General features: G+C 69.4%; 87 protein-coding genes and 9 pseudogenes (2 of these 96 cut by a window edge). 47 read left to right on the top strand and 49 right to left on the bottom strand.

Features of this window, described 5'->3' with window-relative positions:
* From O7599_RS05265 to O7599_RS05275, 3 genes are all read left to right on the top strand, one after another.
* Positions 1–186, top strand: the end of a protein-coding gene (locus tag O7599_RS05265; RefSeq protein WP_281620916.1) for a universal stress protein. The gene continues 699 nt to the left of window position 1, outside the view; only the last 186 of its 885 coding nucleotides appear in the window; its start codon lies beyond the left edge, outside the window; it ends in the stop codon at positions 184–186.
* A 34-nt stretch (positions 187–220) separates the two neighbouring features.
* Positions 221–2,926, top strand: a complete 2,706-nt coding sequence (gene ppdK, locus O7599_RS05270; RefSeq protein ID WP_281620917.1) for a pyruvate, phosphate dikinase — start codon at positions 221–223, stop codon at positions 2,924–2,926.
* A gap of 87 nt (positions 2,927–3,013) precedes the next feature.
* Positions 3,014–3,844 (top strand): universal stress protein, encoded by an 831-nt coding sequence (locus O7599_RS05275; protein ID WP_281620918.1) that lies wholly within the window; start codon positions 3,014–3,016, stop codon positions 3,842–3,844.
* A gap of 112 nt (positions 3,845–3,956) precedes the next feature.
* Here the strand turns inward: O7599_RS05275 and adhE are convergent, their stop codons facing one another.
* The 5 genes and pseudogenes from adhE to O7599_RS05300 form a co-directional block, all read right to left on the bottom strand.
* Positions 3,957–6,629, bottom strand: a complete 2,673-nt coding sequence (adhE, locus tag O7599_RS05280; RefSeq protein WP_281620919.1) for a bifunctional acetaldehyde-CoA/alcohol dehydrogenase — start codon at positions 6,627–6,629, stop codon at positions 3,957–3,959.
* A 37-nt stretch (positions 6,630–6,666) separates the two neighbouring features.
* Positions 6,667–7,419 (bottom strand): pyruvate formate-lyase-activating protein, encoded by a 753-nt coding sequence (pflA, locus tag O7599_RS05285; protein ID WP_281620920.1) that lies wholly within the window; start codon positions 7,417–7,419, stop codon positions 6,667–6,669.
* On the bottom strand, positions 7,416–9,695 hold the full coding sequence (pflB, locus tag O7599_RS05290; RefSeq protein ID WP_281620921.1) for a formate C-acetyltransferase: 2,280 nt from the start codon (positions 9,693–9,695) through the stop codon (positions 7,416–7,418). The genes pflA and pflB overlap by 4 nt, the downstream gene beginning before the upstream one ends.
* Before the next feature lie 128 nt (positions 9,696–9,823).
* A pseudogene (locus O7599_RS05295) lies at positions 9,824–10,027 on the bottom strand (integrase core domain-containing protein); the annotation flags it as partial.
* 203 nt (positions 10,028–10,230) lie between these two features.
* A complete protein-coding gene (locus O7599_RS05300) occupies positions 10,231–10,818 on the bottom strand; it encodes a DUF1648 domain-containing protein (RefSeq protein ID WP_281620922.1) in 588 nt (195 codons plus the stop codon).
* A 136-nt stretch (positions 10,819–10,954) separates the two neighbouring features.
* Here O7599_RS05300 and O7599_RS05305 point away from each other — a divergent pair.
* From O7599_RS05305 to O7599_RS36855, 3 genes and pseudogenes are all read left to right on the top strand, one after another.
* A pseudogene (locus O7599_RS05305) lies at positions 10,955–11,167 on the top strand (IS630 family transposase); the annotation flags it as partial.
* A pseudogene (locus O7599_RS05310) lies at positions 11,168–12,237 on the top strand (glycoside hydrolase family 65 protein); the annotation flags it as partial.
* Positions 12,211–12,498: a glycosyl hydrolase family 65 protein gene (locus O7599_RS36855; protein ID WP_348652622.1), complete on the top strand. Its 288-nt coding sequence runs from the start codon at positions 12,211–12,213 to the stop codon at positions 12,496–12,498. The pseudogene O7599_RS05310 and the gene O7599_RS36855, both read left to right, overlap by 27 nt.
* A gap of 120 nt (positions 12,499–12,618) precedes the next feature.
* Here the strand turns inward: O7599_RS36855 and O7599_RS05320 are convergent, their stop codons facing one another.
* Both O7599_RS05320 and O7599_RS05325 read right to left on the bottom strand, forming a co-directional pair.
* On the bottom strand, positions 12,619–14,391 hold the full coding sequence (locus O7599_RS05320; RefSeq protein ID WP_281620923.1) for a serine/threonine-protein kinase: 1,773 nt from the start codon (positions 14,389–14,391) through the stop codon (positions 12,619–12,621).
* 407 nt (positions 14,392–14,798) lie between these two features.
* Positions 14,799–15,140 carry a hypothetical protein gene (locus tag O7599_RS05325; RefSeq protein WP_281620924.1) on the bottom strand — a complete coding sequence of 114 codons (342 nt, stop codon included), beginning with the start codon at positions 15,138–15,140 and terminating at the stop codon, positions 14,799–14,801.
* Between the two features lie 804 nt (positions 15,141–15,944).
* Here O7599_RS05325 and O7599_RS05330 point away from each other — a divergent pair.
* Genes O7599_RS05330 through O7599_RS05340 form a run of 3 tightly spaced genes read left to right on the top strand, consistent with a single transcriptional unit; the run spans position 15,945 to position 24,035 of the window.
* Positions 15,945–16,154, top strand: a complete 210-nt coding sequence (locus O7599_RS05330; RefSeq protein ID WP_281620925.1) for a DUF5988 family protein — start codon at positions 15,945–15,947, stop codon at positions 16,152–16,154.
* A gap of 39 nt (positions 16,155–16,193) precedes the next feature.
* A complete protein-coding gene (locus tag O7599_RS05335) occupies positions 16,194–17,507 on the top strand; it encodes a beta-ketoacyl synthase N-terminal-like domain-containing protein (protein WP_281620926.1) in 1,314 nt (437 codons plus the stop codon).
* 15 nt (positions 17,508–17,522) lie between these two features.
* Complete coding sequence (locus tag O7599_RS05340; RefSeq protein WP_281620927.1) at positions 17,523–24,035, top strand: type I polyketide synthase; 6,513 nt, start codon at positions 17,523–17,525, stop codon at positions 24,033–24,035.
* A 536-nt stretch (positions 24,036–24,571) separates the two neighbouring features.
* Here O7599_RS05340 and O7599_RS05345 read toward each other — a convergent pair.
* The gene (locus O7599_RS05345) at positions 24,572–26,053 is read right to left on the bottom strand and encodes a transcriptional regulator (RefSeq protein WP_281620928.1); all 1,482 of its coding nucleotides are present in this window, start codon (positions 26,051–26,053) and stop codon (positions 24,572–24,574) included.
* 1,249 nt (positions 26,054–27,302) lie between these two features.
* Positions 27,303–28,382: pseudogene (locus tag O7599_RS05350) on the bottom strand (IS701 family transposase); the annotation flags it as partial.
* A gap of 1,240 nt (positions 28,383–29,622) precedes the next feature.
* Here O7599_RS05350 and O7599_RS05355 point away from each other — a divergent pair.
* Complete coding sequence (locus O7599_RS05355; protein ID WP_281620929.1) at positions 29,623–29,949, top strand: hypothetical protein; 327 nt, start codon at positions 29,623–29,625, stop codon at positions 29,947–29,949.
* A 116-nt stretch (positions 29,950–30,065) separates the two neighbouring features.
* On the opposite strand, the gene O7599_RS05360 is transcribed toward O7599_RS05355, so the two are convergent.
* The gene (locus O7599_RS05360; RefSeq protein ID WP_281620930.1) at positions 30,066–31,151 is read right to left on the bottom strand and encodes a glycosyltransferase family 4 protein; all 1,086 of its coding nucleotides are present in this window, start codon (positions 31,149–31,151) and stop codon (positions 30,066–30,068) included.
* A 158-nt stretch (positions 31,152–31,309) separates the two neighbouring features.
* Between O7599_RS05360 and asnB the strand changes: the two genes are divergently transcribed.
* From asnB to O7599_RS05385, 5 genes are all read left to right on the top strand, one after another.
* On the top strand, positions 31,310–33,169 hold the full coding sequence (asnB, locus tag O7599_RS05365; protein WP_281620931.1) for an asparagine synthase (glutamine-hydrolyzing): 1,860 nt from the start codon (positions 31,310–31,312) through the stop codon (positions 33,167–33,169).
* Positions 33,170–33,175: 6 nt separating this feature from the next.
* A complete protein-coding gene (locus O7599_RS05370; RefSeq protein WP_281620932.1) occupies positions 33,176–34,333 on the top strand; it encodes a glycosyltransferase in 1,158 nt (385 codons plus the stop codon).
* Positions 34,309–35,205, top strand: coding sequence for an FkbM family methyltransferase (locus O7599_RS05375; RefSeq protein ID WP_281620933.1), 897 nt, complete (start codon positions 34,309–34,311; stop codon positions 35,203–35,205). Before O7599_RS05370 ends, O7599_RS05375 begins: the two co-directional genes overlap by 25 nt.
* Positions 35,206–35,207: 2 nt before the next feature.
* The gene (locus O7599_RS05380; RefSeq protein WP_281620934.1) at positions 35,208–36,185 is read left to right on the top strand and encodes an NAD-dependent epimerase/dehydratase family protein; all 978 of its coding nucleotides are present in this window, start codon (positions 35,208–35,210) and stop codon (positions 36,183–36,185) included.
* Positions 36,186–36,253: 68 nt separating this feature from the next.
* Positions 36,254–36,748 carry a hypothetical protein gene (locus tag O7599_RS05385; protein WP_281620935.1) on the top strand — a complete coding sequence of 165 codons (495 nt, stop codon included), beginning with the start codon at positions 36,254–36,256 and terminating at the stop codon, positions 36,746–36,748.
* A gap of 204 nt (positions 36,749–36,952) precedes the next feature.
* On the opposite strand, the gene O7599_RS05390 is transcribed toward O7599_RS05385, so the two are convergent.
* Genes O7599_RS05390 through O7599_RS05415 form a run of 6 tightly spaced genes read right to left on the bottom strand, consistent with a single transcriptional unit; the run spans position 36,953 to position 42,011 of the window.
* Positions 36,953–38,152: a glycosyltransferase family 4 protein gene (locus O7599_RS05390; protein WP_281620936.1), complete on the bottom strand. Its 1,200-nt coding sequence runs from the start codon at positions 38,150–38,152 to the stop codon at positions 36,953–36,955.
* Between the two features lie 4 nt (positions 38,153–38,156).
* Complete coding sequence (locus O7599_RS05395) at positions 38,157–38,999, bottom strand: class I SAM-dependent methyltransferase (protein ID WP_281620937.1); 843 nt, start codon at positions 38,997–38,999, stop codon at positions 38,157–38,159.
* A 21-nt stretch (positions 39,000–39,020) separates the two neighbouring features.
* Positions 39,021–40,181 carry a glycosyltransferase gene (locus O7599_RS05400; RefSeq protein ID WP_281620938.1) on the bottom strand — a complete coding sequence of 387 codons (1,161 nt, stop codon included), beginning with the start codon at positions 40,179–40,181 and terminating at the stop codon, positions 39,021–39,023.
* Complete coding sequence (locus O7599_RS05405; protein WP_281620939.1) at positions 40,181–40,876, bottom strand: WbqC family protein; 696 nt, start codon at positions 40,874–40,876, stop codon at positions 40,181–40,183. The genes O7599_RS05400 and O7599_RS05405 overlap by 1 nt, the downstream gene beginning before the upstream one ends.
* A 13-nt stretch (positions 40,877–40,889) precedes the next feature.
* Complete coding sequence (locus tag O7599_RS05410) at positions 40,890–41,558, bottom strand: PIG-L family deacetylase (protein ID WP_281620940.1); 669 nt, start codon at positions 41,556–41,558, stop codon at positions 40,890–40,892.
* A gap of 12 nt (positions 41,559–41,570) precedes the next feature.
* Positions 41,571–42,011, bottom strand: coding sequence for an N-acetyltransferase (locus tag O7599_RS05415; protein WP_281620941.1), 441 nt, complete (start codon positions 42,009–42,011; stop codon positions 41,571–41,573).
* A gap of 242 nt (positions 42,012–42,253) precedes the next feature.
* Here O7599_RS05415 and O7599_RS05420 point away from each other — a divergent pair, with 242 nt between their 5' ends.
* Positions 42,254–43,642: an O-antigen ligase family protein gene (locus O7599_RS05420; protein WP_281620942.1), complete on the top strand. Its 1,389-nt coding sequence runs from the start codon at positions 42,254–42,256 to the stop codon at positions 43,640–43,642.
* Here the strand turns inward: O7599_RS05420 and O7599_RS05425 are convergent.
* Positions 43,569–44,885: a hypothetical protein gene (locus tag O7599_RS05425; protein ID WP_281620943.1), complete on the bottom strand. Its 1,317-nt coding sequence runs from the start codon at positions 44,883–44,885 to the stop codon at positions 43,569–43,571. The genes O7599_RS05420 and O7599_RS05425 overlap by 74 nt on opposite strands.
* Positions 44,886–45,026: 141 nt before the next feature.
* On the bottom strand, positions 45,027–46,310 hold the full coding sequence (locus O7599_RS05430; RefSeq protein WP_281620944.1) for a nucleotide sugar dehydrogenase: 1,284 nt from the start codon (positions 46,308–46,310) through the stop codon (positions 45,027–45,029).
* A gap of 219 nt (positions 46,311–46,529) precedes the next feature.
* Here O7599_RS05430 and O7599_RS05435 point away from each other — a divergent pair, with 219 nt between their 5' ends.
* Both O7599_RS05435 and O7599_RS05440 read left to right on the top strand, forming a co-directional pair.
* Positions 46,530–47,594: an NAD-dependent epimerase/dehydratase family protein gene (locus O7599_RS05435; RefSeq protein WP_281620945.1), complete on the top strand. Its 1,065-nt coding sequence runs from the start codon at positions 46,530–46,532 to the stop codon at positions 47,592–47,594.
* Positions 47,595–47,647: 53 nt separating this feature from the next.
* A pseudogene (locus O7599_RS05440) lies at positions 47,648–48,250 on the top strand (MraY family glycosyltransferase); the annotation flags it as partial.
* A gap of 316 nt (positions 48,251–48,566) precedes the next feature.
* Here the strand turns inward: O7599_RS05440 and O7599_RS05445 are convergent.
* A complete protein-coding gene (locus O7599_RS05445) occupies positions 48,567–49,616 on the bottom strand; it encodes an NAD-dependent epimerase/dehydratase family protein (protein WP_281620946.1) in 1,050 nt (349 codons plus the stop codon).
* Positions 49,613–50,803: a glycosyltransferase gene (locus O7599_RS05450; RefSeq protein WP_281620947.1), complete on the bottom strand. Its 1,191-nt coding sequence runs from the start codon at positions 50,801–50,803 to the stop codon at positions 49,613–49,615. The genes O7599_RS05445 and O7599_RS05450 overlap by 4 nt, the downstream gene beginning before the upstream one ends.
* Before the next feature lie 166 nt (positions 50,804–50,969).
* Here O7599_RS05450 and O7599_RS05455 point away from each other — a divergent pair, with 166 nt between their 5' ends.
* On the top strand, positions 50,970–51,560 hold the full coding sequence (locus O7599_RS05455) for a low molecular weight phosphatase family protein (protein WP_281620948.1): 591 nt from the start codon (positions 50,970–50,972) through the stop codon (positions 51,558–51,560).
* Here the strand turns inward: O7599_RS05455 and O7599_RS05460 are convergent.
* Both O7599_RS05460 and O7599_RS05465 read right to left on the bottom strand, forming a co-directional pair.
* The gene (locus tag O7599_RS05460; RefSeq protein WP_281620949.1) at positions 51,542–53,404 is read right to left on the bottom strand and encodes a DUF4012 domain-containing protein; all 1,863 of its coding nucleotides are present in this window, start codon (positions 53,402–53,404) and stop codon (positions 51,542–51,544) included. The two genes, O7599_RS05455 and O7599_RS05460, sit on opposite strands and share 19 nt — an antisense overlap.
* A 19-nt stretch (positions 53,405–53,423) precedes the next feature.
* On the bottom strand, positions 53,424–53,975 hold the full coding sequence (locus O7599_RS05465) for a hypothetical protein (protein WP_281620950.1): 552 nt from the start codon (positions 53,973–53,975) through the stop codon (positions 53,424–53,426).
* Between the two features lie 223 nt (positions 53,976–54,198).
* Between O7599_RS05465 and O7599_RS05470 the strand changes: the two genes are divergently transcribed.
* The 4 genes and pseudogenes from O7599_RS05470 to O7599_RS36865 all read left to right on the top strand — a co-directional run.
* A complete protein-coding gene (locus O7599_RS05470; RefSeq protein ID WP_281620951.1) occupies positions 54,199–55,647 on the top strand; it encodes a polysaccharide biosynthesis tyrosine autokinase in 1,449 nt (482 codons plus the stop codon).
* Between the two features lie 314 nt (positions 55,648–55,961).
* Positions 55,962–56,126: a helix-turn-helix domain-containing protein gene (locus O7599_RS05475; RefSeq protein WP_348652623.1), complete on the top strand. Its 165-nt coding sequence runs from the start codon at positions 55,962–55,964 to the stop codon at positions 56,124–56,126.
* Positions 56,062–56,397, top strand: a pseudogene (locus O7599_RS36860) (helix-turn-helix domain-containing protein); the annotation flags it as partial. The gene O7599_RS05475 and the pseudogene O7599_RS36860, both read left to right, overlap by 65 nt.
* A 177-nt stretch (positions 56,398–56,574) precedes the next feature.
* Positions 56,575–56,670 (top strand): annotated as a pseudogene (locus O7599_RS36865) (IS630 family transposase); the annotation flags it as partial.
* A gap of 60 nt (positions 56,671–56,730) precedes the next feature.
* Here O7599_RS36865 and O7599_RS05485 read toward each other — a convergent pair.
* The 3 genes from O7599_RS05485 to O7599_RS05490 all read right to left on the bottom strand — a co-directional run bounded on the left by O7599_RS05485 (position 56,731) and on the right by O7599_RS05490 (position 57,954).
* A complete protein-coding gene (locus O7599_RS05485; protein WP_348652585.1) occupies positions 56,731–57,387 on the bottom strand; it encodes a CAP domain-containing protein in 657 nt (218 codons plus the stop codon).
* 169 nt (positions 57,388–57,556) lie between these two features.
* Entirely contained in the window at positions 57,557–57,739 is a 183-nt protein-coding gene (locus O7599_RS36870) for an RICIN domain-containing protein (RefSeq protein WP_348652586.1), read from the bottom strand.
* A complete protein-coding gene (locus tag O7599_RS05490) occupies positions 57,715–57,954 on the bottom strand; it encodes a family 16 glycoside hydrolase (protein WP_281620953.1) in 240 nt (79 codons plus the stop codon). Before O7599_RS05490 ends, O7599_RS36870 begins: the two co-directional genes overlap by 25 nt.
* Before the next feature lie 208 nt (positions 57,955–58,162).
* Here O7599_RS05490 and O7599_RS05495 point away from each other — a divergent pair, with 208 nt between their 5' ends.
* Complete coding sequence (locus O7599_RS05495; protein ID WP_281623677.1) at positions 58,163–58,525, top strand: transposase; 363 nt, start codon at positions 58,163–58,165, stop codon at positions 58,523–58,525.
* Positions 58,522–58,989 carry a hypothetical protein gene (locus O7599_RS05500; protein WP_281620954.1) on the top strand — a complete coding sequence of 156 codons (468 nt, stop codon included), beginning with the start codon at positions 58,522–58,524 and terminating at the stop codon, positions 58,987–58,989. Before O7599_RS05495 ends, O7599_RS05500 begins: the two co-directional genes overlap by 4 nt.
* A 479-nt stretch (positions 58,990–59,468) precedes the next feature.
* Here O7599_RS05500 and O7599_RS05505 read toward each other — a convergent pair whose 3' ends face one another.
* Positions 59,469–59,651 (bottom strand): hypothetical protein, encoded by a 183-nt coding sequence (locus O7599_RS05505; protein WP_281620955.1) that lies wholly within the window; start codon positions 59,649–59,651, stop codon positions 59,469–59,471.
* Between O7599_RS05505 and O7599_RS05510 the strand changes: the two genes are divergently transcribed.
* Positions 59,650–60,492, top strand: a complete 843-nt coding sequence (locus O7599_RS05510; RefSeq protein ID WP_281620956.1) for a hypothetical protein — start codon at positions 59,650–59,652, stop codon at positions 60,490–60,492. The genes O7599_RS05505 and O7599_RS05510 overlap by 2 nt on opposite strands.
* Positions 60,493–60,642: 150 nt before the next feature.
* Here the strand turns inward: O7599_RS05510 and ppk2 are convergent, their stop codons facing one another.
* On the bottom strand, positions 60,643–61,506 hold the full coding sequence (gene ppk2, locus O7599_RS05515) for a polyphosphate kinase 2 (protein WP_281620957.1): 864 nt from the start codon (positions 61,504–61,506) through the stop codon (positions 60,643–60,645).
* A 739-nt stretch (positions 61,507–62,245) separates the two neighbouring features.
* On the opposite strand from ppk2, the gene O7599_RS05520 reads away from it, so the two are divergent.
* Together O7599_RS05520 and O7599_RS05525 are read left to right on the top strand one after the other, a co-directional pair.
* The gene (locus O7599_RS05520) at positions 62,246–62,719 is read left to right on the top strand and encodes a hypothetical protein (RefSeq protein ID WP_281620958.1); all 474 of its coding nucleotides are present in this window, start codon (positions 62,246–62,248) and stop codon (positions 62,717–62,719) included.
* Positions 62,719–63,480, top strand: coding sequence for a recombinase family protein (locus O7599_RS05525; RefSeq protein WP_281620959.1), 762 nt, complete (start codon positions 62,719–62,721; stop codon positions 63,478–63,480). The genes O7599_RS05520 and O7599_RS05525 overlap by 1 nt, the downstream gene beginning before the upstream one ends.
* A 536-nt stretch (positions 63,481–64,016) precedes the next feature.
* On the opposite strand, the gene O7599_RS05530 is transcribed toward O7599_RS05525, so the two are convergent.
* Positions 64,017–64,649, bottom strand: a complete 633-nt coding sequence (locus tag O7599_RS05530; RefSeq protein ID WP_281620960.1) for a transposase — start codon at positions 64,647–64,649, stop codon at positions 64,017–64,019.
* A gap of 213 nt (positions 64,650–64,862) precedes the next feature.
* On the opposite strand from O7599_RS05530, the gene O7599_RS05535 reads away from it, so the two are divergent.
* Both O7599_RS05535 and O7599_RS05540 read left to right on the top strand, forming a co-directional pair.
* The gene (locus O7599_RS05535; protein WP_281620961.1) at positions 64,863–65,093 is read left to right on the top strand and encodes a hypothetical protein; all 231 of its coding nucleotides are present in this window, start codon (positions 64,863–64,865) and stop codon (positions 65,091–65,093) included.
* A gap of 375 nt (positions 65,094–65,468) precedes the next feature.
* Positions 65,469–66,047 (top strand): hypothetical protein, encoded by a 579-nt coding sequence (locus O7599_RS05540; RefSeq protein ID WP_281620962.1) that lies wholly within the window; start codon positions 65,469–65,471, stop codon positions 66,045–66,047.
* Between the two features lie 336 nt (positions 66,048–66,383).
* On the opposite strand, the gene O7599_RS05545 is transcribed toward O7599_RS05540, so the two are convergent.
* The gene (locus O7599_RS05545; protein ID WP_281620963.1) at positions 66,384–67,022 is read right to left on the bottom strand and encodes a LysE family translocator; all 639 of its coding nucleotides are present in this window, start codon (positions 67,020–67,022) and stop codon (positions 66,384–66,386) included.
* A gap of 11 nt (positions 67,023–67,033) precedes the next feature.
* Positions 67,034–67,918 (bottom strand): phenylalanine 4-monooxygenase, encoded by an 885-nt coding sequence (locus O7599_RS05550; RefSeq protein WP_281620964.1) that lies wholly within the window; start codon positions 67,916–67,918, stop codon positions 67,034–67,036.
* 490 nt (positions 67,919–68,408) lie between these two features.
* Between O7599_RS05550 and O7599_RS05555 the strand changes: the two are divergent.
* Positions 68,409–68,531, top strand: a pseudogene (locus O7599_RS05555) (IS5/IS1182 family transposase); the annotation flags it as partial.
* A 29-nt stretch (positions 68,532–68,560) separates the two neighbouring features.
* Here the strand turns inward: O7599_RS05555 and O7599_RS05560 are convergent.
* The 4 genes from O7599_RS05560 to O7599_RS05575 form a co-directional block, all read right to left on the bottom strand.
* Complete coding sequence (locus tag O7599_RS05560; RefSeq protein ID WP_281620965.1) at positions 68,561–70,090, bottom strand: nuclear transport factor 2 family protein; 1,530 nt, start codon at positions 70,088–70,090, stop codon at positions 68,561–68,563.
* Positions 70,091–70,212: 122 nt separating this feature from the next.
* Positions 70,213–71,973, bottom strand: coding sequence for a hypothetical protein (locus O7599_RS05565; protein WP_281620966.1), 1,761 nt, complete (start codon positions 71,971–71,973; stop codon positions 70,213–70,215).
* A gap of 208 nt (positions 71,974–72,181) precedes the next feature.
* A complete protein-coding gene (locus tag O7599_RS05570; protein WP_281620967.1) occupies positions 72,182–73,771 on the bottom strand; it encodes a sulfatase in 1,590 nt (529 codons plus the stop codon).
* A gap of 29 nt (positions 73,772–73,800) precedes the next feature.
* Positions 73,801–74,538, bottom strand: a complete 738-nt coding sequence (locus O7599_RS05575) for a DUF4232 domain-containing protein (RefSeq protein ID WP_281620968.1) — start codon at positions 74,536–74,538, stop codon at positions 73,801–73,803.
* A 344-nt stretch (positions 74,539–74,882) separates the two neighbouring features.
* Here O7599_RS05575 and O7599_RS05580 point away from each other — a divergent pair, with 344 nt between their 5' ends.
* Positions 74,883–75,929 carry a methyltransferase gene (locus O7599_RS05580; RefSeq protein ID WP_281620969.1) on the top strand — a complete coding sequence of 349 codons (1,047 nt, stop codon included), beginning with the start codon at positions 74,883–74,885 and terminating at the stop codon, positions 75,927–75,929.
* 51 nt (positions 75,930–75,980) lie between these two features.
* On the opposite strand, the gene O7599_RS05585 is transcribed toward O7599_RS05580, so the two are convergent.
* From O7599_RS05585 to O7599_RS05610, 6 genes are read right to left on the bottom strand one after another with little or no spacing between them, the layout of a single operon-like run.
* Positions 75,981–77,435 carry an ATP/GTP-binding protein gene (locus O7599_RS05585; RefSeq protein ID WP_281620970.1) on the bottom strand — a complete coding sequence of 485 codons (1,455 nt, stop codon included), beginning with the start codon at positions 77,433–77,435 and terminating at the stop codon, positions 75,981–75,983.
* Positions 77,436–77,445: 10 nt separating this feature from the next.
* Positions 77,446–78,954 carry an SCO6880 family protein gene (locus O7599_RS05590; protein ID WP_281620971.1) on the bottom strand — a complete coding sequence of 503 codons (1,509 nt, stop codon included), beginning with the start codon at positions 78,952–78,954 and terminating at the stop codon, positions 77,446–77,448.
* Complete coding sequence (locus O7599_RS05595; protein WP_281620972.1) at positions 78,941–80,272, bottom strand: hypothetical protein; 1,332 nt, start codon at positions 80,270–80,272, stop codon at positions 78,941–78,943. Before O7599_RS05595 ends, O7599_RS05590 begins: the two co-directional genes overlap by 14 nt.
* A gap of 32 nt (positions 80,273–80,304) precedes the next feature.
* A complete protein-coding gene (locus tag O7599_RS05600) occupies positions 80,305–81,054 on the bottom strand; it encodes a hypothetical protein (protein WP_281620973.1) in 750 nt (249 codons plus the stop codon).
* Positions 81,055–81,078: 24 nt separating this feature from the next.
* The gene (locus O7599_RS05605) at positions 81,079–81,390 is read right to left on the bottom strand and encodes a hypothetical protein (RefSeq protein ID WP_281620974.1); all 312 of its coding nucleotides are present in this window, start codon (positions 81,388–81,390) and stop codon (positions 81,079–81,081) included.
* On the bottom strand, positions 81,383–81,865 hold the full coding sequence (locus tag O7599_RS05610) for a DUF6668 family protein (RefSeq protein ID WP_281620975.1): 483 nt from the start codon (positions 81,863–81,865) through the stop codon (positions 81,383–81,385). The genes O7599_RS05605 and O7599_RS05610 overlap by 8 nt, the downstream gene beginning before the upstream one ends.
* A 468-nt stretch (positions 81,866–82,333) precedes the next feature.
* Here O7599_RS05610 and O7599_RS05615 point away from each other — a divergent pair, with 468 nt between their 5' ends.
* From O7599_RS05615 to O7599_RS05625, 3 genes are all read left to right on the top strand, one after another.
* The gene (locus O7599_RS05615) at positions 82,334–83,254 is read left to right on the top strand and encodes a bifunctional lytic transglycosylase/C40 family peptidase (RefSeq protein WP_281620976.1); all 921 of its coding nucleotides are present in this window, start codon (positions 82,334–82,336) and stop codon (positions 83,252–83,254) included.
* Between the two features lie 263 nt (positions 83,255–83,517).
* Complete coding sequence (locus tag O7599_RS05620) at positions 83,518–83,907, top strand: hypothetical protein (protein WP_281620977.1); 390 nt, start codon at positions 83,518–83,520, stop codon at positions 83,905–83,907.
* Positions 83,904–84,845 carry a hypothetical protein gene (locus O7599_RS05625; protein ID WP_281620978.1) on the top strand — a complete coding sequence of 314 codons (942 nt, stop codon included), beginning with the start codon at positions 83,904–83,906 and terminating at the stop codon, positions 84,843–84,845. Before O7599_RS05620 ends, O7599_RS05625 begins: the two co-directional genes overlap by 4 nt.
* 273 nt (positions 84,846–85,118) lie before the next feature.
* Here the strand turns inward: O7599_RS05625 and O7599_RS05630 are convergent, their stop codons facing one another.
* A complete protein-coding gene (locus tag O7599_RS05630; RefSeq protein ID WP_281620979.1) occupies positions 85,119–85,319 on the bottom strand; it encodes a DUF5999 family protein in 201 nt (66 codons plus the stop codon).
* Positions 85,320–86,146: 827 nt separating this feature from the next.
* On the opposite strand from O7599_RS05630, the pseudogene O7599_RS05635 reads away from it, so the two are divergent.
* A pseudogene (locus O7599_RS05635) lies at positions 86,147–86,488 on the top strand (TRIC cation channel family protein); the annotation flags it as partial.
* A gap of 169 nt (positions 86,489–86,657) precedes the next feature.
* Here the strand turns inward: O7599_RS05635 and O7599_RS05640 are convergent.
* A complete protein-coding gene (locus O7599_RS05640; protein WP_281620980.1) occupies positions 86,658–88,067 on the bottom strand; it encodes a serine/threonine-protein kinase in 1,410 nt (469 codons plus the stop codon).
* 46 nt (positions 88,068–88,113) lie between these two features.
* Between O7599_RS05640 and O7599_RS05645 the strand changes: the two genes are divergently transcribed.
* Together O7599_RS05645 and O7599_RS05650 are read left to right on the top strand one after the other, a co-directional pair.
* Positions 88,114–88,665, top strand: a complete 552-nt coding sequence (locus O7599_RS05645; protein ID WP_281620981.1) for an RNA polymerase sigma factor — start codon at positions 88,114–88,116, stop codon at positions 88,663–88,665.
* Positions 88,666–88,955: 290 nt separating this feature from the next.
* Entirely contained in the window at positions 88,956–90,002 is a 1,047-nt protein-coding gene (locus O7599_RS05650) for a methyltransferase (RefSeq protein WP_281620982.1), read from the top strand.
* Positions 90,003–90,058: 56 nt separating this feature from the next.
* Here the strand turns inward: O7599_RS05650 and O7599_RS05655 are convergent, their stop codons facing one another.
* On the bottom strand, positions 90,059–90,982 hold the full coding sequence (locus O7599_RS05655; RefSeq protein WP_281620983.1) for a VOC family protein: 924 nt from the start codon (positions 90,980–90,982) through the stop codon (positions 90,059–90,061).
* Between the two features lie 296 nt (positions 90,983–91,278).
* On the opposite strand from O7599_RS05655, the gene O7599_RS05660 reads away from it, so the two are divergent.
* Positions 91,279–91,875: a hypothetical protein gene (locus O7599_RS05660; protein WP_281620984.1), complete on the top strand. Its 597-nt coding sequence runs from the start codon at positions 91,279–91,281 to the stop codon at positions 91,873–91,875.
* A 48-nt stretch (positions 91,876–91,923) separates the two neighbouring features.
* On the top strand, positions 91,924–92,757 hold the full coding sequence (locus tag O7599_RS05665) for a helix-turn-helix transcriptional regulator (RefSeq protein WP_281620985.1): 834 nt from the start codon (positions 91,924–91,926) through the stop codon (positions 92,755–92,757).
* Between the two features lie 10 nt (positions 92,758–92,767).
* Here O7599_RS05665 and O7599_RS05670 read toward each other — a convergent pair whose 3' ends face one another.
* Positions 92,768–94,015 (bottom strand): ROK family protein, encoded by a 1,248-nt coding sequence (locus O7599_RS05670; protein ID WP_281620986.1) that lies wholly within the window; start codon positions 94,013–94,015, stop codon positions 92,768–92,770.
* 124 nt (positions 94,016–94,139) lie between these two features.
* Between O7599_RS05670 and O7599_RS05675 the strand changes: the two genes are divergently transcribed.
* From O7599_RS05675 to O7599_RS05690, 4 genes are read left to right on the top strand one after another with little or no spacing between them, the layout of a single operon-like run.
* Positions 94,140–95,711 carry an ABC transporter substrate-binding protein gene (locus O7599_RS05675; RefSeq protein WP_281620987.1) on the top strand — a complete coding sequence of 524 codons (1,572 nt, stop codon included), beginning with the start codon at positions 94,140–94,142 and terminating at the stop codon, positions 95,709–95,711.
* A gap of 9 nt (positions 95,712–95,720) precedes the next feature.
* Positions 95,721–96,671, top strand: coding sequence for an ABC transporter permease (locus tag O7599_RS05680; protein WP_281620988.1), 951 nt, complete (start codon positions 95,721–95,723; stop codon positions 96,669–96,671).
* Positions 96,668–97,525, top strand: coding sequence for an ABC transporter permease (locus tag O7599_RS05685; RefSeq protein WP_281620989.1), 858 nt, complete (start codon positions 96,668–96,670; stop codon positions 97,523–97,525). The genes O7599_RS05680 and O7599_RS05685 overlap by 4 nt, the downstream gene beginning before the upstream one ends.
* A gap of 37 nt (positions 97,526–97,562) precedes the next feature.
* Complete coding sequence (locus tag O7599_RS05690; protein ID WP_281620990.1) at positions 97,563–99,689, top strand: ABC transporter ATP-binding protein; 2,127 nt, start codon at positions 97,563–97,565, stop codon at positions 99,687–99,689.
* Here the strand turns inward: O7599_RS05690 and O7599_RS05695 are convergent.
* Together O7599_RS05695 and O7599_RS05700 are read right to left on the bottom strand one after the other, a co-directional pair.
* The gene (locus tag O7599_RS05695) at positions 99,658–100,926 is read right to left on the bottom strand and encodes an FAD-binding oxidoreductase (RefSeq protein ID WP_281620991.1); all 1,269 of its coding nucleotides are present in this window, start codon (positions 100,924–100,926) and stop codon (positions 99,658–99,660) included. The genes O7599_RS05690 and O7599_RS05695 overlap by 32 nt on opposite strands.
* Before the next feature lie 83 nt (positions 100,927–101,009).
* Positions 101,010–101,783: an SDR family oxidoreductase gene (locus O7599_RS05700; protein WP_281620992.1), complete on the bottom strand. Its 774-nt coding sequence runs from the start codon at positions 101,781–101,783 to the stop codon at positions 101,010–101,012.
* A gap of 213 nt (positions 101,784–101,996) precedes the next feature.
* Here O7599_RS05700 and O7599_RS05705 point away from each other — a divergent pair, with 213 nt between their 5' ends.
* The 3 genes from O7599_RS05705 to O7599_RS05715 all read left to right on the top strand — a co-directional run bounded on the left by O7599_RS05705 (position 101,997) and on the right by O7599_RS05715 (position 105,642).
* Positions 101,997–103,055 (top strand): LacI family DNA-binding transcriptional regulator, encoded by a 1,059-nt coding sequence (locus tag O7599_RS05705; RefSeq protein WP_281620993.1) that lies wholly within the window; start codon positions 101,997–101,999, stop codon positions 103,053–103,055.
* Positions 103,042–104,082, top strand: coding sequence for a LacI family DNA-binding transcriptional regulator (locus O7599_RS05710; RefSeq protein WP_281620994.1), 1,041 nt, complete (start codon positions 103,042–103,044; stop codon positions 104,080–104,082). The genes O7599_RS05705 and O7599_RS05710 overlap by 14 nt, the downstream gene beginning before the upstream one ends.
* 312 nt (positions 104,083–104,394) lie before the next feature.
* Positions 104,395–105,642, top strand: a complete 1,248-nt coding sequence (locus O7599_RS05715; protein ID WP_281620995.1) for a DUF6745 domain-containing protein — start codon at positions 104,395–104,397, stop codon at positions 105,640–105,642.
* Positions 105,643–105,655: 13 nt separating this feature from the next.
* Here O7599_RS05715 and O7599_RS05720 read toward each other — a convergent pair whose 3' ends face one another.
* The 3 genes in view from O7599_RS05720 to O7599_RS05730 are tightly spaced (at most 11 nt apart) and all read right to left on the bottom strand, a layout consistent with a single transcriptional unit that may run on beyond the window.
* Positions 105,656–106,660 carry an RICIN domain-containing protein gene (locus O7599_RS05720; protein ID WP_281620996.1) on the bottom strand — a complete coding sequence of 335 codons (1,005 nt, stop codon included), beginning with the start codon at positions 106,658–106,660 and terminating at the stop codon, positions 105,656–105,658.
* A gap of 11 nt (positions 106,661–106,671) precedes the next feature.
* Entirely contained in the window at positions 106,672–108,942 is a 2,271-nt protein-coding gene (locus tag O7599_RS05725; protein ID WP_281620997.1) for a right-handed parallel beta-helix repeat-containing protein, read from the bottom strand.
* A protein-coding gene (locus tag O7599_RS05730; protein ID WP_281620998.1) for a hypothetical protein crosses the window boundary here: on the bottom strand, positions 108,939–115,343 show its 3' end. It continues 41,091 nt past the right edge of the window; the window shows 6,405 of its 47,496 coding nt (coding positions 41,092–47,496); the start codon falls outside the window, past its right edge; it ends in the stop codon at positions 108,939–108,941. The genes O7599_RS05725 and O7599_RS05730 overlap by 4 nt, the downstream gene beginning before the upstream one ends.

Raw genomic sequence — 115,343 nt, forward strand, 5'->3', positions numbered from 1 at the left:
CGCGTGATCGAGGACGTGGCCACCGGTAGCGGCGCAGGGCACCTGCTCGACGTCGCCGCCGACGCCTCGTTGCTCGTCGTCGGCCGGCGGATCAGCCGCCCGCCGTTCGGCACCCGGCTCGGCCCGATCGCCCACGCCGTGCTGCACCACGCCCACTGCCCCGTCGCCGTCGTCCCCTACGACTGACCGCGGGCCCGCCCGCAGGAGGAAGAGGATCCGCATGGCCAAGAACATCTACGACTTCGACGAAGGCGGCCGCGAGATGGCCGGGCTGCTCGGCGGCAAGGGCGCCGGCCTTGCGGAGATGACCCGGATGGGCCTGCCCGTACCGCCCGGCTTCACCGTCACCACCGAGGCCTGCCGCTCCTACCTGCTCACCGGCGCCGAGCCGGCCGGCCTGCGCGATGAGCTGGAGCGGCACCTGTCCGTGCTGGAGCGCGCCGCCGGGCGGCGTCTGGGCGACCCGCACGCACCCCTGCTGCTGTCCGTTCGCTCCGGGGCGCGCTTCTCCATGCCCGGGATGATGGAGACCGTCCTGGACATCGGCCTGACCGACGCCACCGTGCACGGACTCGCCGGAACAGGGGGCGGGAAGCGCTTCGCCTACGACTCCTACCGCCGACTGCTGCAGATGTACGGATCCACCGTGCTCGGCCTCCACCGCGGCCTGTTCGAGAGCGCCCTGACGCGGCTGAAGACCGCGCGCGGCCTCGCCGACGACCGTGCCCTGACCGCCGATGACCTCGCCGACCTCGTCGAGGTCTACAAGGCGGTGATCCGCTCCGCCGCAGGAGAGGACTTCCCCCAGGACCCGCGTGAGCAGCTTCACCGCTCCGTACAGGCGGTGTTCCACTCCTGGAACTCCGAGCGCGCCCGCCTGTACCGCCGCCGCGAGCACATCCCCGACGACCTCGGCACCGCCGTGAACATCCAGATGATGGTCTTCGGCAACCACGGCCCCCGCTCCGGCACCGGCGTGGCCTTCACCCGCGATCCGGCCACCGGGCGGCCCGGCGTGTACGGCGACTACCTCGCCGGCGCGCAGGGCGAGGACGTCGTCTCCGGCGTCCGCGACGCCCTCCCCCTGGCCGAGCTGGAGCAGCTGGACCCCGCCGCGTACCGCGCGCTGCGCGGCTACCTCGCTCTGCTGGAGACGCACTACCGCGACCTGTGCGACGTGGAGTTCACCGTCGACGACGGCACGCTGTGGATGCTGCAGACCCGCATCGGCAAGCGCACCGCGGAGGCCGCCTTCCGTATCGCCGCCCAACTCGCCGACGAGGGCCTGATCACCCAGGACGAGGCGCTGGCCCGGGTCACCGGCGAGCAGCTCGGCCGCCTGCTGTTCCCGCGCTTCGCGGACAGCACCGGCCGGCGCCCGCTGGCGCACGGCGTACCGGCCTCGCCCGGCGCGGCCATCGGCGCCGCGGTCTTCGACTCCGCCGAAGCCGTGCGGCGCGCGGCGGCCGGGGAGAAGGTCGTCCTGATACGGCGTGAGACAACCCCTGACGACTTGCCCGGCATGGTCGCCGCGCAGGCCGTGCTGACCAGCCGCGGCGGCAAGACCAGCCATGCCGCCGTGGTCGCCCGCGGCATGGGCAAGGTGTGCGTCTGCGGCGCCGAGCAGCTGACCGTGGACCCGGCCGGGCGCCGCTTCACCACGCCGGACGGCACCGTCGTCGCCGAGGGTGACGTCATCTCCGTCGACGGCACCGCCGGCACCGTGCACCTCGGCGTGCTGACGCTGCGCACCTCCCCGGTGGCCGCCTACCTCGAATCCGGCGACGCCGGCGACCTCGTCGGCGACGACCTCGTCAGGGCGGTCGACCGGCTCCTGCACCACGCCGACGGCCTGCGCCGGATGGAGGTACGGGCCAACGCGGACACGCCCGAGGACGCCGCCAGGGCACGCCGGTTCGGCGCCCAGGGCATCGGCCTGTGCCGCACCGAGCACATGTTCCTCGGCGAGCGGCGCCGGCTGGTCGAGGCGATGATCCTGGCCCGCTCCGACACCGAGCGCCGCCAGGCGCTCAAGGCGCTGCTGCCGCTGCAGCGCGCCGACTTCACCGGCATCCTCGCGGCGATGGACGGCCTGCCCGTGACGATCCGCCTGCTGGACCCGCCGCTGCACGAGTTCCTGCCGGACCGCACCGCGCTGACCGCCCGTCTGGCGGCTGCCGAGGCCCGCGGCGAGACCCCGGAGCCGCACGACAGGGAGCTGCTGGCGGCCGTCGAGTCCATGCACGAGGTCAACCCGATGCTCGGCCTGCGCGGCGTACGCCTGGCACTTGTCGCCCCCGGCCTCATCGCCATGCAGGTCCGCGCCCTCGCCGAGGCCGTGGTGGACCGCCGCCGCGCCGGCGGCGATCCCCACGCCGAGATCATGGTGCCACTCGTCGCCTCCGCGACCGAACTGCGCCTGGTCAAGACGGAGATCAAGCAGGTGCTCGCCGAGGTCTCCACCGCCACGGGCACCGACGTCGACCTCTCTGTCGGCACCATGATCGAGCTGCCCCGGGCCGCCCTGACCGCCGGCCGGATCGCCGAGGAGGCGGAGTTCTTCTCCTACGGCACCAACGACCTCACCCAGACCGTGTGGGGCATGTCCCGCGACGACGTCGAGGCGGAGTTCTTCCCCGCCTACCTGGCGCAGGGCGTCTTCGACACCTCCCCGTTCGAGACCCTCGACCGCGACGGCGTGGGCCGCATGGTCCGGATCGCCACCGCCGAGGGCCGCGAGACCCGCCCCGGCCTGGTCACCGGAGTCTGCGGCGAGCACGGCGGCGACCCCGCCTCGGTCCGCTTCTTCGACCGGGCCGGGCTGGACTACGTCTCCTGCTCGCCGTTCCGCGTGCCCGTCGCCCGCCTGGAGGCCGCGCGAGCCCGCCTCGACGACGCGCACCGGCACACCGGCGACACCCGGTGAGACCGGCACACTGGGCGCGGAGCCGCGGCGGCGGCTCCGCACCTCATCCGTACAAGGACCCGCGTGGTGGGAGAGGGAGGCCGATACATGTCAGGAAGCGTCGTCGCCGCGATCGACGGCTCCGCGGGCAGCGCCGCTGCAGCGGAGTGGGCGGCGGGTGAAGCCGCCGCGCTGGGGGCGGAGTTGCTGCTGGTGTACGTCGTCGCAGACGAGCCGGAGCCGGGCACGCATAGCGCCGACGCGGATGCGGGCCCGCTGCTTGAGCGGGCCGCCGGGGAGGTGGCCGGCCGGTATCCGGCGCTGCGGGTCACGACCCGGCTGCGGCACGGCGACCCGGGGTCCGAGCTCGCCGCGGCCGGGGCGGAGGCGGAGGCCGGACTGCTGGTGCTGAGGGCGCCCGGTGCGGAGGGCTGGGAGCACGCGCCCGCCGGCGGCGCGGCGTTCGCCCTGACGGCCCGCGCGTCCTGCCCGGTGGTGCTGGTGCCGCGGGGGGAGCGGCAGAACGACGGCGACGAGGTGGTCCTCGGCGTCGACGCCCGGCACGCCGATCAGTCCGCCGTGGACCTGGCCTTCGCCACGGCCCGGCGCCGCGGAGCGGTGCTGCGCGCCGTGCACGCCTGGGGCCTGCCGCCCGCCGCCGAGCGACTGCCGTACACGGTGACGGAGGAGGACCGCGGCGCGTGGGAGGACCAGGAGCTCCAGCGGCTCAGCGACACGCTGCGCGGCTGGCGGGAGAAGTACCCGGCGGTGCACGTCCACGACGACCTGCGGCTGCTGCCCCCCGACGAGGCGCTGCCGGCGGCGTCCGCGCGGGCCGAGCGTATCGTGATCGGCCGCGGCGGCCCGGCGATGAGCCCCACCGCCCGCGCCGTCCTGCGCCGGGCCCGCTGCCCCGTGGTCGTCGTACCGACGACCTGACCCCCCGCCACGGGGCCTCACGTGTCGTACCGGAAGTCGGCTTTCTCACCAGCGGAGCACCCGGCCGTCTCGGCAGAGACGGCCCGGTGCTCTTCTTCGCGACGGGCGGCCCCTATCGCGCGGGGACCGGTTCGGGGACGGCGGCGTCGCCGTAGTAGGCCGCTCGCATCAGCTCCTGCATGTCGGCCAGCATCGGCATCCGCGGGTTGGCCGGCGCGCACTGGTCCTCGTAGGCGTTGAGGGCCTGCCGGGGCAGCGCTTCGAGGAAGCTCCGCTCGTCCACGCCGAGCTTCTGGAACGAGGGCTCGATGCCGACGGCGTCGCGGAGCCGCTCCACGGCCGCGGCGAGGGACTCCACGGCTTCCCCGGCGGTGCCGGCGGGCAGGCCGAGGGTGCGGGCGATGTCCTGGAAGCGCTCGGGTGCGCGGTAGTGCTCGTACTTCGGCCAGCCGGTGAGCTTGGCCGGCACGGTGCCGTTATAGCGGATGACGTGCGGCAGCAGCACCGCGTTCGTACGTCCGTGGGCGATGTGGAACGTCGCCCCCAGGATGTGCGACATGGCGTGCACGATGCCGAGGAAGGCGTTGCCGAAGGCCATGCCGGCGATGGTGCCCGCGTTGTGCAGCTTCTCCCGCGCCACGGGGGAGGCCGCCCGGTCGTTCACGGCAGCTTCGAGGTGCTCGAAGACCAGGCGGATGGCGTGCAGGGCGGGGCCGTCGGTGAAGTCGTTGGCGTAGACCGACACGTACGCCTCGATGGCGTGGGTCAGGGCGTCGAAGCCGCTGTCGGCGGCCAGCGCCGGAGGCAGGTCGGCGGTCAGCAATGGGTCGACGATGGCCACGCTGGGGGTGAGCGCGTAGTCGGCGAGGGGGTACTTCTTGCCGGTAGCGGGGTCGGAGATGACGGCGAACGGGGTCACCTCGGCGCCGGTGCCGGACGTGGTGGGAATGCACACCAGGCGGGCGGCCGCACCCAGGACCGGGAAGCGGAAGGCGCGTTTGCGGATATCGGAGAACTTCTGCCGCATGTCCGCGAAGTCGATCCCGGGCTGCTCGTACAGCAGCCACATCACCTTGGCGGCGTCCATGGGCGATCCGCCGCCCAGCGCGATGATGGTGTCCGGGCGGAACTCCCGCATCAGGTCCGCACCGTGCTGCACGGAGTCGATGCTCGGCTCGGGTTGGACGTTGTCGATGATCTGCAGGGTGACGGGCTCGCGGCGGCGTTGCAGCACGCGGCTGACGCGGTCGACGAAGCCCAGGCGGGTCATGGTCGCGTCGGTGACGATCGTGACGCGGTGGAGGTCCGGCATGGCAGCCAGGTACCGGATGGCCTGCGGCTCGAAGTAGATCTTCGGCGGGACCTTGAACCACTGCAGGTTGTTCTGCCGGGTGCCGACCCGCTTGATGTTCAGCAACTGCGCGGCGGAGACGTTGTTGGACACCGACGTACTGCCCCACGAACCGCAGCCCAGGGTCAGCGACGGCAGCAGGCTGTTGTAGACGCCGCCGATCGCGCCCTGCGAGGAAGGTGAGTTGACGATGACCCGCACGGTCTTCATCCGCATGCCGTACGCCTCGGCAAGCTCGCGGTCCCCGGTGTGGATGACGGCGCTGTGCCCCTGGCCGTGGAAAGCGACCATGTCGGCCGCCAGGTCGAAGCCCTGACGGGGTGAGCCGGCACGCAGCACGGCCAGCACCGGGCAGAGCTTCTCGCGGGTCAGCGGCTCGTCCGGACCCACGCGCGTCGCCTCGACGAGGATCAGGGAGGTGCCCTCGGGCACGCTGAAACCCGCCTGCGCCGCGATCCACGCCGGACTCCGTCCGACGGCCGCGGCGTTGACCTTGGGCTCGCAGCCCGCGTTCGAGGCGCCGACGGGGAAGAGGAACGCCTCCAGCTTCGCCTTCTCCGCGGCGGTGGCCACGTAGGCGTGCAGGGTGCGGAACTCGGCGAGCGCCGCGTCGTAGACCTCGGAGTCCAGGATGACGGCCTGCTCGGAAGCGCAGATCATCCCGTTGTCGAACGACTTGGACAGCACCAGGTCGTTCACGGCACGGCGCAGGTCGGCGCTCTTGTGGACGTAGGCGGGAACGTTGCCCGCGCCCACGCCGAGCGCGGGCTTGCCCGCCGAGTAGGCGGCCTTGACCATGCTGTTGCCGCCGGTGGCCAGGATCAGCGAGACCCCCGGATGGTGCATCAGGGTCCGGGTCGCCTCGACGGACGGCTCCTCGATCCACTGCACGCAGTGCGCCGGCGCGCCCGCGGCCACGGCCGCGTCGCGCACGATCCGGGCCGCCTCCGCGCTGCACCGCTGGGCCGAGGGGTGGAAGGCGAAGACCACCGGGTTGCGGGTCTTCAGCGCCATCAGCGCCTTGAAGACGGTGGTGGAGGTCGGGTTCGTGACCGGGGTGATCGCGCACACCACGCCCACCGGCTCGGCGATCTCGACCATGTCCTCGGTCTCGTCGCGGGCGACGACACCCACGGTCTTCATCCGGCCCATGCTGTGCGTGACGTGCTCGCACGCGAACATGTTCTTGACCGCCTTGTCCTCGAAGACGCCGCGGCCGGTCTCCTGCACCGCGAGCAGCGCCAGCTCGGTGTGCCGGTCCAGGGCCGCGACCGACGCCTTCTTCACGATGTGGTCGACCTGCTCCTGGTCCAGCGACGCGTAGTCGCCGAGCGCCTTCAGGCCATTGGTGACCAGCCGGTCCACGGCTACGGCGGTCTCGGAGGGCCCGGTCTCGGGTGTGGTCGTGCGGTTTCGCTCGTCCTGGCCGGTCATGGCGATGTGCCTCCGTAGTCGAGTTCTGCCGCGCGGCTCAGCACGCGCGCAGGCCGTGTGCGGCGAAGCGGTCTCGGACCCGCCGCACGAGGCCCCGGTCCGGCACCGGGGTGTCGCGCAGCGGGAAGGGGATGCCGAGCGCGTCGTACTTGGCGGCGCCCAGCTTGTGGAACGGCAGCACGTCCACCCGCTCGACGTTGCCGAGGCCGGAGAGGAACGCGCCGAGGGCATCGACGCTCGCGTCGTCGTCCGTCCAGCCCGGCACGAGGACGTAGCGGATCCACACCGGGACACCCAGCCCTTCCAGCCTGCGGGCGAAGGCGAGCGTGGGGGCGAGCCGGCCGCCGGTCAGCCGGCGGTAGGCGGCCGGGTCGTAGGACTTGACGTCCAGCAGGACGAGCTTCGTGTGCCGCAGCAGCGCGTGGCTCGCGCGGGTGCCGAGGAAGCCGGAGGTGTCCAGCGCGGTGTGCAGGCCCAGGGCCCGGCACCGGCGCAGGATCTCCCCGGTGAACGCCGCCTGCAGCAGCGGTTCTCCGCCACTGAGGGTGACCCCGCCGCCCGCGGCCTCGAGGAACGGACGGTGCTGCTCGATGCGGGCCATCACCTCGTCGGCCGTGGTGCGCCGGCCGTCGCGCATGCGCCAGGTGTCGGGATTGGCGCAGTACAGGCAGCGCAGCGGGCAGCCGCTGAGGAAGAGCACGAACCGGGTTCCCGGGCCGTCCACGCCGGTGGACAGGTCCCAGGAGTGGACCCGGCCCACCGGCGCGGCCACCTTCTCCACGGTGCTCATCGGGAGTCGTGGAACGTGCGGCCGATCACGTCGAGCTGCTGCTCGCGCGTCAGGCGGACGAAGTTGACCGCGTAGCCGGAGACACGGACGGTCAGCTCCGGGTACTTCTCCGGGTGCGCCATCGCGTCCTCCAGCGTCGCCCGGTCCAGGACGTTGACGTTCATGTGGAAGCCGCCGGCGGCGACGTAGCCGTCCAGCAGGCCGACCAGGTGGCCGGCGCGTTCGGCCGGGTTGTGGCCCAGGCCCTCCGGGGTGACGGTGGAGGTGAGCGAGATGCCGTCGCGGGCGTGGTCGTACGGGAGCTTGGCCACCGACAGCGCGGAGGCGGCCATGCCGTGCCGGTCGCGCCCGTTCATCGGGTTGGCGCCGGGCGCGAAGGGGGCGCCGGCGCGGCGGCCGTCGGGGGTGTTGCCGGTGTGCTTGCCGTAGACGACGTTCGAGGTGATGGTCAGCACCGACTGGGTGTGCTCGGCGTTGCGGTAGGCGGGGTGGCGGCGCACCTTGGCCATGAAGGAGCGCACGAGGCCGACGGCGATGTCGTCGGCGCGGTCGTCGTTGTTCCCGTAGGCCGGGTAGGCCGGTTGGGTCTCGGGGCCGCCCTCGGTCTCGTAGTCGACGGCGAGCCCGGTGGCGTCGCGGATCACCCGCACCCGCGCATGCTTCACGGCCGACAGGCTGTCGGCGGCGACGGACAGGCCGGCGATGCCGCAGGCCATGGTGCGGTGCACCGGGTGGTCGTGCAGCGCCATCTCCAGCCGCTCGTAGGCGTACTTGTCGTGCATGTAGTGGATGACGTTCAGCGCGTCGACATACGTGGCCGCCAGCCAGTCCAAGGTGCGGTCGTACGCCGCGGACAGCTCGTCGTAGTCCAGATACTCGCCGGTCAGCGGAGCGGTGGGCGGGGCGATCTGCTCACCGGTCAGCTCGTCGCGGCCGCCGTTGATCGCGTACAGCAGTGCCTTGGCGAGGTTGACGCGGGCTCCGAAGAACTGCATCTGCCTGCCCACCGTCATCGCCGAGACGCAGCAGGCGATGGCGGTGTCATCGCCGGTGACCGGACGCATCAGCTCGTCCGACTCGTACTGGATCGCGCTGGTGTCGATCGAGGCCTGGGCGCAGAACCGCTTGAAACCGGCCGGCAGCTTCGGCGACCACATGACGGTGAGGTTCGGCTCGGGTGCCGGCCCGAGGTTGTACAGGGTCTGCAGGAAGCGGAAGGAGGTGCGGGTGACCAGCGGCCGCCCGTCCGCGCCGATGCCCCCGATGGACTCGGTGACCCACGTCGGGTCGCCGGAGAACAGCGCGTCGTACTCCGGGGTGCGCAGGAAGCGCACGATGCGCAGCTTGACGACGAAGTCGTCGACCAGCTCCTGCGCCCGCGATTCGTCGATGACGCCGTCGTCGAGGTCGCGCTGGAGGTAGACGTCGAGGAAGGTGGAGGTACGGCCCAGGGACATCGCGGCACCGTTCTGCTCCTTCACCGCGGCCAGGAACCCGAGGTACAGCCACTGGATCGCCTCGCGCGCGCTCTGCGCGGGACGGCTGACGTCACAGCCGTACGAGGCGGCCATCCGCTCCAGCTCGCCGAGCGCCCTGATCTGCTCGGCCAGCTCCTCGCGGTCCCGGATCACCTCGGCCGTCGACGGCTCGGCGTCGAGCAGCGCGCGCTCGGCGCGCTTGGCCTCGACCAGCCGGGCGGTGCCGTGGAGGGCGACGCGGCGGTAGTCGCCGATGATCCGGCCGCGGCCGTAGGCGTCGGGCAGCCCGGTGATGATCCCGGCCTTGCGGGCGCGGCGCATCTCGGGCGTGTAGGCGTCGAAGACACCGTCGTTGTGGGTCTTGCGGTACGTGCCGAAGACCGCCGTGACGAACGGGTCGGGCTCGAAGCCGTAGGCGCGCAGCCCGTTCTCCACCATCCGCAGGCCGCCGTTGGGCATGACAGCCCGCTTCAGCGGAGCGTCGGTCTGCAGCCCCACGATCAGCTCGCGGTCCTTGTCGATGTACCCGGGCGCGTGAGAGGTGATGGTCGAGGGAGTGGCGGCGTCGACGTCCAGCACGCCCTTGCGCCGCTCCTCCGGAAAGAGCCCGGCCACCGCGTCCCACACCGCGCGGGTCCGCTCGGTCGGCCCGGCGAGGAACGAGCCGTCGCCCTCGTAGGGCGTGTAGTTGGCCTGGATGAAGTCCCGCACGTCGATCCGCTCGCGCCACCGCGCGCCACGGAATCCACGCCAGGCGCGCTCCGCCGTGCTTCTGCCGTCGTGGGCCGTCACCGTCATCGTCCCGCCCCTTACGCGTCCAGGATCGACCAACTGTTCTCCGCTTTCCATGCTGGAGTTGCGTCGGCTGTGTGAGACGGGGCCGCAGGGCTCGGACTGCCGTCCGACTGGCCCCCGCCCGCGTACCACTAGGTGTAGGAGGCCAGGCCGTTCGTTACGCCTTCGCATAGTCTCCGGGCTGGTGGTTGATCTCCTGCTCCGCTGTGGCGTCGGTGGTAGTTGTCATGGATGTTCCAGATGCCGAGAGCCTCACGGCGCTGGTCTTCGGACAGCCAGGTTCGGGCGTAGAGGAATTCTTCGGCGATGATCCGGTTATAGCGCTCCACTTTGCCTCGCATTCCGATCCCGGCTTGGTCGGGTGGCGCATGCAGGGAGGTCTGGCATGGCTTCGACGGGCACGCTGCCGCTGTTCGAACCCGCCTGCCGACCCGGGCGTGCTGGTGAGCGGGCGCACCCCGGCCACCCGCTTTTCTCGTGACGGCACCGGCGGAACCAGCTAACGCCAGTGCGATGCCGGTGCAGATGTCTAGTGCTGTTACCGCATAGGTTCGCCGGGTTGGTCAGGACGCCTGGCCCCCTCCTTCCTTGCCTCTGCGTCGCGCCACCAGGCCACGCCGAGGGGCACCAGGGAAACAAGGAAGACCGCAAGCGTGACGGGCCAGATCCAGCCCTGAACGTCGGCGGTCTGTGTCGTGCGCCACTGCACCCAGCACAGCGGCAGGAAGGCGGTGCCGAGGACGGCGTTCATCATCAACAGCGCACTGACCAGGCGCTGGGCCGAAGCAGCGGTGGCCGGACGGCCGTTCATGACCGAGGCGGCCTTTCCCCACTGATCCTGCGGCTCGGGCACCGCGTCAAGCGGCGTTACGCGCGCCGCGCCGACCGCGCAGGTGAGGACGACCACCGTGGCCCCGGCGTAGACGAACACCGGCAGGAACACGGTCCACACGCTCTTGTCCGTCCAGGCGTCCACGCCCTCCAGGCCGATGCGCCCGGGCACCCGCTCGGGCAACTGTGAGTACCGCACCGCGCCCCAGACCACCATGGTGCCGAGCAACAGCAGGCTCGGCATCAGCCACATCCACCACGTCCTTCTCTGCCGGGTCACGGTGCTGGTCGCCACGTCGCGTCTCCCTTTGTCGCAACCCGTCTCTGTCGTCATGCCCATTCAACATATGGTGCGCCACCACAAGTTCGCCGGGTTGGTGCCGCGGCGGTTGGCTGGGCGGTGACGTCCGTTCCGGCAACCGTGAGGTGAGGTGGCCGAGCCCGTGCGGGTGCGCAGACTGACCGATCAGGAAGGGCAGAAGCTGCAGCAGATGGTGCGCCGGGGCAGCACCAGCTCGGTGCGCTATCGCCGGGCGGCGATGCTGCTGGCGTCCGCCGGTGGGAACCGCGTTCCGGTAGTCACCCGGCTCGTCCAGGCCGACGAGGACACGCTGCGGGAAGTGATCCACCGGTTCAACGAGATCAACGGCCACTTCGCCACGCGCGGCGCCGTTCCCGAGTCCCACGCCGACGGGCCCACTACCCGGGCACGTACGCCGCTGGCGTCTACAACCGACTCACCTCCACCGTCTCCGGCCGGCAGGCCGAGAACGAGGACATGGTCAACCTGCCGAACTGGCTGCCGCTGCGCTTCTACGCCTGCCCCCGCACGGTGACGTCCCCGGCCGCTGGCTGACCACAGCCGACGCCGACCCCGCCGCGTACCGGCAGCACCTGCGGCTGCGCACCGGGGTGCTGAAGCGCAGCGCGGTCTTCACCGGCCTCCAGGGACGCCGGATCGCGCTGTCCGAGAAGCACCTGCTGCACATGGGCGACCCGTGCCCGGCGGCCTTGCGCACCACGCTGACCCCGCTTGGCTGGTCGGGGACCCTGGAGGCCGAGGCGGCGCTCGACGGCTCCGTGACCAACTCCGGCGTCGAACGCTACCGTTCCCTCGCCGGCCGCCGTCTCACCCGCGCCCACACCGGCGCCGACGAGCCCGACACGGTGTGGCTGCGCTGCCGCACCAGCGACTCCGACGTACGCGTCGCGCTGGCGGCCCGGACCCGCGTCACGGGGCGAGACGACCGGCTCACGGTCAGTACGCGACGACGGCGCGCGCATCGCCGGTCTGTTCACCGTACGAGCCCTCGCGGGAGGGCCCATCACCGTCGAGAAGACCGCCGCGCTGTACACCTCGCGGGATGCTGCCATCGGCGACCCACTCACGGCCCCACGCGAACACGCCTCCCGGAGCCCTCACTTCACCGCGCTCATGGCCTCCCACACCGCCGCCTGGGAACAACTGTGGCAGCGCGCCGAGCTGCGCGTGCCCGGTGAGGCCGGGGACGTCCTGCGGCTGCACACCTTCCACCTGCTGCAGACCCTCTCCCCGCACACCGCCCACGTCGACGCCGGGGTACCGGCGCGGGGCCTGCACGGCGAGGCGTACCGCCGGCACGTCTTCTGGGACGAGCTGTTCGTGCTGCCGTACCTGAACCTCCACCTGCCGGAGGTCTTCCGCGCCCTGCTCGACTACCGCCACCGGCGCCTGCCCGCGGCGGCGCCATGGCCGGCAACCTCGACATGGTCTCGCGGCCTGACCGGACTGGAGACGCGCGAGGACGCGCTGTGGCTCGACCCCGTACCACTGCCGCAGATGTCCGAGTACGCCCTTCGCGTGCGCTACCGCGACCACTGGGCCATCGAGCTGCGCCTGCGCGCCGAGCGCCTTCAGGTTACGGTCCCGCCGTCCACGGCCACGCGCCTCAGCACCATCACCGCCGCCAACCTCACCCCGGAGACGCATCGCTGAAAACGCACACTGACCATCAGCGTTCTCAAACCGCCTGGCACCTCCGCAGGTCAGCGAGCCGCAATCTGCCAGATGCGCTTCGGGGGACAATCGCCCGCCCTGGGGTCGCTTCGTGCCAGGTCAACCGGTCGTCGCGGCCTGGTCGGGCGGCTGGGCATCGTAGTTGACCACGCTTCCGAGGAAGGTTTCGGCGGCTCTCGCCCAGGAGCCGTCCGCGATCATCTGGTCGATCGCCGCGTGGATGTCGTCGCGTAGTTCCGTCTCGCCCTTGGGCAGCCCGACGCCGTAGAGGTTCTCGGCGCTGAGTTCCAGTCCTGCCAGCCGGTAGTCACTGGGGTCCCCACTCCGGGTGGCGTATCCGACGAGGAGGGAGTCGTCGGTGGTCAGTGCATCGACCTCACCCTTGTCCAGGGCGGTGAGGCATTCTCCGTAGGAGGCGCGCTCCGTGAGGTCCGCGCCCGGTGCCCCTCCCTCTTTCACGACCTGTGCGGAGGTGGAGCCGGTGACCGAGCACAGCTTCATGTCGTTGAGGTCTGTCACATCGGGAGCCCGGTCGCCGGCGCGCATCAGCAGGTCCTGGCGGGCGGAGAGGTAGGGGCCGGCGAAGTCGACCTCTTCCTTCCGCGCGTCGGTGATCTGATAGCGGGCGACGACGAAGTCGACCTCGCCGCGCACAAGGACGTCGGTGCGCTCGGTGGCGGACACTTCCCTCCACGTGATGTCCTCGACCTCGACGCCGAGTTCGCCGGCAACGTACCTGGCGACGTCGACCTCGAATCCGGCGTACTCCCCGTCCTGGTCGCAGTAGCTCATGGTCGACTGGTCGGGCATGATGCCGATCGTCAGACCCTCCCGCCCCTTACCGCCACCGGAGGCGGACTCGGCCGGGGAGTCGGCGGCGCACTCGGTTGGCGAGTCGCCCGCTGTCGCACCGTCACCGCCCGACGGCAGCAGCCATACCGTCGTCGCCGCCGCGAGCGCTGCGACGGCCAGGGCGGCCGCGGCCACCGTCGAGCCCCGGCGTCGCGGCGGTGCCGGGAGCGCTGGCGGCACCGCCCCGGTCAGCCGCCGGTACGCCGGTAACTCCGCCAGCGCGTACGTCACGCCGCACCGCCCGACGACATCCAGGGGGCCGGGCCGCTGCGCCGGGTCCCGGGCGACGCACTGCCGGATGAGCTCGGCCAGCCCGGATTCCACTCCGTCGACATCGATCTCGCCGTGCACGACACGGTAGCTCACGGCCGGCCACTCCCCGCCGCCGTACGGCGACCGGCCGGTGGCGGCGGCGGCCATCGTCGCGCCGAGCGCGAAGACATCCGCCGCCGGGCCCGCCTCGCCGCCCAGCAGCACCTCGGGCGCGGTGTAACCGGGGGTACCCGGCATCTGCCCCGTACGGGTGAGCTGCGTGTGCTCCGCCGCCCGGGCGATACCGAAGTCGATCAACTGCGGCCCTCCCGGGGCCAGGATGACGTTGTGCGGCTTCACGTCCCGATGCACCACCCCATGCCCGTGCACCGCAGCCAGCGCCTCCGCCAGCGCCGCGAACAGCCCCCTGCACAGGGTGGGTTCGAGGGACGTACCGCGCGATGCCTCCAGCAACGTCGGGCCCGGCACGAACTCCGTCGCCAGCCAGTACGGCGGCACGTCCAGGGAAGCGCCGACGAGACGAGCGGTGTACGGGCTGCGCACCGCCCGCACCGTCGCCACCTCACGCCGGAACCGGACCAGGGCATCGGCATCCTCCGCGAAATCCTCGCGGATCACCTTGATCGCCACCTGCATCCCACCCGGCGACCGCCCCAGATACACCCGCCCCATACCGCCACTACCCAGCCTGGCCAGCAGCCTGAACTCCCCCAGACGCTTGGGATCCTGGCTTCTCAAATCCTCCACGCCCGCCACTCTTGCAGAGCAGCATGCACGAGGCCGAGCAGAAGACGGACTGCAACGCCACTTCCGATCCCCATCCCAACAGACAAGGGACACCAACGGGAGACGAACTCCGAGGGGCCAACGCCTGAGACAGCTACGGAACACCAGGTCAATCGGTCATGCCGGCGTCGAGGTCGATGTACGTGCCACGGTCGAGTGCCGAGCCAGTCTGCGCTGCGCGAGCTTCTGCGACACGTAGGCGCATCGCGCGCTGCTGGGGCTGCCGGGCAGCAGTTTGCGCGGCCGTGGTGGCCTCGCCCGCAGGGTGGCCCGCGGAGTCGTCTGACCTTTCATCCGGTCACATGCGGCCGGAAATGCTCCCGGCGGTGGCGGCCGCGATCCGCGACCGCCACCACCGGTGCCTCAGGTCAGTCAGCCAGGGGAGGCGTACCCTCACAGCCGAACCCGAGCACCGCCACTGGCACAGCGGCCAGCCCCGTATCACAGGTGAAGCTGCGGTTCGGTGTGTTGACGATGAAGGGGCCGTTGATCACGCCAATCCTCGGCGCGCCCGGCGACGCGGTGCAGTCGAAGCCGGTGACGAGACTGAATGTCTTGACACCTTCGTCGCAGTCGTACGTCGGAACCTGCTGCTGAGTCGGCTGGACGGCGAGCGCCGTTCCGGTGGCCGAGGCCGTCAGCGCCAGTGCGGCGACAGCGCCGACCGCCATGACACGCGCGGAACGCCGGGTCGATCGCATCCTGTTCATCACTTTTTTGCTCCAAACTGTGTGAGATCACCATGAGCACCGAACGCGAGAGAGGATTTCCTTCCGGGATGCCGGCACAACGCTCGGCATTCAGCAGGATCAGACTGAACCTCTCCAAATGACGTCAACAGGGCGCGAGACGGGGGCGAAGATGCGTTTTCGGCCGCGTCAGTTGCGGTTCCACCGCCAAGTGTTCTGATTGCCGACCTTCCGTCACCATTCGCGGGTCTTCCTTACGCAACGAATCGTTCGCACACTCTGATCGCGCCGGTGGTACATCTCAGAGTCACGCGCTCCACCTTTCGGATGAGTTCGCACACCTGTTGTTGCGCTTGAGTTCCTCGTGTGGAGTATTGGAATCGTCCATCCGGTGGACCGCCCGCCCTCTCCAGGGAATGTCAATCGGCATCGGAGGTGTGATCACGACAGTTGGCAAGAAGTGTGCGGCTCTTGCGCTGTGGCCGGCTCATCGCCAAGGTGTGTGCGGACGCCGCCACCACGGCAGGTGGCGCCAACAACAGCCGTCGGTACGTCGCGCATTGCGGGCACCTGCCTGGGCCGGAGCGAGGACATTCGGTTCGTCGCTGAGATGGCCAACGCAGTCATCCCCCGCCGGGGAGGCATGTCCCCGGTCCGTCCACTGAGGCCATCTTCCTTGAGGACATTCGCCCTTTTTCTAGCAGGATCCGAAAACGCATCCTGCACCACCTAACTGGCCCTTATATCGCCCCCGCAAGCAGCTTATGGCGGCAGGAATTCGGGTAAACATTCTTCATGATCGGATAACACCGGAAGGACAGTCCAGTGCTGCATTCGAAGATTGTCATCCTCGCCGATTGCCCGTTCACGATTCCGCTCTTGCCGCATTCGGCCGAGACCGACCACGAGAGCAAGGTCAAGATTCTCCAAGGGAACGGTTATGAGCACTTTGAATTCCGCGGCGAATATGTCGAGGTGAGCGGAATTCTCACGCCGATCTACCAATGGCGCAATCGCACCTTCATCGCGGAATAGCCTGCGCCGCCAAGCGCCCATCACAGACAAGGAATGCCGATGAAGCGATCCAGGAATTCCCAGGACGTTGTCGTCACCGGAATGGGATTCTGCTTGCCAGGCCATCCCGCACCCACCTTTACCGCCGACGATCTCTGGCAGGTCGCGTCACGCGGCGGGACCTTCCTGAGAGCCGCGCCGATGTACTACGGATCCGTGGATCTCACCCCAGAGATGTTCGCCGAACGATTCCCTGATGTCCCCGAGTTCTTCTCCAGGCACTACACGGCGGCCCACCGCTTCGGCTTGATCTCCCTCGCAGAAGCATGCGCGGACGCCGGATTGGAGCTCCGCTCAGCCGCACTCGCCGAGGCGGCCATCCTCGTGGGGCGCGGTGGCATTGATGCCAACATCGACAGCTACATGTCGGTGCTGGGCGCCGATCCGGCGGGCACCAGCCCGCAGGAGGCGATGGAGCTCTTCGTCGCGGCCGAGCAGGCCATGACGCCTTCCGACGTGTCGCTCGTCCAGGCGGCGCTGACTTGTTCCACCGGCCCCTGCTTCACGATCTCGTGCGGCTGTGCTTCTTCCGCCGTGCAACTCGGCCAGGCGCGACGACTCATCGCCCAAAACGAGGTGGAGGTCGCCGCCGTGACGGGCGTCGACGTCTTCAGCATCGACCTGATCGAAAACGTCCAACGGCTCCTGCGCGGTGCCCAGCGTACGTACGACGCTCTGCGCACCGACGGGATGCCGGAGCTCGTCCCGTCCTTCGAAGACCTGATGCGGCCGTACGACCGTCGCGCCCGCAGCATCAACCACGGTGCGGGCTCCGCCACGCTCATCCTGGAGAGCCGCGCGCACGCAGAGCAACGCGGCGCGTCTGTCTACGGCCAGATCCTCGCCACGGCCATGACCCGCGACGGGTTGGCGAATCCGCTGGCCTGTGACGATACCGGCGCCGAGCTGGTCAGAGCCGTCCGTGACTGCCTCGGGGAGACATGGAGCCTGTCGCAAGTCGGCTACGTGCACGGCGGCAGTGACGGCAACACTGTGGTGACCGCGTTCGAGTCCGCGGCGGTCAGGAAGCTGTACGGCGACTCCTCCGACCTGCTGATGACGTCTCAGGAAGGCATCTTCGGCCACAACGGCTCCGCGGCCGGCTGTCTGGGCGCCGCACTGACGCTGTTGATGATGGAACACGGCGAGGTGTGCCCGACGGCCAACTGCGAGCAGCCCGCCGACGGGCTCCCCTTCGACCCCGTGCCGGGCACGAAGACCCGCCCACTCGACTTCGACCACGCGCTCAGCTTCAACTACCAGGTCGGTGGCGTAAAACACGCCATGCTCCTGGGCAGCGCGGACGCAGTGTAGGGAGAGAGGTCAGTCATGGACGACAACCCACACACGCCTGCCCGTGCGCACGACGAGGCTGCAGGGCATGGGGCACGCGGGGAACTCCTCGACGCCGCGCGGAGGGGGCGTGGCGGAGAGATCGCCGTGCTCGGCGCAGGTTGCAGGCTGCCCGGCGACGCCGATTCTCCTGCCGCCCTCTGGCAGCTCCTGGCGGGCGGACGCGACGCCGTCGGCGAGCTGCCCTTGGACCGGGCGGAGCTGAGTGCTTGTACGGACGCTCAGCTCCGCCCTTGGGGCGGCTTCCTGCGCAACGTCTCGGGCTTCGACGCCGACTTCTTCGGCGTTTCCGGTCGTGAGGCCGAAGTTCTCGACCCGCAGCACCGGTTGCTGCTCGAGGTGGCATGGGAGGCTCTTGAGCACGCCGGATTCCGCCCCGAATCACTCAACGGCGTGCCCGTGGGCGTCTTCACCGGAATGAGCTACCACGACTACATGGACGGACTCACGGGCCACCCTCGCGAACTGGAAGGCTCCGTTCTGACCAATGGCCACTGTGTGGCCCCGGGCCGCATCTCCTACCTCCTTGGTCTGCGAGGGCCGTCGCTGTCATTGGACACGGCCTGTTCCTCCTCCCTCGTGGCGCTCCACCTGGCTGCCCAGTCCCTCAATGCAGACGAGTGCGAGATCGCTCTGGCCGGGGGCGTGTCCCTCATCCTTCAGCCCCGGATCACGCAGTCGTTCGCACGGATGGGCATGCTTTCGGCCACCGGCCACTGCCACGCCTTCGACGCCGCCGCCGACGGCTTCGTGCGAGGAGAGGGCTGCGGTGTGGTCGTACTCAAACGACTCGCAGATGCGGTGCGGGCGGGCGACAGGGTGCTGGCTGTGCTACGTGGCTCGGCGGTCAACCAGGACGGCGCCTCGGAAGGACTGGCCGCGCCCTCCCCCGATGCTCAGCGGGCCTTGTACATCCGTGCACTGTCCGCGGCGGGCGTCGACCCGCGCGACGTCGGTATGGTCGAGACACACGGCACCGGCACGCCGGTGGGCGACCCGGCGGAGTTCGCCAGTCTGGCCGCGGTGTACGGCGAGCGCCGGACCGATGGGGGCCGGTGCGCGCTGACGTCGGTGAAGACCAACCTCGGCCACCTGGAGCCGGCCGCCGGCATCACCGGGCTGATCAAGGCCATCGGCAGTCTCGGCCGGGGCCTGATCCCCCCCAACCTCCACTTCACCGCCTGGAACCCGGCGTGTCGACCCGAGGGCACGCGACTGTTCGTGCCCACCAGGCTTGTCGAATGGCCGGTCCGATCCGGGCCGCGGCTGGCTTCCGTCTCTTCCTTCGGATTCGCCGGGACCAACGCTCACGCGGTGCTTGAGCAGCCTCCCACCACGAGGTCACGCGGTGGCCGGGGCAGGCCGAGGCCGGCAGTGCCCACCCCCCCGCCCTCGCCCGCACCCGAGGTCTTCCTGGTCCCCGCCGGCTCGACCGCTGTGCTGCCGACCGCCGCGCTCCGCCTTGCCGAATGGCTGAGGGTCGGCGGTGCGGCCGTGCCGCTGCGGGACATCGCCCACACCCTTGCGATGCGGCGCAGCCCCGGCCGCGGCCGCCTGGGTATCGTGGCTGATTCACACGACCGGCTCGCGGAGTCGCTGCGGATGTACGCGGCCGGGCAGACGGAGCCACATGTGGTGACGGGCTCGGTCGGCTCCGGTATCTCCCGCCGGCCGGTGTGGGTCTTCTCCGGGCAGGGTTCCCAATGGGCGGGAATGGGCAGCGGACTGCTCGGCACCGTGCCCGACTTCGCATCGGCGCTGGCAGAAGTCGACGAACTCATCGGCGCCGAGGCCGGATTCTCCGTACTGGATGTGGTGCGCCAAGGCCAGCCGGTGAGCGGCTGCGGACGGGTGCAGCCGGTGCTCTTCGCCCTGCAGATCGCCCTCGCCGCTGCCTGGCGTAGCCACGGCGTGGAGCCGGCCGGAGTCATCGGGCACTCGATGGGTGAGGTGGCCGCCGCCGTGGTCGCCGGGGCGTTGTCGCTGCCGGACGGGGTACGGGTAATCTGCCGCCGCTCCGCGCTGCTGGAGCGCATCGCCGGTAACGGTGCCATGGCGACCGTCGAACTGGACGCGGAGACGGTCGAGGCGGAGATCGCCGAAGCCGACTCGGACCCCGCCGCCCCGACCGGGCAAGTCTCGATCGCGGTGCTCGGCGCGCCCGGGTCCACCGTCGTCGCCGGGGACACGGACCGCGTACACCGGATGGTGCAGGACTGGCAGGCGCGCTGCATTCCGGCGTCCACCATCGCGGTGGACGTGGCGTCCCACTCGCCGCAGGTGGAGCCACTGCTCGATGATCTCCGCGCCGCTCTCGACGGCCTGACACCCGGCTCACCGCGCGTGCCCTTCTACTCGACGGTGCATGACGACCCCAGACAGCAGCCGGCCTTCGACTCCGACTACTGGTGCGAAAACCTGCGCCGCCCGGTGCGGTTCGCGGCCGCTTTAGCTGCCGCAGCCGCCGACCGCCACTCGCTCTATGTAGAAATCTCGCCGCACCCCGTGGTGAGCCGGGCCCTCACCAGCAGCCTCACCGCACTGCCCGATCAGGCGACCGAGCCGGTGGTGCTGCCCACGCTGCTCCGAAAGGAAGACGAACTGACCACACTGCGCGTCCAGCTAGCGGCGCTGCACTGCGCCGGGGGCACCGTGGACTGGTCCGTCCTCTACGCGGACGCGCAACTCGCGGAAGTGCCCACCATCGCGTTCGACCGCACGCGCCACTTCACCCGGCCGGAGATCGCGCAACCTCGTCTGGAGGCAAGCCCGGCCGGCACGGATGGTGACACACTTCCCGGCAGGCGCACGGAGATTCCGGGAACACCGCGCCGCCTGTGCTGGCATGGGGACTCCGGCATCTCCCGCCTCCCCTGGCTGGCGGATCACCAGGTCTACGGCTCAGTGGCCCTCCCGGGCGCGGTCCACTGCGCCATCGCGCTGAGCTGCGCCTGCGAGGCGTTCAACGCCAGACCACACGAGGTGGAGATCACCGACCTGCGCTTCCTGGAGCTCCTCCGCCTCACCGAGCGAACCCCCGTCAGCACCACCGTGACAATGACAGATGCCGACCACGCCCGGTGTGAAATCTTCGCACAAGGCGAGAAGGACGCCTGGGTACTGCAGGCCACGGCTGTGCTGCGCCGCCGCGCACAAGTGCCGCCTCCCTCGCCCTCGTCGGCTGACTCCCCCGCCTCCCAGCATCCTCGGCACATCGACCCGCGCAACCTCTACGAGAGCCTGCGAGCCCGTGGACTCGCCCACGGACCGGCCTTCGCAGGTGTGACGGAGCTGCGGGGCGCCGAGGACGGCGAGAGCTACTGGGCACGGGTGGAGGTACCCCAGCAGGCCAGGCAGTCCGGGCACACGCCGCTACGGATTCATCCCGTGCTGATCGACTTGTGCGCTCAACTCGTCGCCACCCGGCTGATCGAGGAGACTGATTCGGGCACGCTGCTCCCGGTAGGGATGCGGCACCTGCGCATCCTGGGCGATCCAGCCACCGCTGTGTACTGCCACTCACACATCGTCGAGACGACCGATAATGCCCTCACCGGCAACGTGCGGCTCTTGGACCAGGCGGGCAAGCCCGTGCTGTCCATCGAGGGCCTGAAGTTCACACGACGCACGGCCACCGACCCCAAGGCGGTGGACGGCTGGTTCAGCGGCATCAAATGGCACGAGTCCCCGCGCCGTACACCGTCGCAGGAACTGTCGGCGCCCGGTACGACGCTGATCGTCTGCGAGAGAGGGCAGATTACCGAGAGTCCCCGTGCGCTAGCCCGCGCCATCGAGTCGGTGGGCGGGAAGGCAGAGGTCTGGGAACAGCCGCCCGCTCAGGAAGGACTGCAGGAGCTGGCGGCCTCACTTGTAGCGCGGCTAGGGACATCCAAGACACCCCGAGCGGTAGTGGTGCTGTGCCACAGGGAGGTGGGGCAGGACCCGGCTGCGGTGGGCCTGCGGCAAGTCAGGCTCCTGCTCGCCGTCGCACAGGCGATCACAGGAGTGGCGGCTGGACCCGTGCGTCTCTACGCCGTGACGCGCGGTGCTCGCCGGGTGCGCCCCGGCGATATCGCCGATCCGGCACAGGGAGCGCTTCGCGGCGTGGTACGGGTGCTGGCGCTGGAGCACCCCGAGTTGCAGGCCACTCTGGTCGATGCGGATGCAGGCTCTTACTCTGGCCGGGACACGGGCAATGGCGGCAATGGCTCCGACATGCGGGAACTGGCCCGTGAGCTGATGTCTGACCAGGCGTACGATGCCGAGAACCTCGAGGACGAGGTGGCGCTGCGCGGTGGGGTGCGGCACGTCGCCAGACTGGAGCGGACGCCACTGACGAAGCCCGAGCGAGCTCCCGTCGCCGCGCACCTGGCGCGCAGCGGCGAGGACGGGTTCCGGCTGCGTGTGGTCCGCCCCGGGGATCTGACGAGCCTGCAGCTAGCCGAGTCACCGCGGATCGCGCCCGGCGCCGGCGAAGTGGAGGTGCGCGTGACCGCCACCGGGCTGAACTTCCGCGACATTCTGATCGCCCTCGGCCTGCTCCCCGACGCCGGCACCGGGGCGACCGACTACCGCGACAGGATCGGTTTCGAGTGCGCCGGCGTCGTCACTGCCGTCGGCCCCGACGTCGAGCACTTCCGTGTCGGCGACGAAGTGCTCGCCGTGAATCTCGAGGGCGGCGCCTTCGCCTCGTTCGTCACGCTGCCGGCCAGAGCCGTCACCTCGATTCCTCCGGGGCTCGGAGCAGTCGACGCCGCCGGGCTGCCGATCGCCTATCTCACCGCCTGGTACGCGCTGCGCCACGTCGCGCGACTGGTCCCCGGGGAGCGTGTGCTGATCCACTCGGCGACCGGCGGTACAGGACTTGCGGCCATCGCAGTCGCCCGGCATCTGGGGGCAGAGGTGCTGACCACTGCGGGCAGTGAAGAGAAACGTGACCATCTGCGGGCCATGGGAATCACCAAGGTGATGGATTCCCGAACGCTGGACTTCCGGGACCAGACCGTTGAGGCGACCGGCGGCGAAGGCGTCGACGTCGTGCTGAACTCCCTCTCGGGAGCGGCCATCCGGGCCGGGCTGGAAACACTCCGACCCTTCGGGCGCTTCATCGAGCTGGGCGTGCGCGACATCCTCTCCGATGAGCCGCTCGGGCTCTCGCCGCTGAGGCACAACATCACCTTCCGCACGGTCGACCTGATCGAACTTCAGCGATCACAACCAGAGGTGTTCGTTACAGTGCTGCGGGAGGTGCTTGGCGAGTTCACGGCGGGCGGGCTCACTCCGTTGCCCTGCACGACCGTTCCGCTCACCGCCGCCTCTGAGGCGTTCCGGCTTATGGCGGGCGCGCGCCACCTGGGCAAGCTGGTGCTGACCGCGCCAGCACAAGACGAGACCGTCGCTGTGCTGCCTGCCGTGCCGGTGACCGCGCGGCGGGGGGGAGCCTATATCATCACCGGCGGCCTACGCGGCGTGGGACTGGCCACCGCGGGGTGGCTGGCCCAGCAGGGCGCCGGTCATCTCGTGCTGAACGGGCGTACAGCGCCCACCCCCCAGGCCACGGCAACACTGGACGACCTGGCCGTCCACGGCACCAAGATCACGGTCGTGCTGGGCGATATCGCCGAGGAGCACACCGCCGAGCGCCTGGTGGCCGCGGTCGGGGAACAGCCCTGGCCGCTGCGGGGCGTGGTGCACGGCGCAATGGTACTGGCGGACGCCGCCATCACCACACTGGACGAAGAACGGCTCCAGAAGGCATGGAAACCGAAGGCCGACGGCGCGTGGTACCTGCACAGGGCCACCGCCCCTTACCGGCTCGACTGGTTCGTCGTCCACTCCTCCATGGCGTCGCTGCTGGGGAATCCCGGCCAGGCCGGGTACGCGGCAGCGAACGCGTGGCTGGATGCCTTCGCGACCTGGCGAAATGCTCTCGGGCTGCCCACGCTGGCGGTCAACTGGGGCCCATGGGGTGAAATCGGGGTAGCTACCGATTTCGCCAGACGCGGATACCAGACCATCCCTACGGAGAAGGGATTTCGGGCGCTGCAGGAACTGCTGGAGCACGGGAGCGCCCAGGCCGGGGTCATCCCCGGAGACCCTGGGACATGGATTCCAAGAGCCGCCTGGAACAGGGATTTCTTCAGTCTCGTCAGGCCGGGCGACGACGCCGGTTCGAGCGAAAACGCAGGGAGCCCGGGGGAACTGGTGGAGCGGCTGCGCTCCATGCCTGCGGGCCCCGCCCAGCTACAGGCCTTGGAGGCGTTTTTGGCCGAGCACATCCACGCGGTGCTGCGGCTCGGCACCACGAGGATCGATCCGCAGACCCCGCTGCGCAGCCTGGGCTTCGACTCGCTGCTGGCCACCGAGGTGCGGGCGCGCATCGAACCAGTCCTTGGCGTGCGACTGGCAGGCGACTTCGTGTGGCGGCACCATACCCTCGCGGCACTCGCCGAAGGGCTGTCCGAACGCCTGGGACTGATGCCCTGCTGAGGGTGCCGCGACCTGACGGGCTCCGGGGCGTGATCGAGCCGTTCCCGGGGCCCCGTCGTCCAGAGCGGGACACTCCTCGCCGCATCCTTCTGCAGAGTCCCCCTGAAGTCGTCGCATGCACCGCGCCGGAACCTCAGAGCCTCCACGACGGGCTGTTCACGCCCGCCGGCCATCGGAAATTCACTGGCACAGAACCTACTCGGTCTCTCCCCCCCCCACCGGTCCTCGACCTGGTGGGCGCGCTCGCCCCCGCGTCCGCCGTCGGGCTCATGGGCGTCTCCGGGTGCTCATCTCGCGCACCTCCCCGCAGCCCCCGCCGTCACGGCAACTCGCGCCAACGGCCGAACTGGACGCCACAACCCAGAGCTCGACCCGCCGGATACATCTGGCGGGGGAGACGTACGACTCCGTCGGCTACACCGTCCAGCAAATCGTCGACTGATCAGGCGTCACCCACCCTCACCTTCCACCGCCGCCCGACAACGCTCTGCCGCAGCGAGCCCCGCTGGTGTGCCAGCCCTGAGAGTCGCTGAGCGCTACTTCGCGGCCGGTGTCTGTTCCAGGAGTCCGGGGGCGGCAGCGTGCCAGCGGCCCACGGCCGTCTCTCCGGCCCCTGCCTCCCCTCCTGGTCCCCTGCTCAACGTGATACCGCTGCTGGCCACCTGATCCTCGAACGCACGCCGCGCTTCGCTGTCTCTGCTTCGATTCAGGCGTTGGCGGAAATCACTCAGGTACTCCATGCCGAGGTGAGAGCGCAACCCGCCGAGTAACTCCATCGCGCGCAAGGCATGGTGGCACCCTTCGGCCACTTCGCCGGCCTCGGCTCGTGCGGTGGCGAGCAACAGCAGATCGATGGCGCGACGGCGCACGTCTCGCCGGGGTAAGCCATCAAGCGCAGCCTGCGCCCAGCGCGCCGACTCCGCCGGATGGCCCAGGTCGCGGTAGCAGTGAGCCAGCCCGTCGGCCAGGTGCGCCGCGGTGAAGCCGGTAAGCCAGGCGGGCTCGCTGTCCGAGGACGCCTCGTTCAATGTCTCGATAGCAAGGTCCGCGCTCTTCTCGCAGGAGAGTGCGTCGCCGACCAGAGCGTGCCCGCGTGCCTCCGTCAGGTGAAACAGCGCTTCCAAGGCCGGGGTCGAGTGGCTACGGGTACCGCCACGGGCAGCGAGGGCGAGTGACACCACTTCTCGCGGGTGGCCAAGAAGCGGCGCGATGTTGGCCATACCGTCGGCCAGCACGAATCCACCGAGCGCGCGGTCGCCGGCCGCCTGAGCTAGGCGTAGCGCTTGGATGTAGTAACGCTGCGCCAGGCTGGGATGGCCGATGTCCACTGTCATGAGGGCGGTGTGCTTGGTGAGTTGCGCAACACCGGCGAAGAGCCTGCGGCCGATCGCCTCCGTGTAAGTGCCGGTGAGCAGCCCGGAGACGAACGCGTTGAGATAGTGCACGGCAAGGGAGCGAGTGTGGCCGCCGCCGAAGCTGCGGTCAAGGCTTGACAGCGCCAGAGTCGTCTCCCGTACCGCCTCCACGTCAGCAATGTGCACCTGCGAGCCGCCCTCACGGGAGACCTCGGCGTCGCATGCTGTGATGAGCCAGTCGCGGCTGGGACCGATCAGGGTAGAGACTGCCACCGTGGGCCCGAAGACCACTCCGCGGGGATCGGCATCGCAGGACCAGAGCTCGCACGCCATCTGGGTGGCAGCGGCCAGATCTGACACGAATGTCAGACCGACATTGCTGGCCAGATTCTTTCCGTACGCCATGCCGATTTCGTCCAGCGATACGGTACGGTCAAGTTTCTCGCTAAGCACTTCGCTAATGATCACGGCCGTGCGGACCCGAGGACGCTGACCACGTACCCACCGGCTCACAGAAGTCTTGTCGTGACGCAGGTTGAGACCGCGCTGGCTGCCCCGAATGTTGACTCGGCGAGCGAGTCCGGCATTCGAGATCCCCGCCTCATGCAGCAGAGCCTCAAGTCTCTGATTCGGCTGGCGAGAAATAAGCTTACGGGCAGCCATCTTCATCCTTTCAAAGAACCCCTGAGTGTAACGAGCTTGCCGACACACGACGAGGAAATTTGACCAAGCAGCCGAATCCCAGACTTCCCGCAGTCATTCTCATGCATCAGGTTTCACCAGGCAACCGCGCAGGGATGTGAACCGGGATCGAGGAGGCATGTACCGGCGCGCAAGTAGCATTTGAGAAAGAAACGTTCCATCGCGCACCGCGTCCACCTTCTAATTAGTTATTCCTTTCAAATGCGATGCCGGCAGGAAGTGGTGCTGCAGGTGTGAAGAAAGTCGACGCGTTGGCAAGCGCCCAAGAGTCGCCGGCTCGGCACCATCGGCACAGCCCTCTCGGTAATCTCAGCAGGGAGGATGAACGTGCAGGCCAGGGCGCCCTGTGCACGGCATCAGCCGTGACCTGGACCTCGGCTGGTATACGGCCGCCAGTTCGTCTACCTCCGCATCCCCATCCTCGGGAAGGGGGGAATCGAACCAGCAGTGCCACAAAATCAGCAAGTTGGCTTGCCATCAGGTCAGAGTGCCGGCACCACCGCAAGCCGCGCGCCCAACTACACCCCAATCGCCACCAGCAGCCGAGCCGACCACCGTGTCGGGGCTGCCGAAGGACCAATGGGATCGGCGTGCTCAGAGGTGCCCCGGCCGACCGGGTTGAACGGTCGAACGGTTCGGTCGCGGCACCCCGGGTCCGCGGTGTCCCGCCAAGGCCGAGTTGCCGAGAGTCGCCACTACTCCAGGCGTTGGCGGTGGCTTTCAGCAACTCACAAGTTTACTGTGATTGTCCCATCAACCTGACGAGCCCTCCGATCGGCGCTCCGGGACGGCTGCGGGCGCCGCTCAGCCCTGTGAGCTGGGCGAGCAACGCCCAGTTGCCAGGAATGTTCAGTGCACCACGACGTCGTTGTCCATGTTGCCGACGACAAAGCTGATCATGCTGCAGCAGGCGACGGGGCAGAAGCGGAACGGCGGATTTCCGCTGGTCAGGTGCACCTTTCTGAGGTGCCTGGTTGACGTGCCGTCAGGTGTGGGTAGTTCGTGACCTCGGGTGCGGTAGTGGCAGCGGCGGGCGGTGGCTTGCTGGCGGCGGCGCCATATGGACCAGTTCAGTGCGTGGCCGGCGCGCCGGAGACGGGGCTGGGCAGGGCCAGTTGCCAGGAGTCGCCGGATTTCTGCCACGGTGAGCGGTGCAAGGGCGCCGGAACCGTTTCTGCTGCCCTCTTGTACCGGCTTGGGCAGCGATGGCGGCGAGGAAAGCGTGGGCGAGCATGGCCAGGGTGATGTGCCGGTACCAGCCTGGCCGGCGGACTTCGCACTGGTCCAGGCCACACTCGTTCCTGGCGGCCTGGAAGGTTTCCTCGATCGCCCAGCGGGTTCCGGCGATGCGCACCAGTTCGGCGATGCTGGTGCCGGTGGGTGCGTAGGCGAGGTAGTAGGCGATCTCGTCGGGGCGGGCCAGGCTACGGCGGGCCAGGACCCACCGGTGGGGGGAAGGCTCCTCGCCGTCGAAGTCGTCACTGGTGGGCAGGCGAGCTGCGGCCCGGTCGTAGACGCGCGGACCCTTCGCGCCGTCGCCGCAAGAATGGCGTTCCCACACCTCGTCGGGGGTCCGGGCGACGACGAAGTCGATCAGGCCCACGGCGTGGACGTGCTGGGACTTCGACACGGCCAGGACGTAGCCGACGCCGGCTTCCTCCAGCATCCGCCGGAAGCGCCACTCCTGGCCGTAGGCGGAATCCGCGGTCACCCAGGCGATCGGCAGCGGCGAGGCCAGCGCCCGCGCCACCATGGGGTTGGCCAGCTCGCCCTTGGTGGCGAACACCAGCTGCCGGGGGATCTTCGCCGTAACGCAGCGGTCAGGGTCGCTGGTCCAGGACTTCGGCAGGTACAGCTCCCGGTCCACCAGCGCCCGCCCCTTCGGGGAGGCATACGCGGCGAAGACGCTCATCTGGCAGCTCTCGGTGTGTCCCGCGGTGCCGGAGTACCGCCGCTGCACCCCGGCCGACGTCACGCCCTTCTTGAGGAACCCCGTGTCGTCCACGATCAGCACACCGCCGGACTCACCGAGCTTCTCGGCGACGTATTCCTGCAGGTCATCGCGTATCTCATCGGGATCCCAGCAGGCCCGGCCCAGCAGGTGCTGCAACCCGGCCGGAGTGCTGTGGCCGGCATACTCAGCCAGCTGCCATCCGTTCTTCCGGCCCACCGGTCCCAGCAGTCCGCGCACATAGGCCCGCATGCGCAACCGCAGATCCACCCGCCCGAACCGATGACCGATCCGCACCAGCAGTTCATCCAGCTCCGCCGACCAGACATCGGGCCCCACAAAACATTGCACGACAAGTGCAACGACCTACCGCACCAGAGGTCACGAACTCACACCTGGCGACACGTCAACCAAGTACCCCCAGAAGGGGGCACCTGACCAGCGGCAATAGCGGACTGCAAGAGGGGTTTTAGGCGGCTCACGCAAGGATTGTAAGAACGTGGCCCAGGACGCCTCACCCCCTGGTCCCGGACGGGAGGATGAGTGAGACACCCCCTGCCGGTGCCAGCTCGTACTCGCCCGCGCTGAGGGACTGCGGGCGAGATGGAGCGCCACGAGGGAGGAGGAGCAGGCTGTGCCCCACGCAGCGACGTCCCGCGGAGACCGAGAAGGTAGGAGACCGGCTCACGGCGGCGTCGGGCCGTTGGTCAGGACGGAGCCTTCGAACTCGACAAAGCTGCGAGGTCCCGCAGGCCCCCGAGGGCGGAGCTGGGCGGTCTCCCCCACTCGAGTGCCCAGCTCCGCCCGGCCTGGTGGCGGCTCTCCAACGGCGTCGCGCCCGTCCGTCAGCAGCCGCCAGAGTGCAGCGGAGGAACAGTCCCCCGGAGGGAGGACATCGGGAGCCCCGACCGGCCGGGGGGCAGGGGGTCGGCCGGGGCCGCTTGTGAGTGGGCCTCACACGCCGACGGAGGCGTCGGCGTGCCGGGCCCTCGAGATGGTGCCCATGGTCCTGCCGTCGGTCGATCCCTCCTTGCGTGAGATGGGACCGGTCGTCTCCTTTGCTCAAGGTTCAAGTTCGCGTTTTCCGGATTCCCGGATCGGGATGTTTACGGGGCGTGCGCGCGGTGCCGCCGGGGTCGAGATGGACTGATAGGAATGAGCCACACCAGCCTACGCCTGACGCTTGCACCGACTGACGGGCAATTGGCACTTCCAGTCACCATTACTCCGGAGCTGATGGTGACCCACCGATTGGACAGTTCCAGTACTCCATACGGGTCCCCAGACCGCAATAGGTGACGTGCGAACTCACCCGTAAAGCGAAGCGTGTGACCCGAGAATGTACCACCGGAGCGATCCTGACACTCCGGGGCATGTTCTCGTCACAGCGGCCCCTCGCACCAAACCCAACTCATGCTGCCGTAAACGCATCTTTGCCACCACAACGCGCCTGTTCATGTGCATTCAATCAGGGGACAGTCTGATCGTGCTGAATGTGAGTGCCGGTTCCCGGAAGGAAAGCCGGAGTCTCACATTTGGTACTCAACCGTGATCTCGCACGAGCAGGAGTTGATGAGGAATGAAGAGCATGCGAACGGTACGGCGTTCCGCGCGGTGCCTGGCCGTCGGTGCCGTCGCCGCACTGGCGCTGACTGCCACCGCCGCCGGCACGGCGGTCGCCGCCCAGCCGGCCGAGAGGGCTCAGCAGGTGCCGACATACGACTGCCAGGAAGCGGTCACGGCTGCCGGCCTCGTCTCGGCCTTCGACTGCGACGCGTCGGCCGGCGCCCCGACGTTGGGCACGATCAACGGCCCCTTCACCATCAATACACCCTCCCACAGTTGGACCTGCGACAACGGGCTGGCGGTCGTGCCGGTGACGGTGGTGGGATTCGGCTGTGAGTGACCCGGCCCAGGTCCGCTGACCGATGCCGAAGCGGGGGCGGCCGCGCACTGCGGCCGCCCCCGCGGTGTGAGCCTCCCCACTGCCCCTTGGGCGGCCTCAGAACCGGATCGGGGCATTCAGTGCAACAACGACTCGTACCACTCCTCAACTCGGCGGGCCACCCTCGGCCAGTCCAGCATCTCGGCCGCCTGCCTGCCCAGCGTGCCCATCTGCTCCCGCGTGGAGGGTTCGTCAAGCACCTTGGCCACGGCTGCCGTCAGCCCCGCTGCCGAGCCCGACGCGAAGACGCGGTATGCCGCCGGGTTGGTGACGACCGGGTCGAGGGTGGCGTGGGAGGAGACGATGACCGGCGTGCCGAGGGCGAGTGCCTCCAACGCGGCGGTCGGCACGCCCTCTCCCTTCCCGGCAAGCCTGCGAGAGGCGAGCACGAAGATCTGCGCCCGCCCGACGAGGTTGTAGACCTCTTCCTGCGTCAGCGCGCCGGCCAGCTTCACCCCGGGTCCCGCCGCCGCCAGCCGCGCGAGCCGGTCGCGTTCGGGGCCGTCGCCCGCGATCACGAGCCGAAGTCCGGCGCGGTCGCGGCTCAGCTGTCGGAACGCCGCGATCAGAAGGGCGTGATCCTTCATCGGATTGAGGGCACCGACGCTGACGATCAGGCCGGGCTCCCTGGCCGGCGCGGGGACGGGCGGCGGCATGCGGGAGAGATCGAGTCCGCTGGACATCACGAGGATGCGCCGTGTCTCCACGCCCCGCTCCATCAGGTCGGCCGCGGTTGCCCCGCCCAGCGCCACGAACCCGGCCGCGTACCCGAACGCGTGCCGGGCCAGCCGGCGGTGGCGTTCGCTGAGTGTCGCGTGGACGGTGACGAACAGGGGAACGCCCAGACGCCGGCACGCCGGTCCCAGCACGAGGAGTTCGACGTGATCACCGTGCAGGTGCACCAGGTCCGGGCCGCGCGAACCGCCCGCCACGGCTCGCAGGGCCAGGGCCGCCTCCGCCGCAGTGGCCAGCCTGTCGGACACCGTGCCCAGCACGCGGGACGTGGAAGACGGCCGCAGCTGTATCCGAGCCGCGCCGTCCGGAACGCATGCCCCGTGCCGGAACGCCAGAGACACCTGGTGCCCGGCGGCGATCTGCTCACGCGTCAGGCGTTCGACGTGACGTTCCATTCCACCGGGCTCGGGAGGGATCCGGTAGCTCACCCGCGTGATCCTCATACCGCCGCACTATCGCCGGTGACACGGGACGACATGCCAGCTCTATCCGGATTTTCACTCGAAAGCCTTGTTTAGATGGTAAATTGCTATCATGGACATATCTTTTGGGCATGCTCCCTGCGGTACTTGCGAAGGGACGTTTGATGTGCGGAATCGCAGGGGCGGTCTCGGCCGAGGGCGCCGATCCGCTTCTCAGCGGCCGGATGTTCCGGGTCATCGATCACCGCGGCCCGGACGGGGAGGGCTTCCACGACGAGCCGCATGCCAGCCTGGGCATGCGCCGCCTTGCTGTCATCGACATCGCCACCGGTGACCAGCCTGTCTACAACGAAGCCGGCAGCGTCGTGGCGGTCTTCAACGGCGAGGTGCACAACTTCGCCGAGCTGCGGGCGGAACTCGAAGGCAGAGGCCACCGGTTCACCACCCGCACCGACTCCGAGTGCCTGGTCCACCTCTACGAGCGGTACAGCGAGAACCTGGTGCGCCACCTGCGTGGCATGTTCGCCTTCGCCGTCTGGGACAGCCGCCGGTGCCGCCTCGTGCTCGGCCGTGACCGGTTCGGCAAGAAGCCGCAGTACTACGGCACCAACGGCAAGGGCCTGCAGTTCGCCTCCGAGCTCAAGTCGCTCACCCAGGCCGCCGAGATGCCCCCCCGGCCGGACCTGGTGGCCCTCCGCCACTACCTGACCTTCGGGTACATTCCCGCCCCCTGGTCGATCTACCAGGGCGTCAGCAAGCTACCCCCCGGCCACGTACTGATCTGGCCGGACGGCACCGCGGTGCTGCGCCGCTGTTGGCGGCTGGACTTCACTCCCCGGCCCACGACGGGCGAGCACGAGGAAGCCGACCGGCTGCGCGCGTTGCTGCTGGAGGCCACCCGCACGCGCATGGTCAGCGATCGCCCGCTCGGCGCCTTCCTGTCCGGCGGCATCGGCTCGTCCGCCGTGGTGGCGGCGATGGCGATACTGTCGCCCGGCCGCGTAATGACCTTCAGCGTCGGGTTCGCCGAGCCATCCTTCGACGAGCGCGGCTACGCCCGCGCGCTGGCCCGCCATGACAACACCGACCACCACGAAGTGGTCCTCACCCCTTCGGTGGGCGAGTTCCTGCCCTCGCTCGCCTGGCACTTCGATGAGCCGTTCGCCGACTCCTCGGCTCTGCCCACCTTCTGCCTGGCGCGCATGAGCGGCAAGCACGTCACCATGGTGCTCACCGGAGACGGCGGCGACGAGATGTTCGGCGGGTACCGCCGCTACGCGCTGATGCGCCGGGCTGGCCGGCTGGCCCTCCCGCGTCCGGCGGGGACCTGCCGGGGCCGTCTCGGCGACCGCCTGGCGGCACACAGCAGGCCCCGGTCCCGGCCGCGCGACGTGCCCCGGGTGCTCCAGCTGCTGGCCCACCCCGTCAACCGCCGCTACAGGCGCATCGTGTCCTGCTTCACCGCCGAGCAGAAGAGGGCGCTGTATACCGACGCCCTACGCGGGCAGATCGCCGTGGACAGCGAAGGGCTGCTCGCAGAGGCGTGGCGTTCCTGCACGGCAACGGGCACCGTTGGACAGCTGATGGAGGTGGACCTCGCCACCATGGCCCATGCGCTGGAGGCCCGTTCACCGCTGCTCGACCACCACCTGGCGGAGTGGGCGGCGGCACTCCCCGACGAGTTGCGGGTGCGCGGCGGCCAGACCAAGTACCTGCTGCGCAAAGCGGTGGAGCCGTGGCTGCCCGCCCGCTTCCTGCACCGGCCCAAGGTCGGCTTCGGGGTGCCGCTGGCCGACTGGCTCCGCGGTGAGCTGCGGGACTTCGCCCACGACCTGCTCACGGACGCGGCATCGGTTGCCAGGGGCCTGTTCCGCCCTCAGGCGGTGGGCGCACTGCTACGCGAGCATCAGGCGGACCACGACCACGCCGACCGCATCTGGGCACTCACCCAGATGGAACGGTGGCATCGCCACTTCGGCGCGGACCAGGCCCTCCCGTCCAACAGACCGCTGTGTCAGGGGTGAGCCGGAATGGTGCGGGTCTGCGAGGTCATCAAGACGCTCGACGTGGGCGGCGCGGAGGTGCTGCTGACCGAGCGGCTCAGCCTCGCCCCCAAGGACGACCTGTCGTACACGGTGGTGTGCCTGCGCGCCCGCACCCGCGGGCTGACCGACAAGCTGCGTAACGCGGGCGTGCCGGTGGTCGCCCTGTCCTCAGCGCGAGGTTCCGCCCCCTACCTGCGTCTGGCGTCGACGGTGCGACGGCTGCGGCCGCACGTGGTCAACATCCACTCACCTCTGCCGGCCGGCCTGCTGCGGCCCTGCCTCCGGCTGCTGCCGCACCGGCCCCGGCTGGTGTCGACAATGCACAGCGTCCACCTGCGGCGGCCCACCGCCGTCCTCAACCGGCTGACGATCGGTCTGGACGACATTACGGTGGCCGTCTCCCCGCTCGTGGAAGGCGCCCCCACCACCCGCGGCGCCCGGCACCTCGTCAGCAGAGTGCACGGCGTCAACCTCGCCGAGCAGCGGCGCTGGGCGCAACGGGCGGCCGCCACCCGTGCGGAATTCGGCGTGCCGGACGGGGCGTTCGCCGTAGTCTGCATCGCCAACTTCACCTGGATCAAGAACCACACGCTGCTGGTGAGAGCCGCCGACCGGGTGGTCCGCCAGCGACCCGACACCCTGTTCCTCCTGGCCGGCGAGGGCGAACTGCGGACCGCGGTCGCCCACGACATCGCGCGGCGCGGACTGGGCGAGCGGGTCCGCATCCTCGGCCACGTGGCGAACGCCAGACGGCTCGCGGCCTGTGCCGACCTGGTGGTCCTCAGCTCACACCACGAGGCTCTGCCCGTGGTGATCATGGAGGCGCTCGCCGCGGGCGTGCCGGCGGTGTGCACCGCCGTGGGCGGCGTGCCCGACCTGGTGCGCCACGGGCACAACGGCATCCTCACCGAGCCGGAGTCGGCCGAGGCCCTGGCCGCCGGGATTCTCGAGGCGATGAGCCCGGACACCCACCGCAGGCTGCGGGCGGGGGCCCGCGAGGACGCCGCCGTGGTCGACATGGCCTCGACCGCCGTGTGGTTCGAGGGGCTCTACAGGGAGTTGGCCGCGGGCCGCCCACGCGCTTCCCGACCCTTACAGCCAGGAAACGGAGCCGACAGATGCCCACCACCGTCCAGGGCATGATCGAGATGATCTGGAACCACCCCGCCAACCGCGGGCGCCGGGTCCGCGCCCTGGCCGCCATGACCGGATGGCAGGCGTACAAGCGGCTCATCGGGCGGCCGTTCGACCTGAGCGTGTACGGCGGCATGCCGTTCCGTGCGTACCGGGACAGCTCGCAGGTGGGCCGGTTCCTCTACTTCGGCGGGCTGCCGGACTACGAGGAGATGACCTTCATGTCGCGCTTCCTCCGCCCGGGCGACGGCTTCATCGACGGTGGCGCCAACGAGGGCATGTTCACTCTGCTGGCGGCAAAGCTCGTGGGCCCCACCGGGGCGGTGCATGCCTTCGAGGCGGTGCCGGCCTACCTGGACCGCCTCCGGGACAACGTCCGGGCGAGCAGGCTGGACTGGGTCACCGTCCACGGCGTGGCGATCGGCGCGGAGCCGGGCCGGGTGCCGTTCGTACTGAACGGCGTCGGCTCCCGCATGCGGAGCGAGGCCGACGAGGCCACTGGGCCGGAGGTGAGTGTCCGGCGCCTCGACGACGTGCTGCCCGAGCGGCCGTTCGCCATGGGAAAGCTCGACGTGGAGGGCGCCGAGCACCAGGCCCTCATCGGCGCCACCCGGCTGATGACGCGTGGGCAGCCAGCGGTGTGGATGGTGGAGCTCGTGGACCGGTACCTCGGCCGCTACGGATCCTCCCGCGCGCGGCTCCTTAGATGGCTCGACGACCAGGGCTACGACCTGGCGCTCTACGACCCGCACCGCAACGAGCTGACGCCGGCAGCACGCGCGCCTGCTCAAGGACCCGACGTGCTGGCCGTCTCGCGGCGCCACATGGCCTGGGTGCGGAATCGACTCCAGATGGGGGCAAAGGCGATGAAAGGAACATAGTAATGAGTACGACAAGCCCCGCGCGTCGCATCGAACGCGCGGTCGTCACCGGTGCCGCCGGCTTCATCGGATCCCACTTGGTGGATACCCTCCTGCGGCGAGGGGTCACCGTCCTCGGCATCGACCGGCGCACCCCCCAGAACAACGATGCGGCGGCGCAGAACCTCCGCGACGCGCTCAGTGAGCCCGCCTTCCGGCTAGCCTCGGGCGACCTGGTCACCGACGAGCCGAAGCGGTGGCTGGAGGGCGCGGACGCCGTCTTCCACCTGGCCGGCCTTCCCGGTGTTCGGCCGTCGTGGGGAGACGCCTTCCGCGAGTACCTTGCCTGCAACGTGCTGGCCACGCAGCGGCTGATGGAATCCGCCCAGTCCCTCCGCGTGCCCCGCCTGGTCCTCGCTTCCTCCTCCAGCGTCTACGGCGAGACGGTCGGTACCGGCCCGCTGCGCGAGGACGGCGTCACGGCCCCGAGATCGCCGTACGGCGTCACCAAGCTTGCCGCGGAGCGGCTCGCGCTCGCGTACGCGCTGGCGCCGGGGAGCCCGACCAGCGTGGTCGCGCTCCGCTACTTCACCGTCTACGGTCCCCGGCAACGGCCGGACATGGCCATCGGGCGCATGCTCAGCGCGGTGGTCACAGGGCAGCCGCTGGTGCTGTACGGGGACGGGCGACAGCGCCGGGACTTCACCTTCGTCACCGACGCCGTCGAGGCGACCATCGCGGCCGCCGTCGCGCCCGCCACCGCTGAGGCGGTCAATGTCGGCGGCGGAGACAGTGTGACGGTGCGCCAGGTTCTGCGGCACGTCGCCGACGTCACCGGAAAGGAGGTTCCTGTGACGGCCGACGAGGAGCAGGCGGGTGACGTGCGCACCACGGCCGCCGACCTCTCCAAGGCCCGCACGCTCCTCGCCTACCGGCCCTCGGTAGCCCTGCGAGAGGGCGTCGAACGCCAGTGGGCCTGGTTGTCATCCCGGACCGGGTAGGGAGTCAGGACCATGCCTCGACGTCGGGGCACACTACGGCGAGGCGCTGGACATCGCGCTGGATCCCGGTGAGGTTCGAGCGGATCTACTCCTTCGAGCCGTCGCGGACCTGCCATCGAATCCTGCGGGGCCTCCGCGACTCCCGGGTCCGCATCGTGCCGGCAGGGCTGTCCGCCAGGGCGGGCGAGGCGACCCTGTTCGGCACCGTCCTGGTCGGGGCGAGCGTGTACGCCGACAAGGGACAGCACACCCGGCAGTTGGAGGGCGGAGGCCATCGCTCCGATGCGCGCCACGGACTGGCTGCGCGCGAACACCTCGCCGGACGACGAGGTCTACCTCAGGCTCAACTGCGAGGGCAGCGGGGCGACGTGCTCGACGCCCTGCCGGACGGCGGAGCCATCGACCGCACCTGCAGCGTCTACGTCGACTTCGACGTGCGGAAGGTGCCCAGCCAGGTCCACCACCAGGCGTTCATCGAGCGGCGCCTGCACGAGCGGGCCACATCCTTCGTCACGCCGGGCACGCTGGCGCTTCCCGCCGGCGGCGCGGCCGTGCGGGCATGACTCGTCCCGGTGCGTCCGGTCGAGCGCGCCACGCCGGGCCGCTGGCGGGACCGCCTCGGCCTCCACCGGCCTCCCTACCTCTGTGCCAGCCGCGCCGAGCGGCGTCTTCCCGAAGCCGGTCTACGCCCTGGCCGCGCCCGTCTGGGTGCCCGGTCTCGGCCGGGCCCCGCCGCTGACCCAGCCGGCACGCACGGTGTCCGGCCCTCACAGCAGGTCGTGGAGCATCGCGGCGACGCGCTGAGGGGAGAACTCGCACTCCGCTCGGGCCCGCAGCCGCCGTCCCAGTGCCCGCCGCTCCGCCGGGGCGGCGGACACCACGGCGCACACGTGGCCCACGAGCACGTCGAGGTCGCCGACCGGCGCCACGTACGGGTAGCCGGCGCCGACGACGTCGGCGGATCCGCCCGCGTCCGTCGTCACCACGGGGGTGGCGGAGGCCATGGCCTCCAGCAGCACACGCGGAAATCCTTCCTCGTAGCTGGGCATGACCACGCAGTCGGCCGCCGCGTACAACTCGGGCAGGTCCCGATTGGGCACCGCGCCCAGCAGCGACATCCGCCCTCCCAGCGCGGGGTCGGCGGCCTGCCGCACCAGCCGGGCACGCTCGGGCCCGTCCCCGGCCACGACGAGGCGGACACGGACCCCGGATGCGGATTCGGCCGCCGACGCGTCCACCTGGTCCTCGACGGCCGAGCTGACGGCCGCGAGCAGCGGGGCCAGGAGCCGAACGCCCTTCCGGTACGACAGCCGGTGGACGAAGAGCAGGACGAACTCGGCCTCGCCCCACCCCAGCCGGGCGCGGGCCCTCGCCCGTTCCCCCTCGTCCAGCGGCGCGAACCGCTTCGCGTCCACGTCGTTGTACAGCAGCCTCATCCGGTGACGCGGTACCCCCCAGAGCCCGGCCATGAGCGGGACCATCGTCTCCGGACCGGTCACCAGGCAGTGCACCAGCCGTGCCGTCACCCGGTTGACGACGTCGTGGGCCCGGTCTCCGAGAGTCTTGCGCTGCTCCGGCTCTCGTACGTCGGGCAGGCCGCTTCGCCACAGCAGGATGCGGTGGCGGTAGAGCGGGCGGGTGAGAATGAGGATGATCACGAACAGGGTGGAGTAGCGCAGGAAGTACGTGCGATAGCCCGCGCGGGCGCAGCGGTGGATCGTGAGAGCCGTGCCCAGCGCCCGGCCGAGCCGGCCCCGGCCGGGGACGGGCAGCAGCAGGCGTACCCCGGGCAGCCGGGCGGGGGGTGTACCCCGTTCGACGACTGCCGCGACGTCGATCCGCTCGCCGAGCGCAGCGAGCAGTGCCGGGATGTGCGCGAAGTGCTCGGACTCGGTCTCGGACAGGTGAGGCACGACGTAGACCAGCCGAGGACGCGCCTCCTGCGGAGCCCTGGCCATCCGTTCCATCGGCCTAGCCCACCGGCTGCGGGTTCTCGGCACGCGGCTGCGGCGCCTCGGCCAGGCGCACCGCACCGCTGATCTTCCTGGAGTCGAAGAGGAACGCGGGGCGTTGGCCCTTGGCTGCGCAGAAGTCGATGAATGCCCTGCTGCAGTTCACGTCGTCGCTCGCGAGCACCCCGCCCGGGGCCATCCGGTGCCATGCCTCGCCATATTCGAACAACTGCGGCAGGTACATGTGGTCGCTGTCGTGGAAGAACAGGTCGATCTTCCCGATGCGTGCCAGCGCCAGTCTCAGTGAGGTCTCGGGTGACGCAGCGCTGAGGATCTTCAGCCGCCACCGGGGGTGGTGGGCCACCAGGCGGCCGGCGGTGGCGTTGACGTCGAAGCTGTGCAGCACGCCTGCCCCGTTGCGTTCCAGCGCGGCGAGCAGCAGCCAGGAGGAGCGGCCGTCGGCGACCCCGGTCTCCACGACGCATCCCGGCCGAAGCAGCCTGCCGAGACCGTAGAGCGCGGCGCTGGTTCCGGCCTCGACGCCGTGGGTCCTCGGGTAGTACAACTCCGTTTCGGCGTAGCGGGCAGCCAGGTTCCCGGCGACCTCCCGGTATTCACCGAGCACCTCGGCGACCTGGCTCGGCTGCCATCCCAGGCTTGCAAGGAACTCGGCCGCCGACATGGCCAGCTGGCCGCCGGAGCGGGTGAAGTCCGCGATGCCCGGCGGGGTGCACCGGCGGATGCCTGCCCCCAGCGCGCGCATCGCCAGATGCCCGCTCAGCACCGAGGCGACCGGCCTCACGCCCGCCTGCCTGACCCATCGGCGGAGCGTCTCCGCCCGCCTCACAGTGTTATGGCTCATGCTCTGGTGTTTCCCTCCGTGTCAGTCTGAAGTGGACGGCGCAGCGGCCACGGAACGGAAGAGAGTGGCCAGCATGGCGATGTTGGTCTCGAAGCCGTACGTCGCGAGGGCGCGGCGACGTACCGCCTCCAGCTGCCCGGCGCTGTGCGGAGATCCGAGGACGCGGCGCACGCCCGCTGCGATGTCCTCCGGCTCGGGGTCGACCAGGGTCACGCTCTCCCAGCCCTCGGTGGCCGCCGGGATGCCGCCGACCGAGGTGGCGATGACGGGAACGCCGGAGGCCGCGGCCTCCATCAGCGTGCGCGGCATCCCCTCGTCCCGCGAGGAGATGACGAAGAGGTCCGTACCGGCCATCTCCTCGCGCACCTCCGCCACGTCCCGCGCGCCGAGGAACGTCACATGGCCGCCGAGCCCCAGGTGGTGGGCCTGCTGCGCGAGGATGCCTCGGAGCGGCCCGTCCCCCACGATGCGCAGCCGCAGGCCGGGCAGTGTCGCGACGAGCTCGGCGACAGCGGCGAGCAATAGGTCGTAGCCCTTGGACGGGTGAAGCCGGCCCACCGCCAACAGCCGGGGAGCGGAGGGATCTGCCAGCGGCGGCCGGGCGCGCGGCAGGGGTTGCTCCCAGTCGGGAAGCAGCCGGGAGGGGATCAGGACGGAAGAGATGCCGCGTCGCCGCAGCGCCTCGGCGATCGACCGGGCGACGACGCGGCGGGCTGTGCTGCGCTGGGCGAACACCACGACGGCCCGGCGCAGCACCGCCCGACGCCGGCGTCCCAACGAAGCGACGGGCAGCCCGAGGTAGTCGCCGTGCACGTCCATCAGCCAGGGACGCCTGACGCGGCGCGAGACCAGCCACGCGGCGAGCCACCCCCACGGCTCCGCGCCGTTGAGCACGACGACCTCTCCCCGGCGGGCGGCGGCGCGCGCGAGCCGCGTGCCGGTCATGACCGCCCCGGCCACCCATGCCAGCGAGCGCACGCCGGGCCGGCGCGGCCGCCTGACGACGTGCAGCGATCCGAGCCGCAAATCCAGCGACGGCCCCGCCCAGACGCAGTGCGCCCGGCCGAGCTGCTTGCCCAGCGCCTCCCAGGTGCTGAAGTCCTTGGAGACGGTGACGTTCGGCTGCCGGGCGGCGGAGAACGTCACGACGGTGAGCCTGCGCGGAGCATGCTGGGCGGTCATCAGGGGCTGAGCCTGTAGTGGGACAGCAGCGGGGGCAGTTCGGGCGGTTCCAGCCGCGCCCAGGCGTCGACCGCCGAGAGGCGGGGGACGAACGATGCGTCGCCCTGGTCGTACGCGGGGTGATCGAAGTCGAAGAACTTCAAGGAGATGCCCTGCTCAGCGAAGGCCGCCGGGTCCAGGTACTCCCGTCCGCCGGGACCCGAGAGGTACTCGTCGGCGCCCACCTCCCGGCATAAGTTGACCAGCCGCTCGCTTCGGGTCCCGGGCACCCGGAGCGCGGAGGCGCGCACGCGGGGCACGGTGACGCCGAACTGGCCGAGCAGCCAGCCGGCGAGGCCGAGGTTGAGATCGGCTAGGCGGCCGCCGACGGGTGTCGCGTCCAGCAACTCCAGGACAGGGCCGATGCGCTTCGCCCCCGGGGTGTCGGCGAGCGCCTGCGTCAGCCGTCCCCGGTAGCGCCGCCGCCAGTGCGGCACCTCGTAGATCCGCACCTCGTGGATGGGGGTGCCGAGGGGTGCGGACACGGGAACGGTCAGCCAGGTGGGACGCCCGTTCAGCAGGACCAGGTTGCGGTTCTGGACGTAGTTCTTCCGGTACGGAACCGAGTCGAGCACGATCCACAGATCACAGGCGGCCACCTTGGCGAGGAGGCCGAGCCATGGCAGGTGCTCGGGCTGGTGGATGGTGACCCTCACAATGCCCTCCCCGTCACATCAGGGCTTCCATGCGGGAGATCTCGAATGCCTCGCCGTACCGGGCGCCCATCTCGTAGCCCCGGTAGCGGGAGCGGGCCTCGACGCCCTCGATCCACTTCTCCCCGCCGTACTTCTCGTACTCCGACCGGTGCTGGCGTAACGCCCGGAGCTTCAGCTCGGCTGTGTCGTCGATATTGACGTACAGCTGGGGTCGGAAGCCGACGTAGCTACGCCCGGCGGGCGTGATCGGCTCGTACATGACGATGGAGTTGGAGTACCTGCCGGCGGCGATGGTGGCGAGCGAAGTGTTGGCGTGGGACCGGTGCGTGTCGAACGGCCAGTGGGTGAAGACCAGAGTGGGTCTGAAGTCGTCGATGACCTCGTTGATGGCCTCCACCACGGTCGAGTGGTTCTCCACGTCCTTGGCGGGGAACTCCAGGATGTCGAGCTGCTTCACGCCCAGAGTCGTGGCGGCCTCTTTCCCCTCCGCCACCGCCACCCCGGCCTCGCGGCAGCGGCTTCCGTCGTACGCGGTGTAGGCGGAGGTGCTCATCACCAGGAAACGCACCAGCGCCCCGGCCCGGACCAGGCGGGCGGCGGTGCCCGCGGCCGCGAGCTCGATGTCGTCGAGGTGGGCTCCTACGAAGAGGCTCCGCTCGAATGTCGGGTTACTGCAGAGCATCGTGGTGTCCTCTCACCGTTCTGCCGACGTCCTGCCGGCACGGGCCGGGTCCGGTCGCGCCAGCGCGGCCTTCCCGGCCGGTGTGCTGCCAGTAACGCGGAATCCCGCGCGTTCGTAGAGCGAGAGCGCTGGTTTGTTATGGGGGTCGCAGACGACGGTCACGGTCCCGGGGACCTCGGTGAGGAAGCGGTCGAGCAGTTGGGAGGCGGTGCCGGTGCCCCAGTGGCCCGGGTCGGTGGCCAACCGGTGGATGTGCGCCCCGTGTTGCTGCCGGGAGGCGATGAGGAACCCGACCGGGCTGCCCCGAGCCACGGCGACGAGGCTCAGCTCTTGCTTGCCGGGCAGCGCGCGGGTGAAGTTCTCCGCCCGCCACGGCTCGTCGTCGTAATGGCTGCTGGCCTGGTGGGCCCGTCGTTCCACCTCGACGAGCGCGGGAATGAGATGGTCCGCCACATGCTCCAGCCGCAGCAGCTGCCGCCGTGGGCGAGCCGCGGCTGATTCTCCCCTGCCGTCCATACAGACTCCCGCAGTCGAACCGTCACCCTCTGCAATCAGAGTGACACGGCATAGAGCCATATGGGGGATGATGCGTCAAATTCATCCGAAAGAAGTATGTGTTCCGCTTGCGGGGCCTTCCGTGCACGCTTCGCGGCAGACTGAGCGCGGCCGTCGTCGGATGCGCAGGTGGAGGAACCGTGCGACATCGTGTGATGCGGAGCCTGTCCAGGGATGCCTCCCTGCCGCTGGTCGGCGCGGCGGCTGGCCTGCTCCTGCTCACGTACGGCCTTGCCGCGCACGGCGATCTGGTCTCTGGTCTGCTGGCGTCGCCGGAGTCCGAGGCGGCTCAGGCGGGGGGTGACGGGGGGTGGGGCGTGGTCCCCCTGGTCGGGGCGGTCGCGGTCGCCGCCGCTCTGCTGCTGCCGCGCGGCGTGCTGCTGGCGGCGGCCGTCGTGACGGTCCACGGGCTGGGCACCAGCGCGCTCATGTCCCCGGTGGTGGGGCCGCTGCTCGCCAGCGACCTGTTGCTGCTGATGTATCTGGTGCGCGTGCCGGTGCTGCCACGCCAGGAGGGTCTGGGAGCGGCGCGCCGGCTCGTCGGCCCGTCCCTGGCGCTCTTCCTGGCCTGGTCCCTCCTGGCCACGGTCATCGCAGGGGCGTCGGCGACGCCTCTGCTGCGGATTGCTGTCTACGCAGCGGCGTTCATGGCAATGTCGCGTCGCGGTGCCACCGAGCGGCGGGTGGTCTACGGCGTGGTCCTCTGCTATGCCCTGGTCAACCTTGCCGGCGGCGTGCTTCAGGGGCAGACCCGCCTGGTGGGCCTGGACATCGGTGATCCGGCGCAGGCCGGGATGCTGCTGCTGGCCGCGCTGTGTCCCCTACTGAGCGGCGAACTCCGTTTCACCGGCCGCTGGGTAGTCGCCGCGGCGCTGCTGGGCGGGATCCTGCTGACGCAGACCCGCGGCGTGTGGTTCGCCGCCGTCGTCATGCTCGTTGTCTGGCGGATGCCGAGGCGGTCGCCGGGCCGGCTCGTCGTCGTCCTCCTGTGCATGGCGGTGCTGGGGTTCGAGATCGTCGACTCGGTGTCCCAGCGTTTCGGACTCAACGGGGACAGCGTCGGATACCGGGTACACAGCGTCGTCAACGGGATTCGCGACGGCATGGCCAATCCCGTCTTCGGGAGCGGCTGGGGGGAGGTCTCGTCCATGGAGTACCTCAGGCAGCACCTGTCGGACACTCCCGAGGAGGTCCTGCCCTACAACCTGTTCATCAGCGTCTTCGCCTTCACGGGAGTCCCGGGCCTGCTGCTGCTGACGCTGTTTCTGGCAGTGCTGCTGATCTCACTGCGCGCCGCCCGCAGCGACGCCCCCCTGCTGTTCACGGTCGCCGTGTTGGCCATGTCCCTCTCCGAGATGACGCTCTTCGCCGGTTCCATGCTGACGCTGCTGTTCTTCGTCTACGCCGGCCTGTCCTTCGGCCGGGAGGACGACGCGCCGTGCGGTGACGGGCTACTCAAGGAGGGGAGTCCCCCGTCGATGGGTCGCGGCTCGGCTCCGCCGGGCCACGCGGCGGGGGCATCGCCCTGACGAGAGACCGCAGAGCGGCGAACCAGCCGGCGGTGCTGAAGACCACCAAGCACAGCGAACCCCAGGCGAAGGCGGCGGTCACGGCCGAGGCGCCGGACCAGCTCCGGACCGCGACGACCAGCACACCCAGCAGACCCAGGCCCTCGGCCGTCACGAACGCCAGCCGGACACCGGGGCGGCCCAGTGCCGACGGCAGCACCTTCCCCCACACAACCGTGCCCCGCAGCGCGGCTGCGGCCATCAGCACCACGGCGGGCGTGGCCAAGGCTGCGTACGCCGGGCCGTAGACGAGGCCTAGCACCGGACCGGACAGGGGAACCGCTACCACCACGCCAGCTCCACCCACGGCGGACGTCACCGCGCTGGAGCGGAGCGCGTCACGCATCACCGCCGCGCGGCGCCCACCTGCGCGTGCCCGCGCCAGGCGCGGGTGAAGCTGCGCGGACACGGGGTTGACCACGCTGGCGAGGAGGCGGCCAGGCGCGGCGACGACCTTGAGGTACGTCACGAGTGTGGGTCCGCCGAGCAGCCCGGCCAGGAGCGAGACGCCGTTCTCGGCGGCCACGGCCACCGACGCGGTCACCGAACTCTTCATCACGAAGGGGACCAGCCCCGCGGGCAGCCGGGTGTCGTCCCCTCCATCCCCCTCCCTGTCAGCTTCCCCATCGACTCCGCCTCGAGGAACCCCGCAGGCCCGGCGCATGTGGCGGCAGGCGTCGACGGTGAGCAGCACCGTTGCCGCCAGGCCCGAGACCGCGCCTGCTGCCAGGTAGCCAGACGGCCCGGCGGCCAGCAGTGCCAACAGCGTCCCCAGGCACCCGGCCAGGGCCATTGCCACGCGTATCCGGCCGAGCCGGGACAGTCGGTCGGCGAGGGCGTAGCCGGCCGACGCACTGCCCGAGGGGGTGGCCGTGCCCGCGGCCACCACCGCCAGCACCAGGAACGTGCCCTGCTCGTCGGGAAGCCATCCGGAAGCGGCGACAGCGATCGCGACCGCCACGCCGACGACCGTGGCCACCGCGCCCGTCGCGACGTCCACACGCAGCAACCGGTGGTAGAGCCGGGTACCCCGGCCAGGGCCGCCCCGTTGCGCGGCGGGTACGAAGTGCTGCATGGCGTCCTCCATGCGCGGGTCCCACACCAGAAACCAGACCGTCGCCAAGGACTGCGCGAAGAACACCTGCCCTGCCTCCGCCGGACCGGCGACCCGGACCAGCACGGCGGTGGTGACGAACGACAACACGGACTCGGCCTGGCCGGCGGCGCTGAGCGAGGCGAATGCGGCGAGGTGGCGACGGCGTGGCAGCCACGGGCGCGGGATGCCAGCTACTCGCGCCCACACAGGACGTACCGGAGCGGTGCCCGGTGATTCGCCGGGCACGTCCTACAGCACCTCGACGTGCTCACCGCGGCGACACCGGTTGCGCGTGTCGAACACATACACCCCGGCCCGCTCGACGAGTGCGTAGTCGAAGGCGTCGTGGTCGGTGGCGACCACCACCACGTCGGCCGCGTGGAGCTCGGCCTCGGTCAGCTCGACGCAGGTGATGTCCTGAGGCAGCAGCGCGGGGTCGGTGTACGGTTCCACAGCGGCCACCCGGGCGCCGAGCCCGACCAGCGACCGTGCCAGCGCCAGGGCCGGCGACTCGCGGATGTCGCCGGTGTTCTTCTTGTAGGCCAGGCCCAGTTGCAGGACGCGGGAGCCGTTGACCGGCTTGCCGCGCGCGTTCAGTCCCCGGCTGATCCGTGCCACGAGGTGGTCGGGCATGGCGCCATTGATCTCGTTTGCAAGCTGGACGGTCCTGACGTCCCGTCGCAGCAGGCGCCTGACCTGCCAGGACAGGTAGCAAGGGTCGATCGGCAGGCAGTGCCCACCCACGCCAGGGCCGGGGCGGAAGGGCATGAATCCGAACGGCTTGGTCGCGGCGGCCTCGATGGCCTCCCAGATGTCCGCGTCCAGCGATCTGGAGACCATGGCCAGCTCGTTGACCAGTGCGATGTTCACGTGCCGGAAGGTGTTCTCCAGCAGCTTGCACAGCTCGGCAGTGCGGCAGGAGCCCACGGGCACGGTGCGCTCCACGAGGCGGCTGTAGAAGCGCTCGATACTGCGCAGCGAGGCGGCATCGATACCGGCGATCACCTTGGGGGTGTTCTCCAGGCGCCAGAGGGGGTTACCGGGGTCGATCCGTTCAGGGCTGTATCCGAGGTGGAAGTCGGGGCCGGCCTGCAGGCTGCTGCCATCCTCCAGCAGCGGCCGCAGGAGGCACTCCGTGGTGCCCGGGTAGGTGGTCGACTCCAGGATCACGGTGGCGCCAGGCTTGATGTGGGGCGCTAGGTTCAGGCCCGCGCGCTGGACGTGGCGTAAGTCGGGGACGCCATCGCGCAGCGGCGTCGGCACGCTGATCGTACATACGTCGAAGTCGGCGGCCTTGTCGTAGTCGGTCGTCGGATGGTACTGGCCGGCGGCGAGCGCGGCCGCCAGCCGGGTGTCGCTCACATCTTCGACGTACGAATCACCGGACTCCAGGTGCTTGACCCGCAGCGCGTCTGTGTCGAGCCCGATGACGGTGAACCCGCATTCCACGGCTCGTAAGGCCAGGGGAAGTCCGACATATCCCTGACCGACGACCACCAGCTTCTGCCGCCTGCCCTGCTTGCCGCCATACACAACAACCCACCCCTTGAAAGTAATATAATGCCACGAATCCCCACGTGATTTCCTTCGGATTTTATGCACGCGAGAGGCCCCAACTACTCAACCGGGAACCGAGGTTCACTCTTACTAAGTAACCGGATGCATTTCCGAAATGACCGGGGTTCCATCTCTCCACCAGATGTGACAATTGGGTGACTCGACAATTCCCCAAGAGGGCGGAGTGGCTGCAATATGAATTACTGCACGACGTACCTGGTCACGGGCGGAGCCGGCTTCATCGGCTCTCATCTCGTCGATGGCCTGCTGGCGGCGGGCAGGCGGGTGGTGGTACTAGACAACCTCTCCACCGGGCGCACGGAGAACTTGGCGGCGGCCATGGAGCACGGCGGATTCCGGTTCGTTCGTGGCTCCGTGCTCGACGCCGCGCTGGTGGATACGTTGACACAAGAATGTGATGCCGTGGTGCACCTTGCCGCGGCCGTCGGGGTCAAGCTGATCATCGAACAGACGCTGACGTCGTTCGTCACGAACATCCGAGGCACCGAGACCGTCATCGACGCGGCGCATCGCCATGGCTGCGGGGTTCTGGTGGCGAGCACGTCGGAGGTCTACGGCAAGAACTCACACGGCGCGCTCGACGAGATGGCCGATCGCATCCTTGGCAGCCCGTCGGTTGCCCGGTGGTCGTACAGCACCGCGAAGGCCGTGGACGAGGTACTCGCCAACCTCTACCACCGTGAGCGGGGTCTGAAGACCACCATCGTCCGGTTCTTCAACGTCGTCGGCCCCCGGCAGAGCCCCGCCTACGGCATGGTCATCCCGCGTTTCGCCCACCAGGCGGTGGCCGGTGACCCCCTGACCGTCCACGGCACCGGCCAGCAGCGGCGCTGCTTCCTGCACGTTGCGGACGCGGTGGCGGCGCTGCTCCTCCTGCTGGACAACTCGGCGGCGGACGGGGAGACGTTCAACATCGGGGGTGAGGAGGAAATCACCGTCCTTGAACTCGCCGAACGGTTGATCGCCCAGGCCGGGAGCGCGTCAGTGGTGCGACAGCTCTCCTACGGCGAGGCGTACGGGCCGGGCTTCGAGGATATGGAACGCAGACTGCCGGACACCACGAAGCTGCGCGAGCTGACCGGCTGGCGGCCACGGCACTCCATGGTCGAGGTGATGGCGGCCGCCATCGCTGAGGCACGAGAGCAGCAGGACAGCTCGGAACCGGGGGATGCGCCGGGTGTCCCCGGTCGGCGAAGTTCGGCCCCTCCCTCGGCCCCGGTTGCGGAGGGCGGAAGATGAGCGCCTCGCTCGCCGCAGCGGCTGCCGGCGCCGCCCTGTTGGGCGTGGTGCTGATGACGGAGCCGCTGCGGCGCCTCGCTCTCCGCCATCACCTGACCGACCGGCCCGGCATCGGGAAAGCGCACGCCGCGCCGACGCCGTACCTCGGCGGCGTCGCGGTCGCTGCGGCCACGCTCACCGTCGGTGCCGGCACCGCGCTCGCCGACGACCTGCTCGACCCGACACTGGGGGTCCTCCTCGGTGCCGCCGCGGCCGTGGCCGTGCTCGGCCTCGTCGATGACGTGCGTCCGCTCAGCCCTGGGCTGCGGCTGGGCGTCGAAATCCCCGCAGCGGCGGCGGTGGTGGCGGTGGGTGGCGGCCCCGAACTCACCGGTTGGGGCGGGATCGACGCGGCCCTGGCCGTGGCGTGGATCGTTTTCACCACCAATGCAGTCAACCTGCTGGACAACACGGACGGCGCGGCCGCGTCGCTGTGCGCGATCAGCGGTGGATTCCTCTGCGGGACCGCGCTGTCCGGGGGCGAAGCGGGGCTCGTGTTGGTGACCTCCGCCCTGGCCGGAGCGTGCCTGGGATTCCTCGGTCACAACTGGCATCCGGCGCGGATATTCCTCGGTGACGCGGGCTCCCTCTTCCTCGGCTTCACCCTGTCCTCGGCCGCTGTCGTGCTCCACGCGGGCGGCGACGGGCCGACCGGGCTCCTCGGCGTGTGGCTGGCCACCTTGATCGCCACTGCGGACACCTTCCTTGTCATGCTCTCCCGTCGTATGGCGGGACAACCACTGCTACGGGGGGGCACCGACCACGCCGCCCACCGGCTGCGGCGCGTGGGGCTGAGGGTGCCGTGGGCCGTGCTGCTCCTGTGCGGGGTCGCGACAGTTGGCTGTCTCACCGCGCTGGTGCTGACCGGCGCGCCGCCGGGCATCGCGCTCAGCGGCGCCGCGATGTCCGCCGCCGCCATCGTCGGCTCGCTGATCACGCTTCCGGCGGTGGGCCCGCTGGTTCCTGGTCGGGCGGACCGTCGGGTGCCGCCGCAGCGCCCGCGCCGGCCACTCCGTAGCCTGCGTCCGAGGTTCTCGGATCAGGCACGTACCCGGGGAGCCTGCGGAACCACCGAACAGTCTCCGCCAGACCCGTGTCCAAAGGCTCGGGAGTGACGTCGGGGAAAAGTCGCCGCAGCAGGCCGTCGGCCGCCTGGGAGTCGCGAACGTCGCCCGCGCGGGCCGCCTCGTGCCGGATCTCTCGGGGCGGCGACCCGACGACGGCAGTGAGCCGTTCGACGAGTTGACGGAGCGACACGTGATTGCCGAAGGCGAGGTTCACCGGCCCGCGGCAGCAGACCGAATGTTCCACCGCGTCCGCCAGAACACGGACGACCGTGCCGACGTACGTGAAGTCTCGCGTCTGCAGGCCATCACCGAAGATGGTCACCGGCCGCCCGCGCAGCATGGCGTCGATGAACGCCGGGACGACAGCGGCATAGGCGTGTGCCGGGGACTGCAGCGGGCCGTAGACGTTGAAGAAGCGCAGCACGAGCACCGGCAGACGGTACGCCGCCCCGTAGGCAAGTGTGTACGCCTCGGTGGCGACCTTGCTGGCGGCGTACGGGCTGAGCGGGATCGTGGGCAGCGCCTCGTGTTTCGGCAGTTCCGCGGAGTCCCCGTAAACGGACGAGGACGAGGCGGCGATGACGTGAACGCCGCGGCGGCGGCACGCCTCCAGCACACGCACGGTGCCCGTGGCGTTGGCCTCGTGGCTGGCGACGGGATCGGTCAGGGAGCGGGGCACGGAAGGGCGGGCGGCCAGGTGGACGACCGCGTCCGCCGAGGAGATCACGTCGTCGAGCAGGCGAGCATCCAGGACGCTGCCCTCGACGAACTCGGCGGCGACCCCGTCCAGGTTCGCCGTCGAGCCGGTGCTGAGGTCATCCAGGGCGGTGACGTGATGGTCGGTCCGGCCTGCGGTGAGCCAGCGGCAGAGGTTCGCTCCGATGAATCCTGCTCCGCCGGTGACAACAACGTTCACGTGCGTTCACCCTCTCCTTCTGCTGTGTTCGTGTCTGTTGCGGCGCCGTCCGCTAAGGGCGGCGGCCACCAGCCGCGCGCCACGGCGATCTCGGCGTACAGGCGGTCGGTGTCGGCGATCAGGCGTTCCGCTCCGAACCGGCGCATGGTCCAGGCGCGGGCCCGCTGGCCCATGTCGCGGCGGAGCCCGGGGTCCTTGAGGAGCCGCACGGTATGACGGGCGAGCTCCGCGACGTCCGGCGCGGCCAGCAGCCCGGTTTCGCCGCTCCGCACCACCTCGGCCACGCTGCCCACGTCGGTGGCGACCACGGCGACACCGGCCTGGCCCGCCTCGATGAGGCTGACGGGCATGCCCTCGTTGTCGGAGGTGAGCAGCACCAGGTCCGCCGCCGCGTACACCGTCTCGACGTCGGCGCGCCACCCCAGTGGCTGGAGCAGATCCTCCGTGCCGGCCTGTCCGGCCAGTGCGCCGGCGAGGTCGCCCTCGCCGCACACCACGAAACGGGCGGCGGGTACGGCCCGCCGCACCTCGCGGGCGACGGCCACAAACCGGTCGGGCCGCTTGATCCGTGTCACGCGGCCGACATACGCGACGACAGGACTGTCCGGTGGCAGGCCGAGTCGCCGCCGGGCGTCCGCACGCGTTGGGAGCGTGGGCAGCACGGTCCCCGGCGGCACGACCGCGTATTGCTCCGGCCGTCCGATCCCGGCGGCGATCAGGTCGTCCCGCACCCGCACGCCGACGGCAACGAGCCGGTCGGTGTGCCGGGCCAGCAGCCGCTCCGCGTGGACGACCATGCCGGTGACGCGGGGCGAGAAGTATCCGTGCAGCAGGTGGCCGTGATAGGTGTGCACGCGGGCGGGCACCCGTGCCCGGATTGCGGCGACGCGGCCCAGGGCGCCGGCCTTCGCGGTGTGCGTGTGGACGATGTGCGGCTGGAACTGGCGCATGGCGGCGGTGAGTTCCCGCACCGCACGGAGATCGTCGCCCGGCCGGACTGCCCGGCCCAGCGCGGCCACCCGCCGGACCGGCACGTCGGGGGCGCGGCTGTCGAGATGGTCGGCCTCGCCGGGGCTAACCGATCCGGCGAACAACCGCTGCTCGAAGCGGGCCGGGTCGAGACCACGCAGCAAGGCGGTGACCTGGACGGCCGGACCACCGACGTTCATGCGGGCGATGACCCGCATCACGCGAAGACGACCGGAACCCGAGCGTGGTGCCGCCGTTGCACTCAGCATGTTCCAAGGTAAACGCACCAAAGCAGAGAATCACGCATTCTTCCTTGATATATCCTTCTTATTGATGAATTGACATACTGGCGCTATGTCAGAACCATTCCGCACCGGCGTCCTCATGGTGTGCACCGGCAACCTGTATCGCTCACCGCTTGCGGCGGGGCTGCTCAGACAGCGGCTGGCCGATCCTGGCCGGGTGCCCATCGGAGTGACCAGCGCGGGCACGGCGGCGGATCCCGGCACACCGGTGCCACCGGCGGTGACGGCGATCCTCCAGTCCCGGGGCGGAGATCTCGCGGAGCCCGTGGCACGGCGGTTGACCACCGAACTGGTCGAGCGTGCTGATCTGGTGCTGGGCGCCGCTGTCGAACATCGCGAGGCCGCGGTGCGACTTGCCCCGGCGCGTGCGCTATGCCGGGCCTTCACGCTGCGGGAGTTCGCCCTGCTGCTGCGAGAGGAGGACGCGGCGGGGATCGCGGACCCGGCCGCCCGACTCGGGGCGCTTGTCCGGGCCGCAGCCGCCCGGCGCGGAAGCGTCCGCGTGGCGGGCGCCGATGAGGACGTGGCGGACCCGATCGGCTCGGACGGGTCGGTGCTGCGGGCGTGTGCGGCGCGGATCGAGGAGTCGGTGGAGCGGATTGCCCGTGCCGTGCTGAGCGGTGCAGGCGACGGTGACCGGCGGTTGTCCGGTCACTCGCAGTCCGGATAGGGGTCCACCGTGACCGGCATCGGGGTGACCAGTGGCTGACGCAGCAGCACCGGCGCCCGGTCACCTTCCTTGCCCACTGGCTCCACCAGGTGGAGCGTGAGGACGCGGGTGGACTGTGCGGGCAGTTCGGCATCCATGGTGAGGACGGGGTGGCCGCGTTCGACCCCGCTGTGCACGGTGATGGGGCGGCCGTCCAGTTCGGCTCCGGTGAGAATCGCGCCCGAGGAGGCGTAGTAGGAGACGAGCAGCCGGTTGTCACCTGGCTGGGTGGGGTAGTCGGCGTCGTCGCCGCGCTGGGTGACGTAGGCAGGGAGTCCTGACGCGGGGGCGTTGTTGCTCAGGGTGATTTTTGCGGTGACGGTACGGCCCAGGGTGGTGCAGCGTCCGGGCGTCCAGCGCAACCGTCTTTCCAGGTAGTAGTCGAGTTTGCCGCCGGCGGCGTTGTTGACGAGGAGACCCGCGAAGGGTCCGGGGTCCTCAGGCAGGATCCCGCTCACGGACTTGGTCTCCAGGTGCCGTTGTTCGTCCCGGTGCGCGCTCCATACCTTCAGGCGCTCCTCCCTGAGCACGTCGGCTCCCGCTTCGAGCAGTGAGGGCACGCGCTCACCGTCGTCGAAAGCACCGGTCAGGGTCGCGGCGGCGGTGCGCGCCACGTCGAGGAGGAAGGTCTGGCGCTCTGCGTCGTCCTGGAAGCGTTCGTAGGCGGTCCGCAGGACGAGATCGCGGACGGTGCCGCCGGTGAGCGCCGTGCCGTCGGGCAGCCGGGCCGGGCCCGTCGCCTCGAGCAGGCGCCCCAGGCCGGTGGGGTCGAGCGCGATGACGCCGTCCACCCGGTGGCCGCTGTGCTTCTGCCACGTGGCCGCCCAGATGCGTGCGGCGTTGGGGAAGTGCGGGCTGAGGTTGGAGTTCGCCCACACCTGGGTGGGAGCGCTGGTAACGTACTGGGCCTCGAATTCGGTACCGAGATCGATGTCGGGTCGGGTGTCCGACAGTTCGGAGCCCGTGCCGAAGTGCTCGAAACGCACGACTCCGTGGTCGGCCGTGAACACGGCGAAGGCCCCAGCCATTCCGCCGGTGCCCCGGGATTCGGCGGTGTTCTGGAAGACCGCGAAATACCGGCGCGGACTGTCGTCGCCCAGCATGGGCGGAAGGAGGCGGGCCGCCAGGGCGGTGTCGTCGGTCGCGGTGGCGAGGCGGTCGACCTGGCGGACCAACTCGTCACGCGCATCAGCGGTGGGCAGCCAGGTATTGCGCGGCAGCGCCTCCACGGCGGCACCCACCTCCTTGGTGGCCTGCGCCGCCCGTTCCAGGTCCCGGGCCGCATGCCGAAGCCTGGACGACAGGGTGTCAAGGCCGCCACCGTCGCGCGTCTCGCCCTCCACATCGGAGACGAGCCGCACCAGCGGAGGCAGCACCTCCCTCGTCAGCCGGTCGGTCGCGTTCGTCGCGCCACGCACCGTCTCGGCGGGATCGCCGAGGACCGGCAGGGCGTCGGCGAGGAACCAGGCAGGCCCCGAGGTGAGAACGCGCGCCTGCGTGGCGTGCTCGGCTGCGGCGCTCACAGCCCTGCGAGACTTGTCGGGGTTGGCGATGACCGACTGCCGCGCCGTCTCCAGTTCGCGTCGCGCGGCGAGGAGTTCGCTGCGGGCCAGCAGTCCGGTGACCAGGAGCCAGCCGGCGCCGACCAGCAGCAGACCGGCACAGCCCAGCAGCAGATGCCGTGCCCGGAACCACCTGTGGTCCCGGGCACGGCGTGGTGGCGACAGCCGGCTTCGCCAGAGGCGGGGCCCGCCGGTCACCACCTTGAGGCGCGAGGGCAGGCGCGTCAGTCGACGTGCGGGCATCGCGTTGCCAAGCCGGCGGTCACCGGGTCCCGTTCCTTAGGCGCCGAGCCCCAAGCCACGCTCCGCCACCGAGCGCGACCAAGGCCGCAGCGCCACCCACTTGGCGCGGCCCGATGCCGGCGTCGACCTTCGCGTGCTGCTGCTCTTCCTGCTGACTTGACTCCCCGGCATGGGGAGTCAAGCGCGGGAAGACGAACAGGAACGCCGACGCCGTGAGGTTGGGGTTCTGCCCCTTGAGTTGAAGTTGATGGAAGCCCAGGCCGGTCGACCTGGGAATCGTGACGCTCCCGGACACCCTCCCGCGCGCGTCGGCCTGGAAGGTGCCCAGCGGCTGGCTCGGGCGGTCTCTCAGCACGGCGACTACCTGCTGGTTGGGATCGAAGCCCTTCGCTGTGAACCGCACCGGGTCGCCGGCGACCACGAAGAGTTGGCTGAGACTGAGGCTCGGCGGCGGACGCGGCGGGTAGGTCTGGGCGTGCGCGACCTCTGCGACCGTCAGCGGTACCGTGAGGAGAACGGCAACCGCTGCGAAGGCCGTGAGGGCGGTGCGCCATACGGATCGTCTGAGCATCTCTCAACGCTCCTAGAGCTGTTCGAACTGGCGGCGCCCCCCGGCAGTCTTCGATCAGATATCCATCCCCTGTCCTCCCGAACCGCCCTCCTAACGGCTCAACGGCTCGAATCACTCGAAAGAGCTAATGGGGAGCCACTCCCCTTATGGAAGACAAAAGGGATGTGCTCAACTTCCTTCCAATGACGCCCGCGTGTACCGGAGGCGATGGGGGACGAATCCCGTGAAACTGCTCGATCACGTGCCGACCCTGCTCCGCCGATGGCGTGCCATCGTGGTGCTGGGAACGCTGGGCACGGTGCTCGGGGCGCTCGCCACCTCCGCCGCCGTTCCCCAATACCGGGCCACCAGCACCCTGTTCGTGTCGCTCCAGACCACCGAGGACACGGTCACGCTGAACGAAGGCAACAGCTTCGCTCAGGCGCGGGTCCGTTCCTACGCGGAGGCGGTGTCGAGCCCTCAGGTGACAGAGCCGGTTGTGGAGGCGCTGGATCTCGACATGACGCCCGCACAGTTGGGGGACGTCATCAGCACCGAGGTACCACTCGACACGGTGCTGCTCAGGATCAGCGTCACCGACACCAAGCCGTCGCGCACCGCCCGGATCAGCAATGCAGTCGCCGAGCGGTTCACCGAGGTCATCCCCGAGATCGAACGGCCAGTGGGGGCCAAGTCGTCACCGGTGCGGCTGAGCATCGTCGAGCCCGCTGACGTGCCCACGGCTCCTACTTCCCCCAGCCTCACGCTCAATCTGTCGCTGGGACTGGTGGCGGGGCTGGCTCTCGGCGTCGGCTTCGCCGTCGCGCGGGAGTCACGCGACTCGTCGGTGCGCAGCCGCCGTGACCTGACCGAATCTCTCAGCGCAACCCTGCCGGAAGGCGGTGTGCCCCCAGTGCTTGGGAGCATCCCGTATGACGCGCGGACCTCGGAGCATCCCCTCGCCAGCCTGGAGAATGCCTTCGGCCCTCGTGCAGAGGCATTCCGGCGGCTGCGCACCACCTTGCGATTCCTGGACGTGGACCGGACGCCAAAGATCATCGCCGTTTCCAGCGCATTACCCGGCGAGGGGAAAAGCAGCGTCGCGGTCAACCTCGCGGCGGCGCTCTCCGAACTCGGCGCCTCCGTGTGCCTCGTCGATGCCGACCTGCGACGCCCTTGCCTGGCGCGCAGGCTCGGTCTGGTCCAGAACGCAGGGCTCACCACCGTGATGATCGGCCAGGCGACCACGAGCGAAGTGCTGCAGTCCACGGATTCCTTCTCCGTCCTGACCAGCGGAGCGATCCCCCCCAACCCGGCGGAGATGCTGGCTTCCGCCCAGTACCGGGCGGTGGTACGCGACCTCGCTGAGAGCTTCGACCACGTAGTCGTCGATACCCCACCGGTGCTCCCGCTGTCCGACGTTCCCGCGATGGCACCAGCGCTGGACGGCTACCTGCTGGTGGTCCGCTACGGACGGACACGTCGCGGTCAGCTCACCGACGCCGTCCGCGCACTCCGGTGCACACCCACCGCCGTGCTCGGCACCATCCTCAACATGGCGCCTTCGAAGGGCGAAAGCGAGTACTACGGATACGTCGCCTCACAGAGAGCGCAGCGACATCTCCCCGTCCCCCTCCGCCTCCTGGGCAGACTGCGCAAGCACCGCTCGGTGGACGAAGCGGTCGGTGCCTAAAACTCCGGTTGTAGTTCGTTTTCGCTGCCGATTCCTGGCAGTCCCACGCCGCCTCACTCGCCTACGCCGACGAACACCTCGGCCGCCTGGTCAACGGGCTTACCCGAGCGAAGAGATGGCTGATCGTCATGTGCCGACCGCGGAGACGCATTCGGTGATCACGTCTACCACGGCCGCGGGCTCACCCACCCCTGAGTGCTCAACCTGCCCAACGCCGCCCGGTTGTCGACCCAGTGTGATGCGCCGGAAATGACGGCACTAAGTCTGTAGGCTGTTTTGTGGTGTCTCCGGGTCCTCGTTGCTGTTTCGAAGTGGTGCTGTCTGCTGCTGAGCGGGCGGAGTTGGCGCATTGGGCGGGCGGTGCGGTGCCGGCACGTGTGGCGGAGCGGGCCCGGATCGTTCTGGCCTGTGCGGATGGAGTGTCCCATACGGCTGTGGCAGCGGACGTCGGGGTGTCCGCGGAGATGGTGCTCAAGTGACGCTCGCGGTTCGTGGCCCGGCGGATGGCGGGCCTGGTGGACGAGCCGCGGCCGGGGCCGGAGCAACAGCAGCACGAAGAAGGAGATCGCCGCCGAACTCGGTGTGTCGCAGGGGACAGTGAACCGCTGGCGGTCGAGGTTCATCCGCTTGCGGCTGGACGGGCTGAGCGATGAGCCGCGTCCGGGCAGGCCGCCCTCGATCCTGCTGAACCAGGTCGAGGACGGGCTCACGGCGACGTTGGAGTCCACCCCTGGCCAGGACACCCACTGGTCGCGGGCCTTGATGGCCAAGCACTCCCGCGTTTCGAAATCCGCCGTCAGGCGGATCTGGAAGAAGTTCGACCTCAAGCACCATCTCCAGGACGCGTTCAAGCTCTCCACCGAACCCTCAGTTCATCGCGAAAGGTCGTCGATGTCGTCAGCCTGTACCACCATCCGCCCGAGAGCGCGGCGCATCCGGCAAGGCTTACGGCACATCCAGTACCGCAGCGGCCTCATAGACGGCTGCGTCGCCGAGACCGACCTGACCATCAGACCCACCTGAGCAACCCAGCGACATCACGCGTTCAACCTCAGTAACCCACCGGCCACACGGAAATCGGGGTCAGCGTCGAGTGGCGAAGTTCTGTACCCACCAAGGGCCGTTGGCTTTCAGGCTGACACCGGCGCCGAAATCCGTGTAGGCGCAGTTGAGCATGTTGATGCGGTGTCCGGGACTGTTCATCCAATCCCGCATAGCGGCCTCGGGAGTCGTGGGTCCCTTGTGGATGTTCTCACCCCACGCTCCTACCGGATAGCCCGCCCTCCGCATCCGGGCGTCAGCGTGCTCCCCCTCAGGGCTGACGTGCTCGTAGTAGCTGCGCGCCGCCATGTCCCGGGCGTGCGCCCGCGCGGCGGCCCGCACGCGGGGGGACACACGCAGAGGGCCGCACCCAGCCTTCCTCCGCTCGGCGTTCGCGAGGACCAAGATCCGTCTCTCGAACCTCGCGGACTTACTCAGCTCCGGGGCCTTCGGAGGCGCCTCGGGGCGCACGGCTGCGGAACTCTGCTTCGAGGCATCGGACGGGCGCGCCAGCGCGGGGGTACCGGCCAAAGTGAAAGCGGTGGCCGCCACGACTCCGCCCACCAGGATGCGGATCTTCAGTCCGCGAGAGATCCGTCCGTGGCGGCCACGCCGCTCACAGCTCCTCACCGGGGAAGGATCTGGGCCTGCTCGGCGTCGTCGTCCAGGTGCATATCGGCTCCAGTCCATGCTGCTCATCGGTCGGTCCGACGTAGTGGGACATCGACGGTACGCATCGGGATCACAACTCTCCACTCGCTTCCGGGAACCGGCGCGTGCACGGCCAGGTCTCCGGGAGACCGGGAGGACTGGCTGCCGGCGGGCGGCATCCGGACGACGGCCCTGCCGCGCACCGCGGACGGCGAGGTCACGTCGCCGGTGCCGTCCAATCCCGGTTGTCCCCGCAGTGGCAGGCGTAAAGTTGCACCTCGGTGCCGTTCGCGGTGTTCGCGCCGGCCGCATCGAGACATTTGCCGAGCGCCCGCCAGATCCACCCGACCAACTGCACCTTCGCACCGTCCGCGTTCAGCGCCCGGCCACGTCCACGCACGTGCCGCAGGCGCCTCGGATCGGCCCGGCGCTGGTGCCTGGTTCAAGGAGCCGGACGTGGCGGAACGAGACGTCATCGCCTGTGCCGTGGTTCTGCAGACTGATGTACCCGGCGAGCGCACGTGCCGGATCGGTGTTGGTGAAATCGTTGATGAGTACGCCGTTGAGGCAGACACGCACATGCTCACCTTCTACCCGCGCCTCGAAGTGGTTCAACTCCCCCGCCGGATGAGGGGCTCGCCGGGAATCAAGTCGTGGCTTCCAGCTGCGGGGATCGTTGTTCTGGTGTGGGGAGACCGGAGGGGATCGAAGCCGCGCTGGCTGCGAAGTTCCAGGTGTTGTTACCGCACCTGGACGAGCGTCAGCGTCGGCTGGCCATAGGGGCGGAAGCGCGGTCGTGGGGGGCATGGCGGGATCCGGCTCGTTGTCGCTGAAGGTCCGCCGTGGTGTGCCGACATTCGGCACCGACGGCGGGGTGCTGATCATGGACGAGACCGGCTTCGTGAAGAAAGGCCGCGCCTCGGCGGAGGTGCAACGGCAGTACACCGGCACTGCGAGACGCATCGAGCACAGCCAGGCCGGGGTCTTCCTCGCCTACGCCACCAGCCGGGGACGGGCGCTGATCGACCGCCGGCTCTACCTGCCCGAGAAACTCCTGGTGCACCGACCCGGAGCGCCGCCGGGCGGCCGGGATACCCGACGAGATCGAGTTCGCGACCAAGCCCCGCCTGGCCTGGGAGATGATCGCCGCCGCGCTGGACGCCGGGGTGGAGGCACCCCGGGGTGACCGGCGACGAAGCCTACGGGCAGGACCCACGGTTGCGTGCCCGACTGGAGGAGGCAGGCATCGGCTACGTCCTGGCCGTCGCCTGCTCGACGCGGGTGCGGATCAACTCAGGCCGCACCCCTGTCCGTGCGGACACCGTCGCGGGCCGCCTGCCCGCCACCGCCTGGCAGCGGCAGAGGGCGGGCAGCGGCGCGAAGGGCCCGCGCTACTACGACTGGGCATGGATCCACATCGGCGCCGACGAGCACCGCCATCTGCTGGTCCGCCGCAACCGCACCACCGGTGAACTGGCCTTCTATCTGTGCTGGTCACCCACCACGGTCACCCTTGCGGAGCTGGTACCCGTCGTCGGCGTCCGCTGGAGCGTCGAGGAGTGCTTCCAGCCGCCGAAGGCCATGTCGGACTCGACCACTGCCAGGTCAGGCACTGGACCTCATGGCACCGGCACATCACCCTCGCCCTGACCTTCCTGGCCGCCGTCGCCGCCGACGCTGCCCCCAACCGGCCCGACGATCCTCGCCATCCCGCCCACAGCCTCGACCCGATGCTCTGGACCGTCCCGGAGATACGTCACCTATCCGCCGCCGCCTTCAGCCCTCCGACACAGTCACCAGCCCCACTGCCGCACTGGTCCAACTGGCGCAGATGCCACCAGGCGACAACCCGACGCAGCCACTACCGACGACGGGGCATCGATGAAGCCGCTGGATCCCCCACAGAACCACACCGGAGTACTAACCGGTTGCGGCGAAGACAATGGCCGATCCTTCTCGAAGTCCATGCCCACGACCACGCCAGATGGCGAGGTCGAGAGCACAGTTAATCGCATCCTCTTTCTCTAGCGCACGCCTGCAGGACCTTATCAATCCCGAGTGTTGGTTTCCGGTGATGGTATATTCGACGGCCTTCTCATCTGCCCCCCACGCCGCGCCAGTCGTACGAATCAATTGATCGGACTTGTATGAAAGGGGAATCGTCGAGCCATGAGGGCGACGAAGTCAGGGCCACCCGGCGGCAGCGGACGGACATCCCACTCATCAGGAGCTTCCGCGTCATCGACACCGAGGGCCGCGGCGAGAAAAGCAGCGAAGGCAACAGCGAAGAAGTCGGGGAACAGCAGCACCATGAAGGTCCACCGGTATCTCGCCGCCCTCTGCGTCGCGGGCACGCTTCTCCCCCTGACCGGTTGCGGGGGCACTTCTGGAGCACCCGACCTCCCTCAGGGCGACGAATCCTTCACCGCAGACCCGGGAGAGTTCACCGTCGACATCGACAACAAGTACTGGCCGATGAAGCCGGGCAGGCGCTGGATTTACCGGGAGGTGGACGAAGAAGGCAACGTGCTCAAGGTCGTCGTGACCGTCGCCAACCAGAAGAAGAAGATCGCCAACGGGATTACTGCCCGCGTCCTACGCGACACCGTAACCAAGAACGGTGAACTGATCGAGGACACCATCGACTGGTACGCCCAGGACTCCCAGGGAAACATTTGGTACCTGGGTGAGAAGACGGCGGAATTCAGCAAAGGAAAGGTCTCCTCCACTGCCGGATCATGGGAGGCCGGTATCGACGGCGCCCTGCCAGGGGTCGTCGTCGCTGGTAGTCCGTCTGACGGCCAGCGATACCGCCAGGAATTCTTCAAGGGTGAAGCCGAAGACAACGGCGAGGTGCTGAGCACCGGCGAGCAGGTTGAGGTTCCTGCCGGGCATTACCGAAATGCGCTGCTCACCAAGGACACCAACACCCTCGAACCGCGTGTGCTCGAACTCAAACTTTACGCACCCGGCGTGGGGCCCGTCCTCACCCTCGACATCTCTGGCGGTTCAGGAAGTGAGGAACTCGTCACCGTCGACAATGTGGACCCTGCCACAGCCGAGGAGGCTGGCACGACACCCCTCGGCACCCCGTACGGCAACCAGGGACGAGCGTCGCGGTACGGACCAGAGCACCGGGCTCAGCGATTTTAAACCCCGAGATCAGTGGCTGACAGTCTTCCAACTACCGCCCTACGCACCCGACCTCAACCAGGTCGAGGGCCTGTCCTGAGGGTCGGGGCTGGGATCACCGGCAGTGGGGCGCATGAAGGCAGACAGTGTGATGGCGTCTGGTCGGAGGGTCTACGGTTTGGGCCGGGAACTGCTGAGGAATGCGGCGGCGTGGTCCGGCACGTAGGTCTGAAGGTGCTTCGGTGGGCGCTCGTAACCGCTCGGCGGCGGGCGAGGCGGCAGCCGGAGATCCGGCTGCCGGACTTCTCGGTAGGACACCGTGGACAGCAGGTGAGCGATCATGTTGACGCGGGCGGCCCGCTTGTCGTCGCTCTCCACGACGTACCAGGGCGCCTCGGGGATATCGGTGTGCGCGAACATCTCGTCCTTGGCCCGGGAGTACGCCTCCCAGCGGGTGATGGACTCCAGATCCATCGCCGAGAGCTTCCAGCGCCGCGCCGGATCGCTCAGCCGCTGCCGGAACCGCCGCTCCTGCTCGGCGTCGCTCACCGAGAACCAGTACTTGCGCAGCAGGATCCCGTCCTCGATGAGCATCCGCTCGAAGACGGGGCACTGACGCAGGAACCTCTCGTGCTCCTTCTGCGTGCAGAAGCCCATGACGCGCTCGATGCCGGCGCGGTTGTACCAACTGCGGTCGAACAGCACGATCTCACCCGCAGCCGGGAGCCGCTCGACATAACGCTGGAAGTACCACTGTGTTCGCTCGCGTTCCGTCGGCACGGGCAGAGCGACGATGCGCACGACACGAGGGTTGAGAAGCTCGGTGACTCGCTTGATCGTGCCTCCCTTACCGGCCGCGTCGCGGCCCTCGAAGATCACCACGAGCCTCTCCCCTTCGGCCCGCACCCACTCCTGGAGCACTACCAGCTCGGTTTGCAGACGGAACAGCTCCTTCTCGTACAGCGACCTGGGCAGACGGCTGCGTCTGCCCTCGCCCTGCGATGGCCCACCGTTCGTCCGCTTCGTGCCAGGCACCGTCCTCGCCCTCCCTCACGCACCGGCTGACAGGACCAGGATGGACTTGCAGGTGAACGCGTGCCCCCTGGGCTGAGCTAGTCGTGGGGACGACCGCGACGGGACAGCGGCATGATGTGGGAGGGTGGCCGGCCTCCCGCCGCGGGCTGCCCGCCGAACACCTGCGTCCGCGAGGCCCGCATCCTGGCCCACCTGCCCGCCCTGCCGCTCTGTCTCACAGAAGACGATGAGCCAGCCGACCCCGAAGCGGCAGCCGCGCGGCTCTGTGCCGCGAACGGGACACTGAGCCACGACCCGGCGGGACCAGGCCCCGGCCGCCGGCACCCGGCCAGTCCGGGTGACCCGCGTCTCCCTCGAGGCCGCGACCGCCCCCAACCCGGCGCCCGCGCTCAGTCAGTGCTGCTCGGGTACTGCGGCGACGGGGCACGGAGCACGGGGGAGGTCGAAGGTGATCGGGGCGACGTTGGCGAGTCCCCGGGCCCAGACTGCCAGGAGTGCTCGGCAGTACCAGAAGCACTTTCGATCGTGCTACGGACGCTCTCGCCACGACTCCGGCATCACGGCTCAAGGTATGCGCCAGAACGAGTCCGGAAGTCGGCGGTGCTGACTTGTCAATACCCCTCACCCGAACGAGTGGCTTCCGGTTCCCTTCCGCGGCCGTATGTGCGACGTTCGCGATGGCACACCCGGGCATTTCGATCCCCGGCTTGGTCGGGTAGCGCCTGCAGGGAGGTGCGGCATGGCTTCGACGGGCACGTTGCCGCTTTTCGACCCGCCTGCCGACCCCGGCGTGCTGGGGATGTGGGCGGGCAGCCGGGCGACCGAGGCGCAAGCGCGGGATGGGGTGCGGTTTGCGTTTTACGGGCGGGTGTCGACGGAGGATTTCCAGGATCCGGAGACTTCCCGGGGCTGGCAGTTGCTGCGTGCGCAGGCGCTGGTCGCCGGGCACGGGCGGGTCACCGCCGAGTTCTTCGACATCGGGCACAGCCGGGTGCTGCCCTGGCCCCGCCGCCCGGAAGCCGGCCGGCTGATCGACGCACTGGCCGATCCCGGCCGCGCCTTCGACGCGGTGGTGATCGGCTCCAGCGAGCGGGCCTTCTACGGCAGCCAGTTCGCCGCCATGGCCCCGCTCTTCGAACACCACGGCGTCCGGTTGTGGCTGCCCGAACTGGGCGGCCCGGTCGACCCGGGCTGGCCGGGCACGAGGAGCTGATGATCCTGCTGGGGATCCTGTCCAAGCGGGAGATCGCCCGCGCCCGCCTCCGCGCCCGCACCGCGATGACCGTCCAGGCCCGCGAACAGGGACGCTACCTCGGCGGCCGGCCGCCCTACGGCTACCGTCTCGCCGATGCCGGCCCCCACCCGAACCGGGCCTGGGCCCGCCGTGGCGCCCGCTCCCAGCGCCTGGAGGCCGATCCCACCACCGCGCCGGTGGTCTCCTGGATGTTCGCGCAGCGCCGCGTGGGCAAGACCGTGGCGCGTATCGCCCGGGCACTGAACGATGCGGCGGTGCCGTGTCCGTCGGCGGCCGACCCGGAACGCAATCCGCACCGCAGCGGCGGCCGGTGGACGCTGACCTCGGTGGGAGCGATCCTGGCCAACCCCCGCTACACCGGCCGGCAGGTGTGGAACCGCCAGCGCACCGACCACGAACTCGTCGACCCGGCCAACACCGCCCTCGGCCACCGCGACATCGCCCGCTGGAACCCGCCGCAGGACTGGATCATCTCCCGCCAGCAGGCGCATCCGGCTCTGGTGAGCGAGGCCGACTTCGTCGCCGTCCAGGGCATGCGGGCCAGGACCACCGCGCCCGGGGCGTGCCTACCTGCTCGCCGGGCTGCTCCACTGCGGGGTGTGCGGGCGGCGGATGGACTCCTGCTGGTCCCACGATCGCCCGGCCTACCGCTGCCGCCACGGCCGCACCAGCGCCACCGGCCCTGGCACGAGCCGACCGCGCAACACCTACGTCCGTGAGGACCGCGTCCTGGCCCGTCTGCCTGCCCTGCTGCTCTGCCTCGCCGAAGGCGACGAGCCGACTGCTCCCGAAGCGGCGGCCGCACACCTGCGGGCCGAGAACGTGACCCTGACCTACGACCCGGCGGACCAAACCCTGACCGCCCGGCACCGCGACGAGAGAAAGGATCCGTATCGGCTGACCAGCGCCCCCTCCACCGCCAGGGACGGACGCAGCAAAATGCACCCGTTCCTCACTCCAGGTGAGAGCCGGGTGCCGATGACGCCTGCCCGTAAACCCGTGGTCGTGGGGCGATTATGTGTCCGAGGGGGGACTTGACCACTACGCCCACGTCCTCTCCCGGAGTACATCGTTGCCGTTGAAGTGATCGATGCCCCTCACCTGCGGACCCAGCCTGCTTCGGTCTGACCTGCCGGAACGGCGACTCGTCTACTGCTGATTGTCTGGTTCAGGCGGTCGGATCTGGAGCAGGTTGGAGATGCCGCCCTGGTTCACACAGTCCTGCGGGAGGTCGTGCACGTGCCAGTGAGCCTCTTCAGGGTTGCAGCTCCAGGGTGAGAACGGCTTTGGCGATTGACGTCATGCGGGTGGGGCTGCATCGGGATCTGCGGAAGACCCGCCATGACTTCAGGCGGGCAACACCGCGTTCGACGGGTGCCCGTGCCGCGGCCAGGGCCCGGTTACGGGTTCTCTCGGTGGGGGTGAGTTCCTGCAGGGGGCCTGCGTTTGATGCCCGTGGTGAGCCAGGGGCCGCCGCCCTGGTATCCGAGGTCGGCACGAGGGGAACGCCTTGGCGCTCGCAGATCCGGATGATCCGGTGGGTGCGGGCGGCGGTCAGGTCGTGGGTGCGGCCCGGCAGTGTGGGTGAGAGCCACAGCAGTCGGCTTCCCGGAGCGGTGACCACCTGGACGTTCACGCCGTGGCGCCGGTGCTTGTGGGAGTAGTCGGTGCGGCCGTCGCCGACCCGGTCGCACTCGGCAAGGGTCCCGTCCAGGAGGACGAAGTCAGCATCGTGGTCGCGTAGCGTCTTCAGCAGGCCCGGTGCACGTGCGGCGAGAAGGTCGACGACCGTGCTGGTGTAGGCGTGTGCGGTGGACTCGCTGATGCGGAAACCCGCAGCGATCTTCGCCAGAGTGGTGTGCTCGCGCAGGTAGACCAGTGCCACCATCGCGCGATGAGACGGGCGGAGCTTGCAGCGCCGGTCTCATCGCGCGAGTGACAAGCAGCATGGTGACCCACTCGACGAGCGCATGCGGCAGGTCGAGTGCGGCAGGATGGATGACCAACGAGGCCCCCCGGGCAAGGTGATTGAGACGTCAGACATCTCGATCAACAGCCCGGGGGCCTCGCTCGTTGCGGCTCGCGAACCGTCACCTGATCGGTGGCCACCTCGAAGAAGCTCAGTGAGCCGACAGGCTGCCGGCATGTCACACAGCGACAGATTCTGCTTGCCGACCTGGTGATCACGCTGGACGAGCCGGCGGTACTTCGATCCGGCGCCGTCGCGATGGGCGGCGGCCGTATCGCCGCGGTCGGCCCGGCGTCAGAGGTCCTGGCCCGCTTCGGGCACCTGGATCGGCTCGACGGCGGTGCCGCGGCCCTGCTGCTCTGATCGTAGATCTCCGTACGGAGCATGGGCCGATGTGCTTGGGCGGTGTCCTCGGATGTGCGGGTAGTGATCTTGGCGCGTCGTTCGAGATCGTCGGCTCGATCCGGTCCCCACCCGATTCATGCCCCGCGGGCCCGCCGTCGGCACGGCTGAGCACCCGGTCAGATAGTCCCGTGGTACGTGGGGCAGAAGCCTGCGCAAGGAAAAGCAACCATTAACGCAGCGCTGATTAATCCGGACCAGGAGGCATTTTATCCAATCACCATTCGCTGTCTCCGAGGTATCCACCGGCTAGGGCGAGGGTAGTCGGCTGCCGAACGGAGCCGCCGTTTCATCGAATTCGGTGATGGTGGCAGAAGCTACGAGAAAGGACAGGCCGTGACACACCGCAACACACGCACCGGGCGCTTCAGCCGGATTTCTCTCCGCGCAGGCGCCGCCGCCGGAGCGCTCGTCGTCGGATGTGCGGGCACCGCTGTGTCGGCCACAGCGCCGGAGGGCAGTACCCGGCCGGCGCAGAGCACAGTGTCGTCAGACCGATCTGAGCAGGAGAGTGCATCGCCGCGGCGGACTGCCGAGAAGCGGGTCGAGAAATTCTACCGAGCCTACGTCGCTGCGCGGAAGCACGGGAACGACAGGAAGGTCGAGCACCTGAAGAAGACCGGGCTCACGCGTCACTGTGCCAAGCAGACCGAGGCATGGGGCAAGAAGCACGCAGGCGGCGGAGTGCTGGCCTCGAAGCATATTCCGCGGGTCGACTTCGTCCAGTGGAATGGCAACTGGCCCGGCGGTAGCGGCAGCAAGTACAACAAGCCCAAGTACAACGGCAAGTGGGCAAAGAAGCATCCCTGGGTGGTTGTTGCCCTGCGGCACAACGGTAAGCAGACCCTGCTGCCCGTCTCGTACGACCTGAAGGCGAAGAAGATCGGCATCATCGCCTCTTCTGCACGCAGGTAGCGGCGGACCAGAAATGAAGGCGTCGCCATAGGCGGTGCCTTGCGTCGCTGCGGGGGAACGTCGGGGCGGTGATCCGAACGGACCGCCGCCCCGGCCTCCCCGACGCGCCGGTCGTCTCCACGGCGACGAGAGAGCCTGCCTTCCGAGACGAGCTGGTCCCGCTCGCCGCCGGGGATGGGCGACGCGAACGGTGACCCGGCACCCTCGCCCGTACCACGAAGATCTCGGACTCGGGCGCTTGCGGGTGGCCACGGCAATTCACACCTCGACATTGCGCCGGCCGTGCGGAAGGTGATGAACTCGCCTCGCCAGACGCCGATGTGCCGAGTAACGTGTTCACCCGACCAAGATTCGGACCCCGAGTGCCACCAGAACTACCCCTGTGAGGCGTTCCACCCAGAGACGACTCTGCGCAGTGGTGATGAGCCTAGCCGCGGCATGAAGAGCTAGTGAGAAGACACTCCACCACAGTACCGCGATCGCCAGAAAGGTAACGGACAGCACGAACGTTGTCTGCGTTCTGGGTTCCGCCTTTCCGATGAACTGAGGTATCAGAGTGAGGAAGAGGAGCGCGATTTTCGGGTTGAGCAAGTTCGATATCAGTCCCTGGCGAAATGCCGTTGCCCTGGAGATCGAACACCCGCGCCTTCGCATGTCACCTTGCTCCGCGGCGCTGCGATGTCGAGTCAGCGCGCTCTGAAGTGCCCGCCCTCCGAGATAAATCAGATAGACCGCGCCGGCGTATCGCACTGCGTCGAAGGCTCGCGGAGAACTGGCCAGGAGGGCTGCCATTCCGAGGCTTGAGGTAAGCGCATAGGCTGCGATGCCTGTGCAGCAGCCCAGCCCAGTCATCCACGCGACGCCGGTATTGGCGGACAGGCCGTTGCGCAGGATCAAGGCCATATCAGGACCTGGGGTCACTGTGAGCAGGAGAACGACACCCAGAAACGGCACAAATTGCTCAGGAGGATGCATTTTCGGCGCCCCTATCTTGACGAGATCTCACGCATGACCGACTCATCGGTTGCAGACACGCAGAAGTCACTGAAGAAATCTTCGAAGTGGCTGATCGAATCAGCGTGGAACAGAATGGGCTGGAAGCGGCTGTAATCGTAGTCGATGGTGATCATTTCACCGACATTCATCGACCGAATTTCAGCGCCCCGAAACTCGGCAAGCTCACCGCAAGAAGAAAGCAGACTCGCCCCGAATGCCTTCATCTCTCCCGATTCCTTGATCACTCCGTATTCCATCGTGAACCAGAAGAATCTGGATACGGCCTGGCGTGCCCCGTCGGTTTCCAGATGCCGGATGGTCCGGCCTAAAAGCCTGTATAGATCGGCAATTCTGCTGGAGGCCAGCGCCGTACCATGACCGATTACCTCATGCACCATGTCCGGCTCCGGCGAGAATAGCGGCTTGGAGGAATGCCGAATGAACTGAGTTGCCAGAAAAGTTCCCTCTGCCAGCGGTCCGTAGAACTCTGCCACGGGCACGATTCCAGCAGCCGGGGCGAACCGAAAGCCGGTGAGAGCTGAGAGCCGCTCCGAGACCGTGCGCAACTGGGGGACATGGTCGTACGGGAGGTCGAGCAGCTCGCCAGCCTCATTCATCGCGGCGCATGCATAGGTGCGATGCCGCGTATGCAGTTCCTTTCGTATTGTTCGCCAGCATTCGTGGTCGTCGGGCGCGTAGCTCACTTCTGGCGCCGGATCGCCCGGCATATGGCTGAGTGCGGCTTTCAGGATTTCGTTGCGCCGCCCAAGATAGTGTGGATCTCCAGACCCCGGAAGCTCGGGATCAAGATGAACCACTGGTGCGCCCTCATCATTTGTCCTGACTGATGTGTCTTTCTGACCGTCCTCGAACATGCGGTGTGCTCCTTTGGGTCGGCGGCATCGCCATCTCAGGTTCAGCGGAAGGCTGCTTTGCTGTGGACCAAATGAAATGAGCCTGTTCAAAGCGCCATAGCGCGGCTATTGTTTGGGCGCCAAGGCTTCAGTGCCTGGATACGCTTTCACAAAAGGAGCAGCCCGTGTCCGTCTCTCCACTTCGGCGCATTCAGGACTGACGGGCCGACGGGGCATATGACGTCGTCTGCAGGGCTTCCGCACAGTCGCACAAGGTGATGTTTCGCTGTCGGTCGTTGGATTATTTCAGACAGAGGAAGCGTGGGCCACGTCCGGCGGGACGATATCGGTGACCGATTTTTGCGGCGGCAGGCGAGCTTTCAGCTAGTCTTGCATCGAATCGGAATACCGATCGCCCCGTAGTGGTGCCCATTCTTTTCCTGAGCGGACCCGTTTGATCTTTGGGGCACACCGCCCTGTGGTGGCTCCTTCTGTCCGGGCGTTGCCCTGGGCACCCGTCGAACGCGGTGTTGCCCGCCTGAAGTCATGGCGGACCTTCCGCAGATCCCGATGCAGCCCCACCCGCATGACGTCAATCGCCAAAGCCGTTCTCACCCTGGAGCTGCAACCCTGAAGAGGCTCACTCGGTTGCGGTTGCAGGGGTCACGAGGTGCGCTCCCAGTGTTCGCTCTCATGCTGCCAGACCTGCTTCGCGACCGTGTAGGAGTCCCACTCGGCTTCGGCACGAAGGATCGCCCCGTCCGCCGCGAAGGTGAAGACCTCGGTGCCGGGGAAAGTCACGTTGGTGCCGAGGTACGACGTCGCGCTCATGCGCCAGTTCACGCTGGCCCGCCCGCGCGAAATCGAATCCACGGTGTAGTCGGGCTCGATGCGCAGGAACGTTTCGAATGTGGACTCGATGAATACCTTCAGCTTGCTGCGTCCGACGAAGGGGCGGGTCCCGGCGATGTCCAGCAACATCCCGTTCACCGGATCGAACAGGGCCGTCCACGCGGCGGCATTCCGATCCCTTATGGCTCGGAAGTAGGCGTCGACTCGCTCACCGACGAGGGATTCGGGACAGTCCCCCGGGAGCGCCTCCGGAGGGTACGGGTACAGTCCGGTCGCACGTTCGGCGGCAAGCAGCATCTCCCCGGACCATGCCCCGTACCGGAGCACGGCGACGAGGGCAAGGTCGTGACGGGCCTGGTTCAGAGCGGGCAGAAGCGGACGGACCGCGTGCGTCGCCAGCCGCTCCACCTCTTTCCCCAGCGTGCCCCGGGTCTGCGTGCCCAGCACATCAAGCACCAGTTGGTAGTGGTGAAGCAGGAACGTCTGGCATCGTTTGGCCAGACTGGCCGTCGCGCGCAGGTAGCGGTACGCGGCCGGGTCAGCTCGCGGCTGGTCCAGCAAGGCGGCAAGAGAGGACTGGCGGCAGGCCAGGGCTTCCTGGAGCGTGCCGAGCAGCGCGCGGGGACGGCGCAGCATCTCGTGCGCCGCGCGGGAATCGGCGGCCGTGCCGTCTCTGAGCCGGACCCGGAGCGGGTGGAAGTCAGACGGCACCATGAGTTCCAGCATGTCGTTGTTCGAGGTCACCAACTCGACCGCACGGGCGGCCTGGTCTACATGGACCGCCGCCTTCGACCAACTCCCGGCGTCGGCCTCGGCGGCGGCCCGGTCGGTCTGGTGCAACGCGATGCGCAGCCAGCACTCGGTGAACTGATGCACCGTGCGGAAGATCGGATCCTCCAGCTCCCGCCAGGGGCGCTGACACATCTCATGGACAGCTTCCACCTTGGCCCGGACATCCGGCGTCAGATACGGCCACCGCACAGTGCGCAGCGCCAACGTGATCGCTCCCGTGGCTTCCGCGGGCAACCTCCGGAGGATCGCGACGCCTTTCGCACTCAGAGGTGTCCGACGCTGCTGAGGCTCTGTGCAGCCGAGGTCGGAGGCTATGAGCGCGCAGGAATCGACCACACACTGAGTGATCCGACGCAGCCGCTCCTCCGGGCAGGATTCCGCACGGGAATCATCAAGGGTGTCAGCAGCCAGCCGCAGGCACAGTTCCACCGCCTGCAGCCCGGCGATGACGACGATCTGCTGCTTGCGCTCGTCACGCGCGGGCCAGGTCGCCCGAAGCCGGGGCAACATGACGTAGACATCGTAGGGAGATATGTCGACGGTCCTCATAGGCACGGTACAGCCCCCCAGTCCGCGACGCCGGCGGCTCCCCCGCGCTTCACGGGGCTGTGTTTCTATACCACACTTTTCAGCCACTCCGGAACCGCCGCTGCATCGGGCAGGAGCCGTGATCAGCGGGCCAGGGGGGTGAAGCGCAGCAGGGTAACCGAGTGTGCCGCGAAGGTGAACTCAAGACCGGTGTCGTCCGTGCGGCTCCGAGACCGGTCGATGGCCACCGGGCCGGCATCGTGGTAAGAGTGGCCGGTCACGACGGACACCTCCGCGTGGTCGGCGGGGCGGAAGCCGTCCAACTTGATGTGCGTCGCTATGCCGGCCTCGGGTGAGCGGTTGACGACGACGAGGCGAAGTGAGCCGTCGTTCCCGATCGCTGCCGTGGCGAGGAGGGCGTCGTAGGACGATCCCAGGGGGGTGTCGCGCGTGTGTACCTCCGGGTTGCCCGCCATCTGCACTGCGGTGACGTGGCCCTCACTCTGAAAGAAGTGCTTGAGCTGTTCGCGGACGATGGAGTCCACGGACCGGATGTAGTCCGGGGGCCCTCCGAGGAGTGAGCGCGAGCGGCCCGGCTCGTCGCCGATCATGTCGTTGCCCGCGGTCCAGGGGACGCCGAGTTCGGTGAATCGCACCCACTGGGACGCCATGTACAGGGCGTGTGACACGGCGTACGCGTACTCGCGGAATGCCTTGGCGGATCTGCGGTTGCCGCCGAAGAAGAGTGCGCCGGACTCGGAGACCGCGATCAGCGCGTCGTTGCGGCCGTGTCTGCGTGCCTCGTCCTGCAGATCGGCGACCGCTCGGCCCGCGGCGGCGTCGCCGAGCATCTGGTAGTCGTGTCCCGCTCGGCGGTCCGGAAATCGGTCGGCGCCCAGGTCACGGCTGAAGTTCGTGTATGGATGGATAGCGATGCCGTCGTAGGCGTCGCCGGGGCCCTCGTCCGCCAGGAGCGCCGGGAAGCTGGTCTGCGTGTCCAGCTTCCCCTGTTCGACCGGTGCCCAGACGGCGTATATCCGAATGTGGGGGTCGACGGCCTTCATCTTGGCGTAGTAATCGACGAATCCGGCGTGCGGTCCCGAGTCGTAGTCGGCGGTGATCTTCGCGTTCCTCCGGGGCACCCTGCCGTGCTTGCCGTCGCCGAAGCGGATGGTGCCGCTGTCGGCGTCGAAGGCGTAGACGGGATCATACGGGCCGGCGGAGTCGAGGTCGTCGACCTCGCTCCAGGTGGCGCGGCCGACGCGGACGGTCTGGGTGCCGGGAACCACGGGCGGGTAGTGCACGGCGAAGACCTGATCCGGCGCGCCGGTGCTGTGGCTCGCCCGGTGCCGGTGGTCGGTGGGCGTGCCCACCTCCTGGTTGACCTGCCGCTCCGTACCGCCGAAGGCGTACTGCCGCAGAGCGGTTGCTGTGTCGCGGCTCATCCAGTAGCGCTGGTTCTCCCCGAACAGTTCGTTGCCGATCTCCCAGTCCCGTACCCCGTAGGGTTCGGGATGGCCGTTCGCGGCGCGCAGATCGCCCCACGTATTGCCCTGCGGGGCGTTCATGTACGCGACCCAAGCGGCAATCTCGTCGGGAGTCGAGCCGACGAAGGGGGCCATGATCTGCGGTGTGGCACCGAGGGCTTTCATGACCTGCATGTACTCATCGGGGCCGTAACGGCTGTCCACCTCCTCGCCGTCCTGGCCCTCGACCTGGGGGCGGCGCTGGTCCTGCGGGCCGATCGCCGCCCTCCAGTCGAAGAGATTGGAGGAAGTGCCGCCCGGATAGCGGATCATGCGGACACCGCTGGCCCGGATGTGTTCCACTGCCCGCGGCACCGGGGATTCCGTGTCGGGATCCCACACCCCGAATCCGTCGTTGTACCACTTGGCACCGTTCACGCCGGTCGTGTACGGACTGACGGCCGGCCCGGTACGGGATGCGTCGACGGTGATGACGGTGCTCGCCGATCCGCTGGGACTGGGGTCGGGGTCGCCGTCCGCGCTGCAGGCGCCCGCACCGCCACCGAGGGCGAAGGCTACGGTGCCCCCGAGGAATTGGCGCCGGCCGACGCGGCTCATTCGATATCTCCCATGACGGTCGCGCGAGTCAGGACGGACGGCGTGCGGCGGCTCGGCATTCGTCCGCGCCTTCGCACGCCTTCAGATCGGCCAGCCAGGCGTGCAGCTTCCTGCGGTCGGCCGACGGCAGGTCGTCCCACTGATTGGTCAGTTGGTCGGGGTCGGAATCGAGGTCGTAGTACTCACGCTCGCCGTGGGCGTACTCGACGTACAAGGCGTCGGCGGTGCGCATCGCGTGATAGCTCGGCGCGTTGCCGGTGTTCATCGGCGCAGCATCGGGGTCCCCTTCCTGGGGGGAAGTATGCCGGTGCTCGACGAGGACGGCCTGACGCCAGTCTTTTTCTGCGTGGCCGTGCATCAGGCCGGTGAGGCTCTCACCGTCGACGGTGGCCGGCGGGCGCAGCCCTGCGAGGTCCAGGAAGGTGGGTTTGATATCGATGGTGGCGGCGATGCCGGAGACTTTCTCGTCCGCAGGGACACGGGGGCCCATTACCACGAGGGGCACATTGATATCGGTGTCGTAAGCGGTCTGCTTGCCTGGGCGCAGTCGGTGCTCGCCCATGTGGAACCCGTTGTCGGAACCGAAGACGACGTAGGTGTTCTCGGCAACTCCGTGCGCCTTCAGGGTGCGGCGTAGCTGCCCGATCAGGTCGTCGATCGACTGCACCGAACAGACACGCTTGGCGAACTTGCTGTCGAAGTCCTGCTTCTCCCGGACTGTCAGGGGCGCAAGCCGCCGCTGCCACTTCGGGCCGTTGACTGTGGCGTGGTCGAAGGCGTCGGTGCGGGGTGCCGCCAGGCCGGGAAACCCTGCCTGGTCCCTGGGGGCCGGAGTGGAGGGGCCGTGGGGTGCGAAGGTGGCCAGTTCCAGCATGAAAGGCTGGTTCGCCTGCGCGGACTTGCCGATGAAGGATGTCGCCTTCCTCGACAGCACATCCGTCAGATAGTCCTTGGGTTCATGTCCGTACTCAACGACCTCGCCGTTCTCATTCAGGGTGTAGTCGAAGTTGGAATAAGCGTTCCCGGCCACGGCCCACTCGTCCCAGCCCGGGGGGATGTTCCGCTTCGGGTTGCCGTCCGCACCCGGGTAGTAGCCGTTCATATACTTCCCCATGAACCCGGTCCGGTACCCCGCCTTCTGCAACGCCGGCGCGAAGGACTTGGCCTCGTTGCCGTTTCGGACGAAGGCGCCAAGACCACCGTCCTTACCGGTGTTGGTGAAAACACCCGAATTATGGGGGTATTGACCGGTGAAGATTGACGTGCGCGAGGGGCAGCACTGCGAGTTGGTGGCGAAGAAGTCGGTGAAGGTCACCCCGTCCTTCTGCAGTTCCTGGACCTCCGGCATATGCCGCACCAGATTCCAGTCGAGATCGTCGGTGAGTACGTAAACGATGTTCGGCCTGCGGCCTTCGGAGATCGGGCTGCGGGACGGAGAGCGGGAGTGGGATGGGGATGGGGAGTGCGACGGAAGCGGGACCGATTCACTGCGGGGCGTGCCGCTCACCGATTTGGGGGACGGCGACGAGCCAGCCGGCGGCTGGACGACGAGACCGTCGCTCTCGCAGGACGTCAGCAGGAGCGCAATCAGCAGCCACGGCCGAAAACTACGGACCATCTCTCGAAACCACCTAGGTTCTGTGCGGGTCAGTTACCGGTGCCGCGGCGGAAGGCGGAGATCGTCGGGACATCGCCCGAAACGGGCACCTCGCCCTGTGTCCAGGCCACCTCCAGGGACTTGGTCTCGTTGGGAGGGGTGAGGTGGAGGGAATCGGGGACTGCGGTATGTGCTCCGCTGATGTCCGGATTCCCGAAGGACAGCCCTGCCCAAGCGCTCTGACCAGAATCCAGAATGACGGAAGTGGACCTGGTCAATCCGTCACGCTCCGGGTCATGACCCATCTGGTTTCCAGCGCTGTCCACGAAGGCCACGCCCGGGTAGCCGTAGACAACGCAGGGCTGAAGGGATTCGTTGGTGACGACGAGGGGGTAGTTCTCCTTCCCCGCACCCGGCCGGTTCGCGCCGACCGACGCGCTCAGACCGGACGAATCGCAGCGGGTCCCGGTCCCGCCGTCCTCCACCGGCCGGCCCGCGTCGCCTTCGCCGTCCTCCGCCGGGGACGACGGTGGGGGACGGCCGGATTCGGTGCCCGACTCACCGTCGGTCTCGGTCTCGGCCGGGCCGTCGGGAGCCGGCTCCGCCTGGCCCGTCAGGTTCGCCGGGCCGCCGGCGTCGTCCGCCCCGCTTGCGCAGGCACTGAGGAGCAGGCCCAACACGGCAAGGCCGGAGGCCAGTGCCGCCCGGCTGACGCTTGCACGTTTCCCGCGCGCTGGTATGGCGTCCACGGAATCTCTCGGCGCTTCACCTCGTCGGCAGATCACCATGCATGTACTCCTTCAGCTCATGCTCGTGGGACATGGGTGCTGAGGCATATGTGTTCCGTTATCGATGTCTGATGCACCGCACGGCACGCTGGTTCGCACGGAACGCAGCCAGGGTCGAGCCCGAGTGGGAAAAGCGAAGGCAACGAGTAGTGGATGAGGGTACGTCCCGGCGCGCTGGAGCGGATTATTTCATCCTGGTGTCGGAATATTAGGCTGTAGGGACATCGCTCACGAAGTGTGTCTTATGATCCGCGGACGGAAGGAAAGCCCGGCACGGCGCCGCTTCAACTCCCCGACAGGTTCCTCTTCCTCAGCGCGGACCGAATTGAGAGGGGCATTATTGTATGACATTGTTCGAGCACCCCTTTGTCGCGGCCGGCTCCGACCGGTCTCCAGCGGGCGACACCGGGCGGCTGATCCAGATGATCACGGGCTACATGCTCACCCAGGTGGTACGAACGGCCGCCGAACTGCGCATCGCCGACCACCTCCACCCCCACGGAGCCACCGCCGCCCAAGTCGCAGAAGCAGGATCCCTCCACCCCGACGCCACCTTCCGGTTCCTACGAACCTGCGCCTCACTCGGCCTCGCCACCTCCCACGGCAACACCTTCACCAGCACACCGCTCCTCGCCACCCTGCGCACCGACACCCCCAACTCCCTGCGCGACCTCGCACTCTGGGGCGGCACCGAATCACACTGGCTCCCCTGGGGCAGACTCACCGACGCCATCCGCACCGGCACCAACCAAACACACGCCACCCTCGGCGCACCCATCTCCGACTGGCTCCAAAGCAGACCGAAAGACGCCGAGATCTTCACCGACGCCATGACCGCCATGACCGGTGATCTCGCGCACAAACTGGTCGACGTAGTCGATCTTGAGGACGTCGGGGTCGCCGTAGACATTGGCGGTGCCGCCGGAAATCTCGTGCAGACGCTCATGCAGCGCCATCCGGGGCTGGCCGGCGTCGTGCTCGACCTCCCGCGCGTGGCCGCCGACGCGCGCGCGTCGGCGGTGCGCTTCGGTGTCGCGGACCGGTTCAGCTTCGTGGGCGGCGACTTCTTCGAAGGCGTACCGCCGGGCGACGTACACCTGCTGAAGTTCATCCTGCACGACTGGGACGACGACGCCTGCGTACGCATCCTGCGCAACTGCCGCAAAGCCCTCAGGCCAGGCGGGCATGTACTGGTGATGGAACTCCTCGTCGACGACACGCAGGAGCCGGGCTTGGCCTCGCTGATGGATCTGAACATGATGGCGCTGACGGCCGGACGGGAGCGCAGCACCGAGGAGTTCGCAAGCGTCTTCCAGCGCGCCGGCCTGGAACTCGTCGAGGTGACACCCTCTGCGTCCATGGTCTCCGTGCTGAAGGCCGTGCCCGGTTGAGCACTTCGGCAGGCAGCGGGCCCTCGATGCCGAGGGCTCGATTCGGACCGCTCAGTTCTGCCACTTCCGGTTGGTGTCGTTGACGTCCGCCTCCGCGGTCGTCAGGTCGACGTGCAGTGCGATGCCGGGCCGGCCGCCCACCTTTACCAGGAAGTTGCCCCGCCCGGGCGGCTCGGTCTCGGCGCTGGCCGCGGTGTCCCACCCTGGCGGAGTGGACCACGCGGTGAGCATCCCCCGCTCGGTCCCCGACAGGTCGACGATCTGTGTCAGGCGCGGCATCTCTTCCTTCGGGAGCCCTCCGCAGATCACCATTCCGGCCCGCTCGACGTAGCCCAGCGCCTTCATCCTGTCCTCCTCGCCGGGCAGGGAGAGCAGGTCCTTCATGGTGTGGGTGATCATGGCCATCCCAACGCCCCGCTGCCGGTTCAGCCGGGTGAGGGCATCCACGCGGTCGACCAGGCCGGTGCCGGCGCGCAACACCCGCCACAGCTCGTCGAGGACAAGAAAGTAGTGACGCTGCGGCTCCAGCCCGGCGTCGGCGAGTGCTTGAGCAGCGGCGACTGCCCCGAAGCCGTAGGACCAGCACGACAGCAGCGCCGCGGCCTGCAGCAACATCTCCGAGTCGTCGATGGACGACACGTCGAAGCACACCGGCCGGTCCCTTTGCATGGGTTCGGAGGTGGGGTGGGCGAAGGTCTCGCCCAAGCGTCCCTCGCCCAGCAGTGCGGTCAACGACGACTCCAGCGCTTCGGTGATGTCCCGGTAGCGGTCGAGGTCGCCGCGGTCGAGGGCAACCGCCCGGACTCCTTCGGGGGCGTCCTTGATGATCTGCACCAGATCACCAAGCACGGGGATGCCGGCGTGCCGCTCATCGAGGATCTTCAGCGCCGCGTTGAGGATGGTCTCCTCCCGATCACTGGGAGGCTCCCGGCGCAGGATGGTGATGAGGGCTGAGACCATGTGCAGTCGCCGGCCGTGTGCGTCGGCCAGGAGTGCGCGGCGGGCTTCGCCGGTCAGCCGCTCGGCGGCGGTCCTGCTCTCGCCGGGGTCCAGCACGTTGAGGTAGCCGCGGCCACGGCCGAGGGTGATGACCTGACCGTCCACGGCGCGGATCAGCTCGACGTAGTCGGGCTTGAGGTCCCCGAAGACCATCGGATGTACGCCATAGCCGGCGAGGCCGAGCGCCATGCGGCGTACCACCGTGGACTTCCCGAGTCCGGGCTGCCCCAGGACGAACAGGCTCGGGTTGCTGATCAGATGAGCGCGCTGGAACCAACTGATCGGATCGCAGCAGACAGTCGCACCGGAGTGGAGATCCCTGCCCAGCGGAACTCCGATCATCGGGGTGCCGGAGCCAGCTCCGTACGGCCACAGGCCGCACACCTGGACCGTGGTGCCGCGCCACTCCGGCGGGGCGTCCAGGTAGTGCCATGCGCCGCCGCCGCGGCCCGGCCAGCCGCGCGGGCCCGGGCGTCGCGGCCGTCGGCCGCTGGAGGTCGTCGCCATGGGTTCCCCTCTACAGGTTGTCTCGGAACGCGGTCGGGAGCGTCAGATGCAGCGGGATCACCAGGCCGATCGGCAGGCATGCGGCGAACGCGGCGGCCTGTGAACCCGCCGCCTTGCGCAGCGCTATGCGCGCGGGCGCGGACAGGTTGTCGATGGCCGCCTCGGCGCGAGGCAGTTCCCCGGCCGACGCCACCGTCGCGGTGACGTACAGCCCGAAGCGGGTGACGCCGGCGCCCGAGGCTTCCTCCGTTGCCGTCTGCTCGGCGGCCCGCACCGCCACGTCGTCCCGTGCCCGCCCGAGGGGGGACTGCCCGGCCCGGAAGACGGCGTCCTTGCGGTCGCGTTCGACCAACCGAGCCGCCGCGGCCGGATCGTGCGGCCGGTATGCCAGCGTCACCCGCTTGCGCGCGACGTGCTCGCTGGGGGCGAGCAGCCCGGTCAGCACGGACGGGAGCACCTCACCGCGCGGCGCCTCGGCCATGACCCAGGTCACCGACACCGCCGAGTCGTGCCGGTAGTGATCCCACGCCTCTTGTGCCGCGGCAGGGCCCGCCTGGTCCCACGTCAGACCGCTGCCCCCCGGGTGCCCGTGGGCCTCTTCGACCAGCGTCCCGACGGACGGGTCGTAGGCGATGCGGACCGCCTCGGCCAACTGCATCGCCGTCATGGCCCGGGCTGCGCCGGCGCCGGTCATCGCGAGCCCCGACGTCAGTCCGGGCAGCCGATGGCCCAGCAGCACGGCCATCTCCTCCGGGCCGCGTCGGTCGTGCCCGGCGTGGGCCGCGCCGGAGTACGTGAGCGCGATCCGTGTCGTGATCTGCGCCGAGCCGGCCGGGTACTCGTGCAGTACTTCCTCAAGCATCTGCATGGCGAGCGCGGGCGCGTCCGGCGCGGTGTTGCCGCGTACCTCGTGCTGCAGCCGTAGCCCGGAGTCCGGGGCCGCCTCCACCGTCACGGTGGCGCCGACCAGACCGGGCTCGGTGGCCAGCGACGCCAGCCACGTTCCCCAGTGGGCAACCCAGGTGTCGACCTGGTCCTGATCCACCAGGGATGCGCCGTCGGCATCACAGTTCAGCGCCACGACGTAGTGGTTGCTGTCGGGGTAGGTGATCATCGCGAAGGGCAGGCCGTAGGCGTCCCGATGCTCGCTGACCGTCGAGGACGCGGCCAGCCCCGGCAGCGTGCATGTGCCGTGGCCGATGTGGCTCAGCGGCCCGGACCGGTACAGGTGGGCTCCCGTCCTGACCTGCCGGCGCCAGGCCGCTCGTGCGACGGTACGCATCAGCAGTGTGCGCCCGTGCCGGTCCTTGACCGCCAACGGGGCGAGCGCGATGAGCAGCAGTACCCCGAGCACGAGGGCCACCACGACAGAGACGAGCATCCCCAGTACCACGGCGATCATCCCGCCGAGTAGCAGGAGGGTGGCACCCAGGCTAAGCCGGCCGATACCGCCGCGTTCCGGACGCCGCCAGTTGCCGTACGTGCGCTGCTGTCGCGGTGCCGCCTCACCCGTGGTCACGCCGGCCTCCCTCGTCACCCTGCCCGCGCCCGCCATCGGGCGGTACGCCGGGGATCTCATCGGCTTCGCCCCACTCGCGCTCGCCCGGAGCGCGGGCACCCCCGTCCCCGCGCGGGGAACCGTTGCCGATGACGCCCATCTGGTGCTGCCGCCGCACGGGGGACAACCCCTGCGACGGCACATGCGGGCTGGTCCAGGCCGACGGCGCCGGCGCGTCCCCCTTGCCCGCTGCCCGACCACCGGGCTTGCCGCCACCAGTCCCGCCGCCCGGGCTCACGCGGGGCCTCCCGCCCGCGGTGGACCCTGCCCCGGAGACGCCCGGCTGCCCGCTGCCGCCCGGCGCGACCGCCCTCCTCGATGCCGGGGAACCGCCACCGGTCCTGACGGCTATCGCGCCGGTGGCGATGGCCTGCCCCACGCCGCGGGCGCCGACGGCCGTCGGCCGGCCCCCGACCGCTGTGACCGCCGGTACGGCGACCCGCAGCAGCGCCGGCAGCGTCAACGTCGCCAGAATCAGCAGCATGACGCCGGTGACCTGGGTGGTGAAGTCGCCATCCTCGCCACGCCCGATGCTGGCGAACCCGGCGGCGTACACGATCGCCGCGGCCGGCTCGAAGAGGATGAACGCGACGAGCCACGCCGCCAGTTTCTGGAACCAGGCCCTGCCGGCTTCCGTCGAGGAGGCGGCCGCGGCCAGCGGCAGAGTACCGGCCAGAATGACCAGCATGGCGCTGCGCGCCAGCATGAACGCGATCTGCACGATGCCGGCGACGGTCAGCACCAGGGCCATGATGAAGATCAGCCCGAGCAGCGGTTCGTCCACACCGTAGCTGAACGCCGTCAGCACGAGAACGCGCTCCCCGAAGGCGTCGACGCAGCGCTGCGTGTCGGTGGCGTCTCCGCACCCGGTGGACCGGTTGATGATCCAGATACTGAACGAATCGCCCGCCTTGACGAGCAAGTTGATCACAGCGACGGCGACCGCGGAGACGACGACCAGCCGGAGTACCCCTGCCGCCGCCAGCCGGGCCGGCTCGGCACGCCGCTCCCACGCCAGCCGGCCTGCGGCCACGACGAGGCACAGCACCGCCACCCAGCTCGTCAGCCAGATGGTGCTGTCCCGGAGGAAGCCGACCGGCCCGGCGTCCTGGTCAAGTCCCGGGCTTTCCACTCGCATCCAACTGGTGGCCAGTTCCTTGACGGTCCAGACGGCCGCGTCCTGGAAGCTCTCGACAATCTCTTCCCAGCCGCTGGCCGTGCCGTCGCCGACCGCGTCCTGCGCCGCATCCTTGCCCCTGCACGCCGGGGGCGGCGGCACAGGCACCTCCGCAAGAGAGTCGCACCAGCCCATCAGACTCCGCCCCACTCCGTGTAGCCGTCGAGCGTGGTGAGGGTCTTCTGGGGTGCCCCGGTGTCGGAAATCTCGTATCGCCAGTCGCCCTCGGTCCAGCGGAGGGTGCTCGTCGAGACCTGCAGCGTGCCCCCGGTGAACCGGGTCACCAGTTGGATCACTGCCATGTCCCCCGTGTACGTGATGACATCGAACCCCGCGATCTGACCGAGCTCCCCGGGCTGCGGGGCCGGCGGCGACGCCGACTCAGCCGCCTTCTCCCGGGCGGTGACCATGGCCCCCTTGGCGTTCCCATAGGTCTGTTCGTCCACCACGGCCCGCCAGTCCTCCGCCAGCGCGACGCGGTGACCGATCTGCGCCGCCGCCATCACCGCCCCGGTGGGCGACCGGGCGTAGCAACGTGCCAGGTCGCCGTCGACAACCGCCGGCCCCGCCTCCTTCGACACCGGCAGGGCCACGGTTCGGTACAGCTCCCAGGTCGCCGGTGGCGGCTCAGTCGGCACCTCGCTGCTCTCGGCCGGCTCCGGGCAGCCGTTCTCACCGTTCTCTGCGCCCTTGTCATCCGGCCGGGAGCCCGGCGCCCCAGACGGCGACGCCGGACCGGCGGAGTCCTCGCCGTCCATCCCTGCGACCAGGACGACGGCGAACAGCAGGACGACCACGGAAAGGAACCCACCCGCCGCAACGAACCCCGGGCGCGTCCACTGGCTGCGCCGCCGGTCGTCCTGAAGCGGTCTGGGTGTGCTCACGGTGCAACTCCTTCCGAGGAAGGGTCAGATCAGCGCAGAGACGATGCCCGAGGCAGAGCCGGCCAGGACGCAGGCGCCCATGACGATTCCCAGGCCGCGCAGGTGCTCGCGGCCCTCGCCGCGGCTGTGCGCAATGGCCATTCGTCCGGCCACGACAAGGATTCCGACCACGCAGAGCAGCGTCACACCTCGGAATACCCAACGCAGCACCCTGACGAGTTTTTCCCAGCCGGGTGGATTTCCTCCGCCCTTAGGGTCGGGCACCTGGGCGAGATCGGTGTACGGCAGGGAGTCGGCGAAAGAACTGAGGACGTGGAGAACTTGCAGATCAGGCATGGTGAGACCCCGCTTCGGTGAGACGGGCCAGATCACGAGCCACACGCTGCAGCTCGCGGGGAAGGTACTCGGCGGGCGGCTCACCCAGCCGCCATTCCTCGATCCACGGCACGCTCCAGGACCGCGCGACGCCGCCGGACACCAGTCGCATCAGGTCTCGCAGCGGGCGCGGCAGGTTCCCAGGGGCGTCCGCGATGACGACCAGCCCGAGGAGCTCGACTCCCGGCACCGACCCGGAGGCCCACTGTCGCGCGGCTCGCTGCGCCGCCTGGAGCCCGTACGCGTGCGACCGGGCGACCAGCACGACCTGATGCCGCACGCCGGCGGTCCGCGGCACCGGCCAGTACTGCCCCGCCTCCCGGGTGTCGCGGCCCACCGCGGCATGCAGGGTCGAGGTGCCGGCGCCTCCGTGGCAGCCCACCCACCACCAGCGGGCCGTGGCCCCCGTCTCGGGATGGGCAATCCCCAGACCCACCGCAGGCGGTGTCACCACACCGGGCTGCGGCTGCACCGCTCGCCGCGCATCGGAATCCCCCCGAACCAGGGGTTCGGAAGCAGCGTCGTACGAAGCAGGCGATGGCGCCGACGTCAGCCACGGATTCCCCGAAGGCTCAACCATGATCAACTCCCTTACAGAGTCGATGCGCGTTCTGAGTGTAGCCATGTGGCCGCAATCGGTCGCACACCTTAGCGTATGCACAACTCAGGCCACATATACTGACATTAACTGTCAGTCGAGCCCGCGCCCGAGTGAGACCCGCGTCGTCAGGATGCGCGGACGTGGCGCACATGGGCGAGTGGCTGCCGGCCGACTGCGGCGAGGTGCTGATCCGCATGCGCGAGCTGACAGAGCGACGTCCCCGAGTGTGGTGCCGTGAGAGCGGCTGGGCACGCCGCCATCGGCGCAGCCGCGTGCGTTCTGCTCGCGGCCACCGGCCTCGCCGTGATCGGCGGAGCAACGGACGGTCCTGCGGCTGCGGAACTCGGGCTCAACGGGCAGAAGATCCCCGACGAGTACGAGCCGTGGGTGCTTCAGGCCGGCGAGTTGTGCGATGCCGTCTCGCCGGCGCTGATCGCCGCCCAGATCGACGCCGAGTCCGGTTGGGACCCTCACGCCGTCAGCCCTGTCGGCGCCACCGGCATGTCCCAGTTCATGCCGGGTACCTGGGCAACATGGGGCGTCGACGCGGACGGTGACGGCGAGGCGGATCCGCGGACCCCGGCTGACGCAATCATGACGCAGGGCCGGTACGACTGCTGGCTGGCCGAGAAGGTGCGGGGGATCGAGGGCGACCCCACGGAGCTGATGCTGGCCGGCTACAACGCCGGCCCCGGCGCCGTACAAGTTTACGGCGGCATCCCGCCGTATCCTGAGACGCAGGCATACGTCTCCCGGATCCAGCAGCTCGTCGCCGAATACGGCATCCGTGACAGCGAGCCCGGCAGTGAGTTCGGGGCACGTGTCGTCCGCTACGCCAAGGAACAGCTCGGTGTCCCTTACAGCTGGGGGGGCGGCGGACCCGGCGGCCCGTCCTATGGCTTCGCCCAGGGCGCCGGCATCCGGGGATTCGACTGCAGCAGTCTGGTCCAGTACGCCGTGTACCACGCTTCCGACGGCAAGGTGCTGCTGCCGCGTGTCTCGCAGGCACAGGCCACCGTCGGCGATGCCGTCCCGCGCAGCCGGCTGCTTCCCGGAGACGCCATCGGCTTCGTCCTCAACGGGGGCTCGGTAGACCATATCGGCATCTACCTGGGGTCCGGCCAGTTCATCCATGCGCCCCGCACCGGCGACGTCGTGAAGGTCTCCGAACTCGACGATCCCTACTACGCGAGCAAGCCCCAGGACTACCGGAGGTACGGATGACGACGCCGCCGAGGTGGGCCCGGGCCGCCGCCACCACAACCGCGGCAGTCATGCTGTTCACCGGCTGTGGCGGAAGCGACGACCCCACGCCGGCCTCAAGTACCAGCGCACCGCCGCCCACTGGCCCCGGCCCGTACGAGGAGCCTGCCGGCCCGACGCCGGCCGCGACCCTGGAGCCTGGTGCGCGCGGCACGCCGAGGGGGCGCATCCCCAGTCCCGGCGACGTCGACGAGCGCGACGCCACCGCCGTCAGTCGGAGAATCGTGACCGGCCTGTTCAGCTACGACACCGCGCTCGACAAGGGCCGTAACGACGCCGGCCGCCGGGTGGCCGAAGCAGGATGGTGCACAGAGGAGTACGCCGATCATCTGCGCAACGCCGCCGCCCGCTCCGCCCCAGGTGCCGACTGGACCACCTGGGCGGCGCACCGCGCCTACACCACGGTGCAGCTCGCCCCCGCCAGTGAAGCCGGCCGTCCGCAGGACACGGTCACGACTGCGTACCGGCAGTGGAGCGTCAGCATCACCCCGCGCGGCCGCGACGACTGGACCGGCCCTACCGAGACATCCACGGTGTTCGCCGAGCTGAACCGCGACGACGCCGAGGCTCCGTGGCGGCTCGACGCGATCAGCATCCAGGGAGGGAGCAGATGACTACCGAAAAAGTGCCCCCCTGGCCGCTGTACCGCCTCACCGCGCACCAGGAGGGTGCCGTCACCATCGCCGGCCCGGCCGTCCCCCACGGCCCTTACCCCTCCCGCGCTCACGCACTCCAGGCCGTCGCCGACATCGCCTCCCGTACCTTGCGACCGCCGCGACCGGTGCGCGTCGAAGCGCTGGACGTTGACGGCACTGCCTGGCCACTGCTCGCCCACCCGGACGGCACCGTCAGCGAGGCTGGCCCGCCCCGGCGAACCGGGAAGAAGTCCAAGAAGGGCAAGCCCACTCCCCCTCGAAGGACACCCGCACCGCCACCGCCACCGGCACCGGCACCGCAGGCGAACGCACCGAGTGGGCCGCCGCGACGCGGCTCAGGGCCCTCCGCCACCCGGCCCCCGGCTCCTGCCCTGCCGCGGCGCACCGAGCCGGCCGAGGCCGACCGGCCAGCGCCACCGCCGCGGTGTAAGCCTCGTCCGGGCCCGATCCACACCACGCGGGTCATCCAGCAACACATCGACGCGGGCGATCTCGACATAGCGGCGGCACTCGCCGCTCAGCTCGATGAATCGGCCGCGGACGCTCACGGCCCCAGCCACCCTGAGGCCCTGCGCGCCCGTCGACTACGCGGCGAACTCGCCGCCGTCCGCGGTGACCTCCCTGGTGCCGTCTCCATACTGCGCGACGTCGCCGAAAGATGGTGGCACGGTGGTTATCGCACGGAGGCCGAGCGTGCCGCCGATCAGGCCCACCACGTCTGGCTGGCTATCACCGAGCTCGATGCCGCGACCCGGGCGGGCCACAGCATCCTGCGTATGCGCACCCAGATCCCCGGCCCCGACGCCAGCGCCTACCACCAAGCCCAAGCCCGGCAGGCCGAACTCGAAGCCGCCGCCATCCGAAGCGGCAGCGAGACCGATATCAACGAACGCTGAGCATCGTCACGGTGCGTGAAGCGAAAACGAGCGACGCGGCCTCTGAACCAGCCGTGCCCGGCCGGAACGCGGGCGATCACCGAGGCGGTTGCCCCGACGAGTAGACGGTGGACCCTGCGGTGAAGCGCGGATGCGACTGCTCAGGGATGCTCGGCAGTCGTCAGTAAGGGAGGGACGTGCCCGAGGGAGTGCGGAGGTCCGAAGAGGCGGCCGGCGAGGGAACAGGCGGAGGGTCTCAGCACCTGGATCCGCCTCATGGCTGCCTTCCAAGGCTCATCGGGCGGAACGGGCGCGGGGCTCGATCCGCCGCGGCGCGATGGCCATCCCGCCGGGCAGCAGCTCCCCGGTGTCGTCGAAGACGATGGTGCCGTTGCACAGCAAGCTCCAGCCCTGCTCGGGGTGGAAAGAGACGATCTGCGCGGCGTCGCGGTCAGGGCGGTCGGCAGCGGGGCACGGTGGCCAGTGGGAGCACATGGGACGCCTCTCGATGTCAGCTCCGGCAGCCCTTCCGGGGGCCGCCGGACGGTGTTCTGCTGTCATCTCGTAGGAGGCTGGGCGGGCGGCAGAAGTTCATCGATGTACCGGAATTCCAGACGGAAGGTGAGCACCCGACATCATCCGACCCGCCGGGCGTTCGTCCGGCCGGCTGCCCCACGTAGGGCCTCCTGCAAGCAGCAAAGCCCACGCCGGCACGAGTTGAGCTACCGCAGGTGGTCGTTCGGCAACCGAGAGACGGGCGCGATGGGTTCGTTAACGGATGCGAGCCATGGCCGAGCCCGCGAACCACCGACAAACCACAACAAGATCCTCCGGATGCCCGGAGGGAAACCGCCGAGAGCTACAAGTGTGTCCGCTGGCGTGGCCAACGTGGATCAGAGGTCTCTTCGCAAGGATTCCTCGGAATCGGGCAGTGATCGGTTGCAGGTTCGCGCCTCTGACGTAAGCGAATGAAGCAACTGCCTGACCCGTTGAGGCGAGTGCCGCGTACGCCGCCACGGATACTCACCCCCGACGAGCGGGAGAGACACAATCCCTACCCCACCAAAATCGCAACCTATGCGGCGAAACAGGAAGACCAGCCGATCCGGATTAAACCAGGTATCCCCGGGAATAATTCATCGCCAGAACAACATCCCAGTAACGTCCTTCTACGATGCACGAAGCAACTTACGGCCCGGGCGGCGTCTCATCGTCCACCGGGCCGATGCGCACCCTCCGGGCATCATGGAAGGATCGGCACTCGGATGGCCTCTCAAGAGGTGATCGACACCGTGGCATACGTCATGGACTTGCTGGGCATCATGGCGTTCGCCTTGTCCGGTGCCTTTTTGGCGGTGCGAAAGGATTTCGACTTCTTCGGGGTAATCACTCTAGCCGAAATCACCGGTCTCGGTGGCGGGGTGATTCGAGACCTCGCCATCGGCGTCCCGCCCGTGGCCTTTCAGGATCTCGGTTACTTCTGCACTCCGCTTGCCGGCGGCTTGGTGGTCTTCTTCAGCGCACGATTGCAGCGCCACGAAAGGGCATTCGACGTATTCGACGCCACTGCGCTGGGCCTGTTCAGCGTGACCGGAACCATCAAAGCACTCGCGTACGGGCTCAACCCCCTAGCCGCCGTGACCCTGGGCATCGCAACGGCTGCCGGTGGCGGGGTAGGAGGCGTGGTCTCGTCGGGTGGGGTGGTGAGCAGCAAGTCGGGCACGGCCGTACGTGCACCGCTCGGGTCCGGGTTTCCGAAAGCCCGTCCTGGCCCAGGGCTCTGGCCTGGCTTCAGTAGCATCGTCGGGATTCCGCCCCGTCTGCCGACTAATGTCAGCGTTCGATGCGCAGGGAATCCAGGATGCGATCGGTTGCGTCGCTCCCCTCACTCCCGTCGCTCTGGCGGATCTGCAGGTACACCTGCGGATGACCGCCGCTCTCCGCCGGAGCGAGAGCGATCTCTATGACGGCACCGCTCTCGTTCGGGCACTGGTCCCAGCTCCGTATCCCCCCTTGCCAGTCCGCTCCCTGATAGATGCGGTTGCCCTTGTACCGGCAGTCGTGGTGAGTGAGGGTGCGGACCATGGCCGCGACGTCACCCCTCTCACTGAGGCCGACGAAGAGGCCGTTGACAGCCGCGTCTGGATCCTGCCACGCGGAGAGATCGTCGGCGACGGCGATCCCGGGCTGAACTCCCTTGCCGAGTCCGAAGGCCTGAGGGTGCCAGCCGGAGGTGCGTATCTGGCGGCCCCACTGTGCGGGCACCTCGGCGGCGATCCGGCCCGTGGAGTCCTCGATCTGCACGGTGTCCGTCGACGGCTGGCCGAGCTGCCACCAGCCGACGCCTCCCGCGGCGATGACGGCCGCGCAGGCGATGGCGAGGAGCGCTCCCCTGCTTCGGCGGCGAGGCCGGGCAGCGGGCCGCACCTCGGCCGGGAGGGCGAGTCTCCCGAGCTCGTCGGCGAACTCCCGCGCGGTGCGCCAGCGCCGTTCGCGGTCCGGCTCCATCGCACGCCGCAGCGCCGCCCGTACGTCCGCGTGCAGCCCGGGTCGCTGCTCGTCCGGTCGGACGACCTGCCCCGGTGGGCCGGGAACGCAGCCGGTGAGGAGGTGGTAGCCGAGAGCGCCGAGGCTGTACACGTCGGCTCGCTCGTCGATGCCCGCGCCGGGCACGGCCTGCTCGGGTGGCTGGTAGCCCGCCGACCCCGCGGCCAGCGTAAGCCCGGACGCATTGGCCAAACTCTTCGCCAGCCCCAGGTCTGCGAGAAGCACCCTGACCGTTCCCTCGTTGTCCGGTCTGTCGTCCCGGAACGAGGTGCGGAACAGCACGTTGGAGGGCTTGATGTCACGGTGCACGACGCCCGCCGCGTGGAGCGCGGCTGCCGCAAGGGCGGCCTGGGCGGTGAGGTGTAGGGCCTCCTGTACAGAAAGCGGCCCTTCGGCCAGCCGGTCTTCGAGGGTGCCACCGTCCGCGTACTCCATCACGAAGTAGGGTCTGTCGTCGGGCAGTTCACCGATGTCGAAGACCTGCACCACCCGGTTCGAATCAGCGCGGCGCAAGAGGCGTGCCTCGACCAGGAACCGTTCCCGGATGTCCAGCCGATGGGCCCAGTTCTCCGCCAGTACCTTGACCGCGACCGGGGCCTCTAGGACGTCGTCATACGCGAGCCAGACGACGCAGAAGGCGCCGGCTCCCAGACGTCGCTCGAGACGGTAACGCCCGATCCGTCCCATAGATTTCATATTGCTATCATCTCGTCCCTGAGCTACGGCCCGAGAGGAGCACGTCGTGGGGTACGCCGACGGCACGGAGGAACTCGCGGAACGCGCCGCGAAGGGAGACACCAGGGCGCTGGATGCCCTGTTGGAGAGCATCCGTCCGGAGGTCGTGCGGCGCTGCGGCAGGTTCCTTCCCTGCCGGGAGGACGCCGAGGAGGCCGCGCAGGACACCCTCCTCCAAGTGGCCCGAAAGATCTCCTCGTTCGAGGGCCGAAGCCGGTTCAGCACTTGGCTGTACATGGTGGTGGCGAACTGTTCGCGCCAGAAGTACCGCGAGCTGAAGCGCCGGGCGGCCGAACAGCCGGCCACGATCGAGGACGCCTATCACGTGGACCCGCGTACGACCAGCGTTATCGCCGGGTCGCGCATCGACCTGCTGGAGGCGCTGGAGCGGCTGGAGCGGGAGCATCCCCACCTGGTCACCTCCCTGGTCTACCGGGACATCTGCCAGTTGGATTACGCGGAGATCGCCGAACGGATCGGCGTCCCCCTCGGCACCGTGAAGTCACGCCTGCACCAGGCACGTCGTGAGATCAGGCCGTGGCTGTCCGACTCTTCGTGACATCGACCGGCAACCCGCGAGCCGCGACTCGCTTCTGCCAACGGTTACCGTAGCCGTTGCAGGGGCACCAGGGGAAGCCGGGCGAACCAGAAGCACCCGGCTGACCTCGCTCGTCCTCCGCTGAGCGAGGTCAGCCGGGCGGCGCGCCATCGAGAGCGCTGAAGAGGCTGTCTCCGCCGGACGGTTGGACGGTGCACAGGGCATCACACGAGGGGGGATTAAATCATCTTGAGATTGGACTAATCAACTGATAGAGAAGGTTGCCATGAGAACTGCCTTATGATCCGCGAATGGCATTATTCGAGCACCCATTTGTCGCGGCCGGCTCCGACCGGTCTCCAGCGGGCGACACCGGGCGGCTGATCCAGATGATCACGGGCTACATGCTCACCCAGGTGGTACGAACGGCCGCCGAACTGCGCATCGCCGACCACCTCCACCCCCACGGAGCCACCGCCGCCCAAGTCGCAGAAGCAGGATCCCTCCACCCCGACGCCACCTTCCGGTTCCTACGAACCTGCGCCTCACTCGGCCTCGCCACCTCCCACGGCAACACCTTCACCAGCACACCGCTCCTCGCCACCCTGCGCACCGACACCCCCAACTCCCTGCGCGACCTCGCACTCTGGGGCGGCACCGAATCACACTGGCTCCCCTGGGGCAGACTCACCGACGCCATCCGCACCGGCACCAACCAAACACACGCCACCCTCGGCGCACCCATCTCCGACTGGCTCCAAAGCAGACCGAAAGACGCCGAAGTCCTTACCAACGCCGTGCGGGCCATCACCCGCAACTTGGCCCAGGAACTCGCCGATGTGATCAGTCTCAGGGGCGTCGGTGTCGCCGTGGACGTCGGCGGCGCCAGCGGAGACTTCATCCAGACGCTCATGCGGCGGCATCGCGGTCTGACCGGCATTGTGCTCGACCTCCCGCGCGGGGCCGCCGAGGCGCAGGCGTCCGCGGTGCGCCTCGGCGTCGCCGACCGGTTCAGCTTCGTTTGCGGCGACTTCTTCGAAGGTGTACCCCCGGGCGACGTACACCTGCTGAAGTTCATCCTGCGCAACTGGGACGACGACGCCTGCGTACGCATCCTGCGCAACTGCCGCAAAGCCCTCAGGCCAGGCGGGCGCGTACTGGTGATGGAGCTCATCGTGGATGATGTGGCAGCGCCCGGCCTGACATCGCTGATGGACCTGAACGTCTTGACCCTGACGACCGGACGGGAGCGCAGCACCGAGGAGTTCGCAAGCATCTTCCAGCGAGCCGGCCTGGAACTCGTGGATGTGATGCCGTCTGCGTCGCTGGTCACCGTGCTGGAGGCGGTGCCCGGTTGAGATCCGCCGACGTGTCCGTGAGGGAGCTTGCCGTGCCAGCGCGACGGCGCACACCGTCACGGCGCGGCGTGCGCCTCGGTCATCAGGTCGGCGAGGTCCTCGGGGTGCAGGAAGGAGGGCGGCGGAGGCGGCCCCCAGCTCAGAAGCCCGTCGGTGCCGTCCAGCGCCTCCGGTGTCCAGAGCCGGTCGTCGACGATGCAGTCCATGTCGGAGTAGTACGCGGTGAAGTTGCCGGCGGGGTCCTTCAGGTACCAGAAGAAATGGGAGCCGGCGCGGTGGCGGCCAAGTCCCCAGACGTGCCGCTCGGGGTGGTCCTTGAGCATCGCCGCGGCACCGCGACCGATCTCGTCGACATCGTCGACCTGCCAGGAGGTGCGGTGCAGGAAGCCCACCGGTGCAGTCAGGAGGAGGAGGTTGTGATGATCGGTTGAGCACCGCAGGAACACGCCCTCGTCCTTCAGGTAGTCGCTGGCCGAGAGGCCGATTCCCTCGCGGAAGAACGTGGTGGTCCTGTCGAGGTCGGTGGTCCCGACCACGACCTGGCCGAGCTTGCGCGGCCGTACCGGGTTGCTGCGCAGTACTCCCGGTGCACGCGCGTCGGCGCGCTCAAGGCGGCCGGGTCCGTTGCAGGGCGTGTCCGGCGCCGCGTCCTGGAGCAGTGGGTCGGTGACTTCCAGGACGGCGAAGACTTTGGTGACTTTCTCGTACGCGATGAGCGTGGTGAGGTCGTTGTGGTGCTGGATGCCGAGGTCGGTCAGACGTGCGGCTACGGCGACGAGGTCGTCCGGGTGGTCGACGCCCACGCGTAGCTCGACCAGCCGCCGGGTGGGTGCCCAGACGATGTGCAACTGGCGTCCGCCGTCGCGAGTGGTGAACCAGCCGTCGCCTTCGGGCTCCAGACCGAACTCGCCATAGAACGCCGCTGTTTCGGTGACGTCGGGAACTCCTATGGTCACAGAGGTCAGACTGTGCAGGGCCATGAGGGCTCCTCTTCGTCATGTCGTACGGTGCCGCGGAAAAGGTGGGCAAAGGAAACATGCGGGTCAACGGTGGGCGGTGGCAAGCCGCACCCGACCGGATTAATGGCGATGGCAGCGGAAAAAAGGGTCATCCGCACGGTGCCGGCTAACGGGCACGCCTAGCATCTCGCCCGACAGGGAGAGGCGTGAACTTGTGTGTGGCCGACTGCATCTGACCGTGTGGAAGCTCCCGTCGCAGGCCCGGGGTGCGCTTCGATCCCCCGGGACCGTCTATCCGAGAAGAGGACGTCACGCACGTGAAGCACACAGCTACAAGCTGGATCTCCGGCATATGTCTACTGGCGTTGCTGCCCGCGGTCGCGGCGTGCTCCGAGGGCTCCCGGGAATCTCAGAAGTCGGGCGCCTCGACCGCAACTGAGCCGACATCCGAAGCCAGTCGGTCTCAGGAGGGCGGACCCTCCGCACAGGCGACCTCCCGGGACACGGCGGCAGAGTGGGTCGCCGCGATCGTCCAGGATCGCGCGCGCCGGGCCTGCCTGCTGATGGGAACCGCCCGCACCGGCTCGACACCCGCAAAGGCGAATACCAAGGAGATGTGCAGCGGCCGTGGAACCGAGGCGGAGGAAGCCAGGAACCTGCTCCACGATCTGCACGCCTCGTTCGCCCTCGACCCGCCGCGGAGTTCTCCGGAGGTGGTGGCCGAGGAGGTTCCGGAGTCCGGCGGAACGGCGACCTTCGGCGGGGACCAGGTCACCGTCGACGGTCAGACGCTCGAAGCAGTCATGCTGTCGAACTCCTCCGGGGTAGAAGACAGCGAGCTGGAACTCGAGATCGTTGCCACGGAGATCGACGGCCGGTGGTACGTCACCGACCTGCCGGTCTCCGTCGGCTGACGGCCTCCCACCCTCGCCGAACGCCGGTTACGACGTGAGGATCATCCGGTGAACCATCACGAGTTGGGGAATTTCCTGCGAGCGCGGCGCGACGCCTTGCGGCCCACCGACGTGGGACTGGCACCCGGCGGCCCCCGTCGCACCCCGGGTCTTCGGCGTTCCGAAGTCGCACTGCTGGCGAACGTATCGGTCGACTACTACGAGCGCCTTGAGCAAGGCCGGGCCGGTCATCCCTCACGCAGGCTGCTGGACGCCCTGGCCCGCGCACTGCGGCTGTCCGCCGACGAGCGAAACTACCTCCACGTCCTCGCCGGCTACCCACCACCCGCCCGGTTTTCCGTCACACCCCAGGTCGAGCAGGGAATGCTCTTCCTGCTCGACTCGCTCACCAACGCGCCGGCGCACGTGATAAACGACCTGACCACGGTCCTGGCCCAGAACGCGCTCAGTGTCCGCCTCCTGGGTCCGTGGGCCCAGCAGACTGGACGCCAGGCCAACTTGATCTGGCGATGGTTCACGCAGCCGGCCGCACGCTCCCGGGACTTTCTGGAGGACGACGAGGAAACGGGGCGCGCGTTTGTCGCAGACCTCCGGATGGCTTCGGCGGCCCGCGGCTGCGATCGCGTCTCAGGCGAGCTGATCGCTGACCTGAAGGCCGCCAGCGCGGAGTTCAGCTCGCTCTGGGGCGAAATGGGCGTGGAGCCGATTCGCTCGGTAGACAAGACGCTCGTTCACGATGAACTGGGGCGTCTCGACGTGTGCTGTACCGTGCTGAGCGCGACGGCGAGCCGTCGGCTGATCGTGTTCAGGCCGCAGCCGGGCACAGCAACGGCCGAGCGCTTCGCCTCACTGCGTACCGCGTGCCAGGGCTCACCCGCCTGACGTGTCTGGCTCATGCCGGTGGTGCGGGCGCGAGCTCGTCGAGGAAGTGGGCCTCGGCGGCGTCCAGGGCCAGTCGTACGGCTCCGGTGACCACAGCGTTCTCTCGCAGTGGGGACGCCTCAATGCGGGGAACGAGCGGCATGAGGCCCGCGACCCTGCGCCGCAGTGGCGGGAGGAGCACGTCACCCCCCGCCGCGACGGCGCCCGTGATCACCACGAGTTCGGGTGCCAGCAGCATGGACAGGGTCGCGATCGCGAGCGCGGCCGCCTCCAGTCCTTCGTCCAGGACCACAGCCATACCGGCATCACCGCGGCGGCTCGCCTCAAAGACCCCGCTTGCCGTCACCCGGCGCGGGTCACCGCCCGTCAGCTCGTACAGCTCCGCTCCCGGAATGCCGGAGCGCGGAGGGCTGCCGTGCGCGGCCAGCCGGGCCACCAGGAGCGCGCCGAGGTCCCGGACTCGCGCGGCGATGGCGTCCTCGTCGGAGTAACCGCCCTGCAGAGACAGGAATCCGAGGTCGCGGGCACCGTTCTCGTGCCCCCGCACCAGGGTGCCGTCCGCACACATGCCCACGCCCAGCCGTTCGCCGGCCAGCAGCGAGACGACGTCCTTGGAGCTGCGAGCGCAGCCACGCCAGCGCTCCCCGATGAGCGCGAGGTTGCAGTCGTTCTCGACGCACACGTACGAGGAGAAGTCCTGCGCCAGGGCGGCGCGCAGGTCGACCCCGACGAAGCCGGGGATGCCGGTGCGCAGCCGTACCACGCCGTTCACGTCGACGGTGCCGCTGGTCCCGACGCAGACGGCCAGCACCTGGTCGTTCCGCAAGCCCGCGCCCCGTACCGTCTCGGCGGCGAGCGTCCGCACCTGCGCGATGCGCTGCCCCGGGCTGATGCCGGGGTCGCCGAACTCGTGACGGCCCTGCCCGACGGAGGCGCCGTGGAGGTCCGCGAGGGCGACGCGGACGCTGTGCGCTCCTATGTCGATGCCGAGGACATAGCCGGCCGTCGCGGCGAAGGAGAAGACCCGCGCGGGACGGCCGCGCCCAGCCGAGCGCCCCGCCGAGTTCTCCCGGACCCACCCGAGACGGACGAGGTGCTCGGCGGCGGCAAGGACGGTGGGACGGGACATCCCCGTGGCGTCCATCAGGTCGCCCGAGGACATCTCCGCCTCCGCCGGGGTACGTACGCGCAACTTCCGCAGGACGTGGGCGGCGTTGACCCTTCGGGCCGAGGCCGCCGTGGCGATGTCGGCAGGCATCTGGGTGGGGCGCTCCTGTTCCGTCGCGGACAAGCTGCAACGCGTGCACGGCTCTTGACCGGGTGCGCGCCGAGTGTCAGTGTAACGTCGTTTAATAAAATTCGCTTATTTAATGGTGATCGCAGTGCACCCTCCTCTGACGGGCAAGCACCACGGGCGGCGCGCGTTCCTCGGCACGGGGCTGTCCCTCGGAGCGGCCCTGCTGCTCCCCGGATGCCGGCGCGCCGTGGACGGGCAGCGGACGTCCGGCAACGGGGGCCCGAGTGCGGGAGGCATGCTGCACATGGTCCAGGGCGCGGACATCCAGCCCGCTCTCATGCTGTCCCAGAACAATCCGAACTTCTCCGTGAACCGGACGGTCTTCAACACCCTGATCGCGCTGGATCACCACACACTGCGGCCCAAGGCACAGCTCGCGACGGGCTGGACGGTCTCGGACGCAGGGCGGCGATACGTCTTCACGCTCCGCGATGACGTCCGGTACCACAGCGGCAGGCCGTTCGGCCCGGACGACGTGGTGTTCGTTCTCGGGCACATGGCCGAGGAAACCACCACGACCCAGGTCAAGGCAGTCGCGCAACAGGTCATCTCGGCCGAGAAGACCGGTGCGCACGAGGTGACCGTCGTCTTCGGCCAGGCCCTCGACAACGTCTGGGACCTCTTCGAGATGATGATCCTCATCGACCGCGAGTCCGTCGACGAGCTGACCAGCGGCCGGGAGATCATCGGCACCGGCCCGTTCACGCTCGCCTCCTACCGGCCCGGCGCGACGATCTCGCTGCGGCGCAACGAGCACTACTGGAAGCCGTCCCGGCCCTATCTCGACGGCATCGAGATCGCGATCACCAGCCAGTCGTGGACCGCGGTGTCCTCGCTGCGCTCCCTCCAGTCCCAACTGGCCCTCGATCTGTCGCCGCTGGACGCCGCGGGCATACGCGACCTGCCGGGCTTCCGGCTGGTGGAGTCCGATGCCAACGACCTCACGTACTATATCGGAGCCAACCTGGACATCGCGCCCCTGGACCGCCGCGAGGTCCGCCAGGCCATCGCATGGGCGGTGGACCGCGACCGGGTGCTCGACCAGGCTCTCGGCGGCATCGGCCGCACCAGCAGCCTGCCGTGGTCCCCGGGCTCGCCGGCGTGGGACGACGCACGGGCCGACACCTACGGCATGGACGCCGCGAAGGCGAGAAGCTTGCTGCGCCAGGCCGGCGCCGCGGGCACGGAGATCGGTCTTTTCTACAGCAACACGCTCGCGACCAACGCCGCCATCGCCCAGATCGTCCAGTCCAACCTCGCGGACGTGGGTCTGCGCTGCCGTCTGGAACCCAAGCAGGCGGCCGACTACGACCAGTTGTTCATCGGCGGCAAGCTTCCCGGTCTGTTCGTGAACGGCCACGGGTTCGGCCGGCTGTCACCGGCGACACTGGTGACCGGCGCGCTGCCGTTCAACTCCGAGCACAACGCGTCCAACTTCCGCAGCCCGGAGTACTCCCGTCTGGCACATGCGATCTGGACCGGCCGCGGCAGCGCCCTGAGGACGGCGTACCGGGAGCTGAACGAACTCTTCCTGACCGAGCAGTTCGTCATCGACCTGGTCAACAGCACCCACACGTACGCGATCTCGACAGCACTGAAGGGGCTGGCGTGGACGATGTACGACTACCTCGACCTCGACGACGCCTACCTGGCATGAGGAGGCAGCATGCTGGTCTACACGCTCCGCCGTGTCCGGTCGGGCGTCATCATTCTCGCCGCGGCCTCCGTGGTCGTGTTCGGTGTCCTGCACCTGGCGCCCGGCGACCCGGCGGTCCTGGCCGCAGGTCCCGACGCTTCGCCGGAGACCGTCGCCGCGGTGCGGCATGAGCTGGGCCTGGACGCGTCGTTGCCGAGCCAGTACGCGAGCTGGCTCGGCGGGGTCCTGTCCGGGGACCTCGGCGACTCCTACGTCCGCCAGTTGCCGATCGGCACGCTCATCGGCAACGGGGCCGGCAACACCCTCGCGCTCGCGCTCAGCGCCACCGTCCTGGCCGTCACTCTCGGTGGCCTGGCCGGTCTGGTGCTCGGCGTGACCCGCAGCCGCGCCCTGCGCGCGGTGACCGGCGCGCTGACATCGCTGGCCTTCGCGGTACCCCCGTTCGTGAGCGGAGTGCTGCTGGTGCTGCTGTTCGCCATCACCTGGCGGCTGTTGCCCCCCGGCGGCTACACCTCCGTGCTTGCCGACCCGGAGCTCGGCTGGCAGTACCTGATCATGCCGTCGGTGGCGCTGGCGCTGCCAGCAGCGGCCATCCTCGCGCGGTTCCTCGCCACGTCGATCCGCCAGGTCCTGGACGAGGAGTTCATCCGCACGGGCACGGCCAAGGGCCTGCGCCACCGCCGGATCGTGCTGCGGCATGCGCTGCCGAACGCGCTGCCGCCCGTTCTGACGGTCCTCGGCATCCAGATCGGCCAGATGCTCGGCGGCGCCATCGTCGTGGAGGCCGTCTTCGCCTGGCCCGGCATCGGCCGGCTCATCGTCGACTCGGTCAAGAGCAACGACTTCCTCGTCGTGCAGGACCTCCTGCTGATCGCCGTCGCGGTGTTCGTCGTCCTGCAGACCCTCACCGACCTGCTGCACGCCGCCGTGGACCCGCGTCTGAGACTGGAGCGAGCATGAGCGCCGTCGCGACCCGGCCGCCCGGCGTGGCCGCCGGCCCGCTGCCCAGGTGGCGGCGTGTGCTGCGGCGCCCCGGTCTCGCCACCGGAATCCTCCTGGTCACGTTGCTCCTGGCGGCCGGACTGCTGGCACCGCTGCTCGCGACCGCGGCTCCCACCGAGCAGGGACCGCTGACCCTGTCGGGTCCGTCCGGCTCCCACCCACTCGGCACCGACGAATTCGGCCGCGACCTGTTCTCCCGCGTCCTGTACGGACTGCGCCAGGACGTGCTGGCCGCCCTCGTCGCCGTGCCGATCGGCGCCGTCGCAGGCGTCGTCATCGGCCTGGCGGGCGGCCTGGCCCGCTGGGTCGACACGGTCGCGCAACGGGTCTTCGACGTCATGCTGTCGTTCTCCGCGCTGGTCGCCGGGGTCACGATCGCTTCGATCATGGGCCCCGGCCAGTCCGCGGTGATGCTGACCATCGTCCTGGTGAACGTCCCGCTGTTCGGGCGGCTTACCCGTACGTCGGTCCTCAGCCAGCGGGAGCGCGACTACGTCGTGGCCGCCGCCGTGGCCGGCGCCGGCCCGGTGCGCGTCCTCGTACGCCACATCCTGCCCAACAGCCTTGCCCCGCTCATCGTCCAGTTCACGCTCTCGGTGTCGACCGCGGTCTTCATCGAAGGCGGCATGAGCTTCGTCGGCATCGGCATCCGGCCGCCGTCCCCGTCCCTCGGCTCGCTGCTGCAGGGGAGCATGAACTTCCTCTCCCAGAACGTGTGGTATGCGCTCGGACCGATGCTCGCGGTCACCCTGCTCGTGCTGGGCCTCCAGCTCATCGCCGACGGGCTCACCACGAGCCTGCTGCGCCGGTGAGCACGAGCCCGGCGTCCCCTCCGCAAAGGAGCCCGCCTTGACCACCCCGACCTCTTCGAACTCCGGCCACAAGGGCGGGGCCGGTCCCCTCCTGGACGTCCGCGACCTCGTCACGAGCTTCCACACCGACCGTGGCGTGGTGCACGCGGTGCGCGACGTCAGCCTGAGCGTCCGGGCGGGCGAGACACTGGCCGTCGTCGGCGAGTCCGGCTCCGGCAAGAGCGTCACCGCGATGAGCCTGCTGCGGATGGTGCGCTCGCCGGGCCGCATCGACAGCGGCCAGGTCCTCTTCCGAGGCCGCGACCTGCTGCGGTTGGACGAAGAGGAGATGCGTGCGGTGCGCGGCGCCGGGATCGGCATGGTCTTCCAGGACCCCATGTCGAGCCTGAACCCCCTCATGCGCATCCGCGACCAGCTCGTCGAGGCGATGCGCGCACACGGCAAGTTCACCGGCGGCCAGGCCCGCGCACGTGCGGTGGACCTGATGGGACTGGTCGGCATCCCGGATCCGGACGCCCGACTGGCCGACTACCCGCATGCGTTCTCCGGCGGCATGCGGCAGCGTGTGCTCATCGCCATGGCGGTGGCGAACGAGCCGGACGTCCTCATCGCCGACGAGCCGACCACCGCGCTCGACGTCACTATCCAGGCGCAGGTGCTCGACCTGCTCACGTCACTGAACACCGAACTCGGCACCGCGGTCGTGCTGATCACGCACAACCTCGGGGTGGTCGCCCGCGTCTGCCGCCGCGCCGTCGTGATGTACGGCGGACGGATCGTCGAGGAAGGCCCGGTCGAGGACCTGTTCTACGGCCCCCGCCACCCGTACACCCGCGACCTGCTGGCGGCGACGCCCCGGCTACGCGCCGACCGGAACACCCCGCTGGTACCGATCCCGGGGCGTCCGCCGGATCTTTACCTGGCCGGCGCGGGCTGCCCGTTTGCGGACCGGTGTGCGCACGCCGACGGTCGTTGTCACACCGAACGGCCGCCGCGACGCAGCGCCCACGACCGTTCCTGGGACTGCTGGCTCCCCGCTGACGGCGGCCTGCCCGACGTAGCTTCCTCCCGGAAGCGCGACGTCGGGCCGATACGCCTCCGTGCCGCCGGGCGGGACGGAGGGGAGGTGTTGTTGTGCCTCGATGACATCACCAAGTCCTTCGCGGGCCGTGGCCGCCGCTCCCCCGCGGTCAGTGCGCTCGCCGGCGTCGGTCTCGACCTGCGCCGCGGCGAGACCGTCGGGCTCGTCGGCGAGTCCGGCTGCGGCAAGTCCACGCTGGCCCGCATCGTCCTGGGGATCGAGCGGCCCACCACGGGCACCATGCACTACGCGGGCCGCGACGTCAGCCAGCTCGACCGGCGGGGACTGCGCGAGCTGCGCCGCAAGGTGCAGATCGTCTTCCAGGACCCGTACAGCTCCCTGAACCCCCGGATGACGGTCGGCCAGTCGCTCGCCGAGCCGCTGCGGCTGCACGACCGGGCCGGTGCGAAGGGCATACACGCCGCGGTCGGCGAGTTGCTGGAACTCGTCGGACTCGACCCGTCTCTCGCGCCGCGGTACGCGCACGAGTTCTCCGGTGGGCAGCGTCAGCGCGTCGCCATCGCCCGCGCGCTGGCCGTCGGCCCCGAGATGGTCGTCTGCGACGAGGCCGTCAGCGCGCTGGACGTATCCCTGCAGGCACAGGTTCTGAACCTCCTGTCGGACCTGCAGCGGCGGCTGGGCCTGACGTATCTGTTCATCGGGCACGACCTGGCAACGGTCCGGCATGTCTCCGACCGCATCGCCGTCATGTACCTCGGCCAGATCGTCGAGGTGGGGACAGCCGAGCAGGTCACGGCCGACCCGCAGCACCCGTACACCGCCAGCCTGCTGTCGGCGGTGCCCGAGCCCGATCCGCGTCTCGAACGGGCCCGGAAGCGCATCGTGCTGGCCGGGGACGTGCCCAGCCCGACCGCGCCGCCTGCCGGCTGCCGATTCCACACCCGCTGCCCGATCGGGCCCGGGCGTCTCCCCGGCCGTGCGATCTGCCGTGACGAGCGCCCGGCCCTCCGGCCGACGGCAGGCGGCCAGTTTGCCGCTTGTCACTTTGCGGGAGAACTGCGTCTCGGGGGTCAGCCAGGGAAGGACCAGCCTACGGGCCCGGCGGTAACGGGATCGCGGTGAAGATGCCGTCGGGATCGAAACGTGCCTTGGCTGCCAGAAGCCGCTGCGCGTTCGGCCCGTAAGCGTCGGCGATCTGGTCGTGGGCGTCGGGGGCGAGCAGGTTGGGGTAGCCGCCGGGCAGCGCGTGCTGCTGCAGGAGCCCGGACGCTGTGTCGGCCCACTCGCGGTGCGGCCCGTTATCGTCCGCCCGCCAGGAAGCGATGATCTCGACCATAAAGTGCTCGCGCCGCTCTGCGAACGCGGTGGCCGTCGCGGGCACCCGCGCCGCGGTGCCGTGCAGGTGGTGCATGGCGATGGCACTCAGCGGAGACGTGCGCGCTTCGGTCGAGGTGATCAGGGACTCGACGGCGCCCGATGTCAACGTGGGCAGCGTCCGGGTACGCAGCGCGTAGTGCCGGCCGTCGGGGGCGAACGCGTCGTCCACCCACTGCAGCAGCATGGCGTACGGCACGGCGTTGAACACAGCGGATTCCGGCCTGCCCAGATTCTCGATCCGATGGAACCAGTGTGCGCCGTCGTGGGAATCGCCGCTCCACGTCAGGTTGACGAACAGCCGGGGCCCATCGTCCGGTGCGCTCATCAGGAGGGGCTGGGAGGTCAACGCATCGGGCGCGTCGGCAACGAGGCCCGCATAGGCGGCGAGCACGTCCGCCGCCTGCGCCCACGGAAACACGACCGAGCCCGCGAGCACCTTGGCGAAAGGGTGCAGGCGCACGCGCATCCTGGTCACCACCCCGAAGTTTCCGCCGCCGCCGCGCAGCGCCCAGAAAAGCTCGGGCTCGTGGTCCGCGTCGGCCGTCACCACCCGCCCGTCGGCGAGCACGACCTCTGCCGCGAGCAGATTGTCCAGCGCCAGTCCGGCCGTCCCCAGCAGCGGAGCGTAGCCGCCGCCCAACGTCAGCCCGGCCATGCCGACCGTGCTCGCGGTGCCGGTCGCGGGCACGAGTCCGGCGAGGGCCGAAGCCGCGATCACGTCCGCGGCGGTCGCTCCACCCTCGACGGTGGCCACGCCGTCCTTGACCACGACCTTGCGCATGCCTCGCAGGTCGATCACCAGTCCGCCGGAACGGATTGCACGCCCCGCCCAGTCGTGCCCGCCGCCCAGCACGGACACCGGCAGATCAGCCGCCCTGGCTTTCTGGAGCGCGTTCCGCACGTCATCGCTGTCGGCGCATCGGTACACCTCAACCGGCTGGTGGATTACGGCACGATTCCACACTGAGACTTGTTCTGTCATGATTGCATCGTAATTGAGACTGCGCTTCCATCAATTTACTCCGATCACCGCGTGATTTAATCCGGGGCACGCCCCCAAGGATGTCAAACCACGTGCGGATTGCCATTGGCGGAGCCGATGCCACCGTCCACCCGAAGGTGTGCGCCGTTGACGAATCGGGCGTCGTCGCTGGCCAGGAAGGCGATGACCGCAGCGATCTCGGCCGGTTCACCGGGCCGCGCCAGCGGCATCCGATTGCGGAATGCGGCCAGAGCCACCTCGTGTTCCAGGACGGGGGCGGTCATTGCGGTAGCGGTGAAGCCCGGATGCACGGCGTTTACCCGCACTCCCTCGCCGCCGTGGTCCAGAGCCATCGCGTTGGTCAGGTTGACCACCGCGGCCTTCGACGTGTCGTACGCGGCGATCCCCCAGTCCGCGCCCAACCCCGAGGTCGAGCCCACGTTGACGATGCTGCCGCCGACGGCGCGCAGATGCGGAAGTGCCGCCCGGGAGGCGAAGAAGACACCGTCAACGTTGGTCGACATGGTGTGGCGCCAGGCATCCGTGCCCACCTGCTCGACGGTTCCCGGGCAGAGGACCGCAGCATTGTTGACGAGTGTGTCCAGCCGGCCGTGCTCATGGGCTACTTCCTCGATCAGCTTGGTGATTCCCCACTCGTCCGACACGTCGACGAGCCGGCCTATCAGTTTCGCGCCGCGTGGCGCCTCGGCCAGCACCGCGTCCAATTTCGCCTGCGTCCGCCCGGCCAGCACGACCGTGGCCCCTTCTGCACCGAAGCGATACGAGGCCGCTGCCCCGATTCCGGACCCACCGCCGGTGACCACAACGACCTTTCCCTGGAATCGCCCGTCACACATGCTAGGAACTCCCCACTTGCATTCGCCGACAGATCAACTACGCCGATCTAATACCAAATCGGCGTCCCGGGCCACCACGAAAAGAGAAAAGCGGGCCGGATAAATTACCGGAATAAATGCCCGGTGCGCGGGCGACGCCGCGTACTGCCGTCGGCAGAGCCACACGGGTAGGGTGACCGCACAGATGAGCGCACACGGAGGAGGGGAACGCGATTGTCGGCAGCCCGGGAGGCCGTGACGCTGCGTGACGTGGCCGCGCTGGCGGGTGTTTCCATCCGCACCGTCTCGAACGTCGTCAACGGCAGCGTGCCGGTCCGCACGACGACTCGGACACGGGTGCAGGACGCGATCGCGCGGCTTGGCTACCGCCCCAACATGGCCGCCAGAAGGCTGCGTTCGGGCCGGTCGCACGCCATCGGCCTGGTCCTCCCGGACGTGACCATTCCGTACTTCCGGGAACTGGCCGACGCCGTGCTGGCGGCGGCCCGGCATCGCCGGATGGCCATCGTCGTCGTGCAGACGCACGGCGATCCCGGGCGGGAACGCGCCGTGCCGTCGAGCCCCCGGCTCAGGCACGTGGACGGCGTCATCCTGGCCGCCGTCTCCCTGACTGAAGAGGATTTCCGGGCGTTGCCGCGTTCGCTGCCGGTGGTGCTGGCCGGCGCCTCCGTACGGTCGCAGTCGATCGACTCCATCGCGGCGGACACCCATGCCGCGGGCCGCAGCGTCGCCCGGCACCTGCTCGCCCGGGGGCGGCGGTGCCCGGCGGTGATCAGGCCGGCGGACACCCACTGGCCCGCCGAGTACGACGCCCGCTACCGGGGGTTCGCCGCCGGCCTCGCGGACGCCGGCCTCGCTCTTCCGGACCGCCACGTCATCACGACCGACGTGAACTCCTTCGCAGCGGGGGCACACGCGGCGCAGGCGCTGTACCCGGAGCTGCCGGAGGTCGACGCACTCTTCGCCCTCGGGGACTCGCTCGCTCTGGGTGCACTGCGCGGCCTGTGCGTCACGGGACGCCGTGTCCCCCGAGACGTTGCCGTCGTCGGCTTCGGCAACATCGAGCACAGCGCGCACAGTAACCCCACACTCACCACCGTCGATCCGGGCCGACTTGCGATCGCCGAGCAGGCGGTGGCCCTGATCGCCGACCGCGTGGAGGCGAATTCCGCTGGCCAAGAGCGAGCGGGAACCCCCGACCTGAGGCCGCCGCGGCGCTTCACGGTCGACTTCCGGCTGATCGAGAGGGAGTCCACGCGTGTCGCTGGATGAGGGCGCGGCGCTGGCGCGGCGGGCTAGACCGGGGCGCGTCACGCGTATGCGCGACGTCGCCGAAGCCGCCGGGGTCTCCGTCAAGACGGTCTCCGAAGTCGCCAACGGCGTGGGACAGGTGCGGGAGAGCACGCGCCGCCGCGTGCTGGCGGCCATCGAAGAGCTCGACTACCGGCCGAATCCGGCCGCGCGGCGGCTCAACGCCGGACGGACAGGCGTGCTGACGCTGGCGTTGCCGCAGCTCGCGTCGGGCTTCCACGCCGCCCTTGCGTCCGCGCTCATCGACATGGCGGAACGCGACGGGATGGATGTCGTCCTCGAACCGACCGGTGGCGACCCGGAGCGTGAGCTGGAGATTCTGAGCAATGACTCGGGAGTCGCCGACGGAGCGGTCTTCGAGCCGGCCGGGCTCGACGGGGGAGCGGCGCAGATCGTCCCGGCGACACCCATCGTGCTGACGGGCACCCGGACGTTGGACCTGCCCGTCGACCACGTAGTCTCCGACCGCGGCCGGATGCTCGATGCGGCCGTAACGCTGCTGCGCGGCCATGGTCGCGAACGCGTCGTCCTGCTGGGGACGGGCGAATTGCTCCGCGTGCCGTCGCCCGCCGGGCGGCCGAACTCCGGTCCGCTCACCGACGCTTACCCTCGTGTGACGACAGAGGCTCTCACCCAAAGCGCCGGATACCGTGCGGTCGCCGACATGGTCAGCAACGGTGTGGCTTTCGACGCCCTTGTCGCGCTCGACGTCGCGCTGGCCCTGGGCGCGTTGCACGCGCTGCGGGACCGCGCCGTCACGGTGCCGGCAGACGTCCAGGTCGTCGGTGTCGGCAACGCTCTGGAGTCGCCCTTTTCGACACCGCGCCTTTCCACGGTGGAGGCCGATGTGATGGACATGGCCCGGCAGGCGTACAAGTGGGTGCTCGACAGGATCGCCGGAAACACCGAACCGCCGCGCCGGCACGACGTGCCGTTCGCCGTCGTGGAACGCGGGTCCTCCGGTCCCCACCGGGCCGGCCACAGGTGAGGCGGCATCCTGACGTCCCATCAATTACGTTTCCTTTCCCATAACGACCCCGGGGCGGTGCGCGGTGACCGAAATCATGATGCCGGGTGACGGGTTCCGCACACCGCGTTTACACCGGGGCGTCGAAATCGCCCTTCTTCTCACTAAGCCACATCCACGCTATCGGCTCTGAGATGTTCCCGTGGTGGGCGCATTAATCCTGCCCTCGCCGGCTTGCCGCGTGTTAACGCTGCGTGAAAGAACGGAAAGCATCACCGAGAAGGCTGAGTCCCCAGTCTCTTCCGAGGCATCCGAATACGCAGGACGGTAACCGTGGATCTCCCCGAGCTGACCGACGCCCAGATCCGCGCTTTGGACGGGCTCCGAAACGTCTGGCTTGCTCACGGCCTTGCGACCGGCGCCGCCGACCGCGCCGAAGCTGAGGCGGGCGTGGCCGACGCCTACCGCACAGTGGGGTTGGAGCCCCCGGCTCGGTTCCTCTGGTTCGGCTCGCCCTCGGCCGGCGCCATGTGCGCCGGCATACTGGCCGGCACCAGGGCCCGGCCCGGAGACCGTGATCACGTCTGGGCCCGGGTCCGGGAGGTCAGAGCACAGATGGAGGCCCAGCAGGTCCCCGATCACGTGGGCGTACCGGTCGCGGATCGGCTCTGGGATCAGGACCGGCTCTGGGGCCAGGTCCAGAACCGGTTGGGCGCCGGGGTCGGGGGTCACATCACCCACGTGGCCGCGAGGGACGAGGTGTGGTTCTGGGTGTGGGAGCACGTCCGTGCCCAGGTACGGGAGGAGATGGGGACCAGGGTCCAGAAGTCCCTGGCCGGACAACAGGACGCCGAATGGCTCGCGGCCTACGACTACTTCCGCACCCACGGCTCCGTGCTGGAGGCCGAACAACTCTCCGGCATCATGCGCGTCGCCCGGTCGGCGGGGCGATGGTGGCCCTTCGAGAACGTCGCCGTCCTCACCGAGCGCCCTGTCGCGCTGCACCGCGACAGCGAGGGGCGACTTCATCACAACGGCGGCCCCGCCGTCCTCTATCCCGACGGATTCGCCGTCTGGGCGTGGCACGGCGTGCGTCTCCCACGTCATCCAGTCCGGACGCGCCCTGCCATCAACCGCGCAGGCCGCGACTTCGAGTCCGAAGCGCTGGTCGTGCGCACCGACTACTCGGACGGCGACACCTGGCGGGAAGTGGTCAACCTATTCGAACAGCCCGACGGCGAGCGGAGGGTGGGCACACACATCGTCGACGATCCTGCCTTTGCCGGTGCGAGTCCGGATGAGGTGGTGTTGTCTGCGCTCGCCGGCGACCCGGGGCTCGAAGTGGTGTTCCTGGCCGATGCCGCCACGATGAAGTGGGACCACACCCTGCTCGCCGTCTCGACTAGAAGGCAGGACCTGGAGGACGAGGAGGATGAGGAAGGAGAGGAGGTTCCCTCCAAGTTCCGGCTGGGATCGTCGCTTGTCAATGAGGTCCACGTGAACCTCGCTATCGGGCACCTGAGTTTCTTCGGGTTCGCGTACGAGGCGGCGCGTCACCCGGATAACGTCCTTCGTTGGTGATCGGGTACACGGCTCAGCTCCGGCGCTCGAAGTTCCAGCGCTGAGTCCGCTCGTCGTTGCATTGCCACACCCGAACGTTGGCCCCGGGCACGTCGCTGCCGCCGTCGACGTCAAGGCAGAACCCCGTGCGCTCGGACACCAGCCGGTAGTCGCCCCGGCCCACGCCCTTGAGACGCCACCGCTGGGCCGGATGGTCGTTGCAGGTCCGCATCTCCACGTTGGCGCCCTTGTTGTCCGAGCCGGCGGCCACGCACAGGTCCCTGGCGGACAGCGTGTACACGTCGTTGCCGCGGTCACGCGCGGTAAACCGCTGCCCCGTCTTGTCGTTGCACGCCCACCGGGACACGTTCGTGCCGGACGTCGTGCCGGCCCCCATGCCCAGACATCCTCTGGGGCCGCTGTGCACCCGGTAGACCTCGCCGCTGCGCAGTACCGCCCTCGCGCCTGAGGACGTCCCGGTCAGCGGGGTCCCGGTCTGCTCGGCAGACTCGCCGCCGGCCTCTTCTTCGCCGGACTCCTCGGGAGGCGGTTCCCCGACTGTCTCCTCGCCCGGCAACGCAACGCCGGGATGCTCGGCCGCTTCCTCGCCCGGCTCGTAGACCGGCTCGGCCCCCTCGTCGGTCGGCGTGTTGCTCGGCGCGTCGGGCCACTCGTCTGTCGGTTCGCCGGTCGGCTCGTCACTCGGCGCGTCTGTCGGCGGGTCTGCCGACTCCTCAGCAGCACCTGACGGAGGCAGGGGAGCGGCGGGCAGATCCACGGCGGTCGGCCCACCGTCGTCTCCGGCGAACACGGTCGTCGCCCCCCATATGGACAGCACGACGACGCCCACCGCCGCCACGCTCCAGCCCGTCGAGGTGTACACCCGTCGGCTGGGGGTCAGCCCGCGTCGGGCCAGCAGTGGGCGGCGGGCGAATGCCTGGACGAGCCTCTGCGGCTGGCTCTGCCGGTTCTGCTGGTCGGGCCGGGTGTCGCTGGCGGGCTGCTTCGGGTCGTCTGGCTGCTTCGGGTGGTTGCGCATGGGTCGGCTCCTCATGAGGTGGGAAGGGGGAGGTCTTGTTCGTCCAGAAGCATCAGCTCGCCTGCGTCGGGCTCCGTCATCTCGGAGACGCGCAGGGCCTGGCGCTCGGTCATCTGCTGGAAGAGCTGGCGGGCGGCCCGGCCGTTGCCGAACTGCTTGCCGCGCGCGCTCGCCCCGATGAAGTCCGTGAGCGACTTCCGGGCCGCGTCGCTGAGCTGGTACCTGTGCCTACGGGCGTGGTGCTCGACGATCTGCACCAGCTCGTCGTCGGTGTAGTCCGCGAATTGCAGGGCGCGGGTGAAGCGGGAGGCCAGGCCGGGGTTCGAGCTGATGAAACGCTCCATGTCGGCGGGGTATCCGGCGGCGATCACCACGACCTCGTCGCGGTGATCCTCCATCAGCTTCACCAGGGTGGCGATGGACTCCTGGCCGAAGTCCTGGGCCACTCCGGGCAGTGCCAGCGCGTATGCCTCGTCGATGAACAGCACACCTCCGCGCGCCCGCTCGAACGCCTCGGTGGTCTTCGGCCCGGTATGGCCGACGTACTCGCCGACCAGGGCGCTGCGGTCCACCTCGACCAGGTGGCCCTTCCCAAGAAGGCCGAGGGCGTGCAGCAGCCGCCCGTAGAGGCGGGCCACGGTGGTCTTGCCGGTGCCGGGGTTGCCGGCGAACACCAGATGACGGCTCAGCGGCGGCGCCGGCAGCCCCGCCTGCTGCCGCAGCCGGACGGTCTGCATCAGCTTGACCATCCCGCCGACGTCCCGTTTGACGTTGTCGAGACCGACCAACTCGTCCAGCTCCGCGAGCAACTCCGGCAGCGAGGCGGGTGTGGGCTCGGGCGGGACGGAAGCCTGCCCCTCGCCCGGCCTCCCACTCGACGCCGGGACTGCTCCGTGCGGCCCGCCAACGGAGCCGGCCGGGTGGGCCTCTGCGCCCGCGTGCGGTGACTTCGCGCCCGCGAGGGGCGGTTGTGTCGGCTCGCCGCCCCCGGTGTGACCGGCGCTCCCGGTGCCCGTGCCCGCGGGTAGGCGGGAGGTGGCGACGTTCACCGAGACGCAGCTTTCGAAGACCGGCTCGGCCCCCTCCGCCACTGTGACGTCCTGGGCGGCGTTGAAGACGCGGCACCCCTGGAAGCTGGGCGCGGCGCCCCTGGCCACGTGCAGCGCCGGGAAGGCGGTGGCGGTCACGTCGCAGTGGTCGAAGGCCCCGCGCGCGGTCTCCCCGACCAGGACGCCGTGCTTGCCCGTCCTGGCGATCCGCACGGCCCGCAGCCGCGCGTCCGCGCCGGACGCCAGCTCGACGCCGTTGCCCTTGTGCCCCATGAACGAGCAGTGCAGCAGCACGGATTCCTCGGTGGACCGCAGCCGCGCACCGGTCTCTCCGCCGGTCACCCGGACGCCCCGCATCATGAGCCGGGACTGATCACGTACCTCGACGCCCGAAAGCCTGGCGTCGGCCAGCGTGCTCTCGTCAATCAGGGCCCGCGCCGTGTGGTCCAGCCGTACGCCGGACCGGGCCGCGTTCTCCACTCGGCAGTCTGTCAGCAGTGCCTCGGCGTTGTCCTGCACCAGCACACCGTTGCGGCCCGCGCCGAACAGGCCGCTGCCGCGCAGCAGGATCCGGGAGGAGTCCCGGGCCCGCAACGCGGAGCCCGAGCCACCGTGGACGCGCAGCAGATCGGCCCGGAGGATCGCGCTACCGGACACGGCGACGCCGATGCCCTCCACTCCCTGGATCGCGGTGTCCTCCAGGCGGGCGAGGGCATCGCCGGTCAGATGCAGTGCGGTGTGCCGGGCCGCGCGCAGGCGGCTGCGCCGGATCACCAGGACGCCGCCGGCCGTGGGGTCGGCCAGTTGGGCGGACAGGTCGTCGTCCAGGGGGATCTCGCCGACCGGCACGTCCGGAGGGGGCGTCGGGTTGCGGGAGCCCACTACCTCCACCCGGCCGCCGGTGACGGTGCACTCGGCCAGGGTCAGGCCCGCCGCGTCCTCCACCTGCAACACCGCTTCGGCCGGGTCGGCTCCGCGCACCACCAGACCCCGCAGGCGGCAGTCGGGCGCCGCCACGGTCAGCGGACCGGCCGCGGCCGGCACCGCGATGGTGACCGAGCCGTCGCCGTAGTGCGGCTTCAGAGTCACCCGCCGGACCAGGCGGAACGATTCCGCGTACTCGCCGGGATCGATGCTGATGACCGCGCCGGTCGGGGCGGCACTCAGCGCGTCGGTGATGGTCCGGTGGGCACCCCTGCTGCGAGGCGACACGCGGATCGGCTCAAGCGTCATGTGTCCTGCTCTCCTTGTTCGCCGTTCGCGTCGACTGTGCTGCCCGTCCGGGGCACGTCGCTCGTGGGCCCGAGCACGGGCAGCGTGACGGGCGGGGGCAGGGCATCTGCTTCCGTCGGGTCGACCTCGGGCGGTTTCCCGGCGCCCAGCCAGGTGAGGTTCGCCGCGTCGCGGACCGTGGGCACGAGCACGAGAACCACCAGCGACTTGTCCCCCAGCTTGCCGAGGGCAGGGACGACCAGGATGTCGACGGGCCCTCCCCGTTGGTACCAGCGGGCGGCGGCGGTGTTCTGGAACGTGTATCTCGCGACGCCGCTGCTGACCGATCCGATCCCGGCACCGGCTGCGAACATGGACGCCAGCTTGGCCGCCTCCGCCGTCGAGACCTCGTGCCGGTTGCCTTCGGAATCCCGCACGCCGAAGACCTCGGTGGCGGCGAAGTTGCCCACGAACGCGCTGAGCGGGCTGAGCACGAGACCGTCGCGGAGGAAGGTGTAGGTCCCGGCGCGCCAGCGAAGGGGATGGGTGCTCGCCGTCCAGTCGCCCGTCCAGCTCTCGTTGACCTGACGCACGTGGGCGGACCGGCCCATGTCCTGCTGGTTGAGTCCCGACACGAGCGTGGTGCGGTGCGCGAGAAGGCTCTGGCCGGAGATGGCGCCTCCCCTGATCCCGCCGGAGATGGCCGCCACCAGCGCGGCATAGGCGGCGTCCATGCCGGTGAGCGGCCCGGGCAGGATGCCGATGATGGCCAGGTTCATGGCGAAGTCGAGGACGAACTCCTGGACGAAAACGAGGACGCCGTACTGGCCGCTCTTGAAGACGAACGGGGTGTAGCTCGACTCGCCGTTCACCGGCGGTCCCCAGAGCGAGCGGTGAGGCTGGGACATCATCTCCCAGAAGCCCCGGATCTCGGTGAGCGAGTCGATGTAGTGGGTCGAGCGGGACGAGAGCAGGAGCGGGCCATGGTACTGCTCCGCACCGGGCACGAACGAGGCCGCGGGCCGCTCCCGGACGAATCCGACGTTCGACCGCTCGGTGACCACCCTTTGCTCCCCCGCGCTTCCGGTGACGTACCGGCGCCAGCTTCCGGTGTCGAAGGCCAGCTCCACGAGGGTCCCGTCCGGCAGTGGCCGCCTGGCGCGGAAGACCGCGCCGTCCTCAAACTCATCCCAGGCTCCGGACCGGACGGCGCCCCCTCTTTCGTCATCGTCGAAGTCCCGGTACAGACGAACGCGGATCGGCGCGTCGTTGAGGAACCGGCGCACCCGGCCGCCGACGGGACGGGGGATCTCCTGGGCGATCTGATGCGATACGGTGCCGACCTCAGCCGCTGCCCCGGACGACGCCGGCAGCGACTCGTACGAGACGGTTCGTGCGCCGGACGACGGCGGCAGCGAGTCGTGTGTGATCGCTCTTGCCCCGGACGACGACGACAGCGAGCCCTCCGTGATCGCTCTTGACCCGGACGACGACGACAGCGAGCCCTGCCTGATCGCTCTCGCCTCGGACGGCGCCGACGCCTCGGAGGGACTGCGGTACCAGTCCTCCCATCGGGCACCGGGCTGCCAGCCGTCCAACTGCCGGGAGCCGTCGAACCAGACGCGCACCCTGTCGGACTGCGCGCTGCGGTCCCGGTCCGTGCCGCGGCGGTCGAGCCTGCGCCACTGCCAGTTCTCCACGACCTCGTGGTCGGCCATCCGCCATGCCTGGACGCCGAAGCCTTCACCGAGCAGCCGGTACTCGCGGATCAGCCGGCCGTCAGGCCCGAAATCCCGATACGACTCCCCGTCGTAGTAGTTGGTGTGGTCGAACTGGTTCCTGGCGGCCAGCGTCCGGGTGCCGGTGGCGTCCGTGCCCTCGACGGTCCAGGTCGCCCGGCCCTCACCTGTCCGCACGCCGATGACCCGCACTTCGGCGAAGACCCCGGCGTCCGGCGAGGGGGACGGCCAGGTGTCAGCGCGGGCGATCACCGCGCCGCGGTGGTCGTGGAGCGTCCAGTCGCCCTCTCGGTATCCGGGTGCCAGTCCCATTACCGGCCGCCGTGGTGGCCCGGCACTGGTGGTGGCTGCGTGGCCAACGCGCATCGAATCGTGCAGCCTGTCGTCGGAATGGAGAGCTATTCCGAGGAATCGCGTCCCGGAGCGCGGGTGGTAGTCGAGGTAGGAACCGTCCTTGAATCCCATCCGGACGACGTGCCACACCTGGTTCGGGTTGGGCGTGTACCAGTCATCATGGCGCAGGTTGACCCGGTCCTGCCACAGCACGTCGTCGGAGGTCTTACCGCTGCCGGCGGGCGGTTCGACGGCGCGCAGGTCGTTCCTGTGGAAAGTCCGGTGGCCCATCAAACGCTCCCGGCCCCGCGCGGTTTCCGACCAGGGCAGGTAGCTGCGGACCCGGGCCGCTCCCGGCGGCAGGGTGACGGCTGGGCCGACCGTGAGGCGGTTCCCGTTGGCCAGCTCGCGTGTCTCCCCTTCCCAGGAAACCTCGCCCGGGGTGCGGCGGACGGATCGGGTACCGCCCGGGCCGTGGAATTCGACCCCCGACTCCTCGCCCTGCCGCCAGGTGAACGTCTGGAACCTGCTGTCCAGCGTCCAGCGGGCCCGGGGGCTTTCTCCGGCATAGCGGCTCTGACGGGGCAGCAGGAAGTCGGGCAGCAGTGCGTTGCGCCACAGCCGGGGTCCTGCCCCGATGTCGCGGAAGTCACCCGAGCTGGCCAGGCGGAACAGGATGGGCGGGCGCTGTTCGGCGTGCCGGTGAACCTCCAGGAAATCCCCGTTGGACAGAGTCTTGCCCCAACTGATCCGCTGGCCCTCGGGTGAGAGCACTTGCCAGTTGCCTGTCGGCAGACCGTCGCCGCCCAGTTCGTACGACGTGAAGCTTCGAATACCGTGCCGGGTCAGCGGTCCCTTCTTGATCTCAACCTCTGTGAACGTCCCCCTGCGCGGGTCGGGCATGCGGTCGACATAGCCGAGTCCGAACCGGCCCCAGGTGCGCTCGCCCTGGGCCACCAGCCGGTTGCCCTCGTCGAAGCGATACCACCCTCCCGTCGCCGGCTCCAGCATCCGACCGGTGTGCCGGGAGGCCAGGACATAGCCGCCGTCCGGCATCCGCCGGAAGTGGTGCACCGGTCCCTGATCGGCCCTGCGCAGGTGGTTGAGCTCGTGGTAGTCGAGCCAACTGTTGCGGCTGACGCCATGAATCCGGATGCCGTGGTCGACCACCTGGCCCTGCGGGGTCACCTCCGACCACCGCCTCCGCTCCGTCAGCCCCCAGGGAACGCCGGCCCGGCGGTCGACGAAGCCGACCAGGCTTCCGGCCTCGTTGGCGTCCAGCGTGTGGTAGCCGCCCGGCAGCGGCCGGCGCTCGAAGACGAAGCTGTGGTCGTACGCCATCAGCCGCACGAACCCCTGACCCGACCCGACGGTGCTGCCCACGCCACGGTCCAGCCATGGCGCCGGCCTAGGCGGAGGTGCGCCGTCGCGCCAGCGCTCCCACGTCATGCCGTCCAGGGCCCCGTTCTCGCGGTAGCGGTAGCTGAGTTGGAAGTACTGGCCGGGCACGGGGTCTCGCCGGTGGACAGGATTGATCCGCTGCTCCAGGAGCCGACCGTTCCCGTCGTACAGCTTGTACTCGCCGCCCCAGCCCGCGATGCGGTAGCCATCGCCCACCCGCTCGATTCCCTGATGCGGAACTCGGCCGTCGCGCAGTTCACCGTCGAGCAGCCGTAGATCGTTCAGGTCCAGATACCGGCTTCCCCGGGCGTCCGAGAGTTCGGCGACGACGTACCTCCGTACGAGACCTTCTGCGCCGGGTGTCCGGACGACTCGGACGCCGTCCAGCGGCCGGACGCGGCCGCGCAACGGGACGATCTCGTACTCCAGCCGGCCGTCGGGATCGTAGAGCCTGACGATGTCGGCCTTGCGCGCACGGAAGCCGCGGTCCGGTTCGCCGTTCGCGGAGCGGGGCGTGACCACGACTTGGGGGACGACCCTGAACTCACTGTCCAGCAGTTCGTAGGAGCGGTACTCCGTGCCGTGGTGAGCCATCCTGTGGACCCGGACGTGGATGCCGGGATTCGGCTCGCCGGTGAGCCGCGTGGCGTCGTAGCGGAATGCGCCGCTGGCGCCGTCGAAGAGGGTGACGGTGTCGTCGCCGTGGCGGCGCCACAGCAGATCGCCGTTGCGGAGCTGCTGGATGGTCACGCCGTCGATCTCCTGCCCGTCCGCGCGACGCGGCGCAGGCTCAAGCCCGGGGCCGTAGATGCGCGTGTAGGCGTAGCCGACGGTCTGGGGAGTACCGTCGCCGTCGGGCCGGGTGAGGGTGGTGACACCGGGGCGGCTCACGCCGCCGGTACTCGGGTCGAGGACGAGGTGGACGCGGTGGTCGCGGATCCGGACCTGGACGCGCATTTCGCCATCATGCTGGGGGGTAAGGGTGACAGGACCCTCGGTTTGGCCGGTGAGGCGTGCCGGGCGGGCGGCATCGACCGGGATGGTCAGTTCCCGGCCGTCGAGACGGCCGCCGCGGATGGTGATCTGCCACGCGGTGAGGCTGCCGTCGCTCCCGTGGATCCATGCGCGGCTGGAGAGCCAGTCGGTGACCGTGTACGAGGTTCCGTCCCAGTGGAGGTCGCGACGTGGCACCGGGCCACCGCTGACGCCGTGCAGCCTCGGCTCGCGCGAGGCGTCGCCGAAGGGCCGGAAGGCGAACTCATCGGCCGCGCCGGCTCCTCGGCCGGTCAACGGCAGCGCCGTGCCCTGGAAGTCGCCCACGGGGCTCACCACGATGTGTGGCCGGCCTGCCTCCGCACCGATCCGGAAGCCCTTGTCCGCCTGCGTTTCGACCCCGATGTGCGACCGCTGCCCGCTCCGCGTGAGCAGGTGCGCGGTCGGCGTGCCGTCGGGATCGGACACCACCAGTCGCTGTCCGTCGACCGCGCTGCCGCCCCGGATCTCGTGCGTCGTCCGGACCAAGCTGCCGTGCAGTGCGCCCGGGCCGCCGTCGATCCGGTACTCCTTCGCGGTGCCCCCCACGGTCACCATGAACAGGTCACCGGGCTCGTCACCGTCCAGGGGGTAGCGCACCTGGGCCATGGGCACCCGCACGTCCTGGCCCGGGCGGAACTGCGCGTAGTACAGACCGTGCTCGTTTTCCGGGCTCCGCGCCAGGGTGGCGAATCCGCCCGCGCCGGCCCATAGCTGGATCGCCACGATGTCGTGGCTGAGGCGGCCGGTGTCGTCCAGCACCGCCGGGTTCCCTCCGGGCATGTCCACGCGGAAGTTGAGGTCTTCCAGCAGCCGGACCTCGACGGCCGGTACCGCCTCGCCCTGCGCATCCACTACCCGGGCGGCTTGCCGGGCGCCGGGCACCAGGAGGCGCTTCCCGTCCAGGGGCGACCCGCCCCGGATCGTGTGCACGTCGTGCAGCCAGCCGCCGTCGAGGGTGTGCACGGCCTCGGTGTGGGGCGTCTCCGCCCGGCGGATCCGGAAGGTGTCTCCGACGCGCTCGGCCTGCGCTCCCGGGCGGACCTCGCCGTTGCCGTCCCGGAGCGTGGGAGCGCCGCGGCCAAGCGGCTCGAAGATGAAGTCCTGCTCATCCGGCTCGGGTGTACCCGAACGCGGCGCCGCTTCGACGACCCGGAGGTTTGCCGTCCCGGCATCGTCGACGACGACGTGCCGCCCGTCGAGCGAGACACGGAAGGCACCCTCGTCGGCGAGCCGCGTGACGGCGTGGGTGACCGTGGTGGCGCTCCCGTCCGGCGCGACCCGCACCAGGCTCGGGATGGCCTCCGGTCGGGTCGCGTCGAACCGCAGATGTGTCCGCTCGAAACCGTGCACGGTCAGCGGAACCCATCGCTCGGAGTGGATGGTCTCCCCGTCCCGGAGCACCCGCAGCGCGTCACCCTCGCCGGCCGGCTCGTGGCGCACGGTCAGCGCTCCCGTCCCCTCGGGCGAGGTCAGCGCGGCGTCCCGCAACCGCCCCGTCTCCGGGTCGAAACGGGCCTCAAGCCGGACACCCGCCATCCGGGGCACCCCGAACGACCCCGACGCCGGCTGACGTGGAGGGGCTGCGCCGTCACGGTCGAAGTGCCAGTCGATCCTGTGCACCGCGAGGACCACGGGGTTGTACGCGCCGTCCCCGGCATCATCCGGCGCGGCCCTGACCACCGCACCCTCGCCCGCACCCACCACGAACCGATGCCCACCCGCCTCAAGAAGGAACTCCCCCCCACCCCCACGCCGCGACATCGCAACCCCCTCCACCACCCCCCCGTTCCCGTCGACCAGATACGGCCCACGCCCACCCTCACCAGCCACCACATACCAGCCATGCAACGCCTCACCCACCACCACAGAGCCATCCGCCCCGTGCACCGCCGCACTCTCACCCTCCACCACCGG

It is taken from the genome of Streptomyces sp. WMMC500 (assembly GCF_027497195.1).
GTDB lineage: Bacteria > Actinomycetota > Actinomycetes > Streptomycetales > Streptomycetaceae > Streptomyces.

What these genes read in the sequence shown, in the direction of transcription:
- ppdK (WP_281620917.1), top strand. Translation starts at nt 221, where the DNA reads ATGGCCAAGAACATCTACGACTTCGACGAAGGCGGCCGCGAGATGGCC.
- O7599_RS05275 (WP_281620918.1), top strand. Translation starts at nt 3,014, where the DNA reads ATGTCAGGAAGCGTCGTCGCCGCGATCGACGGCTCCGCGGGCAGCGCC.
- adhE (WP_281620919.1), bottom strand. Translation starts at nt 6,629, where the DNA reads ATGACCGGCCAGGACGAGCGAAACCGCACGACCACACCCGAGACCGGG.
- pflA (WP_281620920.1), bottom strand. Translation starts at nt 7,419, where the DNA reads ATGAGCACCGTGGAGAAGGTGGCCGCGCCGGTGGGCCGGGTCCACTCC.
- pflB (WP_281620921.1), bottom strand. Translation starts at nt 9,695, where the DNA reads ATGACGGTGACGGCCCACGACGGCAGAAGCACGGCGGAGCGCGCCTGG.
- O7599_RS05325 (WP_281620924.1), bottom strand. Translation starts at nt 15,140, where the DNA reads ATGAACAGGATGCGATCGACCCGGCGTTCCGCGCGTGTCATGGCGGTC.
- O7599_RS05335 (WP_281620926.1), top strand. Translation starts at nt 16,194, where the DNA reads ATGAAGCGATCCAGGAATTCCCAGGACGTTGTCGTCACCGGAATGGGA.
- O7599_RS05340 (WP_281620927.1), top strand. Translation starts at nt 17,523, where the DNA reads ATGGACGACAACCCACACACGCCTGCCCGTGCGCACGACGAGGCTGCA.
- O7599_RS05345 (WP_281620928.1), bottom strand. Translation starts at nt 26,053, where the DNA reads ATGGCTGCCCGTAAGCTTATTTCTCGCCAGCCGAATCAGAGACTTGAG.
- O7599_RS05355 (WP_281620929.1), top strand. Translation starts at nt 29,623, where the DNA reads ATGAAGAGCATGCGAACGGTACGGCGTTCCGCGCGGTGCCTGGCCGTC.
- asnB (WP_281620931.1), top strand. Translation starts at nt 31,310, where the DNA reads ATGTGCGGAATCGCAGGGGCGGTCTCGGCCGAGGGCGCCGATCCGCTT.
- O7599_RS05370 (WP_281620932.1), top strand. Translation starts at nt 33,176, where the DNA reads ATGGTGCGGGTCTGCGAGGTCATCAAGACGCTCGACGTGGGCGGCGCG.
- O7599_RS05375 (WP_281620933.1), top strand. Translation starts at nt 34,309, where the DNA reads ATGCCCACCACCGTCCAGGGCATGATCGAGATGATCTGGAACCACCCC.
- O7599_RS05380 (WP_281620934.1), top strand. Translation starts at nt 35,208, where the DNA reads ATGAGTACGACAAGCCCCGCGCGTCGCATCGAACGCGCGGTCGTCACC.
- O7599_RS05390 (WP_281620936.1), bottom strand. Translation starts at nt 38,152, where the DNA reads ATGGAACGGATGGCCAGGGCTCCGCAGGAGGCGCGTCCTCGGCTGGTC.
- O7599_RS05395 (WP_281620937.1), bottom strand. Translation starts at nt 38,999, where the DNA reads ATGAGCCATAACACTGTGAGGCGGGCGGAGACGCTCCGCCGATGGGTC.
- O7599_RS05400 (WP_281620938.1), bottom strand. Translation starts at nt 40,181, where the DNA reads ATGACCGCCCAGCATGCTCCGCGCAGGCTCACCGTCGTGACGTTCTCC.
- O7599_RS05410 (WP_281620940.1), bottom strand. Translation starts at nt 41,558, where the DNA reads ATGCTCTGCAGTAACCCGACATTCGAGCGGAGCCTCTTCGTAGGAGCC.
- O7599_RS05435 (WP_281620945.1), top strand. Translation starts at nt 46,530, where the DNA reads ATGAATTACTGCACGACGTACCTGGTCACGGGCGGAGCCGGCTTCATC.
- O7599_RS05450 (WP_281620947.1), bottom strand. Translation starts at nt 50,803, where the DNA reads ATGCGGGTCATCGCCCGCATGAACGTCGGTGGTCCGGCCGTCCAGGTC.
- O7599_RS05455 (WP_281620948.1), top strand. Translation starts at nt 50,970, where the DNA reads ATGGTGTGCACCGGCAACCTGTATCGCTCACCGCTTGCGGCGGGGCTG.
- O7599_RS05460 (WP_281620949.1), bottom strand. Translation starts at nt 53,404, where the DNA reads ATGCCCGCACGTCGACTGACGCGCCTGCCCTCGCGCCTCAAGGTGGTG.
- O7599_RS05465 (WP_281620950.1), bottom strand. Translation starts at nt 53,975, where the DNA reads ATGCTCAGACGATCCGTATGGCGCACCGCCCTCACGGCCTTCGCAGCG.
- O7599_RS05485 (WP_348652585.1), bottom strand. Translation starts at nt 57,387, where the DNA reads ATGAGCAGCATGGACTGGAGCCGATATGCACCTGGACGACGACGCCGA.
- O7599_RS05510 (WP_281620956.1), top strand. Translation starts at nt 59,650, where the DNA reads ATGAAGGTCCACCGGTATCTCGCCGCCCTCTGCGTCGCGGGCACGCTT.
- O7599_RS05505 (WP_281620955.1), bottom strand. Translation starts at nt 59,651, where the DNA reads ATGGTGCTGCTGTTCCCCGACTTCTTCGCTGTTGCCTTCGCTGCTTTT.
- O7599_RS05520 (WP_281620958.1), top strand. Translation starts at nt 62,246, where the DNA reads ATGGCTTCGACGGGCACGTTGCCGCTTTTCGACCCGCCTGCCGACCCC.
- O7599_RS05525 (WP_281620959.1), top strand. Translation starts at nt 62,719, where the DNA reads ATGATCCTGCTGGGGATCCTGTCCAAGCGGGAGATCGCCCGCGCCCGC.
- O7599_RS05530 (WP_281620960.1), bottom strand. Translation starts at nt 64,649, where the DNA reads ATGGTGGCACTGGTCTACCTGCGCGAGCACACCACTCTGGCGAAGATC.
- O7599_RS05545 (WP_281620963.1), bottom strand. Translation starts at nt 67,022, where the DNA reads ATGCATCCTCCTGAGCAATTTGTGCCGTTTCTGGGTGTCGTTCTCCTG.
- O7599_RS05550 (WP_281620964.1), bottom strand. Translation starts at nt 67,918, where the DNA reads ATGTTCGAGGACGGTCAGAAAGACACATCAGTCAGGACAAATGATGAG.
- O7599_RS05560 (WP_281620965.1), bottom strand. Translation starts at nt 70,090, where the DNA reads ATGAGGACCGTCGACATATCTCCCTACGATGTCTACGTCATGTTGCCC.
- O7599_RS05570 (WP_281620967.1), bottom strand. Translation starts at nt 73,771, where the DNA reads ATGGTCCGTAGTTTTCGGCCGTGGCTGCTGATTGCGCTCCTGCTGACG.
- O7599_RS05575 (WP_281620968.1), bottom strand. Translation starts at nt 74,538, where the DNA reads ATGGTGATCTGCCGACGAGGTGAAGCGCCGAGAGATTCCGTGGACGCC.
- O7599_RS05580 (WP_281620969.1), top strand. Translation starts at nt 74,883, where the DNA reads ATGACATTGTTCGAGCACCCCTTTGTCGCGGCCGGCTCCGACCGGTCT.
- O7599_RS05585 (WP_281620970.1), bottom strand. Translation starts at nt 77,435, where the DNA reads ATGGCGACGACCTCCAGCGGCCGACGGCCGCGACGCCCGGGCCCGCGC.
- O7599_RS05605 (WP_281620974.1), bottom strand. Translation starts at nt 81,390, where the DNA reads ATGCCTGATCTGCAAGTTCTCCACGTCCTCAGTTCTTTCGCCGACTCC.
- O7599_RS05625 (WP_281620978.1), top strand. Translation starts at nt 83,904, where the DNA reads ATGACTACCGAAAAAGTGCCCCCCTGGCCGCTGTACCGCCTCACCGCG.
- O7599_RS05630 (WP_281620979.1), bottom strand. Translation starts at nt 85,319, where the DNA reads ATGTGCTCCCACTGGCCACCGTGCCCCGCTGCCGACCGCCCTGACCGC.
- O7599_RS05640 (WP_281620980.1), bottom strand. Translation starts at nt 88,067, where the DNA reads ATGAAATCTATGGGACGGATCGGGCGTTACCGTCTCGAGCGACGTCTG.
- O7599_RS05650 (WP_281620982.1), top strand. Translation starts at nt 88,956, where the DNA reads ATGGCATTATTCGAGCACCCATTTGTCGCGGCCGGCTCCGACCGGTCT.
- O7599_RS05655 (WP_281620983.1), bottom strand. Translation starts at nt 90,982, where the DNA reads ATGGCCCTGCACAGTCTGACCTCTGTGACCATAGGAGTTCCCGACGTC.
- O7599_RS05670 (WP_281620986.1), bottom strand. Translation starts at nt 94,015, where the DNA reads ATGCCTGCCGACATCGCCACGGCGGCCTCGGCCCGAAGGGTCAACGCC.
- O7599_RS05680 (WP_281620988.1), top strand. Translation starts at nt 95,721, where the DNA reads ATGCTGGTCTACACGCTCCGCCGTGTCCGGTCGGGCGTCATCATTCTC.
- O7599_RS05685 (WP_281620989.1), top strand. Translation starts at nt 96,668, where the DNA reads ATGAGCGCCGTCGCGACCCGGCCGCCCGGCGTGGCCGCCGGCCCGCTG.
- O7599_RS05695 (WP_281620991.1), bottom strand. Translation starts at nt 100,926, where the DNA reads ATGACAGAACAAGTCTCAGTGTGGAATCGTGCCGTAATCCACCAGCCG.
- O7599_RS05700 (WP_281620992.1), bottom strand. Translation starts at nt 101,783, where the DNA reads ATGTGTGACGGGCGATTCCAGGGAAAGGTCGTTGTGGTCACCGGCGGT.
- O7599_RS05720 (WP_281620996.1), bottom strand. Translation starts at nt 106,660, where the DNA reads ATGCGCAACCACCCGAAGCAGCCAGACGACCCGAAGCAGCCCGCCAGC.
- O7599_RS05725 (WP_281620997.1), bottom strand. Translation starts at nt 108,942, where the DNA reads ATGACGCTTGAGCCGATCCGCGTGTCGCCTCGCAGCAGGGGTGCCCAC.